Source organism: Burkholderia metallica, assembly GCF_902832845.1.
Classification (GTDB): Bacteria; Pseudomonadota; Gammaproteobacteria; order Burkholderiales; family Burkholderiaceae; genus Burkholderia; species Burkholderia metallica.
The window spans coordinates 56,575-171,917 of sequence record NZ_CADFDB010000011.1; the positions used below are offsets into that span (position 1 = coordinate 56,575).

Genomic DNA, 115,343 nt, shown 5'->3' on the forward strand with positions numbered 1-115,343 from the left:
TGCCGTACGAGCGGTACTGGTCGAGGATCGCACGCAGGCTGTCGCGCGACGAGCCGATGCACGACAGGTGCGGCGCGGCCTCGAGGCCGTCCTTCTGCATGTCGAGCACGGTATCGAGCGTGCCCTGCTGCGTCGAGCCGCCGGCGCCGAACGTCACGGAGACGAATTTCGGCTTCAGCGGCAACAGCTGCGCACGCGTGGTGCGCAGCTTCTCGACGCCTTCCGCCGTCTTCGGCGGGAAGAATTCAAACGAGAGTTCGATCGGTTTCATGATTCGGTGGGAACACGCCCATGCTCAGCCGATGTCGCGCTGACCGAAGATCAGTGCGGACAACAGCCACGACACGATGCTGTACAGGATCGAACCGAAGAACGCGGACCAGAACCCCGACACCTCGAAGCCCTTCAGCAGCGACGACGCGAACCAGAAGCACAACGCGTTCACGACGAGGATGAACACCCCGAGCGTGACGATCGTGACGGGCAGCGTGAGCAGGATCAGCACCGGACGGATCACCGTGTTGATCAGGCCGAGCACGACCGCGACGATCAGTGCCGTGCCGAAGCTCTTGATGTGGATCGACGGCACGAGGTACGTGATGATCAGCAGCGCGAGCGCGTTGATGACCCAGGTGAGGATGACGCTCATGGAGTGCTCCGGTTCGGTTGTCGATCGGTACGATCAGTGGCCGCCGCCGGCCGCCGCAAGCGCCCGAAGGCGCACCGCGGCAGCCGGCGGCGCATCGGATCAGTAGCGGTAGTGGTTCGGCTTGAACGGGCCGTCCTTCTGCACGCCGATGTACGCGGCCTGCTCGTCCGACAGCACGGACAGGTTCGCGCCGATGCGCGCGAGGTGCAGGCGCGCGACCTTTTCATCGAGGTGCTTCGGCAGCACGTACACCTTGTTCTCGTACTCGCTGCCGCGCACGAACAGCTCGATCTGCGCGAGCGTCTGGTTCGCGAACGAGTTCGACATCACGAACGACGGGTGGCCGGTCGCGCAGCCGAGGTTCACGAGGCGGCCTTCCGCCAGCAGGATCACGCGCTTGCCGTCCGGGAAGATGATGTGGTCGACCTGCGGCTTGATGTTTTCCCACTGGTACTGGCGCGTCGACGCAACGTCGATTTCCGAGTCGAAGTGGCCGATGTTGCAGACGATCGCGTTGTGGCGCATCGCCTTCATGTGATCGTGGTTGATCACGTGGTAGTTGCCGGTCGCCGTCACGAAGATGTCGGCCTTGTCGGCCGCGTATTCCATCGTCACGACGCGGTAGCCTTCCATCGCCGCCTGCAGCGCGCAGATCGGGTCGATTTCGGTGACCCACACGGTCGCGCCCAGGCCGCGCAGCGACTGCGCGCAGCCCTTGCCCACGTCGCCGTAGCCCGCGACGACCGCGACCTTGCCCGCGATCATCACGTCGGTCGCGCGCTTGATGCCGTCGACCAGCGATTCACGGCAGCCGTACAGGTTGTCGAACTTCGACTTCGTGACCGAATCGTTCACGTTGAATGCCGGGAACGGCAGGCGGCCGTCCTTTTCCATCTGGTACAGGCGGTGCACGCCGGTCGTGGTTTCTTCGGTCACGCCCTTGATGTGCGCGAGGCGCGTCGAGTACCAGGTCGGGTCCGCGTCGAGGTGCTTCGCGATCGACTTGTACAGCGCGACTTCTTCCTCGTTGGTCGGCTTCGCGATCACCGAACGGTCCTTCTCGGCCTTCGCGCCGAGGATCAGCAGCAGCGTGGCGTCGCCGCCGTCGTCCAGGATCATGTTCGCGAATTCGCCGTTCGGCCATTCGAAGATGCGGTGCGAGAACTCCCAGTATTCGTCGAGCGATTCGCCCTTGAACGCGAACACCGGCGTGCCGGCTTCGACGATCGCGGCAGCCGCGTGGTCCTGCGTCGAGAAGATGTTGCACGACGCCCAGCGGACGTCCGCGCCGAGCGCCTTCAGCGTCTCGATCAGCACGCCCGTCTGGATCGTCATGTGCAGCGAGCCGGCAATGCGCGCGCCCTTCAGCGGCTGCTGCGCCTTGTATTCGTCGCGGATCTGCACGAGGCCCGGCATTTCGGTCTCGGCGATGTTCAGTTCCTTGCGGCCCCAGCCGGCCAGCGCCATGTCGGCGACGACGTAATCCTGGGAAGCCTTGGAATCGATAATGGCGTTCATCACGCCCTCCTTTCTAAAAAGTTTCTAGATTGGTGACGTGAGCGCCGTTCAGGAAGCGGAGCCGGCGCGGTTGTGCCGCACGACTGCTTGGTGAAGCCTTCCGAGCCTGGCGGACACAGGAGGTCCGTCGCAACGCTCCTCGGAAAACGGAGGGGATTGTAGCAAATCGGCGCGCGAAATGCGCATGCGCCGCGCGGCATCGGCGCGCGCGGGCGTCAAGAAAGGGTCAGGACTCCGCGCCGACCCACGCCTGTTCGCGCAGCCGCGCGCGCAGGCGCGCGACGGCCTGGCTGTGCAGCTGGCACACGCGCGACTCGCTCACTTCGAGCACCGCGCCGATCTCGCGCAGATTCAGACCCCGTTCGTAGTACAGCGACATCAGCAGCTTCTCGCGCTCCGGCAGCCGCTCGATCGCCTCGACGAGCGCTTCGCGCAGGTGCTCGTCGAGCAGCGCCGACAGCGGATCGGCGTGATCGACACGGTAGCGGTCGAGAAACGGCTCGTCGTCGGCCGCGCGGTCGAAATCCTCGTAGTAGATGAGCTGGCTGCCGTGCAGGTCCTGCAGCATCCCCTGATACTCGTCGAGCGGCATGTTCAGGTGCTGCGCGATCTCGGTCTCGGTCGCCGAGCGGCCCAGATGCTGTTCGATCTGGTGCACCGCGTGCTCGACTTCGCGCGACGTCTTGCGCAGGCTGCGCGGCAGCCAGTCGTTGCTGCGCAGCTCGTCGAGCATCGCGCCGCGGATGCGCTGCGTCGCGTAGGTCTCGAACTGCGCGCCCTGGTCCTCCTTGTAGCGGCCGGCCGCGTCCATCAGGCCGATCATGCCGGCCTGGATCAGATCGTCGAGGTCGACGCTCGCCGGCATCTTCGCGACGAGCTGCAGCCCCAGGCGCCGTACGAGCGGCGCATATTGCGCGAGCACGTCGGCCTGGGACATCTTTCCTTGAGCGTTGTACATCATGGCCCCTCTCCTTCCGATGGCGCTCACGCGGCGTGTGCCGCGCCCGCCTCATACGACGGCTTGCCGCCCGCGTGCACGGCGCGGCCCGCACCCGCGCCCGAGCGCGGGCGCATCGGCCAGTACAGCAGGTCGGCGGCAATCTGCCGGTAGTCGCGCGCGGCGGCCGACGACGGGAACGCGTCGACCGCGGCACGCATCAGCTCGCGCGCATGCTCGACGAGCGGATCGGCGCTCACGCAGCCCGCATCGGCGATCGATACCGCCAGGTAGCGGCTCGCGACGCCCGCGAGATTGTCGAACGCGACCTTCGCGTCCGCGGGGCTGCCGACGTGATTGGTCAGCACGCGGAACTGCGCGACCGCATGGGCGTAATGAAGCCGCTTCATGCACGCGTACGCCTCGGTGATCGCCTGCGCGGCGACCCGCGTGACGACCAGCACGTCGTGCGCTTCGCGCGCGAGCGCCGAGAACGATCCGTCGGCGCCGAGCTGCGCGTCGACGAGCACGATGTCGGACGGCCCGTCGATGAAGTCGCTCAATTGCGCGCCGGTGTAGCCGGCCCGCGCGAGCCGCGCGGCCGCGCACAGGCCGAAGCCGGCCGCGACCCGCGTGCGCTCGCCGTCGCGCAGCCATGCGCCCGCGAGCGTCGCGCTGGCCGAATGCACGTCGGCGCGCTCGTCGACGACGAGCACGTCCTTGCCGAGCGACGCGAGCGCCGCCGCCAGGTTCACGACGGTGGACGTGCAGCCGACACTCGCCGGCCCGCCCGTCACCGCGACGATGCGCGACGCGCGCCCGGCCAGCAGGCGCCGCAGCCCTTCGGCCTGGTCGATGGTTCGTTTATCCAAATCGCACCTCGTGCAGCTCGGCGGTGGAACGTGCGGTCAGTGCGGAAAGCAGCGTCGGCATGTCGTCGTCTTGCGGCACGAAGGGCGAGCCGTCGCGCGGTACACAGAACGCGCTCTTCAGCAGGAAGCGGGTCGATGCGACGTACAGGTTCTCCGGCACCTTCTGGCCGGTCGACACGTAGTGGACCGGCAGCTTGTAGCGGATCACCGTGTCGAGCACGCCGCCGAGGTGGGTCGCCTCGTCGAGCTTCGTGAGAATGCAGCCGGCGAGGTCCGGATGCTCGCCCGCGCTGCGATACGCCTGCACGACTTCGTTGAGCGTGTCGCCGTGGCTCGTCGCGTTCAGCAGCAGCAGGCGCTGCACCGGCGCGTTCGCGCCGTGCAGCATCGCGATCTGGTCGGACACCGCGCGGTCGCGCTGGCTCATGCCGATCGTGTCGATCAGCACGATGTGCTTGTTGCGCAGCTCGGACAGCGCGAGCGCGAGATCGCCCGCGTCCTTCACCGCGTGCACGGGCACGCCGAGGATCTTGCCGAAGATGCGCAGTTGTTCGTGGCCGCCGATCCGGTAGCTGTCGGTGGTCAGCAGCGCGACCTTGCTCGCGCCGAAGCGCATCACGCAGCGTGCGGCCAGCTTCGCGGTGGTGGTGGTCTTGCCGACGCCGGTCGGCCCCATCAGCGCGAACACGCCGCCGCGCTCCATCAGCGCGTCCTCGCTGTCGAGCACCGGCAGGTTCGACGCGAGCACCGACTGCGCCCAGTCGACGGCCTGCTCGAAGGTCTGCGCGCCGTCGCCCGCCGGCAGGTTGTCGACCAGCATCCGCACGAGCTGCGCGGAGAAGCCGGCGGCGAACAGGTGCTTCGTCAGCGCGCCATGCACGGCGCTGCGACGCTGGCGGTCGTGCCACATCAGGTTGTCGAACTGCGCTTCCATCATCCCGCGCAACTCGCCCAGCTCCTGCATCACCGTATCGTTGACGATCCGCTCGATGCGCGACTTCACCGCATCGGCGACCGCGGCGGCCGCATCGGCGGACAGGCGCGTGCGTTCGGCCGCCTTCGCGGCGTGCGTCGCACCCGGGTCGGGCGTGCGCACGGCCGCGGCCGGCATCCGGCGCTCGGCGTCGCGCACGATGTCGCGTGCCCAGTCGGGCGGCGTCGCGCTCGCGGCGGCCGGCGCGGCCGGCGCGCTCGCCTGCGGCACGGCGGGCGCCGCGTGCGCCCGGGCAATCAGCGCGTCGCGCTGCTGCGTCAGGCGCTTCGCGTGCTCGACCAGCCACGGCGCGGGTTCGGAGGTCGCGGCCGGCGCACCGGCGGCAGGCGCGGCGACCGACGGCATGTCCGCCGGCGCAGCCGCGTCGATCGAAGGCGGCGCGACCGGGTCGTGCGCGTCCTGCGCATCGGCGCTGGCGCCGAATACCGACGAGAACACGTCCGGCAACCCGCCTTCGCCTGCCGCATACGGATTGGCGACCACCGGGCGGGCCGACGTCGCACCCGGGCGCGCGACGATGCCCGGCACCGCGGCGGCCGGCACGGAATCCGGCGCGCGCGACGCGGCGATGCGCGGGCGTGCCGCAGCCGGCGGCGCCACGGCGGCCAGGTCCGAATCGGCGAGTGCGACGATTTCCACGCTGCCGTCATCGAGCGTGCGGTTCGACAGCACGACCGCGTCGGCGCCGAGCGCCTCGCGCACGAGACGAAGTGCGTCGCGGCTCGTTGCGCCGGTGAATTTGCGAATGTTCAAGCGGAACCCCCGATGACGTTAACGACCTTGATCGTGCGTGTGTCCGGCACTTCGGCATACGACAGCACTTTCAATTGCGGCAGGCTGCGGCGCAGGAAACGCGCGAGCATCGCGCGCAGCGCGTGCTGCACGAGCAGCACGGGCGGCAGCCCGAGATTCTGTTGACGCAGCATCGCCTGTTGCGTGCCGGTCAGAAGGTTGTGCGCGAGGCCGGGTTCGAGGCCCGGGTTCGCGCCGGTGGCGAGCGCCTGCGACAGCACGCGCTCCAGATTCGAGTCAAGGCCCATCACCTGCATTTCGCCGGCGCCCGGATACCACTGCTGCGTGATCGCGCGGCCGAGCGCGAGACGCACCGCGGCCGTGATCTCGAACGCGTCGCCGCGGCCCGCATGCTCGGACACGGCCTCGAGGATCGTGCGCATGTCGCGGATCGGCACGCCTTCCTCGAGCAGGTTCTGCAGCACCTTCTGCAGCGTCGTCAGCGAGATCGTCTTCGGCACGAGGTCCTCGACGAGCGACGGCGCATCCTTGCCGGTGCGCTCGACGAGCGCCTGCACTTCCTGGCGGCCGAGCAGCTCGGCCGCGTGCTGGACGACCAGATGGTTCAGGTGCGTCGCGACGACCGTGCTCGCGTCGACCACCGTGTAGCCGTACACCTGCGCCTGCTCGCGCATCGCGACGTCGATCCACACGGCCGGCAGCCCGAACGCCGGGTCCTGCGTGGCGGCGCCCGGCAGCGCGGCCGTCACCTGGCCAGGGTTGATCGCGAGCCACTGGCCGGGGAACACTTCGCCGACGCCGATCTCGACGCCCTTCAGCGCGATCCGGTACGCGTTCGGCCGCAGTTCGAGGTTGTCGCGGATATGGATCACCGGCGGCAGGAAGCCGATTTCCTGCGCGAATTTCTTGCGGATGCTCTTGATGCGCTTGAGCAGTTCGCCGTCGCTGTTCTTGTCGACCAGCGGGATCAGCCGGTAGCCGACTTCCAGCCCGAGCGGGTCGATCAGCTGCACGTCGTCCCAGGTCGCCTCGTGGCTGTCCGACGGCAGCACGGCGGGCGGCGCGATGTCGGTCAGGTCGCCGGCCGCCTTGCGGGCCGCCGCGCGCCGCGTCTGCGTGCGCGCCAGCCAGATCGCGCCGGCGCCGAGCGCGAGGAACGCGAAGTGCGGCATCCCGGGGATCAGCCCCATCAGCACGATGATCGCGCCGGTGATGTTCAGCACGCGCGGGTTCGTGAACAGCTGGCCGGTGATCTGCGTGCCGATGTCCTCGTCGGTCGCGACGCGCGACACGATCACGCCGGCCGCGGTCGAGATCACGAGCGACGGGATCTGCGCGACGAGGCCGTCGCCGATCGTCAGCAGCGTGTAGTTCGTGCCGGCGGCGGCGAACGTCATGTCGTGCTGGACCATCCCGACGATCAGCCCGCCGATCACGTTGATCGCCATGATGATCAGGCCGGCGATCGCATCGCCGCGCACGAACTTCGACGCGCCGTCCATCGACCCGTAGAACTCGGCTTCCTGCGATACGGCGAGACGCCGCTTGCGCGCCTGTTCCTCGTTGATGAGGCCGGCGTTCAGGTCGGCGTCGATCGCCATCTGCTTGCCGGGCATCGCGTCGAGCGTGAAGCGCGCGGACACTTCGGCGATCCGCCCCGCGCCCTTCGTGATCACCATGAAGTTGATGATCATCAGGATCACGAACACCACGATGCCGACCGCAAAGTTGCCGCCGACGAGGAAGTGGCCGAACGCCTCGATCACCTGGCCGGCCGCGTCCGGGCCCGTGTGGCCCTCGAGCAGCACGACACGCGTCGACGCGACGTTCAGCGACAGGCGCAGCAGCGTCGAGAACAGCAGCACGCTCGGGAACGCCGCGAAATCGAGCGGCTTCATCGTGTACATGCTGACGAGCAGCACCATCACCGACAGCGCGATGTTGAACGTGAACAGCAGATCCAGCAGCAGCGGAGGCAGCGGCAGGATCATCATCCCCAGGATCATGCAGATGAGGATCGGGCCCGCGAGCGCGCGCAGGTTGGTGCCCGCGAACGGGTTCGCGCGTTTGGCGAACAGGCCGGTGGTCGGGGTGCTCATGCTGCGTTCCCCGGCTGGCCGAGCGTGTCGTCGGCTTCTTCGCGTTCGTCGGCGGCGGACACCGACGCGCCCTTGTCGAGTTCGGCCGGCACGTCGAGATCGACCGGCACCGCCGGGAACGCGCCGCCTTCCGAACGGAAGCGCTTCAACTGGTAGACCCACGCGAGCACTTCGGCGACGGCCGAGTACAGCGAGCCGGGGATCTCGCGTTCGAGTTCGACGTTGTGATACAGCGCACGCGCGAGCGGCGGCGCTTCGAGCAGCGGCACGTTGTGTTCGGCCGCGAGTTCGCGGATGCGCGCGGCGACGAGGTTCACGCCTTTCGCGACGACCTTCGGCGCGCGCATCTCGCCGTCCGTGTACTGCAGCGCGACGGCGAAGTGCGTCGGGTTCGTGACGACCACGTCGGCCTTCGGCACGGCCGCCATCATCCGGCGGCGCGCGATCGCGCGCTGCTGCTGGCGGATGCGCCCCTTCACGTGCGGATCGCCTTCGTTCTCGCGATGCTCGCGCTTCACTTCTTCCTTCGTCATGCGCAACTTCTTGTTGTACTGCCAGATTTGGTAAGGCACGTCGAGCCCGGCGACCACCAGCATCCCGGCGACCGTCGTACCGCAGCACACGGCGACCAGGTGCAGCGCATCGGGCAGCGCGACGCCGAGCGGCTGCGTCGCGAGGCCGAGCAGTTCGTCCTTGCTGCGCCAGATCGCGATGCCGCCGATCCCGCCGACCACCAGCGTCTTCGCGACCGACATCCCGAGCTGGATCGGCCCCTGGATCGAGAAGATCCGGCCGAGGCCCGAGATCGGGTTGAGGCGGTCGAACTTCAGCTCGAACGTCTTCTGCGAGATCAGCCAGCCGCCGAGCGCCATCGGCGCGAGCAGCGCGGCGACGCCGGTGAGCGCGAGGATCGGCAGCAGCGCGGCGAAGCCTTCGAGGCTCGCGCTGCCGGCTGCCGACAGCATCCGGCGGGTGTCGAACGCGGTCGCGCGATCGAACGTGAACGCGCCGCGCAGCATCGCCTGCAGATGCCCGCCCGACGGGCCCGCGAGCAGCCACGCACCGTAGAACCCGGCCGAGAGCAGCGCGAACGAAGCCAGTTCGCGCGAACGCGCGACCTGCCCCTCCTCGCGCGCCTTCTCGCGGCGCCTGGGAGTGGCGGCTTCGGTCTTGTCGAGATCGCTCTCGTCTGCCACGGGGCCTCCAGTCGGGTACGGCGGAATGCCGCTTTCCAGTGACACCGATTATTCATGGACGCGTCAAACGCCGATCGGTCGAGCAAAGCCGGGAAAGGGGGGTATTTCGGGGAATCGGGCGGGCCCGGTGCGAACCCGGCCGGACGGGGGATGCGGCCGCGTGCGGCGCGGCGGAAAGACGTGTCGCCGGAGGCGCCGGCGGGGGCCGGTTCCGGACGCGGCGGCGGCCAGTGAAGCGGGGAAAACGCGCGGAAACGGGGAATGGCGGGGCACGCCCGCGAGGCGGGGGGTATGCCGGTCGTCGAGATCGAGTCGGTGGCGGTCGATGCCGCCGGCTGCGCCGGCCGACGCGATCCGGATCGAACACCGCGTACAGGGCCGCCCATCGCCTCCTCGACCCTCCGCGCGGTGCGCGAAGGCCGGCCACCGCTCCAGCGTCCGTACCCGCCGGTCACGGGCGCCCGCGGCGCCCGGAGCCCGTTCTCACACGCGGCAGCCGGCGCGCGCCCCCTAGCCCGCCGCCGCTCGCCGCAGCACGCCGAGATCGAGCTTCTTCATCGTCATCACCTGCGCCATCACGCGCTCCGTGCGCGCCGGATCGCCCGTCATCAGCTCGGTCATCTCGACCGGCACAACCTGCCACGACACGCCGAAGCGGTCGCGCAGCCAGCCGCACTGCTGCGCGCGTTCGTCGCCGCCTTCGGACAGGCGCGCCCAGTAGCGGTCGATTTCGTCCTGGTCGCGGCAGTTGACGACGAACGACACGGCCGGCGTGATCTGGAACGCGGGGCCGCCGTTCAGCGCGACGAACGCCTGTCCGTCGAGCTCGAACGCGACGGTCATCACCGCGCCCTCCGCGCTGCCGGACGCGTGCGCGCCGGCCTTGCCGTAGCGCGCGACGTGCACGATGCGCGCGTGATCGAACACCGATACGTAGAAACCGGCGGCCGCCTCGGCGTCGCGGTCGAACCACAGGAATGGCGTGATGCGTTGTATGCGCGGGCTCATGGCGCTGCCTCCTCGATGTCGTGCCGGCACGGGTGCCGGTATTACATCGTAGGCGCCAGGTCAGTACCCGGCAGCGCAACGGTCCGACCCGTCGTGCCGCACGCGGCGCGCGCATAAAAAAGGGGGCGATCGCTCGCCCCCTTCATCCTGCATCCGGCCGCGCCGCGCCGCGTCAGAACGCGACGAAAGGCTGCGCGCCGCCGCTCGCGGTCTTGTCCATCCCGAAGTAGATCGTCTTGCCGTAGAAGTGCGGCATGCCGATGTCGAGCCAGCTGGACGAACCGAACGGGCCCGCGATGTCGTTGAACGCGAACGTCGACGGGTTCGCGAACAGCGAATCCGCGTTCGTGACGGGCATCGATACCGCGCCGGCTGCGCCGTTCTGTCCGCTCAGCGTCGCCGAATAGGTGGTGGCCGCCGCCGGGCAGTAGAACTGCGTGTTCTTCGAACAGACCGTCTGCGACGAATCGTTGAAGAAGTACGCGTTCGAACCGGTATCGAAGAACGCGGTCACGTTGCGCCCGAGGAACGACGCACTGACGTCGCCCGTCGTGGTGGACGTCAGTACGGTCTTCCCGCTCAGGTCGGGCAGGCCGAACGTCAGCGTCCCGGTCGCGCTGGCCTGCCCGCTGTTAGAAATGCTCGGCATCGTCACGCTCACCCCGTTGCTGTCGGCGAAACGATGCACCGGGTTGGCCACCTGCTGCGCGATCGGCACGAGCGCGACCGTGCAACTCGCGTTGTCGCCGTTCGGGCACGCGTAGTAGTTGTTGTTCGTCGACGTCGACGTCGCGCAGGTGGTGCCGCAATCGACCGGCGCCGGCCCGATGCCGAGGATCCCGTTCGCGCCGAGCGCGCTCGCCGAATTGGCCGATGTGCCGCCGTTCGTGCACGAGCTGGGCACGTTCGTCGTGCCGAGATCGCCGATGATCTGTACGGGCAGCGAGCCCGCCTGCTCGGAGCCGATCGACAGGTCGACCGTGCGCACCGACCCCCACGTATAGCTCGACACGAACTTGCCGCACTCGGCCACCGGTGCGCCGCCGCTCGTCACCTGCGGGAGACTGCCGAGCACGCCCGACACCGCGCTGCCGACGAGCCGCAGCCCGTAGGACGCGGTATCGACGAGCACGTTGTTGACCACCTGGCAGTTCGACGTGCCCGGCGCACAGACCTTCAGGCTGATGGTCGGGATGTTGATCACGTTCGCGACACCGGTGTTGACGGTGATGACGGCCGTGTTGCCGGAATTGCCGTCGGAGCCGCCCGAACCGCCGTTGCCACCGTTGCCGCCGTTGCCCGCACTGCTGCCGCCGCCACCGCCGTCGCCGCCGCCGCACGCCGTCACGAGGACGGCCGTCGCCGCCGCGAGGCCCAGCACGCGCAGCCAGCGCTTGAATGTACGAGGAATTCTCAAGATCGCTCTCCCGCTGTCACTGGATGTCGGTGCCGGCCAGGCCGGCAGGCAGCGCCGCCGGCAGCCATGCCTGGCCCGAGAAGGCGCCCATGTGGCCGCCGGTGCGGATCACGAGGCCGCTCGTGTCGACGGACACCGGCGCGCGCCAGCCGCGCGCCTTGTGCGCCGCCTGGACGCCGGCGGTGTACTGCGGGAAATAGCTGCCGAGCAGCGACGCGAGATCGGGCATCGTCGGCCCCTGCCACGCGAGGCCGAACACGCTGCCCGCGGCCGACGTGTATTCGTGGATGACGGTGCCCGATCCGAGCGTGATCTCGCGGACGGTATAGGCGGCCGTGCTCGTCTGCACGCCGTCTGCCGACCGCATCGCGCGCTGCAGCGCACGCACGGTCGCGGCCTGATCGTCCGACGGCGGCGACATCGGCGCGCCGCCCAGTTCCGCGTGTGCGTGGACGCTCCACAGCACACCCACTGCAGCCGTCGCATGCGCGACGGTCCAGCCCAAACGTTTCAGCTTCACGTTCCCCCCCAGGGACTGGCTTCGTAGCCGGCGGCACGGCCATCGGGCCCGCGCCGCCTGCCAACATATGAAATCGTACGAATGACGCTCCGTTGCTGCTGACGCGTAGTATGCCTGCTGCGTGTGTCGAAGTGTCAATTTGACGCAGGACGCGCCGGGCTGCGCGGCACCGAGGGGGCGGGAACGCGGGGGCGGGGAACGCGGGGCGCATGCACCGGGCGGCGCCGCCGCAGGCGGCGCGCCGATGCATGCGGCCGGGTCAGAAGCCGAGGCTGGCGAGCAGGTCGTCCACCTGCCCCTGGTCCTGGACCACGTCGGATTTGCCTTCCGGCGCGATCTGCGGGCCGTTCAGCAGCGACTCGGGGCTGCCGGTCGAGCTCATCTGCTCGGCCGCGAACGCGGCCGCGGTGGCCGCGAACTGCTCGCGCCGCTCGGGCGCGATGTTCTCGACGAGCACGGTGAGGAGCTGCTGCTCGATCAGGTAGACCATGTCCATGATCTTCTTGATCACCTGCCCGGTCAGGTCCTGGAAATCCTGCGCGAGCATGATTTCGAGCAGTTGCGCGCGGGTCGCCGCCGTCGATTCGGGCAGCGTGCGCAGGAACGCGCGCGTATCGTCCATCAGCTCGCGCACTTCCGCGTGCTCGATCGGCGCCGCGTACCACTGCGCCCAGCGTGTGTCGAGCGCCTCGGCCTCGTTCTGGATGCGCTCCTGCATCGGCTTCGCGACCTCGATCGCATTCAGCACGCGCTCGGCGGCCTGCTCGGTCATCGTCGCGACGTAGCGCAGCCGGTCGCGCGCGTCGGGCACGGCTTCCGCTGCCCGCTCGACGTGCTTGTCGAGCCCCAGCTCGCGCATCGAATCGCGCAGCGTGCGTGTGACGTGGCCGATGCGCGCGAGGATGCGGTCGCTCGCGAAATCGGCGCCTTCGGCCTGGCCGTCGGCGCTGAACCCGGCGCCCGTCAGCGCGGCATGGATCGGCTCGTTCACGTCAGCTCCCGGCCTTCGCCATCTTGTCGATGATCTTGTTCAGCTTCTCGTCGAGCGTCGCGGCCGTAAACGGTTTCACGACGTAGCCGCTCGCCCCCGCCTGCGCGGCCGCGATGATGTTCTCCTTCTTCGACTCGGCCGTGACCATCAGCACCGGCAGGTGCGTGAGCGTCGCGTCCGCGCGGATTTCCTTCAGCATCGCGAGACCGTCGAGGTTCGGCATGTTCCAGTCGGAAATCACGAAATCGAAACCGCCGCCGCGCAGCCGCGCGAGGCCGGCCGCACCGTCCTCGGCCTCGTCGACGTTCGAATAGCCCAGTTCCTTGAGCAGGTTGCGGACGATCCGGCGCATCGTCGGGAAATCGTCCACCACCAGGATTTTCATGCTCTTGTCCATCGTCGTTCCTTTCCAGATTCGTTTCCGTCGGGACGCGTATCGTGGCACGCGCCCCGTGACATTCCATTCAGACGCGCTGTACGCGCTCACCCATCGTCGCGAGACGCGCCATCACGCGGCGGCTCATCTCGGCGAGCGGCACGATCTCGTCCGCGCCGCCGAGCGCGATCGCCTCGCGCGGCATCCCGAACACGATGCAGCTGGCTTCGTCCTGCGCGAACGTGTGGGCGCCCGCGCGTTTCATCTCCAGCAGGCCGGCCGCGCCATCTCGGCCCATCCCGGTCAGGATCACCCCGATCGCGTTCTTGCCCGCGTGCGTCGCCGCCGAGCGGAACAGCACGTCGACCGACGGGCGGTGCCGGTTCACCGGCGGCTCGTCCGACAGCTGCGCAATATAGTTCGCCCCGCTTCTCGCGAGCAACAGATGCGCGTGGCCCGGCGCGATATACGCGTGGCCCGGCAGCACGCGCTCGCCGTGCTCGGCTTCCTTCACCGCGATCCGGCACAGGCCGTTCAGCCGCTGCGCGAACGATTTCGTGAAGCCGGGCGGCATGTGCTGCGCGATCAGCACGGCCGGCGCATCCGGCGGCAGCGGCGTGAGCACTTCGCGAATCGCCTCGGTGCCGCCCGTCGACGCGCCGATGATGATCAGCTTCTCGGTACTGACGAGCGGGTTGTTGATCAGCGGCGCGGCCACCTGGCTGTCCGCCGCGCGTGCGACCGCCTGCGGCTGCGGCGCCTGGCGCACGCGCGCACGTGACGCCGCGCGGATCTTGTCGGCGAGCTTTTCCGCGTAGTCGAGCATCCCGTCGCGAATCCCGACGCGCGGCTTCGTGACGAAGTCGACCGCGCCGAGTTCGAGCGCGCGCAGCGTGATCTCCGAGCCGCGCTCGGTCAGCGACGACACCATCACGACCGGCATCGGCCGCAGGCGCATCAGCTTCTCGAGGAAGTCGAGCCCGTCCATGCGCGGCATTTCGACGTCGAGCGTGAGCACGTCCGGGTTGTGCTGCTTGATGAGCTCGCGCGCGACGAGCGGATCGGGCGCGGTCGCGCACACCGTCATGTCGGGCTGGCTGTTGATGATCTCGGTCATCAGGCTGCGGATCAGCGCCGAATCGTCGACGCACAATACTTTGATCTTCTGCACTGCGGTCATGCCTCCTGCTTTCTTGATAGGTTCGCCGCCCGCACGCCGCCGGCCGGCGCCGCGCCGCGCGCGCCGAACAGCTCGATGCGCGGCCGCGCCGGCTGCGGCGGAGCCGCACGCTTCGCCGCGAACAGCTCGACCTGCGGACGCGCCCGGGCCGCGCCGGCGCGCTCGGCCTCGCGGGCGAGCGCCGCTTCGCGCTCGGTCACGCCCGGCACCTGCAGCCGCAGCTTCTTCACCATCGCGCGCCCGTCGTGCGGCATGAACGCGACCTTGCGCGGATGGACGCCCTGCAGGTCTTCCGCCGTGATGCGGATGCGCTCCAGCGCCAGGTAGCGGCGCACGAAATCCGCGTTGCGGTCGCCGATGTTGATCGTCGTCATCCCGGCCAGCACGGCCGCCCCGCCGAACACCTTCGCCTCGAAGCGTTCGCGGCGCCCGCCGGCCTTGATCATCTCGTTGATCAGCACTTCCATCGCATACGCGCCGTAGCGCATCGATTCCGACGCGGCCGCGCCCGGATCGGCGCCGTCGTCCGGCAGCATGAAGTGGTTCATCCCGCCGATGCCCGCATACGGGTCGTGCAGGCACGCGGCGACGCACGAGCCGAGCACGGTCATCAGCACCATGTCCTCGGACGTCGTGTAGAACTCGTTCGGCAGCAGCTTCACGCCGGGACGGCCGAAGTGGTTGTCGAAGTAGCGATTGGTCGCGATCGGCAGGGCGCTCATCCACGCGCTCCAGATGCCGCCGCGGCGCCGGCGGCAGCGCGCGCGGCGGACGGCATCGCCGGCGCCGGCGCGCCGCGCGAGCGCAGGCCCGGTGCGGCATCGCGGGTCAGTTCGTACACGGTCTGCCCGCGCAACCGGAACGCCTGCGTCACGTACGTGAAGTTTTCCGAATGGCCGGCGAACAGCAGCCCGCCCGGCTTCACGAGCGGCTCGAAGCGCGACAGCACCTGCCCCTGCGTCGGCTTGTCGAAATAGATCATCACGTTGCGGCAGAAGATCGCGTCGAACGGCTTCGCGATCCCGTAGTCCGCATCGGTCAGGTTCAACTGCTCGAAGCGGATCATCGCGCGCAGCTCCGGGCGCACCTTCACGCGGCCGGCCTGCGCGCCGGTGCCCTTCAGGAAGAAGCGCTTGAGCCGCTCGGGCGCCAGGTGCTTGACCTGGTCGTACGTATAGATGCCGGCCTCGGCCTTCGCGAGCACCTGCGTGTCGAGATCGGTTGCGAGGATCGACGCGCCGCGCGCGGCCGATTCGCCGAGCGCCTCGATCAGCGTGATCGCGATCGAATAAGGCTCCTCGCCGGTCGACGCGGCCGAGCACCAGACCGATACCGGCGCCGGGCGCGACTTCACGAAATCCGACAGGATCGGGAAATGGTGCGCCTCGCGGAAGAACGCGGTCAGGTTCGTCGTCAGCGCATTGGTGAACGCTTCCCACTCGAGCGGATCGTCTTCCTGTTCGAGCAGGTCGAGGTAGTCGCGGAACGTGTCGAGGCCGCGCGCCCGCAAGCGCCGCGCGAGACGGCTGTACGCCATGTCGCGCTTGTGCTCGGACAGCGAGATCCCCGCGCGTTGGTGGATCAGCGCGCGAATGCGCGCGAAATCCGCGCCGGTGAACGCGAAGTCGCGCCCCGGCTCGCCCGCGCGAGGCGAGGCATCCGGTGCATCGGGTCGAAACGGCGCGCGCGCGTGCGGCATGGTTTAGAAGGTCTCCCAGTCGTCGTCGGACGCGCCGGCCGTGGCCGCCGCCGGCTTCTCGCCGTTCAGCGCCGGGCGCACGAGCGCGGGCTTCGCGGCCGGCTTGTCGGCCGGCGCGGCGGTTTTCGCGAGACGCGGCCCGTAGCCGCCCGCGGCCGTGCCGCCGGCACCCGGTGCATCCTTCTGCGCGTGCGCGCCGGCATCGGCCGCGCGCTTCGGTTCGCGACCCGCGCCCGCCGCGGCCGCAGCGGCGCCACGCGGCGCCGGCGCGGCGCGCCGTGCCGGTTGCGCGGCGCCCGACGGGGCCGGCAGCGCGGCGACCGGCGCCGCGTCGAAACGCGGCTCGGACGTGAGCGCCGACGCGGGCGCCGGTTCATGCGCGAGCGGCCGCGCAACGCCGCGCGACGGGGCGAGCACGATGCCGCCCGACACGCGCCAGCCCGACACGATCGCCTTCATCTGGCGTGTCTGCTCCTCGAGCGACGCGGCCGCGGCCGCCGCCTGCTCGACGAGCGCCGCGTTCTGCTGCGTGACCGAATCCATCTGGCCCACCGCGCGGTTGACCTGCTCGATGCCGGTCGACTGCTCGTCCGACGCGGCGCTGATCTCGCCCATGATGTCGGTCACGCGGCGCACGGCCTGCACGATCTCGTCCATCGTCGAGCCGGCGCGCGACACGAGCGCCGATCCGCTTTCGACCTTCTCGGCCGAATCGCCGATCAACTGCTTGATTTCCTTCGCCGCGCTCGCGCTGCGCTGCGCGAGCGAGCGCACCTCGCCCGCGACCACCGCGAAGCCGCGGCCCTGTTCGCCCGCGCGCGCGGCTTCGACCGCCGCGTTCAGCGCGAGGATGTTGGTCTGGAACGCGATGCCTTCGATCGTGCCGATGATGTCGACGACCTTGCCCGAGCTCGCCGCGATGTCCTGCATCGTCGCTACGACCTGGCCGACCACGTCACCGCCCCGCGTCGCGATGTCCGACGCGTTCACCGCGAGCTGGCTGGCCTGCCGCGCGTTCTCCGCGTTCTGGCGCACGGTGCCCGTCAGCTGCTCCATGCTCGACGCCGTTTCCTGCAGCGATGCGGCCTGCTCCTCGGTGCGCTGCGACAGGTCGGTGTTGCCGGTCGCGATCTCGCGCGCGCCGACGTCGATCGACTCGGTGCCGCGATGCACGGCCTGCACCATCGTCGTGACGGCGTCCTGCATCCGCTTGATGCCGCCGAACAGGCGCCCGATCTCGTTCGTGCTGAACACGTCGACCGGCTGCGTGAGGTCGCCGCCGGCGATGCGCTCGAAGTGCGCGATCGCGTCCTCGAGCGGCTTCACGATCAGCCCGCGCAGCGCGAAGCGGATCGCGATCACGACGACGAACGCGATCGCGATGCCGGCCGCGATCAGCCCGATCATCAGCGAGATCTGCGATTGCGTCGCGGCCTGGCGATCTTCCGCGCGCCGCTGCAGCGACGCGATCACGGCCGACGCGGCCTGGTCGTACGCGACGAACATCGGGCTGATCTTGGTATCGGCGACCGCGTGGTACGCGGCCATGTCGCCCGCGCGCGCGGCCGCGAATTCGGGCTCGACGCCTTCCTTCACGATCGTCGTGTAGCGCGCGGTCAGTTCGTCGACGAGCGCCTGCTCGACGCCGAGTTTCGGCGTCGACTGGAACGCCTGCCAGTTCTGGTTCGACTTCGCGTACAGCTCCTGCGCGCGGTCGAGCACCTTGGCCGCTTCGGCCGCGTTGCCGGCTTCCGTCAGCGACCGGAAGCGGTCGAGCGACACGCGCGCGCGCAGCAGGTACGACGACGTATCGTCGAGCGTGTGGATCGCCGGCAGGTCGACGTGCGCGATCTCGTCGAGCGAGCGGCTCGCGTGATTCAGCGCGTAGAGGCCGAGCCCGCCGACGGCGGCGGCCAGCGCCACGAGGATGAGTCCGACCGCCGTGAGCGTCGTGCGGATCGACCAGTTATGCAACATTGCAGATTCTCCCGAAATTCCTGCGCGCGCGGCGCGCTTACGCGCCGAGCGTCTCGATCAGTGCCATTTCACGGCTCGACATCAGCTTCTCGATGTCCATCAGGATCAGCATCCGGCCGTCGACCGTGCCGAGGCCCGTCAGGTACTCGGTCGTCAGCGTCGCGCCGAATTCCGGCGCCGGCATGATCTGGTCGGTCTGCAGCGTCAGCACGTCCGACACGCCGTCCACCACCATCCCGACCACGCGATGCGCGACGTTCAGGATGATCACCACCGTCTGGTGGTCGTACTCGACGCGGCCCAGATGGAACTTGATCCGCATGTCGACGATCGGCACGATGATCCCGCGCAGGTTGATCACGCCCTTGATGAACTCGGGCGCGTTCGCGATGCGCGTGACGCTGTCGTAGCCGCGGATTTCCTGCACCTTCAGGATGTCGATCCCGTATTCCTCGTCGCCGAGCGTGAACACGAGGAATTCCTGGCCCGTCGCGTCGCCATGTTCCGCGTCGCGGCGGCTGGTTGCCGCGTTCGCCGCGGCCGGATTGATCATTTGGACTTCAGCAGACACGTTTGCCCCCAATCGGTTGTATGGCGAGAGACATCAGAACATCGCGAGCTCGGCGCCCGCGCGGGCGCCGTGCATCGCACGGGTTTCGCGGTTCAGCGCCGCGACGTCGACGATCAGCGCGACGCTGCCGTCGCCGAGGATGGTCGCCGCCGAGATGCCGTGCACCTTGCGGTAATTGGTTTCGAGGTTCTTCACGACCACCTGCTGCTGGCCGACCAGTTCGTCGATCAGCATCGCGAAGCGGCGCCCCTCGGTTTCCATGATCGTGACGATCCCTTGCGTCGGATCGGTGCGCGCGTCCTCGACCGAGAACACCTCGTGCAGCGCGACGAGCGGCAGGTATTCGCCGCGCACGCGCACCACGCGCTCGCCGTTGCCGACCGTGTAGATGTCGTCGTTCGACGGCTGCAGCGACTCCATCACGAAGTTCAGCGGCAGGATGAAGATCTCGTTGCCGACCTTCACCGACATCCCGTCGAGGATCGCGAGCGTGAGCGGCAGCACGATCCGCGTGGTCGTGCCGCGGCCGGCCTGCGACGAGATCTCGACGTGGCCGCCCATCGACTGGATGTTGCGTTTCACCACGTCCATCCCGACGCCGCGGCCCGACACGTCGGTCACCGTTTCGGCCGTCGAGAAGCCCGGCGCGAAGATCAGTTGCCAGACTTCGTCGTCGCTGATGTTGTCGGACACCTGCATGCCCTGCTTCGCGGCCTTCGCGAGAATCCGTTCGCGGTTCAGGCCCGCGCCGTCGTCGCTCACCTCGATCACGATGTTGCCGCCGTGGTGCGCGGCCGACAGCACGAGCTGGCCGACCGCGTCCTTGCCGGCGGCGACGCGCTTGTCGACCGTCTCGATCCCGTGGTCGAGGCTGTTGCGCACGAGGTGCGTGAGCGGATCGATGATCCGTTCGATCAGGCTCTTGTCGAGTTCGGTCGCCTGGCCGAACGTGACCAGTTCGACCTGCTTGCCGAGCTTGCCGGCGAGGTCGCGCACGAGCCGCGGGAAGCGGCTGAACACGTAGTCCATCGGCATCATGCGGATCGACATCACGGCTTCCTGCAGGTCGCGCGCGTTGCGCTCGAGCTGCGCCATCCCGTTGAACAGGCGGTCGTGCAGCGCCGGATCGAACGCGCTCGCGGTTTCCGCGAGCATCGCCTGCGTGATCACGAGCTCGCCGACGAGGTTGATCAGCTGGTCGACCTTCTCGACGCCGACGCGAATCGAGCTGCCTTCGGCGCCCGATGCGGCCGCGGCGGCCGGGCGCGCGCGCTTGTCGTCGTGATGCGCGGCGGCCTGCGACGCGGCGTCGGCATGGGCTGGCTGGGCCGGTTGCGGCGTCTGAGCCTGCGCTTGCGCGGCCGGCTCCGCGGCTGCCTGCGCCGGCGCCGGTGCGGCCGGTTGCGGGGCCGCGGCCGGCGGCGCGAACATCTCCACGCGCGCCGGTGACGCGGCGGCGGCCGGTTCCGCCCCCGGTGCCGCTACGTCCTGCGCGGCAGCCGGCGCGGCCGGCGCCGTACCGTGCCCGACGCGGATCTGGCTTTCGTCGATCACGAAGCAGCACACGGCGACGATGTCGTCGGACGGCACGTCCGATTCGACCCACAGCGTCAGGTCGGCGCCGGCTTCTTCACGGCCGACGATCCGGCCGAGATTGCCGAGTTCCTCGGTGAGCAGTTCGCGATCCTTCGCGTCGACGCCCACGAGCGTGATCTTCAGGTGCGGGCCGCTCTCGCCCGCTTCGGCGTCGGCCGCCGGATGCGCGGCCGCGACGGCCTGCTCGACCACGTGGTCGGGCGCGCGGTCGCCGCCGGCGGCCGGTTCCGCAATCGGCGCGGCGGGAGCGGCGGCGGCGACCGGTGCAGCAGCCGGCGCACCCGCGCCGCTTTCGGCCTGCAGGCGTTCGAGCTTCGCGCAGATCGCCGCGGCGGCGGCCGCGTCCGGTTCGGCGCTCGCGCGGTAGTCGACCAGCTGGTCGGACAGCACGTCCTTGGTCTCGAGGAACGCATCGACCATGTCCTTGGTCAGCGTCAGCTCGTGATTGCGCGCGCGGTCGAGCAGCGATTCGAGGATGTGCGTCGTATCGGTCAGCGCGGAAAAGCCGAACGTCGCCGCGCCGCCCTTGATCGAATGCGCGGCGCGGAAGATCGCGGCCAGATCCTCGGGGTCGGGCGCGCCGACGTCGAGGTTCAGCAGCAACTGCTCCATCTGCGCGAGCAGCTCGTCCGCTTCGTCGAAAAATGTCTGATAGAACTGAGTGATGTCGAGAGTCATGCCCGGTCCCGGGTTGAATGCGTCGCGTGAATGTCAGGAAGCGGCCGGTTCGGACAGCGTCGCGACCAGGTCGATCAGCACGGCGGGGTCGATCGGCTTCTCGATCCAGCCGGTCGCGCCCGCATCGCGTGCGGCGTCCTTGAACGCGTCGCTGCCTTCCGTCGTCAGCACGAGGATCGGCGTTTCCGTATAGGCGGTCAGCTTGCGCAGCGCGGCGATCACTTCGAGCCCGCTCTTGCGCGGCATGTTCTGGTCGGTCAGCACCAGGTCGTACGGCACGGTGGCCGCCAGGTCGAAGCCGGCCTCGCCGTCCGGCGCCACCGTCACGTCGTAGCCGGCCTGCGCCAGCGTCGCCTGGAGCAGCGCACGCATGGTCGCGGAGTCGTCGATGGCGAGAATGGTTCGGATCATGTCTGTCTCGGAATCGTGTAAGCGTTATGGTTTCGGCACGGCGAGCGCGGACGCCGCGAGCGCCGGGCGCGCGGCCGGCGCCGCGCCGCCGAGCTGCTGCGCGAGCGCGTGCGAGCCGGCCGCATCGGCCGACAGCGTCGTGGTCGTCGCATCGTCGCGCATCAGCGCCTCTTCGGATTTGCGGTTCAGCACGATCACGCTGATCCGGCGGTTTTCCGGATCGAGCGGGTCGGCCTTGTTCAGGTTCTGCGTCGACGCGAGGCCGAGCACGCGCAGCACTTTCGCCTCGTCCATGCCGCCGGCGATCAGCTCGCGGCGCGACGCGTTCGCGCGGTCGGCCGACAGCTCCCAGTTGCTGTAGCCGCGCTCGCCGCCCGCGTACGGCACGGCGTCGGTGTGGCCCTGCACGATGATCCGGTTCGGCACGTCGTTCAGCGTCTTGCCGATCTCGCGCAGGATGTCGCGCATGTATGGCTCGACGTTATCGCTCGACATCGCGAACATCGGCCGCTTCTGCGTATCGACGATCTCGATGCGCAGCCCCATCAGCGTCGAATCGATGCGGATCTGCTGCTTGAACTGGCGCAGCGTCGGATTGGCCTCGATCGCGGCCATCAGCTTGATCTGCAGGTCGTGCAGGCGCGCCTGCTCGAGCCGGTCCTGCGCGCCCTGCGCCTGCGACCGGGATTGCTCGTCGCCCAGCTTCGCGAAGCGTTCGGCGAGCTGCGTCGTGCCGTCGGTGCGGCGCAGCGTGCCGGCGTCGACGCTCGACAGGTCGCGGCCGCCGCCGTTGATGATGCTGGAATCCTGCGAGCTGCGATCGCCGCTGCCGAACAGCGCGGCCTTCAGCGGCGTGTTGAAGTATTCGGCGATCCCCTTCAGCTGCACCGGCGTGACCGAGCTCAGCAGCCACATCAGCAGGAAGAACGCCATCATCGCGGTCATGAAGTCCGCGTACGCGAGCTTCCAGGCGCCGCCGTGGTGGCCCTTCTTCGCCGGGGCCACCCGCTTGACGACGATTGCGCGATCCTTGCTCTTGCTCATCGGGCGCTCCGCGTCACTTCGCCTTCACGCGGCGCACGTGCTCTTCGAGCTCCGAGAACGACGGACGCTCGGTCGAGAACAGCACCTTGCGGCCGAACTCGACCGCAATCGCCGGCGCATAGCCGTTCAGCGTCGCGAGGATCGTCACCTTGATGCACTGGAACATCTTGGTCGACTCGGCGACGCGCTGCTCCGCGAGGCTCGCGAGCGGCCCGATCAGCCCGTACGACAGCAGGATCCCGAGGAACGTGCCGACCAGCGCCTGCGCGATCATCGCGCCGAGCACCGCGGGCGGCTTGTCGGCCGACGCCATCGTATGCACGACGCCCATCACGGCCGCGACGATGCCGAACGCCGGCATCGCGTCGCCGACGCGCATCAGCGCGTGCGCCGGGCCTTCGCCTTCCGCGTGGTGCGTCTCGATCTCCTCGTCCATCAGGCTCTCGATCTCGAACGCGTTCATGTTGCCGCCCACCATCAGGCGCAGGTAGTCGGTCAGGAACTCGACGATGTGACGATCGGCGAGGATCTTCGGGTATTGCGTGAAGATCGGGCTCTTTTCCGGATCGTCGATGTCGGCCTCGAGCGTGAGCGTGCCTTCCTTGCGTGCCTTCGCGAGCAGCACGTAGAGCAGCGCCATCAGCTCCATGTAGACGTCTTTCGTGTATTTCGAGCCCTTGAAGAGCGTCGGCAGCACGCGCAGCGTGGCCTTGATGGTCTTGCCGCCGTTGCCGAGGATGAACGCGCCGACGCCCGCGCCCGCGATCATCAGGATCTCGACGGGCTGGATCAATGCGCCCAGATGCCCGCCTGCCAGCGCATAACCGCCGAAGACGGACAACAGCGTCACGAGTGTTCCCACGATAATCAGCACTGCCTGTCCCTCACGAATGACCGGCGGGGAGACCGCCGTTAAACAGGTTTACGGCAGTCGGCAGGAAAACTTTCGCGGCCGCCCGGCGGCGGCCCGACGGTGTTTACCAGCAATTCGCGGACGCTTCGCAGGCGATTCGCGCCGCCCGTTGCGGCCCGAGCGCCCCGCCCGGCCCGGCGCTCAGGCCGCGGCGGCGGCCATCTCGGCGCGTGCGGCGGCGGCCTTGCGGGTCTTGCCCGCGCGCGACGGCGGCTGGCAGAGGCCGCAGACGAAACCTTGATGCGGATCATGCGCATGCGCGACGAAATGGCCGCCGCAGCGCGTGCACGGGGTCATCTGCAGCATCCCCGAATCGAAGAAGCGCACGAGCGTCCATGCGCGCGTGAGGCTCAGCACGGCTTCGTCGCCGGACAGGTTCACGTGCTCCTGATAGAGCCGGTACGCCTTCACGATCGACTGGATCGGCTCGCAGCGGCCGTGGTCCTGCATGAACCGGTAGATGTTGTAGAACAGCGACGAGTGGATGTTCGGCTGCCACGTCATGAACCAGTCGGTCGAGAACGGCAGCATCCCCTTCGGCGGCGACACGCCCTTCAGTTCCTTGTACAGCTTGATCAGACGGTCCCGCGACAGGCTCGTCTCCGCTTCCAGCAGTTGCAGCCGGGCGCCCAGTTCGATCAGTTCGATGGCGAGGGTGATTTCCTTCACCTCGATCACGACGCTTTTGCTTGCCATGGTGATAACCGTCCGCTTGACGTTATTCGATGGATGGCCAATACGCTGCCCGCCGGCGCGGCGCGCCGGGACATACGCAAGGCGGGATGGATCAGCGGACGCCTTCGACCTGCTGCCCGGCCATCAGGATGGCCGAGTGGGCGTGCGCGACGACGTCGCTGCGGCCCTTGTCGGCGAGCGACGACAGCAGCGCGTGATCATCGAAGCGGAAGCGGCACAGCATCTGGTTCGACGCGGCGAGCTTCACGGTCTGGGCGAGCGTGAGGTTCGCGAGCACGTCGGCGAGTTCCTGGGAAATGCCCATGCGGAACATGCCCATCGCTTTATCTTCCCGCAGCAGGCGTTGCGCGAGGAGGAGGTACGACAGATTGACCTCTTTGATCTCACTGAGCATTTCGCTGGTAGCGCTCATGATTCCCCCGTTAAAGAGCTTTGCTTTGGCCATTTCGTGTTATGAAAACGTTTGCTCGATCAGAGCGCTCTTGGCGCGCAGTCGGCTCGTTTATAGTCTTACAGGCCGAATTTTGGCCAAACGGCATTTATGTCGGTATCAGCGAAGTGGCGTATGCCATGCAGGATTTGTCTGTAAACCGTGTAGGAATTTTTCCGACAAGGCGAATTGAAAGGCGCAATCGGGAAAACGGGCGGCAGCGCAAATTGGGCTGCGATGGGAGGCCGACGGCCGCCGCATGGCGCGGAAGGCTTGCCGGCAGGGCTGCCGGCAATCGGATCGGTAAAAATTATAGTGCTTTTTCACGCCAGTGCAACAATAGATGCATCTATCTCCATTCCTGATTCCGTGCCCTTTTTATCGGGGTTTTCGCGTATTTCAGCGTGTAACAAGCCTTAAGTGTTTGAAAAAACACTCGAACCCCTCGGAGCGATATCGATAATGGACTCCAATGGGCTGCGGCGCGAGCCGTGCCGGCCCGCCCCGCAGCTTGCCGTCCGGCGCCCCGCACACCCCGCCCAGGGCACGGCCACGTACCGCCAACCGCGTGCGTCGGCAAGTTCCGCAACCCTCGTACGGGGTCCGTACCGGCGCCGAAGCGCCCACGCGGATCGACACAGGAGAACATCCATGCGAATTGCCCAGATCGCGCCGCTTTACGAAGCCGTTCCGCCGAAACTCTACGGCGGCACCGAGCGCGTCGTGTCCTACCTCACCGAGGCGCTCGTCGAACTCGGCCATGACGTGACGCTGTTCGCCAGCGGCGACTCCGTCACGTCGGCCCGCCTCGAACCGGCCTGGCCGCGCGCGCTGCGACTCGATCCGTCGATCCGCGATTCGATGGCACCCCATATGCGCCTGATCGAACAGGTCGCGCGGGTCGCGCACGAATTCGACGTGCTGCACTTTCACCTCGACTACCTGCCGTTCGCGCTGATGTCGCGCCTCGACACGCCGTACGTGACGACGCTGCACGGCCGTCTCGACCTGCCGGAACTGCAGCCGGTGTTCGACGCGTTCCCCGATTCGCCGGTCGTGTCGATCTCGAACAACCAGCGCAAGCCGCTGCCGCAGGCCGCGTGGGCCGGCACCGTATATCACGGGCTGCCGGACACGCTGCTCACGCCGCAGCCGGGCGTGAAGCCCGAATACCTCGCGTTCCTCGGCCGGATCTGTCCGGAAAAGCGCGTCGACACCGCGATCCGGATCGCCGCGCAAAGCGGGCTGCCGCTGAAGATCGCCGCGAAGGTCGACAAGGCCGACGCCGACTATTTCAAGGAAGTGATCGAGCCGCTGCTCGACCAGGCGCACGTCGAATTCATCGGCGAGATCAACGAGGCGCAGAAGCCGGCGTTCCTGTCCGGCGCGAAGGCGCTACTGTTCCCGATCGACTGGCCGGAGCCGTTCGGCCTGGTGATGATCGAGGCGATGGCCTGCGGCACGCCGGTCGTCGCGTTCAACCGCGGCTCGGTGCCGGAAGTGATCGAGGACGGCGTAACGGGCTTCATCGTCGAGGACGTACAAGGCGCGGTCGGCGCGCTGCACCGGATCGACAGCCTGTCGCGCACCGCCATTCGCGAACGTTTCGACACGCGTTTCAGCTCGAAGGCGATGGCGCAGCGTTATGTCGAAACTTACGAATCGCTTTGCACGGGCACCCGTCACCCGGCATTGCGCCGCGTCGCCGGCGCCTGACACGGAAATCCGCGAGGAAATATTCCGTAATCCAATCCGCGCCGAAATCGGCGCGCCAAACAAAAGAGCCGCATCTCGATGCGGCTTTTTTGTTTGGACTTTCGGTCATTCGATCAGGAAACGATCGCGGTTTTTACCGACGATCCAATTCGGCGGCTTGCCGCGCCCGCTCCACGTCGCGCCCGACTTCGGATCGCGGTATTTCGGGGGCAGCGGCGCCTTTTTCGGCGGACGCCCGCGCTTCGCTCGCTCCGCGAAGCCCAGATCCTGGGCGGTCAGCCCGTATTCGGCAATCTTTTGCTGGACTTCGGCAATCACCGCCGCCACTTCCTGGCGGCGCACATCGTCCGCCTGCGCCTGCAGATCCGCGATCTGCGCCTTGAGTTTCGCGTATTGAGACATTTTTCGACTCCCTTTTCGATGATGCGGCCCCGGCGAATCCGGCCGGGACACCAACATCCGTTACGCCATCCGCACTGCCGCCCTACCCCTTCGAAATTAATGCTGCCATCTTTAACCGATTCGGCTATATCGAGAATGCGGACTTATTCTAATAAAGGCATTCGTCAGCCATTCAAATTTAACAATCGTTGACCCTCCAACGCCCGATTCATTTCCTATAATCCAGACCAATTCCGGATGACGGTTTAAATCTGTCGAGTCGTCCGGTTGTAGTCAATCCACTTGAACGAGGTCCTTACATGAATCTTTCTCAGCGTCTCGCTGCAGAGGTATTCGGCACGTTCTGGCTGGTGCTCGGCGGGTGCGGAAGCGCCGTGCTGGCCGCCGCCTTTCCGGGCCTCGGCATCGGCTTTGCCGGCGTCGCACTTGCCTTCGGCCTGACCGTGCTGACGATGGCATTCGCAATCGGCCATATTTCGGGCTGCCACCTGAACCCGGCGGTGAGCGTCGGCCTGACGGTCGCCGGCCGCTTCCCGGCGCGCGATCTCGTGCCGTACATCGTCGCGCAGGTTGTCGGCGCGACGCTCGGCGCGTTCGTGCTGTACCTGATCGCGACCGGCAAGCCGGGCTTCGACGTGGTCGGCAGCGGCTTTGCGACGAACGGCTTCGGCGAGCGCTCGCCCGGCCACTACTCGCTCACCGCGTCGTTCATCTGCGAAGTCGTGATGACGGGCTTCTTCCTGTTCGTGATCCTCGGCGCGACCGACAAGCGCGGCGTGCCGGCCGGCTTCGCGCCGATCGCGATCGGGCTGTGCCTGACGCTGATTCACCTGATCTCGATCCCGGTCACCAACACGTCGGTGAACCCGGCGCGCTCGACCGGCCCGGCGCTGTTCGTGGGCGGGGACGCGATCGGCCAGCTGTGGCTGTTCTGGGTCGCACCGCTGATCGGTGCGGCGCTCGCAGGGATCATCTACCCGCTGGTCGCCGGGCGTGACGACGCCGTCGACCTGCTGCCGGCATCCGCTCGCACAAGCGAATAAAACACTACGGGGTCAAGCGAGCAGAGCAGCGAGCCTCACGCTGTCGAAGAACATCGAGGCAGGCAATTTCGACGGGCGCCCCTGGCGCCCGTTTTTCATTTCCGCGCGGCGATACCGCCCGGAAACACGCTCAGGAGGCGGGGACGTCGCTTTCCAGCGAGAACAGCGTGCGCAGGTGGCGGGCGACGCCCGCGTCGAAGTTGTTGCCGATGCGCGGGATGTGCGGCAGGCGCGCGATCAGGTCGGGATTCGCGTTGTTCATCATGAACGCGTGACCGGCGGTTTCGAGCAGGTCGATGTCGTTCATGTTGTCGCCGAACGCGATGCAGTGGCCGGTGTCGACGCCGAGCCGCGCGAGCACCGAGCGCAGCGCGCGGCCCTTCGACACGTTCGCGGTCATCACTTCGAGGCAGTCGGGCAGCGAGTACGTGACGTACAGCGCATCGCCGTAGCGCACGCGCATCTGTTCGGCGACGACTGCCAGATCGGCCGGCTCGCCGATGTACAGCACCTTCGCGATATCCGCGCCGTCGTGCGCGACCATGTCGATCACGTCGTAGCGAAAGCCCGAATCCTGGTGGAATTCGAGCAGGTGCGGCGCATCGCGGTCGATCAGCCAGCCCTGGTCGGTGAACAGGTTGACGATCACGCGGCCGTGCGCGCCGACGACGTCCGGCTGCACGAGGCCGCGGACGATCGCCGGATCGATGTCCTGCGCGTGGATCGTCGTGTCGTCCGGCGCGTGTACGCGCGCCCCGTTCGACGTGATCAGGTACGGCCGGATGCCCAGCACGTCGCGAATGCCGGCGACGTCCGCATAATGGCGCCCGGTGGCGATCACGAACTGCAGGCCGTCGCGATCGAGCCGGCGGACGGTGTCGATCGTATACGGATCGAGCTGGTGGTCGCTGTTCAGCAGGGTGCCGTCGAGATCGGTGGCGATGACTTTGTACATGGGGCGGAAGAATGGCGCTCAGGGCTCTGCGGAACGGCCATTTTAACGTCGCGCCCGGTTGGCCGCCGGACGGTTCGACGCGAGCCGCCGCCGCCGACCCGACTTCGACGTGCGCTCGACCACCGCTTGCCGGTGTTCGCCGTCACACGCGCTCAGCCGCCTTCCGCCGCCCGCAGCGCCTGCAGCGCGAGCCGCAGCGCGCCATGCGCCGAATCGTCGAGCGGCGCGCGCAGCCGCGCGGCGTGGCGCGCCGGCACGGCGGGCGCGAGCGCGTCGGCCAGCCCGCCGCACAGCGCGACCGGCAGCGCCTGCTGCGGATCGAGCGCGTCGATCATCTTGCCGATCTCGTCGCCCGCCTGCGCGATCAGCGCGAGCGCGACCGGATGCGAACGGTGCGCGAACACGATAGGCGCGAGCCGCGCGTAGATCGTCTGATTCGCATCGCACGACCACTGGACGAGCGCGTCGCGATCCTGCGCGCCCGTTTCCGCGAGCAGCGCGTCGGCGAACGCGTCGCGCGGCACGCGGCCGTCGAGCGCCTGCTGCGCATATGCGAGCGCGCGCACGCCGAGCCATGCGCCGCTCGCCTCGTCGCCGGACGGAAAGCCGAAACCGCCCGCGATCCGGCACACGCCGCCCGCATCGAGCGCCGCCGCGATGCTGCCGGTGCCGAGCGCGACGATCAGCCCCGGCGCGCCGCCGTGCGCGCCGACGACGGTCGTATATGCGTCGCTCTCGACCGCGAGCGCGCCGAGCGGCGCTTGCGCGCGAAATGCGGCGAGCCACGCCGCGTTGTTGACGCCCGCGAGCCCGCAGCCGAGTGCGCACTGCGACCAGTCGAACGCGAAGCCGGCCTGCGTGAACGCGCTCGCGCAGGCCGCGCCGATCGACGCCCATGCCTGCTCGATGCCGAGCCCGAGCCCCGACGGGCCGCCGCGCCCCTGCGCGAGCTCGCGCCCGTGCCGATCGGCCAGCACCGCGCGTGTGCCGGTGCCGCCGCCGTCGATGCCGATCGCAAAAAGTAATGCCGCCATGCCTTCATCCCGCTGATTCGAACAGGCGCCAAGCTTAACCGGATCGGCGCCGCGCGCCCATCTACCGTTCGGCCGGCTGTTCCGCGAAAACGGCTTCCGCTATGCTGGCGCGATCGAATCGATACGGAAAGCGAGGCAGACGATGTCGCAGCGGTGCAACTGGGTGAAGACGGAAGCGGATGCTCACTATCACGATACCGAGTGGGGCGTGCCGTCGCACGACGATCGCCACCTGTTCGAAATGCTGATCCTGGAAGGCGCGCAGGCCGGGCTGTCGTGGTCGACGATCCTGAACAAGCGTGCGGGCTACCGCGAAGCCTTCGCCGATTTCGACGTCGATGCGGTCGCGCGCTTCACGCCGACGCGCATCGAGAAGCTGCTGGAGAATCCCGACATCGTGCGCAACCGGGCGAAGGTCGAATCGGCGGTCACCAATGCGCGGGCCGTGCAGCGCATCCGCGACGAGCATGGGTCGCTCGCCGCGTTCATGTGGTCGTTCGTGGGCAACACGCCGGTCCAGAACGCGTGGCAGTCGTATCGCGACGCCCCCGCGTCGACCGAACAGTCCGACGCGCTCAGCAAGGCGCTGAAGGCGTACGGCTGCAAGTTCGTCGGTTCGACGATCTGCTATGCGCTGATGCAGGCCACCGGGATGGTCAACGATCACGAGGTCGGCTGCCCGTGCCACGCGCAATGCAAGGCGCTCGCCGGCAAGCAGCCGGCTCGCCGGCGCAACGCGGGCTGACGGCGCGCCAGCGCGCCGCAACCGCGGCGGCCCCGGGGTTTTCCCGGGCCCAAAAGCAAAACGGCGAAGCGGCTTCTTTCGAAGCACGCTCCGCCGTTTCGCGGCGAACCGTCAGACGCTCTTAGTGGAGCTTCTTCGGCAGCATCTGGCTGCGCAGACGCTTGTGCAGGCGCTTGACGGCTGCTGCCTTCTTGCGCTTGCGGACTGCGGTCGGCTTTTCGTAGGACTGGCGTTCGCGCAGTTCAGCGATCAGGCCATTTTTTTCGATAGCACGGCGAAAGCGGCGAATCGCCACTTCGAACGGCTCGTTTTCTTTCAGAAGAATCGTCGTCATGTCGTTCCTAAATTGCTTAAACGGTCAAAAACGTAGCGGCCAAGCGCCACGCACCGGCCAACCGAGCGTCCCCACGAACAGGCGAAACGAGCGGAAATACGGCCTCGGAGGCCGGAAAAGAGAGGCGGAAAGCACCGCGAGTACGCTTCACAACCGCGTGCAGCGCCGCGTTTGACTGCCAGCAGACATGCCGAAAACGGCAGAGGCGTGACAGAAATCTCAATTCAGCCCGCCATCATAGCAGGGAATCACAGATAAAACTACCCTTTTGCGTCCCCCGGTTCGTCGCGCCGCGTGACGCGGCCGATCGCCCCGTCGAACGGGGCCGGGTGCCGCGCCTGCCCGCGGCCCGGCCGGCCAAGCCGGGCGTGCCTTTCGGCCGACAACCACCCTTCCGTCCCGAATTTACCCAAACATCCCTCTAAAGTTTTCGCCGGGTGTCGCCGTCAACCAGGAAAGGCGGGCAGCGCCAGTCGCGATAAAGCGCAACGCCGAAATCAGAACCTGTCTGTATCCCAGGCATTTTCCAAAACGAGGAAGCAAATGCTGAACATCAACACCAACATCCTTTCGCTGACGACGCAGACGAATCTGTCGGGCTCGCAAAGCGCACTGTCGCAAGCAATCAACCGCCTGTCGTCGGGCAAGCGCATCAACACCGCTGCTGACGATGCAGCAGGCCTCGCGATCTCGACGTCGCAAACGGCGGCAATCAATGCGCTGACGCAAGGTGTTGCAAACGCGAACAACGGCATCTCGATGATCCAGACCGCCAACGGCGCGCTGCAATCGACGGTCGACAACCTGCAGCGTATCCGTACGCTGGCGCAACAAGCGGGCGACGGCTCGCTGGATTCGAGCGCTCGCGCGAACCTGCAAGCTGAAGTGACGACGCGTCTCGGCGAAATCGACCGTGTCGCATCGCAAACGACGTTCAACAGCCAGACCATCCTGGGCGGCGCCGGCAGCGTCACGTTCCAGATCGGCGCAGCAGCGAACCAGGTCGTTACCGTCGACTTCGGCACGGCGACCTGGAGCAGCACGGGCATGAGCGTGAACTCACTGAGCGTCGCCACCCAGTCGGGCGCGCAATCGGCGATCACGGCGATCGACGCGGCACTGAAGCAAGTCAACACGTTCCAGGCAACGCTGGGCGCAGCACAGAACACGTTCCAGGCTGCGATCTCGACGACGCAAACCCAGGCAACCAACATGACCGCCGCTCGCTCGCAGATCACCGACGCGGACTTCGCGACGGAAACGGCGAACCTGAGCAAGGCGCAAGTGCTGCAACAAGCTGGTATCTCGGTTCTGGCGCAAGCGAACTCGCTGCCGCAGCAAGTCCTGAAGCTCCTCGGCTAATCGAGCAGCACCCGCGGCGGGCCACGCGCCCGCCCGCCTCCGGGCCCGGCGGCGTCACCATGCGACGCATCGCGACGCCGCCGAACCCGCCCGGATCAGAATTCTCCAGGGAGGCACGCCTCCCTCTTTGCATTGAACCGCGGCGCCCCGCCGCATCGCGCACGTTGATTGCGCGGACGACCGGAGCAACGGCATGGCCACCACGACCCCCGTCAGCAGCACAGACATCAGCACCCTCCTGTCGCAGGCCGGACAGTCGATCATCAGCGGCGCGACCAATTCGTCGCTCGACGTCAATACGCTCGTCACGACGCTGGTGAACGCGAAGACGGCCGGGCAATTGCAGACCCTGCAGACCCGCCAGACGAACGACAATACGCAGCTGTCCGCGATCGGCCAGTTGAAGGGTGCGCTGTCCGCGCTGCAGACCGCGCTCACCGGCCTCTCGAACGGCACCACGCTCGGCAGCCTGGCCGCGACGGCGAGCGGCAGCGGCATCGCGACGACGGTCACGAGCGGCAGCGGCGCGGTGGCCGGTTCGTATTCGGTCAATGTCACGCAACTCGCGACCGCCAACAAGCTGTCGTCGGCCGGCGTGACGTCGGCGGACACGATCTCGGCCGGCTCGCTGAGCATCACCTTCGGCAGCAACCCCGCGTTCAACGTCAGCGTGGCGGCCGGCGCGTCGCTGTCCGACATCGCGTCGTCGATCAATTCGGCATCCGGCAATGCCGGCGTCACCGCATCGGTCATCACCGGTTCGGACGGCCAGCATCTCGTGATGCAGTCGAACGCCACCGGCGCGGCCAACACGATTTCGATCACGGGTACGGGCGTCAATTCGAAACTGACGTCGGGGTACACGACGGTCACGCCGGCCGCCGACGCGAAGCTGACGATCGACGGCACGCCGGTGTCGAGCGCGTCGAACAACGTGTCGGGCGCGCTGACGGGCGTCACGCTGGCGCTGTCGCAGGCCGCCGTCGGCACGACGCAAACCGTCACGCTGTCGCAGGACACGGCCGCGGCGACGACCGCGATCAACAATTTCGCGACCGCATACAGCAACTTCGTGAGCACGGCGAAATCGCTGTCGTCCTACGACCCGACGGCGAAGACCGCCGGCCCGCTGCTCGGCGACGCGATGCTGAACACCATCAGGAACACGCTCGCGACGACGCTCAGCAGCGGCGTCACGACGGGCGGCACGACCTATGCGCTCGGCAGCATCGGCATCAACGTGGACTCGACCGGCGCGATGTCGGTCGACACCGCCGCGCTGACCACCGCGCTCAAGTCGAACGGTTCCGCGGTGGCGGCGATCTTCAACCAGACGAACGGCATCGCCCAGGCGCTCAATGCGAACATCAACTCGTACACGCAGACGTCCGGCCTGATCGACCAGCGCAACACCGCGATCAATGCCGATCTGACGAGCGTGCAGAATCAGGCCACGCAACTGCAGACCTACTCGAACCAGCTGACCACGCAATACACCGCGCAGTTCACCGCGCTGAACACGCTGATGGCGCAGATGGCGAACAACACCCGCTACCTGACCCAGCTGTTCGGCGGCCAGAACAGCGCGGGCGCGATGGCCACCAACAAGTAAGTCGCAACCGCACCGAACGGACCTGACCATGACGAACGACACCCTGTCCCGCGCCTTCGACCTGACCCGCGCGATGCAGTCGGCAGCCGACGCACGCGACTGGGTGCGCGTCGCGGCCCTCGTCGACGAACGCTCGCCGCTGCTGATGAACCTGTCCGGCGAGCAGACGCCAGACGCGCTGGACCAGGTGCGGCAGATCATGGCGATCGACGCGTCGATCACGGAGCATGCGCAGACCGACCGTGACCGCCTGGCTGCGGAATTTGCGCAGTCCCAGGAGCGGATCAAGGCCGCGAGCCAGTACCAGAAGGCCGGCATGCTGTGACCGGCCGGGCGTCTCGCCCGCCGCGCATTTCGAATTAAAAGACGCCGCCAGTCGAGCGGTCCGTTGTCGCCGTACCGTCGAGCCGCTTCCATGCGGCTTTTTTTTCGCCTGCAGGCGGGAGCGCGAGCCGGATCGCGCCGGCTACGCCCGCGTCGCCCGCTCGACGGCCGCCCCGATCATCTCGGGCGGCCGGCCCGACGATGCCCGAGCGCGGCTTCCAGCCGTGGCGCGATCCCGCTCGTCACGCGTCCCGGGTCGCCGTCTCACCGGCCGCGTAGCGGGTCCACATGCCGTGCAGCGCGTCCTCGAGGTTGCGTGCGAAGCGCGACGCATCGCACAGCGGCGACGCCAGCGCGCGCTCGCGCAGCGTTGCACGCAGCGTCGCCAGCCCGTCGCGGTCGCGCGCGAACGCGACGGCCTTCGCGAGGTACGCCGCCTCGTCTTCCGCGATCCATTCGCCCATGCCGGCCGCGTGCAGCAGGCTCTCGCAAATGTGCGTGACGAACCGGCTGCCCTTCATCCCGAGCACCGGCACGCCCATCCACAGCGCTTCGGCGGTAGTCGTGCCACCCGGGTACGGGAACGGGCTCAGCGCGATGTCGATGCGGTTATACGCGGCGAAGTACTCCGCACGCGGCGAACCGCCTTCGAGAATCAGCCGATCCGCGCCGATGCCGTGCCGCGCGAAGCGCTCGAGCGTCGCGTGGTTCACGTCGCCGGCGCCGAGCTCATGGGCCTTCAGCAGCAGGCGCGCGTCCGGCAGCGCGTGCAAGATGCGCGACCACAGCGCGACGACCTCGTCGCTGATCTTGATCAGCTTGCCGAAGCAGCCGAACGTGACGCCGCCATGAGTCGCCATCGGCAGCGGGCCGACCGCGACATCGTACGGCGGCGGCGTGAAGCACAGGTAGCTGTCCGGCAGTCGCCACGGCCGTTCGGTGAAGTGATGCGCCTCGTCGGCCGGTAGCGTATAGGCATCGCCGATGAAATAGTCGATCGCGCGGCAACCGGTCGTTGCGAAGAATCCGAGCCAGCTCGCCTGCACCGGCGCGGGCTTGTGCCCGAAGATCGGCAGGCCGCTCCAGTTGGTATGGCCCGCCATATCGATCAGGATGTCGATGCCGTCGTCGCGAATCAGTTGCGCGGCCTCCTCGCGACCCAGGCTGACCACCTTCTTCCAGCTCGCGAAGTTCGGCCTGAGCCGCGTGGTCACGTCGTCCTCGCCGACGAACGTCACATAGGCGTGCGGCTCGATGCGCGACCGGTCGATCCGCGCGAGCACGCTTTCAAGGAAGATGCCGACCGGGTGCTGCCGCAGGTCGCCCGACACGAAGCCGACGCGCAGTGGCCGCCCCTGCGCCTGCGCGACGCGCTGCGCGCGGTCGTGCTCGAACGGATGCGCGTCGCGCTCGAGATGCTCGCCGTAGCGGCGCGCTTCAGCGACCCACTCCTGCGGTTCGAACGCGGGCGAGCTCGACATGTTGAACAGCATCCGCGAGTACGCGCGATGCAGGTCGTGCCGGATCGCCGAGCGGAACGCATCCAGCGCGCCGGCGAGATCCCCTTTCGCCCACAGGATGTCGCCGAGCGTCATCTGGACCTTCAGCGGATCGATGCCGAGCTCCCGCGCGATCTCGGTGTGCTTCATCGCCTCGTCGAGCTTCTCGAGCCGAAACAGCGCGGCGGCAAGGTTGTGATGCGCGTCGGCATCGTCCGGGTTCAGGTCGATCGCATGCCGGTGGCTCAACTCCGCGGCGGCCAGCAAGTTGAGGTTGTGATACGCGAAGCCAAGGAAGTTGTATGCGTCGGCCAGTTCGGGATCAAGCTCGATCGCACGCCGGCACACTTGCACCGCCTCCCCGTATTCGCCCTGCTGGTTGCGCAAATCGCCGAGCCACGCCCATGCCTGTGCATGCGCGGGGTCGATCGCGACCGCCTGCTCGAGCAGTTCGAGCGCCTTGTCGAAATCGCCGATACGCTGCAGCAGCCTTGCCAGTACGCAGTGCGCGTCCGCGTCGCCTGGATCGAGTCCCTCGCGCGCATGGTCGACCGCACCCCGCAGATCACCTGCCGCGCGCAGCGTCTCGCTCAGCCCCTGGTGCGCGACACGGAAGCCCGGTTGCAGCGAGATGGCGCGACGATAGGCATCCGCAGCATCGTCGAATTTCTCCTGCGCATGCAGCGCGTTGCCGAGATTGCAGTACGCATCCGCGTATTGCGGCTGGTGCGCGACCGCCTTGGCGTAGCTCGCCGCCGCCGCCTCGTGCTCGCCCAGATCCCGCAGCGCGTTGCCGAGGTTGTTGTACGCCTGCGCATAGCCGGGCCGCAGCTCGATCGCGCGCGCGCAGCTCTCCATCGCAGCCGCCGGCTCGCGCGCGTCGCGCAGCGCGTTGCCGAGGTTGTTGTGCGCTTCCGGATAGTCCGGCCGCAGCGCCACCGCGCGCCGGTAGTGCGCGATCGCGTCGTCGAGCCGGCCGCTTTCGCGCAGCATGTTGCCCAGGTTGTTGAAGTACGACGCGTCCGGCCGCTCGACGAGCGATTGCTCCATCAGTGCGAGCCCCGCGTCGTACTGCTTCAGCTGGCACGCGAGCAGCCCGAGGAAATGCAGCGCATCCGGCTGGCCCGGCTGCGCGGCGAGGATCGCGTCGTACAGCGTCTTCGCTTCCGCGAGACGCCCCGCCTGATGATGCGCCAGCGCGGACTGCAGCGTGTCGTGGATATCGTTCATGCTTCCTGCTCCAAGTTCGTATAGCGTTGCCACATGGCGAGGAACGCCGCTTCGAGATGCGCGGCGAACCGGCGCGCGTCGCACAACGGCGATGCGAGCAGCTGCGCGCGCAGCCCGGCGCGCAGCGCCGCGAGCTGCTCGCGATCGCGCACCGCCGCGATCGCCTTCGCGACATAGGTGTCCTCGCCGTCAGCGACCCATTCGCCCATGCCCGCCGCGTGCAGCACGCTTTCGCAAATGTGCGTGACGAACCGGCTGCCCTTCATCCCGAGCACCGGCACGCCCATCCACAGCGCTTCGGCCGTGGTCGTGCCGCCCGGGTACGGAAACGGACTCAGCGCGACGTCGATGCGGTGATACGCGGCAAAGTATTCCGCGCGCGGCGAACCGCCCTCGAGGATCAGCCGGTCCGCGTCGATGCCATGCCGCGCGAAGCGCGCGGCGGTCGCGTCGCGCACGCCCTCGCGGCCGAGTTCATGCGCCTTGAGCAGCAGGCGCGCGTCCGGCAGTGTGTGCAGGATGCGCGACCACGCGCGCACGACGTCGTCGCCGATCTTCACGAGCTGGCCGAAGCAACCGAAGGTCGGATGGCCGCTCGCCGCCATCGGCAGCGGGCCGACCTCGACGTCGCAGGCCGGCGGCGTGAAGCACAGGAAGCTGTCGGGCAGCCGCCACGGCTTCTCGACGAAGTGATGCGCTTCGGCGTCCGGCAGCGTGTAGCGGTCGCCGATGAAGTAGTCGATCGCGTCGCAGCCGGTCGACGCGAAGAAGCCGAGCCAGCTCGCCTGCACCGGCGCGGGTTTCCAGCCGAACACGGGAAGCCCGCTCGACTGCGTATGGCCCGCGAGGTCGACGAGGACGTCGATTTCGTCGTCGTGAATCATTCGCGCGGCCGCCTCCGGACCCAGCGCGGCGATCGAGCGCCAGCCGTTCGCGTGCGGCTTCAGTTTCTCGGTGATCGCGTCCTCCTCGTCCGTGGTCGCGTACACGCGCAGGTCGATGCGCGTGCGCTCGAGGTGCGCCAGCACGCTTTCCAGGAAGATGCCGACCGGATGCAGGCGCAGGTCGCCGGACACGAAGCCGACGCGCAGCGGCCGCCCTTGTGCGCGCGCGTCCCGCTCGCGCGGGTCGTGCGCATAGCGCGTCGAACGCGCGGCCAGGTGCCGGCCGTAGCGCCGCGCGTCGGCCAGGTAGTCGGCGGGGTTCACGCAAGCGGACGCCGCCGCGCTGAACAGCAGCCGGTTCAGCACGGTCGCCGCGACGTCGTCGGCGTCGTCGCGCACCAGCGCCAGCGCATCGCGATACGCGTGGACCGCGGCATCGACGTTGCCCTGCGCGCGCAGGATGTCGCCGAGATTGACGTGCATCAACACGGCCGGCGGGCCGGCCTGCAACGCCTGCCGGCAATACACGAGCGCCTCGTCGAGCCGCTGCAGCTTCAGCAGCACGACGGACAGGTTGTGGCACGCGCCGGCGTCCGCCGGATTCAGCGTGACAGCCGTGCGATGGCTGGCCTGCGCCGCGTCGAGCCGGTCCAGTCCGTGATACGCGTTGCCCGCGTGGTTGTGCGCTTCGGCGAGGTTCGGCGCGAGCCGGATCGCGTCCTGCGCATGCGCGAGCGCCTCCGCGCAGCGCAGCTGCCGGTGACGCACGGCGCTCAAGTTCGCGTGGGCCATCGCCATCGACGGGTCCAGCTCGATCGCGCGACCGTAGTGCGACGCGGCGCGATCAAGGTCGCCCAGATCCTGCAACGCGTTGCCGAGGTTGTTGTACGCCTGCGCATAGCCGGGGCGCAGCTCGATCGCCCGCGCGCAGCTCTCCATCGCGGCCACCGGCTCGCGCGCGTCGCGCAGCGCGTTGCCGAGGTTGTTGTGCGCTTCCGGATAGTCCGGCCGCAGCGCCACCGCGCGCCGATAGTGCGCGATCGCGTCGTCGAGCCGGCCGCTTTCGCGCAGCATGTTGCCCAGGTTGTTGAAGTACGACGCGTCCGGCCGCTCGACGAGCGATTGCTCCATCAGCGCGAGTCCCGCGTCGTACTGCTTCAGCTGGCACGCCAGCAGCCCGAGAAAATGCAGCGCATCCGGCTGGCCCGGCTGCGCGGTGAGGATCGCGTCGTACAGCGTCTTCGCTTCCGCGAGACGCCCCGCCTGATGATGCTCGAGCGCCGCCTGCAATGCCTGTCCTGTTCCGTCCATCTCGTGTGCTCTGCTCAATAGGGATGCGGTTCGCGTCCGGAGTCGATCAGCCTGCCGCCGTGCCCGATCATCACGGTCGACGCCGCAATCCCATCGCGTGCCATCCCGACTACGGTGTCGCGCACGCGCGACCGGTCGGAACGACGATCACGTCGGCCGGCGAGGTGTTCGGCGCGAGGAGCGCCATGTTCCGCTTGCCGCTGGCGTGGAAATGCCCACGCACGTCACGTCGCGAGCGGCCTCACACGGATGCGCCCGGCGCGGCTTCGACGTGCTGCGCCCACATGCCGTGCAGTGCGTCCTCGAAGTGGCGCGCGAAGCGGGGCGCGTCGCACAGCGGCGACGCGAGCACCTGTGCGCGCAGCGTCGTGCGCAGCGCCGCCAGCCCGGCGGGCGAGCCGACCTGCGCGACGGCCTTCGCGACATACGCGTCGTCGTCGTCCGCGATCCACTCGGGCAGCCGCGCCGAATGCAGCAGGCTCTCGGCGATGTGCGACAGGAAGCGCTCGCCGCGCCGGCACAGAACGGGCACACCCATCCACAGCGCTTCGGCGGTCGTCGTGCCGCCCGGATACGGGAACGGGCTCAGCATCAGGTCGACGCGCCGGTACGCGGCCAGGTATTCGGCGCGCGGCGAGCGGCCTTCGAGGATCAGGCGCTGCGCGTCGATGCCGTGCGCCGCGAAGCGCGCGGCAAGCGCCTGCTGCTCGCGCGGATCGTCGAGATGCTCCGCCTTCACGAACAGCTTCGCGCCCGCGACCGATTGCAGCACGCGCGACCAGACCGCGACGACGCGATCGGTGATCTTCGCGAGCTTGCCGAAATAGCCGAAGGTCGGATGGCCGTTCGCGAGCATCGGCAGCGCGCCGACGTCGACAGGCTCGGCCGGCGGCGTGAAGCACAGATAGCTGTCAGGCAGATGCCACGGCCGCTCGGTGAAATGCGCGGCCTCGGCGGGCGGCAGCACATGACGGTCGCCGATCACGTAGTCGATCGCGCGCACGCCGGTGCTCGCGAAATAACCGGGCCAGCTCGCCTGCAGCGGCGCGGGCTTCCACGCGAACAGCGGCAGGCGGTTGTAGACCGTGTGGCCCGCCGCGTCGAGCAGCACGTCGATGCGGTCCGCGCGGACACGCGCGGCGGCCGCTTCGTCGCTCAGACCGGCAATGCAGGTCCACGTCGCGAAGGCCGGCTTGATGCGGGCGGTCACGTCGTCCTCGACGTCGCGCGTCGGGTACGCATGCATCTCGATCCGGTTCGCGTCGAGATGCTTCAGCATGCTCTCGATGAAATAGCCGACCGGATGCGCTTTCAGGTCGCCCGACACGATGCCGACCTTGAGCGGCCGCCCGGCGCGGGCGGTCAGGTCGACGAGCCAGTCCGTCCACGGCGTCGCGCACCGCGTGACGACTTCGTCGTAGCGCGCGGCCTCGGCGAGATAGGCGTCGTGGTCGAACGCTTCGCTGCAGTGGCTCGCGAACAGCAGGTTGCTGCGCGGCTCCGGCAGTTCGGGGCGCAGCGCGACTGCGTGCCGGTAAGCCTCGAGCGCGGCCGGAATCTCGTTCAGGTCGAAGAGCGCATTCGCAAGGTTGTTGTAGGCCTGGCCGTTGTCCGGCTTCAGCGCGATGGCCTGGCAGAACGCATCGACGGCCGCACGGGCGTCGCCGGCGAGCCGAAGCGCGTTGCCGAGGTTGTTGTACGCATCGACGTAGTCGGGTCGCAGCTCGATTGCGAGACGGAAGCATTCGGCGGCGGCGGCGTGACGGTTGTCCGCCTGCATCACGTTGCCGAGGTTGTAGTAGTACATCGCGTCCGGCCTGATCTCGATCGCCGCCATGATCAGGTCGGATGCCTCCTGATAGCGCCCGTACTGATGGCCGACCAGGCCGAGGAGGTGAAGCGCGTCCGCGTGCCGGGGATCGCTGTCGAGGATCTGCCGGTACAGCGTCTCGGCCTCTTCCAGCCGGTCGGCCTGATGGTGCGCCAGCGCCTGTTCGATCGTGGCGGCGGCGGGGGAGGTGGGCATCATGAGCTAAGTCGTCCTGGTAGCCAATACGGGATTCGAATCGCGGCCGGCTCCGCTGCGTCGGCGCACGCCTTCGCCTGCGGACGCACGCACCGACGGTCTCCGACGTGTCCGAATTCTCCTCGCGCACGCCGCGTTCCAATTTGGCGAGCAGGTGCTGGAATTGGTCGCTATTCCCGCTACTGCAAGCCGCACCCGCGGGTGCCCCGAATTCGCACCGGACCACCCGCGAATCCATCGAAATGCGGGGTGAAACCACCCGCTAATCCGACATTCGATCCTGGCGGCGCTCGCTAGACTCGATTCCGAAAGATGACCGGATTGCACCGTGCGGACAGCCGCGACGCGTGCGGGCCCGGTTGCCGCACCGGATGCCGGCCGCGCACGCGCCCCCGGTCCGCCACGGCACTTCGTTCGGTATCACTCATAGTCCCTGGAGCCTTTTGTATGCACGAGTCATCCATCATCACCAACTCGAACGACGACCAGCTCGCCGCGCGCCGCGAACTGTTCGACCTGCTGCACGCGTATCCCGCGACCCCCGAGGAACTGGAACGCTCGCTCGGCCTGTTCGTGCGCGGTTCGCTGCTCGCGCGGTTCCTGGCGACCTTCGAGGTGTATCAGAAGATCGTGCCGCTACCGGGCTCGATCCTCGATCTCGGCACATGGCGCGGGCAGACCGCGGTGCTGTGCGAGAACTTCCGCGCGATCCTCGAGCCGCTGAACTTCCAGCGCCGCATTCACGCGTTCGATACGTTCACCGGCTACGCAGGCTTCTCCGAGGACGACTCGCGCGACCGCAAGCTGTTCTCCGACGGCACCTATTCGGTGGCGAGCGGCTACGCGGACCTGCTGCGCAAGCTGCTGTCGCTGCACGAGCGCAACAACGCGATGGGCCACGTGAATGGCAAGCACCGCGTATGGGAAGGCGACTGCCGCGACACGTTGGCGGCGTTCGACGAAGCGCACCCGGGCGAGACGATCGCGCTTGCATGGTTCGACCTGAACGTGCCGGGCCCGACGGAGCAGGCGTTCGAAGCGGTGCTCCAGCGCCTGGTGCCGGGCGGCGTGGTCGCGGTGTGGCAACTGATGCGCGGCCATCAGGCCCCTGCGGAAGGCATGCACTACCTGCACAAGGTGCTCGGCAAGTACCCCCACCAGATTCACCGGACGCAGGCGTATCCGTCGCTCTGCTACATGACGTTCCCCGAAGGCGGACAGGGGCGCTAATGAAGATCGCGATCCTCGGCAACGGCATTCTCGGGCTGATGACGGCCCGGGCATGGCAACGCGCGGACCCGACTGTCGAACTCGTGATCGTCGGCCCGGCACTGCGCCCGGGCTCGGCGACGCGCGCGGCGGCGGCGATGCTCAACTCATTCACCGAACTCGAAGGCGACTCGCTCGGCACGCCGCTCGACCGCTTCAAGTTCGAGCTGAGCCGCGCGGCGACCGCGGCCTGGCCGGGCGTATTTGCCGAGATCTGCACGCCGGCGCGCGAGGTCGCCCACGGGTTCGGCACGTACGTGCTCAACAACGCGGCGACCGACGCGCTCGACGACGAGAACTTCGCGGCTGTGAAGCGCTTCTGTCGTGAATTCGAGGAACCCTGCGAGGCGGTCGATCCGTCAAGCATCCCGAACTATCACCCCGACCCGCGCTATCGCGCGTTGAACGCGCTCTACCTGAAGCGTGAGGGCTGGGTCAACCCGAAGCAGTTTCTCGACGCGCTGACGGCATCCGTCGCGCAGACGGGCAACACGACGCTCGTCGACGCCCAGGTCGAGCGGCTCGACATCGCCGGCGGGCGCGTCGTCGCGGCGCGGCTCTCCGACGGCAGCACGCTCGACGCGGACCGCTTCGTCCTGTGCAATGGCGCGAACCTCGGCCAGCTGCTGCGCGCGAGCGCGCCCGAGCTGCCGGTACAGCGGCTGTTCTACGGCATCGGCATTTCGATCGAGCTGCAGAGCGCGGAAAACGTGCACACGCACTGCATCCGCACCACCAACCGCGGCCTCGCATGCGGCGTCTATTCGGCGCCGTACGGGCCGGACCGCACGCTGATCGGCGCCAGCAACTACATCAGCCCGGTGCCGATCGATCACGGCCACGTCGGCAGCGCGTACTCGCTGCTGAAAGCGGCAATGGACCAGATCAACAGCAAGTTCTACCGCGCGAACCTCGTCAACGTGAACGTCGGCTGGCGGCCCATGACGTCCGACCTGTATCCGCTGTTCGGCGAAACCAGCGTGCGGGACCTGTGGATCCTCGGCGGCACCAAGCGGGACGGCTTCCACCTGTCGCCGGTGCTGTGCCGCGACCTCGTCGCCGCGATGCGCGGCGAGCCGATCGACCCGCGTTACGCGGCGCTTGCGCCCGAGCGGCCGCTGATCCGCAACATGTCGCGCGAGGCCGCGATCGCGAAGACCGTGCGGCACCAGCTCAACGCTGCGTACCAGCACGACTTCGAGCCGGCGAGGAACCGCATGGTCGAGCAGTTGCAGCGCTCGATGCGCACGGACCTCGAAGCGCTGCACGACCGGATCGGCGCGACCGACTGGGGCATTCCGCCCGAGCTGGTCGACATGTACCGGTACGGCCACATCCCGGCATGAGCGGCACGCCCATGGAAGCGGTTGCGAAGCGGGTGGCGATCGTCCAGTCGAACTACATCCCGTGGAAGGGCTATTTCGACCTGATCGCCGCCAGCGACGAATTCATCCTGTACGACGACGCGCAGTACACGCGCCGCGACTGGCGCAACCGCAACCAGATCAAGACGCCGCAGGGCGTGCAATGGCTGAGCGTGCCGGTGAAGGTGAAGGGCAAGTATCTCCAGACGATTCGCGAAACCGAGATCGACGGCGACGACTGGGCGCCGCAGCACTGGAAGCGGCTGCAGCAGAACTACGCGCGCGCGCCGCACTTCGCGGGCTATGCGGACGCGCTTGAAGCGCTCTATCTCGGCCGCCGCTACGACACGCTCAGCGAGCTGAACCGCGCGCTGCTGATGTGGATCAACCAGCAGTTGGGAATCGACACGCGCATCTCGTCGTCGTCGGACTACACGCTGAACGGCGACCGCACCGAGAAGCTGTTGAACCTGTGCATGCAGGCGGGCGCGACCGAGTACCTGTCCGGCCCGTCCGCCCGCTGCTACCTGGACGAGAACCTGTTCGCGGACGCGAACATCGCGGTGCGCTGGTTCGACTACCCCGCCTATCCCGAGTACCCGCAGCAGTGGGGCGACTTCGTGCATGGCGTCACCGTGCTCGACGTGTTGTTCAACTGCGGCCCCGACGCTCGCGAGTACGCGCTCTGTCGGGGCGCGTGACATGTGCCGATGAACGCATCCCGTCACGCAAGCCTGCACGACGACGGCCCTGCGCGCTCGCGCGGCGCCGTCCGGCAGGACGCCTGAACGGCGCCGCGCCCGCGCCGCCGATCGTCCGTCACTTTACGAGGAGCCTGACCATGTTCGGCCCACCCAACCTCGACTGCATTCCGTTCGGCCGCCCGTTCGTGGTCGGCAAGGAGCTCTACTACATCGCGAAAGCGGTCGAGCAGGGCGGCCTGGCCGGCGACCAGGCGTTTACGAAGCTCTGCCACCGCTGGCTGGAAGCGCGCATCGGCTGTCAGCGCGCGCTGCTCACGCACTCGTGCACGGCCGCGCTCGAGATGGCCGCGATCCTCGCCGACGTGCAGCCCGGCGACGAAGTGATCATGCCGTCCTACACGTTCGTGTCGACCGCCAACGCGTTCGTGCTGCGCGGCGCGACGCCGGTGTTCGTCGACATCCGCCGCGACACGCTGAATCTTGACGAGATGCAGATCGCCGCCGCGATCACCAAGCGCACGCGCGCGATCGTGCCGGTGCACTACGCGGGCGTCGCCTGCGACATGGACGTGATCGGGCAGCTCGCGGCGGACCACGACCTGTGGGTGATCGAGGACGCCGCCCAGGCGCTGCAGTCGACGTGGAACGGCAAGCCGCTCGGCAGCTTCGGCCACCTCGCGTGCCTCAGCTTCCACGAGACCAAGAACGTGATCTCGGGCGAAGGCGGCGCGCTGCTGGTCAACGACCCGCGCCTCGTCGAGCGCGCGGAGATCATCCGCGAGAAGGGCACCAACCGCAGTCAGTTCTTCCGCGGGCAGGTGGACAAGTACACCTGGGTCGACGTCGGCTCGTCGTTCCTGCCGGGCGAGCTGATCGCCGCGTTCCTGTACGCGCAGTTCGAACATGCGGACGTGATCACCGCGCAGCGGCGCGCGACCGTGCAGCGCTACCAGGACGCGCTGCAGCCGCTGCACGCGGACCAGCTGATCGAGCTGCCAGCGATTTCGCTCGCCGAGCGCGGCAACGGCCACATGTTCTATTTCCTCGCACGCGACCTCGCCGAACGCACCGAGCTGCTGCAGCAGATCCGCGCAGTGGGCGTGAACGCGGTGTTCCACTACGTGCCGCTGCACAGTTCGCCGGCCGGCCAGCGCTACGGGCGCTGCGGGTCCGACATGGCGGTGACGGACCTCGTCGCCGACCGGCTCGTCCGGCTGCCGCTGTACCACGACATGACCGAAGCCGAACAGGATCGCATCCTCGACGTGGTCTTCGATTTCTACCGCACCCGATAACGATGACGATTCCCAAACCTGGCCTGGCGCACGGCGGTTCGCGCATCTTTACGCGACTCGACCACCCGTACTACATATTCGCGCCGAATTTCCGGCAAACCTCCGGCGGGATCCGCGCGATGCACTACCTGTGCCACGCGCTGAACCTGCTCGGCCACGAAGCGTACGTCTACACGCAGGTCGTGCATCCCGACCTGCGCACGCCGCCGCTGACCAACGACATCGTGCAGGCGCACGCCCGCGCGAATCGCAGCCCGATCGTCGTCTACCCGGACGTCGTCACCGGCAATCCGTTCAACGCGCGCTGCGTCGTGCGCTACCTGCTGGCCGAGCCCGGCCGCATCAACGGCGAACCGATCACCCTGCAGCCGGACGACCTCATCTTCACGTTCGGGCCGTCGCTGGTGCCCGAAGAATGGAAGGCGGACATGTTGCGCATGCCGCTGGTCGACACGCGCATCTTCAACAGCGACGGTGTCGACGACGCCCGCCGCAACGGCACGGCCGTCTTCATCAATCGCCATCTGCGGCGCGGCGGCACGCTGCATCCGGTCACCGCCGATTCGATCGAAATCTCGACCCGCGTGCCGGAACGCTCGGCGCAGGAACTCGCGGCGCTGTTCCGACAGGTCGAGTGCGTGTACACGTACGAATGGTCCACCGCCGTGTTCGAAGCGCTGCTGTGCGGCTGCCCGGTCGTGTGCATCATGAATGACGCGTCGCTGCCGGAGCCGTTCCGGTGGGTGATGGACGGCAAGGGCATTGCGTGGGGGCTCGACGAACACGAGATCGCCCACGCGAAGGCCACCGTTCACGAAGCGCGCAGCGTCTACCTGAAGGAAGAGGAGACGTTCTGGCAGCAGTTGCGGAACTTCGTCGAGCGGACTCAGGCCCACGCGGACAAGCTGGATGCGCAGGCTGTCGCGACGGGCGCCGCCGCCCAGGGACAGCCCGCGTCCGCGCCGCGCTCGTGCATCGCGGTCGTCACCGCCGAACCGGCCGGCCACGCGCGTGCCAGCCTGCGCTTCGCGCAGCCGTTCGCGCGGCTGGACCGCGAATGGGCGCTGACTTTCCCTGTCACGCCAGCCGGTATCGATCCCGACGCGCTGCAGCGCGCGGACCTGATCGTGCTGCAGGGCGACACGCCGGGCCTGCTGTCCGCCGCCACGCTGGAGCACCTGTTCTCGCTCGGCAAGCCGGTCGTCCTCGACATCGACGTGCCGCTCGACACGCTGCTCGCCGACCTCCCCGGCGCGGCCGACAACGCGCGCCGCAAGGCGGGCATCCGCAGCGCCGTGCAGCGCGCGCATGCGCTCGTCGTGCCGTCGGAAGCGCTGGTGCGGCAGTACCGTCATGTCAACGCAGCGGTCCACGTGCTGCCGACCGGCGTCGATCTCGAGCGTCTGCACCGCACGGCCCCCGGCGTGCGCGACCACGTGAACCTCGCGGTTTCCGGCACCGGTCTCGACGGCGCGCGTCTCGAGCAGGTCCGCCACGCGCTGGCCGAGCTCCGCCGCCGGTTTCCGGGGAAGCTCCGGGTGTCGTTCGTCGGCGCGGCGCTGCCGGCCGGCTGGGACCGCGAACCGGACGTCACGCTGATCGCGCAGCCTGCCCCTTACGACAGCTACGCCGACGCGCTGAAGCGCGCGGACCTCGACATCGCGCTGGTCGCGGCACCGGTCACGTTGCACGACGATGCGCCGCCGCGCACATGGCTCGAATGCTCGGCGGCCGGCGCGGCCACGGTGCTCGTCGCCACGCCGGCGGAAGGCTGCTCGGTCGTCCACGGCCTCACGGGCTGGCTCGTCGCCGACGCCGCCGACGCGTGGGTCGACGCGATCGCGCACCTGATCGAGCATCCGCAAACCCGCGCGCAACTCGCCGCGGCCGCGCAGGATGCGATCCGCGCGCAGCACGACATCGGCCGCAACGCCGCGCGCCACGGTGCGCTGTACGCGCGGCTGCTGGCGGAGAACCGGACGCTGGCGCCCGTCGCCGCGACTGCGGACACCGCACCGCGCCGCAAGCGCCTGATCGTGTATTCGATCGATCCGGACGCATGCGCGTCGTCGCGAATTCGCCTCACGCTGCCCTTCGGTCTGCTGAACGACGAATGGGAACTCGTCCCGGGCATCCGGGACGGCCAGATCGACAGCAGCGTGCTGGCCACGGCCGACGCCATCCTGCTGCACCGGCTGACGCCCGGCCTGCTGACGGGCAACGACCTGTACACGATCTTCAAGCATGAAAAGCCGGTGATCTACGAGACCGACGACCTGCTGACCGACCTGCCGCCCGCACATCCGCTCGCCGCGCAAGGCGGGATGGCCCGCGCGGGGATCGAGCTCATGCTGCGCAACGCAGACGCCGTGATCGTATCCACGCCGTTCATCGCCAGCCGCTACCGGCTGTCGCACCCGCGCGTTCACGTGCTGCCCGACAGCGTGGACTTCGACCGGTTCTACCGCCCCGTGACGGCGCGCGGCGGCGACTGCGTGACGATCGGCATCGCCGGCGCGTCGCTGCGCGCCGACAACTTCGCGCTCGTCGACGCGGCGCTGCAGGCGATCTGCGCGCGCCATCCCGGCAAGGTCAGGGTGAGTTTCGTCGGCGCGGACGTCCCGCCGGGCTGGGCCGGCCATCCGGCCGCCGGGTGCGAGCCCGAGCTTCACGACTACGACGCGCACGCACAACGCCTGCCGGAACGGCGCTGGGACATCGCGCTGCTGCCGCTCGCCGACCACGACTACAACGCCGGCACGAGCACGATCCAGTGGCAGGAATACGCGGCGGCCGGCATCCCCTCGATCGTCAGCGACCGGCCAGCCTATCGCTTCGCGCTGCACGACGGCTGCGACGGCCTGCTGGTCCCGGATGCGCCGCAGGCCTGGGTCGACGCGCTCGACCGGCTGATCGCGAACCCGGCGCTGCGCCGCGGGCTCGCGCGCACGGCGCAGGCGAAGGTCCGCAAGCATCACGCGCTGCAGCAGGCGCTGCCGCGCTATCGCCATGTGTATCAGCAGTGCATCGACAAAGGCGCTGTCGGCAACCAGCCCGGCCGGCCGGATGCGCCGATCCCCGGCGCGCTGATCCTGGACGCCGAGGGCGACCTCGACAAGGTCCGGCTGAGCCTGCAGGAAATCGCAAGGCGGCCGGAACAGGATCTGCTGGCGGTCGTGCTGACCACGTCGCAGGCACCGCTGCCCGAATGGACCGACACGGTGCGCTACCTGCACGCGCCCGCTCACGAGTACACGGCCACCGTCGAGCAGCTCTGCGCACTGCCGGCGTTCGACTGGACGCTGATCGTCGAGGCGGGCGACGGGCGTGCTGCGCAGGCACGAACGCCCGCCGATGCCGCGATCGCGTAGTTCGGCGCGCGCCGTGCCGCTTGCCTGACGCTGGCGGCCGGCGCGCTATCCTGGCAGCGCGCCCTTTGCTCAGTTGCTCGAACAGCCGCCGCAACTGCTCGAGCTGCATGAGCTCGACGAACTGCACGAACTCGACGCTCCGCACGAACTCGAACTGCTGCTGTCCCCGGCGCCCGAGTCGGACGAACCGCTCGACCCGCCGGTTTTCACGGCGACGGGCGGCGGCGCCATCAGCACTGTCGAATGCGCGGCCCACACGGTGCCGGCGAGCGCGCCGGCGCCGAACAGCGCGGCCGTCCACAAGAGCCCGTCCGGAGTCGCGCACTCGCCCCGGCGTTCGTCGCGGTGCGCGCCGAGCGCCGCCTCGCCGCCGCGCGTCATGCCGCCGCGCCCCAAGCCGGGCAGGCGTCCGACCATGAAGTGGTACGCGACCATGAACGCCGTCATGAAAATCATCAGCAGCAGCACCGGCCGGCCGCGGGACAGGCCGACCGCGAGCTTCGCCGCGCCCGCGCCGAGCACGAGCAGCAGGATTGCGCGCGCGGCCATCCGCGTCGCCCGCATTTCGCCCGGCGCCCAGAGCCAGCCTTTGCGCTGCAACGCTGCGGCACAGTCGGCTTCGCGCCACGCGAGACGCTGACGAAACGCGTGGCAGCTCGTCTCGCCGCCGGGTTGCCTCTTCAGCCATTCCCAATCGGCGCCATAAGCGCCTGCGTGTCGCGGATCGTCGATCCGCACCCGCGCGCCGTGAACCTTGCTCATCCGCAGCTCGATCGCACCGGCATGCGCGAGCGACAGCATCGCGACCTGCGCCATGCGCGCACCGCCGCCCGCGAGATACGCCGCTTCCTCCGCGCTCAGGTCGGGCGACGATTCGGGGGCGCGCGCTCCCCACGTGCGGTGGCGGTATTCGATCCACTGCAGGCCGGCGATCAGCAGCAGCGCGGCGATGCAGAGCGGCACGTAGAACAACCCGAGAAAGTCAGGCCCCGAGAAGTCCAGCACGTTGAAATCGCTCGCGCTCGCGCAGGTCGCCGCGACGCTGATCGCCACCGTCGGCCACGCGAACTTCGCGAAGCGCCGCCAGCGTCGCGGGCGCGCGGCGGGCTCGCTCGACGGGCCGTCGCGCAGTTCTGCGCGCTGCATCGGGGCGTCGGCGGGCACGGCCGGCTCGGCCACGGGGCGCGGCCAGATCGCTTCGGGCGGCTCGCAGCCGAACAGCCTGCGGTAGCTGTCGAGCGTCTGCCGGTAGTGCCGCGCGTACTGCGCGGCCTCGTCGGGCGCGCCCGCGCCCGGCACGTGATGCAGCGGCGCGCGCAGCACGTCGGCGCAGAACACGTCCCAGTATTCGCGCGTGTATTGCAGGTGCAGGTGCCAGGCGGCATCGACCGCGACCGACGGCGTGACCGGGTGCCCGGCCGCCTGCGCGAGAAACGCGAAGCGCTTGTATTCGTCGATCACCGCCAGCGCGTGCACATGCGACCAGCCTTCGGCTTCGGCAAGGCGCCGGCTGTACGGCAGCGGCGCGTTCGGGTCGTCGGGGGAATACGCGTGCAGACGCGCGAGCAGCGCCTGCCGCGCATCGTTATCGTTCGGCGCGCGGACATCGACCGCGGTCGACGTAGACGGAATGGCAGCCATCGGGAGTCGGCGCGATGCGCGGACGGTCGCCGCGATCGTCGCTTGGAGTTGTCGTTGCGGGCGATTCTCGCATAACGGCGACGGCACCGGCACGTCCGGTCCGCGCCGCCGCGCGGCAGCGACACCGGCTTTCCCCGGACGCAAAAATCCCGCAACGCCTTATCCAGCGTGGCTTTTCAGGATTTCAGGGGATTATCGCGGAAATAGGCTTGGCGCGCCCGGCTGGGATCGAACCAGCAACCCCTGCCTTCGGAGGGCAGTACTCTATCCATTGAGCTACGGGCGCGTGAGACAGTGAAGCGACCCCAATATACAGGCCGCCCACAATTGGCAAGACGGCAAGGATACCCGGTTTCCCATGACGCGTCCACCTTGCCCGACGAATCCCCGCCGGGCCACGCTGCGTGCGGGTAAACACGCGCCTTCGCGCCGCTCGCCGTGATGTAAACGTTCCGTCTATAATCGACCGGGCTTCATTGGACTGCCATTTGCCGTTGCACCGCGCTCACAATTCCTAATCACGGAGACGAGGCAAGCATGAGCGAAGCACCCCACGAATCTCCCGTCAAAACCCCCGGGCAGCTGATTGCCGTCATCATCGCGTCGTTCGCGATACCGATCATCCTGATCGTCCTGTTCGCCAACTACGCGAACCATGCGTTCCGTTCCGGCGCCGGCACGGACGCGCTATCCGACGAACAGGTCGCCGCGCGTATCGCGCCACTTGCGCAGGTCGACGTGAAGGACGCCAACGCGCCCCGCACGTACAAGACCGGCGAGGAAGTCTACAAGGCCGTCTGCGTGACCTGCCACGGCACGGGCGCCGCCGGCGCGCCGAAGTTCGGCAACAAGGACGATTGGGCGCCGCGCATCTCGCAAGGCTTCGACACGCTGCTGAAGACGGCTCTCGCCGGCAAGGGCGCGATGCCGCCGCGCGGCGGCACGAGCCCCGACGACGTCAGCGACTATGAAATCGCCCGTGCGATCGTCTACATGGCGAACAACGACGGCGCGAACTTCCCCGAACCGGCCGCACCGGCCGCCAACGCGGCGCAGCCCGCCAGCGGCGCGGCCGCATCGGGCGCCGACGCGTCGAACGCGCAGGCCGCCGCCGCGATGGCGGCGATCGCCGCGATCCCGAAGGCTGGCGAAAAGCCCGCAGCCGCGGCTGCCCCGGCCGGCGCCGACGCCGGCAAGGCGCTGTACACGTCGACCTGCCAGGCCTGCCACGCGGCGGGCGTGCTCGGCGCACCGAAGTTCGGCAGCAAGGAAGACTGGGCGCCGCGCCTGAAGGACTCGATGGATACGGTCTACAACTACGCGTTGCACGGCAAGGGCGCGATGCCGCCGAAGGGCGGGGCGAACGCGTCGGATGCCGATGTGAAGGCCGCCGTCGACTACATGGTCAACTCCGCGAAGTAACCTCGCCCGGCCGTCAGTAAAAAACCCCCGCGACGCACACGCATCGCGGGGGTTTTGTTTTGCCGGCGGCCCTCGGGATCGCCGGGCCGCAGAAAGCGCCGCGCACCCGGCGCCGCCACGTCACTTCTGCAGCAGCGCCTTCAGGCTCGCGAGCCGGTCCTTCGGCGACATCGGCGCCTCTTCCGGCGTGGGCGGCGGCGCTTCGTCGAGCCCCATCTCCGGGATGAACCGCGACGGTTCGCACACGACCGTCTCGCGCGCCCGCTTGCGCTTCTTGCACCAGTTCAGGTGCAGGCTGCGCTGCGCGCGCGTGATCGCGACGTACATCAGCCGGCGCTCCTCCTCGATCCGCTCGTTGTCGATCGGGCCGTCGTCGTCGCTGCCGCCGCGGTGCGGCATGATGCCTTCCTCGACGCCGACCAGGAACACGTGCGGATACTCGAGCCCCTTCGACGCATGGACGGTCGACAGCCGCACGGCGTCCGGATCTTCGTCCTTGCCTTCGAGCATCGACATCAGCGCGACGGTCTGGATCAGGCCGAGCAGGTTCTTGCCCGTATCGGCGAGCCCGTCCGCGTTGTGGAAGCCTTCCGCCTCGCCGTCGACGGCCTCCGTTTCGGGCTTCGTGCCCTTGCGCTTCAGCCATTCGAGGAATTCGAGCACGTTCTGCCACTTCGACTGCGCCTGCCGCTCGTCGAACGCGTCGTACAGGTACGCCTCGTAGTGGATCGCCTCCATCATGTCGTCGAGCACGACGGCCGCGGGCTCCTTGTCCGCACGATCGGTCAGGCGCTGGATGAAGTCGCAGAACATCCGCAGCGGCTCGACCTGCCGCGCGGACAGCCGCGCCTCGATCCCGCCCATGTACACGGCCTCGAACAGCGACACCTTCGCCTGCCCCGCGAACGAACCGAGCGCTTCGAGCGTCGTATTGCCGATCCCGCGGCGCGGCGTCGTGACCGCGCGGATGAACGCGGGATCGTCGTCGGCGTTCGCGATCAGCCGCAGGTACGCGCACAGATCCTTGATCTCGGCCTTGTCGAAGAACGACTGGCCGCCCGACAGCACATACGGAATCCGCTCGCGCCGCAGCACCTGCTCGAAGATGCGCGCCTGGAAGTTGCCGCGGTACAGGATCGCGTAGTCGCGAAACTGCGCGCGCCGCTCGAACTTGTGCGCGGACAGCCGGAACACGACCGATTCGGCCTCGTGCTCCTCGTCGTTGCAAGCGGTGACGGTGATCGAATCGCCCATCCCGTGCTCGGACCACAGCTTCTTCTCGAACAGTTTCGGATTGTTCGCGATCACGTTGTTCGCGGCGGTGAGGATGCGCACCGTCGACCGGTAGTTCTGCTCGAGCTTGATCACGTGCAGCTTCGGGAAATCCTTGCCGAGCTGCGCGAGGTTCTCGAGCGTCGCACCGCGCCAGCCGTAGATCGCCTGGTCGTCGTCGCCGACCGCCGTGAAGGCGGCGCGCGGGCCCGCGAGCAGCTTCAGCAGCTCGTACTGGCACGCGTTGGTGTCCTGGTACTCGTCGATCAGCAGGTAGCGCAGCTTGTTCTGCCAGCGGTCGCGCACCTGCTCGTTCTTCGCGAACAGCTCGGCGGGCAGGCGGATCAGGTCGTCGAAGTCGACCGCCTGGTACGCATGCAGCGTCGCGACGTAGTTGCGGTAGACCAGCGCGGCCTGATGCTCGTCCTCGTTGGCCGCGATCGCCATCGCCTCGTCGGGCATGATCAGGCCGTTCTTCCACAGCGAGATGATGCTCTGGATCTTGCGGATCAGCCCCTTGTCGGTCGTGCCGAGCTGCTCCTGGATCATCCCGAAGCAGTCGTCCGAATCCATGATCGAGAACTGCGGCTTCAACCCGACGTGCTCGGCCTCCTGGCGCAGGATCTGCACGCCCAGCGAGTGGAACGTGCAGACGGTGAGCTGGTTGACGGGCACCTTGCGGCCTTCCTTCCCGGGCGTGGTGAGCGTCTTGCCCTCGAGCAGCTTCGACACGCGCTCGCGCATTTCGGCGGCCGCCTTGTTCGTGAACGTGACGGCGGCGATGTGGCGCGGCTCGAAGCCTTTCGCTTCGATCAGGTGCGCGATCTTCTGCGTGATCACGCGGGTCTTGCCGCTGCCCGCGCCGGCGAGCACGAGACAGGGACCGTCGAGGTAGCGCACCGCTTCGTTCTGGGCGGGATTGAGGCCTGCGGACATGATGGCGGATGGTGTTGCGGTTGACGGCGGAACGCCGGGAGGATGCCGTGCGCGGCAGGCTGGCGAAGCAGGCGGACACGCGGGCAGGACGCGCATGTTAACACGTCGGCGGCGCGCTTTTTAGGGCGCGCCGCCGGACGGGGCCGCGCGGGCCGACCGGCCGGGCGCGCGCTGTCCGTTCGGCCAATCCGGCCCCGTTCGCGCGTCGATCGGCCACACTATGCGTACGCTGGCGCCGGCGCTGCGCCGGGCCGCCTGAATCGCCAAAATCACCTGAATCGCCACCGGATCGACATCATGGGATACCCGTTCGCCACCGCCACCCTCGGCCCGCTGCTGTTCGCGCAGGGGTGCTACGTGCGCCGCGTCACGCCGCGGCTGCCCGAGGCGGCCGGCCCGCGCGACGGCGTCGCGGGCGACGGCCCGCCGCTGCGGGTGCTGGTGGTCGGCGATTCGGCCGCCGCTGGCGTCGGCGTCGCGACGCAGCGCGACGCGCTGTCCGGGCAACTGGCGAACGCGCTCGCGGCCACGCACCGCGTGAGCTGGAAGCTGCTCGCGCGCACGGGCCTGACCACGCGGGAGCTGGTCGACTGGCTCGCCGCCGAGCCGGCCGAGCCGTTCGACGTGGCCGTCACGTCGCTCGGCGTCAACGACGTGACGGGCGGCGTGCCGCCGGAGCGCTGGCAGGCGCAGCAGGCCGAGCTCGTCCGGCTGCTCGCCGCGCGCTTTCAGGTCGGGCACACGATTCTGTCGGCGGTGCCGCCGATGGAGCGCTTTCCGGCGCTGCCGCAACCGCTCGCGTGGTATCTCGGGCTGCGCGCGAAGCGGCTGAACACGGCGCTCGCCGGGTGGGCTGCCACGCAGCCGCACTGCACGTTCCTGCGGGTCGAGTTGCCGCTCGAGCGCCACCTGATGGCCGCCGACGGCTTTCACCCCGGCGCAACCGCGTGCGCCGTGTGGGCCGCGCAGGTCGCCGCCGCCGTGCAGCGGCGCGTCGTTGCATGACGCGGCACGGCGCCCGCGCGCCTGCCGTTCATTGCGGCAGGCGGCCGGCCGGCAATCCGGTGCGGGCGGCATCGGGGGCTCGCGCAAATCGGGGCGCGCGCAAAATGCCGGCTTTCCTTGCGCAAGCGCCGCATCCCGTCGCGCGTCTGGCCCGAACGCGTCTGTGCAAGCGGCGGCGCCATGCCAAAATAGCCGGTCGTCTTCGCGCCGTCCCGGCGCGCCATCCTTTAGTTTCCTTCGCAGCCAGGAATTGCCATGTCGTCATTGCTCAGGATTGGTTTGATGGGTTTCGGTTTCGCCGGCGCGACGTTTCACGCGCCGGTGATCGCCACGAGCGGCCGCACTGAAGTCGCCGCGATCGCGACGGGTCAGCCCGATCGCGCGCAGGCCGCGTATCCGGGCGCACGGGTCGTCCCCGATCTCGACACGCTGCTGGCCCTCGACGACATCGAGTGCGTGGTGATCGCCACGCCGAACGACACGCACTTCGCGCTCGCGCGCCAGGTACTCGAAGCCGGCCGCCACGTGGTCGTCGACAAGCCCGTCACGCTCACCGCCGACGAGGCGCTCGCGCTCGCGCGGCTCGCGAACGCGCGCAGCCGGCTGTTCGCGCCGTTCCACAACCGCCGCTGGGACGGCGATTTCCTCACCGTGCGCGACATCGTCAAGTCGGGCGAGCTCGGCCGCCTCACGTACTTCGCGTCGCACTTCGACCGCTTCCGGCCGACGCCGCGCACGCGCTGGCGCGAGGAGCCCGCCCGCGGCGGCGGCCTGCTGCTCGATCTCGGCCCGCACCTGATCGACCAGGCACTCGCGCTGTTCGGCCTGCCGCAAACGGTGAGCGCGACCGTCAAGACGCGCCGCGACAACGGCACGGCGCCCGATTTCGTGCATCTACTGCTCGGCTATCCGGACAAGGACGTCGCGCTGCACGCGAGCGCGCTGTCGGCGATCGAACCCGCGCGCTTCACGCTGCACGGCACGCGCGGCAGCTATCAGAAGTTCGGGCTCGACACGCAGGAGGACCAGCTCAAGGCCGGCCTCACCGCGGACGACGTCGAATTCGGCGGCGGCAACCCGCCCGGGCTGTTGCGCGTGCTCGACGGCGAGATCGAGGTCGAGCGCCCGGTGCCGACGCTCGACGGCCAGTACGCGGAGTTCTACCGCGCGCTCGCCGCATCGATCCGCGACGGCGCGCCGTTCCCCGTCACCGCGCAGGACGCCGTCGACGTGATGACGATCATCGAGCTTGCCGCGCAAAGCGAGCACGACGGCCGCCGGCTGCCGTTCATCCGCCGCACGATCTGACACCGTGCGGGGGCCGGCGCTGGCCGGCCCCCGCACGCGCATCCCGCTCAGCCGGAACATTCGGTTACAAATGCCGGGGGAACGAAAGTCAGCGTTCGACCGGTCTGACGCGTTTCTCAAAAAAGTCGATCCGACACCAATCCGTCTGGAGAATGTGATGCAACGGTTGATTCGCGCAGCGGCATGCTGCGTCCTGGTTTCCTCGCTCGCGGCCTGTATCGTGCAGCCGCAGCGGCCGGTCCGACAGGCGCCCCCGCCCCCGGCGCGACCGAATCCGCAGGTCGTCGCGAACGACCGCATGCAGGAGGTCCAGGGGCGGATCGACAACCTGCACCGCCGCATCGATGCGCGCGTGAACGGCGGCTACTACCCGCCGCCGTACGGCGCGCAGCTTCACCACCGCCTCGACGTGATCCGCCAGGAATCGAACGACATGGCCGCGCAGCACGGCGGCGGCCTGTCCGGGGACGAGCAGCGCGTGCTGAACCAGGAACTCGACACGGCCGCGCGCGCGATCGGCGAGTAACGCGCCGGCACCCCGGCGCGGGGAAAAGCGGCGGCGTCGGGGTTGTCGGCACGTGCCGCCGCTTGTCGCGAAGCGACATTCTTTTGCTCAAATTGACAAGGCCCACCCGCTCGCGTACAGTCGCCCGCACGCGTCGGGAGAGCGTGTAACCGTGCTGATTCAGCCCGGTTGCGCCGCCGAAGGGGCACACCCGCAAACTCTCAGGCAAAAGGACCGACCGCGTCGGGGAATCCCGTCCGCGCATCGCGCGGGCCGCACTCTCCCCGCACTCTGGAGAGCGGCAGTAGCCCGCAGCGCCTAGGCTGCGCGGGCAGGCTGCCCACCGAAGGGGCGCGCGTTCGCCAGGCTTCGCCGGCAGCGCAATCTCTCAGGTATCGAGGACAGAGGGGCATGTACCGGATCGCTCGCAGGCCGTCGGCCGCGGTGGTCGGCACATGGCCGTTCTGATCCGCGCGCAAGCGCCTTGCCTGAGGCCTCGATGACTGCACTGAATCACACCCCGCTCAACGCCGCGCACCGCGCGCTCAATGCCCGCATGGTCGATTTCGGCGGCTGGGACATGCCCGTCAACTACGGCTCGCAGATCGAAGAACACGAAGCCGTGCGCACCGACGCCGGCATGTTCGACGTATCGCACATGTGCGTCGTCGATTTCACCGGCAGCCGCGTGCGCGCGTTCTTCGAGCACGCGATCGCGAACAACGTCGGCAAGCTCAAGACGCCCGGCAAGGCCCTCTACTCGTGCCTGCTCAATCCGCAGGGCGGCGTCATCGACGACCTGATCGTCTACTACTTCACCGAAGAATTCTTCCGCGTCGTCGTCAACGCCGGCACGGCCGAGAAAGACATCGCATGGTTCAACCAGCTGAACGAGCAAGGCGGCTTCGGCGTCACGATCGCGCCGCGCCGCGATTTCGCGATCGTCGCCGTACAGGGCCCGAACGCCCGCGAAAAAACCTGGACGACCGTGCCCGCCGCGCGCGCCGCGACGAGCGAGCTGAAGCCGTTCAATGCCGCGCAAGTCGCCGGCACGCCGTTCGGCGACCTCACCATCGCGCGCACCGGCTATACCGGTGAAGACGGTTTCGAAGTGATCGTCCCGGCCGTGCACGTCGAAGCGCTGTGGAACGCGCTGCAGCAAAACGGCGTGCGCCCGTGCGGGCTCGGCGCGCGCGACACGCTGCGCCTCGAGGCCGGCATGAACCTGTACGGCCAGGACATGGACGACACCGTGTCGCCGCTCGACGCGGGCCTCGCGTGGACGGTCGACCTCACCGCGCCGCGCGACTTCGTCGGCCGCGCCGCGCTGGAAGCCAACGGCACCCGCGCCGCGTTCGTCGGCCTGATCCTGCAGAAGGAAAACGGCAAGGCCGGCGGCGTGCTGCGTGCGCACCAGAAGGTCGTCACGCCGCACGGCGAAGGCGAGATCACGAGCGGCACGTTCTCGCCGTCGATGCAGGAATCGATCGCGTTCGCGCGCGTGCCGCCGGCCGTCCAGATCGGCGACCTGGTCCACGTGCAAATTCGAGACAAGAATCTTCCCGCGCGCGTGGTAAAACTGCCGTTCGTGCGCAACGGCAAGGTCCTCGCTGCGTAACGGCCGGGAGGCGCGCCTCCCGGGAAGCCGGGAGATGGCGCCCGGCGCAAACCACATCCGGCGCGCCCCGGCGGCGCGCCAGCAGAACGAATCACACCCTTTTATCCAGGAGCATCCGATGAGCAACGTCCCGGCCGATCTGAAATACACCGACGAACACGAGTGGATCCGCACCGAGGCAGACGGCACGCTGACGGTCGGCATCACCGATCACGCGCAGAGCACGCTCGGCGACATCGTCTTCCTCGAACTGCCGGAAGTCGGCAAGTCGGTGGCGGCGGGCGACGCCGTCGGCGTCGTCGAATCGGTGAAGGCGGCATCCGACATCTACTCGCCGGTGTCCGGCGAGATCGTCGAAGTCAACGGCGCGATCGTCGACGCGCCGGATCAGGTCAACAGCGACGCGTACGCAAGCTGGCTCTTCAAGATCAAGCTCGCGGCCGGCGCATCGACCGACAAGCTGATCGACGCTGACGCCTACTCCAAGCTGATCGACTAATTTCCCTACCCGAACCGCGCGGGGCCGGCGAGCCGCCCCGTCCCGCGCGGGACCAGAGTCACGCCATGAAGCTCGAACACCCGGACCGCCTGATGAACCGCACGCCCCTCTCGCTCGCCGCGCTCGAAACGCACGACGCGTTCGCCGAACGCCATATCGGCCCCGACGCCGCCAGCCAGCAGGCCATGCTCGACACGCTCGGCTTCGCGTCGCGCGCCGCCCTGATCGACGCCGTGATCCCGGCCTCGATCCGCCGCGCCGAACCGCTGCCGCTCGGCCCGTTCGCGCAGCCGAAGAGCGAGGCCGAAGCCCTCGCCGCACTGCGGGTTCTCGCGGACAAGAACCAGGTGTTCCGCTCGTATATCGGTCAGGGTTACCACGACACGCACACGCCGGCCGTCATCCTGCGCAACGTGCTCGAAAACCCGGCGTGGTACACGGCCTACACGCCGTACCAGCCCGAAATTTCCCAGGGGCGCCTCGAGGCGCTGCTGAACTTCCAGCAGATGGTGGCCGACCTCACCGGCCTCGCGATCTCGAACGCGTCGCTGCTCGACGAAGCCACCGCCGCTGCCGAAGCGATGACGCTGCTGCAGCGCACCGGCAAGCCGAAGTCGAACGTGTTCTACGTCGCCGACGACGTGCTGCCGCAGACGCTCGAAGTGATCCGCACGCGCGCGCTGCCGGTCGGCATCGAAGTGAAGACCGGCCCGGCCGCCGATGCCGCGCAAGCGAACGCGTTCGGTGTGCTGCTGCAGTACCCGGGCGTGAACGGCGACGTGCGCGACTACCGCGCGCTCACCGAAGCGATCCACGCGGCCGGCGGCCACGTGGTCGTCGCGGCCGACCTGCTCGCGCTGACCCTGCTCACGCCGCCCGGCGAATGGGGCGCGGACGTCGCGATCGGCAACACGCAGCGCTTCGGCGTGCCGATGGGCTTCGGCGGCCCGCACGCCGCGTATCTCGCGGTGCGCGACGAATTCAAGCGCCAGATGCCGGGCCGCCTCGTCGGCGTGACGGTCGACGCGCAGGGCAAGCCCGCGCTGCGCCTCGCGCTGCAGACGCGCGAACAGCACATCCGCCGCGAGAAAGCGACGTCGAACGTGTGTACCGCGCAGGCGCTGCTCGCGATCATGGCCAGCATGTACGCGGTCTACCACGGCCCGCACGGCCTGAAGACGATCGCGCTGCGCGTGAACCGCATCGCGGCACTGCTCGCCGCGGGCGTGAAACAGCTCGGCTTCGCGACCGTCAACGACACGTTCTTCGACACGCTGACGATCGACACCGGCGCGCGCACCGCGCAGGTTCACGAATTCGCGAAGGCGAAGCGCATCAACCTGCGCCGCGTGAGCGACACGCAAGTCGGCGTATCGGTCGACGAAACGACGACGCGCGACGACCTCGCCGATCTGCTCGCCGTGTTCGCGCAGGCCGCGGGCGGCACCGCACCGGCCGTCGACGCGCTGGACGCGGGCCTGGCCGGCGTCGCCGCGCTGCCGGCCGGCCTCGAGCGCACGAGCGCGTACCTCACGCACCACGTGTTCAACCGCCACCATTCCGAAACCGAGATGCTGCGCTACCTGCGCAGCCTGTCGGACAAGGATCTGGCGCTCGACCGCTCGATGATCCCGCTCGGTTCGTGCACGATGAAGCTGAACGCGACGTCGGAAATGCTGCCCGTCACGTGGCCCGAATTCGGCCGCATCCATCCGTTCGCGCCGGCCGAGCAGACCGTCGGCTACCGCGAGATGATCGACCAGCTCGAGCAGATGCTCGTCGCGGCCACCGGCTACGCGGCCGTGTCGCTGCAACCGAACGCGGGCTCGCAGGGCGAGTACGCGGGGCTGCTGATCATCCACGCTTACCACGCATCGCGCGGCGAAGCCCATCGCGACGTGTGCCTGATTCCGGCATCGGCGCACGGCACGAACCCGGCGTCCGCGCACATGGCCGGCATGAAGGTCGTGGTCGTCGCGTGCGACGCGCAGGGCAACGTCGACATCGCCGACCTGAAGGCGAAGGCCGAACAGCACTCGGAGGACCTCGCGGCGATCATGATCACGTATCCGTCGACGCACGGCGTGTTCGAGCAGAACGTCCGCGAAATCTGCGACATCGTGCATGCGCACGGCGGCCAGGTGTACGTCGACGGCGCGAACATGAACGCGATGGTCGGCCTGACCGCGCCGGGCCAGTTCGGCGGCGACGTGTCGCACCTGAACCTGCACAAGACCTTCTGCATCCCGCACGGCGGCGGCGGCCCGGGCGTCGGCCCGGTCGCGGTCGGCGCGCACCTCGCGAAGTTCCTGCCGAACCAGCGTTCGACCGGCTACACGCGCGAGGAAGACGGCATCGGCGCGGTATCGGCCGCGCCGTACGGCTCGGCGTCGATCCTGCCGATCTCGTGGATGTACATCGCGATGATGGGCGCGAAGAACCTCACCGCCGCGACGGAAACCGCGATCCTCAACGCGAACTACATCGCGAAGCGCCTCGCGCCGCACTACCCGGTGCTGTATTCGGGCCCGGGCGGCCTGGTCGCGCACGAGTGCATTCTCGACCTGCGTCCGATCAAGGAATCGAGCGGCATCAGCGTCGACGACGTCGCGAAACGCCTGATGGACTACGGCTTTCATGCACCGACGATGAGCTTCCCGGTGCCGGGCACGCTGATGGTCGAGCCGACCGAATCGGAATCGCAGGAAGAACTCGACCGCTTCATCGCCGCGATGATCGCGATCCGCGACGAAATCCGCGCAGTCGAGGAAGGCCGCGCCGACCGCGAGGACAACCCGCTGCGTCATGCGCCGCACACGGCGGCCGTCGTCACCGCGAACGAATGGCCGCACGCGTACTCGCGCGAGCAGGCCGCGTACCCGGTCGCGTCGCTCGGCACGAACAAGTACTGGCCGCCGGTCGGCCGCGCGGACAACGTCTACGGCGACCGCAACCTGTTCTGCTCGTGCGTACCGATGTCGGAATACGCATAACGCGCACGAGGCCAGGAGCCGTCCGATGGTGACCGCACCGCACGCAACCCGGGGGTTGCGTGCGGTTTTTCGTTCGCCGCCCGATCCGGTTCACGTTCATCCGCCAATCCGGCTAACATCACACGCGATCCAGCCAATGAAGGAGTTCCGCATGGTGCGTCCGATGTTTCCGGGCCATGGTGCAATGCAAGGGCGGCCGCACGCGCGCCGCTTCGTGCCGATGCTCGTCGCATCGCTGTCGTTGGCCGCCGCCGGCCTCGGGGTGTCCGGCAGCGCGCGCGCGGCGATGAATTTCTGCGCGGCGCCGGCGCTGCAGGCGAGCGAGACGACCCAGGCCGAGCCGGGCGTCCAGGCGCTGATTCGCAGCGTCGATGCACGCATCGGCGAGCAGCCGAAGGCGATGGCGCGCGTGCACACCGAAGGCACGCTGCCGCACGAAGGTATCTACGACCAGAGCGTCGACGCGCTGAAGGACATGGACCTGATGCGCGACGCGGCGCTCGCGTGGCGCGTGACGAACGCGCCGCGCTACCTGCAGCTCGTCGACCGCTTCCTGTCCGCGTGGGTGTCGACCTACCAGCCGAGCTTCAACCCGATCGACGAGACGCGCTTCGACAGCCTGATCGTCGCGTACGACATGACCGCAAGCGCGCTGCCGGTGAAGACCCGCAACGCGACGGCCGCGTTCATCGCGAAGCTCGGCGCCGGCTATGTCGCGCAGATCGACGCGCAGAAGCGCCCGCTTGCCGGCACGTGGCGCAACAACTGGCAGAGCCACCGGATCAAGCTGATCGCGCTGTCCGCGTTCACGCTCGGCGATCGCAAGATGATGAACGCCGCCCAGCGGCTGTTCGTCGAGCATCTCGCCGACAACGTCGGCCCGGACGGCAAGACCTGGGACTTCGAGGAACGCGATGCGCTGCACTACGCGGTCTACGATCTGCAGCCGCTGGTGACGGCCGCGCTCGCCGCGCGCCGCTTCAACCGCAACTGGCTGCGCGAGCGCGGCGCGAACGGCGCGACGCTCGCGGCCGCGCTCGACTGGCTCGTGCCGTACGCGCTCGGCGAAAAAACGCACGAGGAATTCGTGAATTCGCCGGTGCCGTTCGACGCGAAGCGCCGCGAGGCCGGCTTACCGGGCTACACGGGGCAGTGGGACCCGAAAAACGCCACCGAACTCTTTCATCTGGCCGCGCGGCTCGACGGGCGCTACGCCCGCGTCGCGCAGCAGCTTTCCCCAACGCCGCCCGCATGGCTCGCCGCGTGCCTGCCATTGCAGGCGCGCTAGCATTACTCTCATCGCAAGGCAGGAATCAACATGGCAGTCAGCGTCTTTGACCTCTTCAAGATCGGTATCGGCCCGTCCAGTTCGCATACGGTCGGACCGATGCGCGCGGCGCTGATGTTCGTCCAGGGCCTCGAGCGCGACGGGCTGCTCGCGGCCACGGCTCACGTGAAGGTCGAGCTGTACGGCTCGCTCGGCGCGACCGGCAAGGGCCACGGCACCGACCGCGGCGTGATGCTCGGCCTGCTCGGCGATGCGCCCGACACCGTCGATCCCGACACGATCGACGCGCGGCTGGAAGACGTCCGCAAATCGAAACAGCTCGCGCTGCTCGGCACGCATCCGGTGCCGTTCGTGCTGAAGGAGAACATCGCGTTCTACCGGCAGGCGCTGCCCGAGCATCCGAACGGGATGAAATTGCGCGCGAGCGACGCGAACGGCGACGTGCTGGTCGAGCGCACCTACCTGTCGGTCGGCGGCGGCTTCGTCGTGACGGCCGGCGCGCCGAACACCAAGGTGCTGAGCGCGGCCGAGCAGATGACGCACCCGTTCCGCACCGGCGCCGAGCTGCTCGCGCTGACCGAGTCGACCAGCAAGTCGATCGCGCAGCTGATGTGGGAAAACGAGCGCGCGTGGCACACCGAGGAAGAGACGCGCGACGGCCTGCTGAAGATCTGGGCCGTGATGCAGTCGTGCGTGTCGCGCGGCTGCGGGATCGGCAACCCGGAGGCCGACGGCAACCTGCCCGGCCCGTTCCAGGTCAAGCGCCGCGCGCCGCAGCTGTACCGCACGCTGACGGGCAGCCCGGAGCGGGCGCTGCAGGACCCGCTGTCGATGATCGACTGGATCAACCTGTACGCGATCGCGGTCAACGAGGAAAACGCGGCGGGCGGCCGCGTCGTCACCGCGCCGACCAACGGCGCGGCCGGCATCATCCCGGCGGTGCTGCACTACTACACGCGCTTCACCCCCGGTGCGAACGAACAGGGCGTGATCGACTTCCTGCTGACGGCCGCCGCGATCGGCATTCTTTACAAGCTCAACGCGTCGATCTCCGGCGCGGAAGTCGGCTGCCAGGGCGAAGTGGGCGTCGCGTGCTCGATGGCGGCCGGTGCGCTCGCGGCCGTGCTCGGCGGCACCCCGCAGCAGGTCGAGAACGCGGCCGAGATCGGGATGGAGCACAACCTCGGCCTGACCTGCGACCCGGTGGGCGGGATGGTGCAGATCCCGTGCATCGAGCGCAATGCGATGGCGTCGGTGAAGGCCGTCAACGCGGCGCGCATGGCGCTGCGCGGCGACGGCTCGCACTACGTGTCGCTCGACTCCGTGATCAAGACGATGCGCGAGACGGGTGCCGACATGAAGACCAAGTACAAGGAAACGTCGCGCGGCGGGCTGGCGGTGAATATCGTCGAGTGTTGAACGCCCCCGGGCCCATCGCTTCGCGTCAGGCCCCCGAGGGGCCTATTCCCCGAAGGGCCTCACTTCGAGGCCGAAAACCTGGAGCGCCCCCGCTTTTTCTTGAGAGCGCCGCGCATCACGGCCACTGCCGCCGCGCATGCAAGACGCGGAGAATCTCCACGATGTTGTCGGCCGGCCGGATCCGATATACGAGCACGTAGTTCGGTGCGACCACCAGCTCGCGCGTGCCCGCCACGCGCCCTTGCCGATACAGTTCGGCGCGCGCGGGCAACGCCGCGGCGCGCTCCTCCAGCCGCTCGTCCAGCTCGAGCGCGGCCAGCGGGTCATGCCGGCCGATGTAGTCCATGATCGCGGCGCGATCCTCGCACGCCTTCGGATGCCAATGCAGCGCGAGGGTCAAACAGCATTACCCCGCTTGCCCGCGATCCGTTGACGCAGCGCGGCACGGCGCGACGCAAACTCTGCGCTGACCTCGGCATCGGGAATCGACGGGCGCGGATCGTCCAGCGCCTGCTGCACCTGCTCGCGAAACCAGCGGTCGTGGACAGCCGCTTCATGGGCCGCCTTCAGCGCGGCCGCGCGATCGGGCCGGGTCGCCCGGCCGGCTGCATCCGGGTCGAAATCCGACGTGTCAACATCGAACCGGCTGATGCCGATCTCGCGCAGAAACCCGACCAGCGTTTCAAAACGACGGAACACGCGCACGTCGCCGCGCTTGGCCGAAAGGAGCCGTTCGCTTGCGCCGCAACGGGCCGACACGGCCCAGCCGTTGCCGCAGCCGATCACCCGCGCGGCGCGCACCGCACCGGCCTCGACGAGCTGGACGAGGGTCTTTTGATCAATCGTTTCGGTTGCCATGACGGATCCTCGATCCCGTTAGTCATTCCGGGAAATTTTACTATTAAACGGGCTTCCGTTTTATTATTATTTGGGAGGCACGACATCGATAATCGAGACCCGTATTCGTCTCGACATCCGTAGCCCTCAATTCTCCCCGTCGAGCGATCACGCACAAGCTGGCCTTTCGGCCAACCGCAACCAGCGAACGGGGGCGATGCACCGTCCGAATCACTCCGCGTTCCGACACTTTTCAGCGCCCCGCCAACGGGCGTAAGCTGTACGTCCCGCTACCCAGGGAGACGGCAGCCCATGTCGCATTCCAAGGATCTCGAGCAGCCCGCCACCACCGGCGCGCGCCTGCTCGTCGATGCGTTGCTCGCCAATCACGTCGAACGCGCGTTCTGCGTGCCGGGCGAGAGCTTCCTCGCCGTACTCGATGCGCTGGCGGACGACACCGCGCGCATCCAGACGGTCGTCTGCCGCCACGAGGCGGCCGCCGCGAACATGGCCGAAGCGGTCGGCAAGCTGACCGGCCGCCCCGGCATCGCATTCGTCACGCGCGGGCCCGGCGCGACCCATGCGTCGATCGGCGTGCACACCGCGTTCCAGGATTCGACGCCGATGATCCTGTTCGTCGGCCAGTGCGCGCGCGAGCACCTCGACCGCGAAGCCTTCCAGGAAATCGACTACCGGCGGATGTTCGGCCAGATGGCCAAATGGGTCGCGCAGATCGACGATCCGCGCCGCATTCCCGAATACCTGAGCCATGCGTTCCACGTCGCGACGTCCGGCCGGCCCGGCCCGGTCGTGCTCGCGCTGCCGGAGGACGTGCTGTCCGACGCGTGCGCGCCGCAGCCCGTCGTGCCGGCCGCGAAGCGCATCGCGGCCGCGCCGTCGGCCGCGCAACTCGACGAGCTGCGCGAGCGGCTCGCGCGCGCGGAACGGCCGTTCGCGATCGTCGGCGGCAGCGGCTGGACGCCGGACGCGTGCGCGAACCTGCGCACCTTCATCGAGCGCTGGCAGTTGCCGGTGGCGTGCGCATTCCGCTACCAGGACACGATCGACAACGCGCACCCGAACTACGCGGGCGACGTCGGGCTCGGGATCAATCCCGCGCTCGCGAAGCGCATCCGCGACGCCGACCTCCTGCTCGTGATCGGGCCGCGCCTCGGCGAAGCGACGACCGGCGGCTACACGCTGCTCGACATCCCGAAGACGCGCCAGACGCTGATTCACGTGCACCAGGGCGCGGACGAGCTCGGCCGTGTGTATGCAGCCGACCTGCCGATCGTGTCGGGCATGCCCGAGATCGCCGCGCCGCTCGCCGCGCTCGAACCGCCGGCGCGCCCCGCGTGGGCCGGCACGGCCGCCGACGCGCATCGCGCGTATCGCGAATGGCATGCGCCGCTGCCGATGCCCGGCGACGTCCAGCTCGGCGACGTGATGGTGCAGTTGCGCGAGCGCCTGCCGCACGACGCGATCCTCACCAACGGCGCCGGCAACTATGCGATCTGGCTGCATCGCCACTTTGCGTACCGGCACTTCCGCTCGCAGCTCGCGCCGACGAGCGGCGCGATGGGCTACGGCGTGCCCGCCGCGCTTGCCGCGAAGTCGCTGTATCCGTCGCGCGCGGTCGTCGCGCTCGCGGGCGACGGCTGCTTCATGATGGCCGGCAACGAGCTCGCGACCGCGATGCAATACGGGCTGAACATCATCGTGATCGTCGTCAACAACGGGCATTTCGGCACGATCCGCATGCATCAGGAGCGCAACTATCCGGGGCGTGTGCATGGCACCGGGCTCACGAATCCCGATTTCGCCGCGTATGCACGCGCATTCGGAGCGCATGGCGAGACGGTCCGACGCACCGACGAATTCGCGCCCGCGCTCGAACGCGCGCTGACCTGCGGGCTGCCCGCGCTGATCGAGATCCGCATCCCGCAGGACGCCAGCACGCCGGCCGCGACGCTCGAGCAGATCCGCGAACAGGGCCGCCGCGCGCGCGGCGGATGACGGTGAACCCGCACGCCGCACCGCGCGCCGCCGCACTGTCGCACGACGACGCGCTCGCACTCCCCGGCACGCTGCTCGCCCCGGACGGCACGCTCGTCGCGCCTTACGACCTCGAGCACGGCGGCGCGCGTGCCATCGGCCACGTGCCGGCCGCGCCCGCACGCGGCCTGCTGCACGCCGCGCACCGGCCGTTCCGGCTCGACTACGACCGCGCCCGGCATGTGCACGTGATCAACGGGATGGGCGTCACGCTCGGCGATTCGGTGATCGGGCTCGCCGCGCTCGCCGCACTGCGCGCCGCCCACCCAGGCCTGTGCTTCACGCTGTACCGGCCGGCCCGCGCGCCACGCTACGTCGACGCGCTGTATGCGCTCGCGGCCGACATCGTCGCGCCGTCTCGCGCGCTGCCGTACTCCGCCGACGCGCTGCCGGCACACGCGCCGTGCATCGACGTCGGCAATCACCTGTACTGGCCTGCGTTCGCGCAGTTGCCGATGATCGATTTCTTCCTCGATGCGCTCGGCGCGGACCCCGCGTCGGTGCCGCCGTCGGCCAAGCGCAACCGCTGGCTCGCGAAGCTGCCGCTGCCGGCGTTGCCCGCACAGTGGCAACGCCCGTACGTGCTGTTCTGCCCGAGCGCGAGCACCGCATTGCGCGGCGTGCCGCCCGCGCTGCACGCCATGTTCGTCGAGCAGCTCGCGCAGCGCTACGGCTTGCCGGTGGCCGGGTTCGGGCCCGTCGCGCATCCCGCGTACGTCGACGTGAGCGCCGACGCGGCCGGCGATACGGCCCGGTTCATCGCGTGGGTCAAGGGCGCCAGCCTGCTGTTTGCACCCGACACGGCCGCGCTGCATCTCGCCGACGGTTTCGACGTACCGACGCTCGCGTGCTTCACGACGATCGGGCCGGCGCTGCGCGTGCGCGACTATCCGCATTGCGTGCCGGTCGCGCTCGACGTGCCCGCCGAATTGCATGGACTGCACCGCAGCGAGCGGCCTGACGATCTTGCGGCCGTTGAGGCCGCCTATCGCGCGTTCGACTGGGATGCGCTCGCGTGGCCCGCGCCGCGCGAAGCGGCGGCGACGGCCGAATAGGGAAACCGGGTGCGGCAGTGCGCTGCGAAGCCGGGAGCGAGGCTGCATGGACGCGCCGCCGGAGCGTGAGCCTGAACCGCTTCGACGCCTGCTGCCCCGCACTCAACCTGCCGCCACCCTCACCGCGCGATCGCGCAGCGTCTCCGACGGCCGCTTGCCGAACAGCCGGCGGTAGTCGGTCGCGAACTGGCTGAGATGCCAGAAACCCCACGCCTCCGCGACGTCCTGCACCGAACCGGCCGCGCGCCCGCACAGATCGCGCCGCGCGCCGTTCAGCCGCAGCGTGCGCAGGTAGGTCGCGGGCGCCATGCCGAGCACGTCCTGGAAGCAGTACTGCAGCGTGCGGCGGCTCACGTGCAACTGCTCGCACAGCTCCGGCACGCCGACCGGGCGCGTGCGGTGCGCGAGCACGTAGTCGCGCGCCTGCTCGACGATCCAGCGACGCATCGACGGCGCGCGGCCGGCATCGTCGTCGGCCGGTTGCGCGCACACGTCGAACAGCGCGGCCAGCACCTCGGCCTGCAGGTCGTCGCGCTGGGCATCGGGCAGCGGGCCGGCCATCGCCACCGCGCCGTCGAGCCGGCGGCCGAGCAGCGCGCACAGGCGCGCGAGCCGTGCATCGCCGACCTGCATCACGCGCTGCGTGAAGAGCCGCTCGTCGAGTGCGCGGCGCTCCACGTCCTCCGCATAGCGGCGCAGCACGTCGCCGCGCACGACGATGCCGTAGATCGAGAACTGCGCGGGCGTCACCAGCTCGAATTCGACGTTGCCGGGCCGGAACGCGAGCGCGCCGGACCCGATACGGCACGCATCGACGCGCGCGGTGCCGTCGCACACGAGCGGGATGCCGAACCAGTACGCATCGCCGCGCACCTCGCACGCCTGGCGCAGCTGGTGGCTCGTCGATTCGCGAAACAGCTTCATCGTGTCGAGCGGCAGCTCGGTCAGCGTGCCGACGAAGCGGCCGGCCGCGAGCTGATCGTAGGTCTGCCGCCAGCCGACCAGGTTGCGCGCCTGCTCGTCCGCGTCATGCGCGACGCTGACGACCGCCTGCCCGGCCAGCGCATCGTCGCCCTGCGCATTGCGTCGCGTGTCTTCCGCCGTCGGTTCTTCGCTGCACGCCACGTGTTGGTCCATCATGTCCTCCTTCACCTGCCCGGCACCGCGCCTGTCACGCAAGTCCCGTGCCGAACCGCGCGGTTCGGCGCACGGCCCGTCATTGCACGTTGCACGGCCGGCGCGCGCCATCCGGGCGCACCCGAACGCAGCGCGCCGCGCACGCCGCCGGTGCGATCCGCGCGGCGACCGCGCATGCCGAACGCCCCGCAGTCGCCGGCTACCCGGCCGGCTTGAGCCGCACGACCCGCGTACCGCAGTTGCCGTACGCGTGCACGATCGCCAACTCGACGATCGCGCTGCCGGCCGGCCAGGGCGCGGCATCCGCATCCGGCAGACCGGCGCGCAGCGTCGCGCGACCGTTGATCCGGTAGCGCATGCCGCGCACGAAGTCGACGAACAGCAACCCGATGCCGCTGCCGTCGCAGGCCGCCGCGTCGATCCGGCCGCCGTCGCCGGGCGCGGGCAACGCGAACCGCAGCGTCTTCGTGTCGATCACGCGCACGACCGGCAGCCGGTCACCGTTCGCATCACGCAGGCCCTGCACGATGTCGCAGGTCACGGACGCATGCGATCCGGATGCGATGCCGACGAACATGAACGGCTGCGACTCGATGAACTGTCGCACGCCGATGCTCATGCGCGTCGTCACCACGTCGCTCATCCGCTCGGCTTCGTCGGCCACGCCGAAGCGCTGGTGCGCATCGAGTTCGCCCGCGTGGAACACGGGGTGGCGCGGAAAGGTTCGGGGCGGTTCTGCCATGCCGGGATCTGTCGTGTGCATCGGCGCGGCAGCCGCCGCAAGCGTGCGGCTGCCGGTATCGTTTTCCGGCGCGGGATGCGACGATGCGCGGCCCGCGCCGGGTGTCGAATGTCGAAATCGAAAATGGCGAAGCGCCGGACGCCCGGCGTCGGCGCATCGCATCCACGCGCGCACCGCGCCCGCCGTCGCCGGCAACCGGGAACCGGTCACCGGCAAACCGGTCCGGCCGGCGTCGGGCTGCCGACCGGCCGGGACCGTCACGTCGCCACCGCTGCGGCGCTCAGAAGAACCCGAGCGCCTCGGCCTGATAGCTCACCAGCAGGCACTTCGTCTGCTGATAGTTCGACAGCGCCATCTTGTGCGTCTCGCGACCGATCCCCGACTGCTTGTAGCCGCCGAACGCCGCGTGCGCCGGATACAGGTGATAGCAGTTGGTCCACACGCGGCCGGCTTCGACCTCGCGGCCCATCCGGTACGCACGCGTGCCGTTGCGCGTCCACACGCCCGCACCGAGCCCGTAGAACGTGTCGTTCGCGAGTTCGATCGCTTCCTGCTCGTCCTTGAACGTCATCACCGACGCGACCGGCCCGAAGATCTCTTCCTGGAACACGCGCATCTTGTTGTTGCCGAGCAGCATCGTCGGCTTCACGTAGTAGCCCGTGCCGAGTTCGGCCGCCGGCGCCGTGCGCTCGCCGCCCGTCAGGCATTGCGCGCCCTCGCCGCGGCCGATGTCGATGTAGGACAGGATCTTGTCGAGCTGCTGCTGCGAAGCCTGCGCGCCGATCATCGTCTGCAGGTCGAGCGGGTGGCCGCCCTTGATGCGCTCGACGCGCGCGACGGCCTTCTCGATGAACTTCTCGTAGATCGACTCCTGGATCAGAATCCGCGACGGGCACGTGCATACTTCGCCCTGGTTCAGCGCGAACATCGCGAGCCCTTCGAGCGCCTTGTCGAGAAACGCGTCGTCCTGGTCGAGCACGTCGGCGAAGAAGATGTTCGGGCTCTTGCCGCCCAGTTCGACCGTCGACGGAATCAGGCTGTCGGCCGCCGCGCGCAGGATGTGCTTGCCGACCGGCGTCGAGCCGGTGAACGCGATCTTCGCGATGCGCTTGCTGGTCGCGAGCGCCTCGCCCGCTTCCTTGCCGAAGCCGTTCACGATGTTGATCGTGCCGGCCGGGAACAGGTCGCCGATCAGCTCCATCAGCACCAGCACCGACGCGGGCGTCTGCTCGGCCGGCTTCATCACCACGCAGCAGCCGGCCGCGAGCGCCGGCGCGAGCTTCCACGCGGCCATCAGCAGCGGGAAGTTCCACGGGATGATCTGGCCGACCACGCCGAGCGGCTCGTGGAAGTGATACGCGACGGTGTTGTCGTCAATTTCGGAAATGCCGCCTTCCTGGGCGCGGATGCAGCCCGCGAAGTAGCGGAAGTGGTCGATCGCGAGCGGCAGGTCGGCCGCCATCGTCTCGCGCAGCGGCTTGCCGTTGTCGATGGTCTCGGCCACCGCCAGCAGCTTCAGGTTCTTTTCCATCCGGTCGGCGGCCGCGAGCAACAGGTTCGCGCGCTCCGCGACGGACGTCTTGCCCCACTTGCGGCGCGCGGCATGCGCGGCGTCGAGCGCCAGCTCGATATCGTCGGCGCCCGAGCGCGGAATACGGCAGAACGGCTGGCCGTTGATCGGCGACACGTTCTCGAAATACTCGCCCTTCACCGGCGGAACCCACTTGCCGCCGATGTAGTTGTCGTACTGCTGACGGTACGGGTATTCGACGTCGAGGCCCAGTTGCTTCAGGTCAAACGGGTTCATACATGTCTCCTGTTCATCGTGCTTGTACGAGTAAAGCGCCGGTTGGATTGCGCTGCACCCGGTTACGCAACATGCGTGCCAAACACGACGAATACGAGACGCCCCCGGCACGCCCGCGTACGCACCGTGCGGTGTTCACCCGCGCAGCACGGCGGGTGTGCCGATTCTGAACAGTGCGACTGTGCAGCGCGCCGGACCGGTGTTCGAAATTCCCACAGTGCGCCACGGCGCGCGGCATGCGGATGCGGGCCGCGACGTGTGGCATGTCGCTTGCGTGCGCATCATGGAATCCCACGCAATGGCCTGCACGCACACTCCCACCATGAACGACCACGGCCCCCTGACCGACGACGCCATCGCGTTCATCCGCGAGCAGGCGTTCCTGATCGTCGCGACCGCCGACGCGGCAGGCAACGGCGACTGCTCGTACCGCGGCCGCCAGCCGCGCGCCGACGGCTCGTTCGAGCCGCTCGTCGACATGCCCGACCGCTGCACGCTCGTGCTGCCGGATTTCGCGGGCAACAACCTGTTCAACACGATCGGCAACCTGCTCGTGAATCCGGCGATCGCGCTGCTGTTCGTCGATTTCGTGCGGCAGACGACCTGGCTCGTGCAGGGCCGCGCGACGATCGACGCGCACACGGAAAGCCGCGCGCACCTGTGGCCCGATGCGCGGCGCCATGTGGTCGTTGAAGTCGAGCGCGCACAGGCACGGGCGGATGCGACGCTGCCGTCGCTGGTGCTGGCGTGATGGGCATGATGCGCGTGACGTGAGCGCGCGAATGAAGCGATGACGCAATGCGAAGGCGCGCCGGCCGCCGTGGCTTGCGCGCCCGTACGCGCCCATGCGCAACGACGCGGCGCTCAACGCCCGTGCGTCTGCGCAGCAGCCGCTTCGATCCGGCCCGGCGCCGGCCGGTCGGCGTGCGCGAGCGCGGCGGTGCCGTCACCCGCTTCGTCCGCCACCCGCCGCCCGAGAAACGCAAACACCACACCCGCACACAGCACGGTCACCACCGCCAGCCCGATCAACAATCGATCGAACGCATGCGCGTAGCTCGCCAGCAGCGCCGCATGCCCGACACCCGGCAACGCCGCCGCTGCGCCCGCCAGATCGCCGGTCGCGAGCCGCGCGGCCGCGCGCAGCGTCGCGTCGGGCGTACCGTCGGCGCCCGCGGCCTGCGTCAGCCCCGCTCGCGCGAGCCCGGCCAGCACGGCACCCACGATCGCGAGCGCGATCCCTTCGCCGGCTACCCGCGTCGTGCTGAAGATCCCGGTCGCCATCCCGGCACGCTCCTTCGGCACGACGCTCACCGACAGCCCGTCCATCAGCCCCCACGGCATGCCGGCGCCGACGCCGATCGCCAGCATCGGCGCGATCGCCGCCGGCCCCGCGCCGCCGCGCAGCGCGATGCCCAGCCACACGAGCCCGGCTGCCGCGACAAGCAGCCCGAGCCCCGAGATCACGCCGGCCGACAGCCAGCGCGTGAGCGTCGCCGCGACGAGCGGCACGACGAGCATCGGCGCGGAAATCGCGAGCATCAGCCAGCCGGCGCCGATCTCGCTGAAGCCGTCGATGCCGATGAAGCGCAGCGGCAGCACGACCAGCAGCACGATGTAGCAACAGCAGGTCGACACCGGCAGCACCTGCACGCCGACGAAGCGCGCGATGCGAAACAGCGACAGGTCGAGCATCGGCCGCGCGACGCGCGTCTCGATCGCGACGAACGCGCAGGCGCCGAGCGCCGCGCCGGCCAGCAGCGCGATCACGAGCGCGCTCGACCAGCCCCGCGCGGGCGCCTCGATCACGCCGAACGTGAACAGCGTCAGCGCGGTGGTGAACGCGGCCGTGCCGGGCCAGTCGAGCCCCGTCGCGTGCGGGTCGCGCGATTCGTGCATGCGCGGCAGCCCGACGCCGAGCGACAGCACGCCGGCCACCGCGCTCGTCACGAAGATCGCGCGCCAGCCGTAATGCCCGATCAGCGCGCCGGCGAGCACGGGCCCGAACGCGAGCCCGATCCCGAAGGTCGTGCCGAGCAGGCTGAATGCGCGCGTGCGCGCCGCGCCGTCGAATTCCTGCGCGAGCGCGGCGGTGCCGCCCGCGAGCGCCGCGGCCGCCGCGAGCCCCTGCGCGCCGCGCAGCAGGTCGACCGCGAGCATCGACGGCGCGAACGCGAGCGCGCCCGACATCAGCGTGAAGCCGCCGACGCCGATCGCGAACAGGCGCTTGCGGCCGAACTGGTCGGCCAGCGCGCCGGCGGCCATCAGGAAGCTGCCGAACGCGAGCATGAACGCGTTGGTGATCCAGTTCATCGCGACCGTCCCGCCGTGCAGGTCGCGGCCGATCGCGGGCGTCGCGACCGCGCCGCCCGAAAACGACAGCGGCAGCGCGACGGCGGCCAGGCAGACGGCGGCCAGCACCCATGCACGCCGGCGTGCCGACACGGCTGAATCGGCTGAAAAAGGGAGATCCATCATCGCTCCTCGAAAAGCCGGCGCGGATGCGCCGCCAGAGCGACAGAAGATAAATCCGATTCAATCCGTGAAAAACCATGCGAAGGTTCACATATAACGGACTAAAATTCCGCAATTCACTCGACCATGGACGCGTGTCCACCCACGCCCTTCGACCCGATGGAAAACCTGACCGGCATCGTCGCGTTCGTCCGCACCGCCGAAGCGCTGAGCTTCGTCGCGGCGGGCCGCGCGCTCGGCATCTCGGCATCGGCGGTCGGCAAGACGATCGCGAAGCTCGAGCAATCGCTCGGCGTGCGCCTGTTCAACCGCACCACGCGGCGCGTCACGCTCACCGAAGAGGGGCGGCATTTCTACGAACGCTGCCAGCGCATCCTCGAGGATTTCCGCGATGCGGAAGCGACGGTGACGGCGTCCGCACAGCGCCCGCGCGGCAGGTTGCGCGTGAGCCTGCCGGTGATCGGCTACCGGTTCCTGCTGCCGGTGCTGCCCGAATTCCGGCAGCGCTACCCGGACGTCGAGCTCGATCTCGATTTCAACGACCGGATGGTGGATGTCGTCGAAGGCGGCTTCGACGCGGTGATTCGCAGCGGCCCGCTGTCGGATTCGAGCCTGATGTCGCGGCGGCTCGGCCCGTTCGCGTTCGTGCTGTGCGCGACGCCCGCGTATCTCGCGCAGGCCGGCACGCCGCGCACGCCGCGCGATCTCGAAGGGCACGAATGCGTGCGCTACTGCTTCCCGACCACCGGCAAGCTGCAGGACTGGGCGCTCGCGGCCGACGACGGCACGCCGCTGAAGCTGCGCACCGCGCTGACCTGCAACAACATGGAAGCGCTGCGCGGCACCGTGCTCGCGGGGCTCGGCATCGGCTACATGCCCGACTTCCTCGCGCGCGACGCGCTCGAACACGGCGCGCTCGTCACCGTGCTCGACGACTACCGGATCGCGCCGGGGCAATTCTCGATCGTGTGGCCGTCGAGCCGGCAGTTGTCGCCGAAGCTGCGCGTATTCGTCGATTTTCTGTGCGAGCGGCTGTTCAGGTAGCCGGTGACGGAAGCCTCGGACGCTAACGCTCGCACCGCTCGAACGGCACGCCTGCCGTCAGGCCCGCGGCTTCTCAGTCCGCCCCGATCCGATCCGCTTCCGCCTGCGGCAGCAGCGCATCGCTGTCGTCCTTCAGACCGACGCCCGTCAGCCCGAGCCGGCGCGCGTGCGTCATCAGGTAATGCAGCTTGTGCGCGGCCCCCGCATACGGCAGCCCTTCGGGCCGCACGTTCGAGATGCAGTTGCGCAGCGCGTCGTGGCAGCCGACCTTCGGCGCCCACGTCAGGTACACGCCGAGACTGTCCGGCGAGCTGAGCCCCGGCCGTTCGCCGATCAGCATCGCGACGACCTTCGCGCGCAGCAGCTCGCCGATCTCGTCGCCGAGCGCGACGCGTGCCTGGGTCGCGACCACCACCGGGCCGATCTGCCAGCCGTCCGCGTCGAGCCGCGGCCGCACGGCCTGCAGCAGCGGCAGCGCCTGTTTCGCGGCCGCGAACGCCGACAGCCCGTCGCCGACCACGAACACGACGTCGGGCCCGTCGCCGCTCACCGTGTCGCCGTACGCGGCCAGCAGCACGCGCCCTTCATCCGACAGCTTGCGGCCCAGGTCGGGCCGGCGCAGATAATGCTGACGATCGGGCGCGGCACTCTGCACGCCGAGCGTCGCGAAGCCGGCCGCGTGGAGTTCGCGCCGCAGCGCGTCCGCGTCGAGCGGCTGGTGCACCGCGTCGCGCGCCTGCGCGTGCGACAGGTTGAACGCGAGCAGCGGCGCGGTCGGCAGGCTGTTGCCCGCGCGGCCGAGCGCGATCCGCGCATTCGTGAACGACTTCAGCTGCGCCCACGGGTTCTTTTCGACGGCGTCGCTCATGCCGAAATCCCCATCCAGTCGTTCGCGCCCGCGAGCAGCGGCACGCGCGACGTCGCCGCGCGCAATGCGCCGTGCGCGTCGGCGATCTCCATCGTCTCCAGCCATTCCTCGAATTCCGGCGCGCGGCGCAGGCCGAGCACCTCGCGCACGTAGAGCTGGTCGTGAAACGACGTGCTCTGGTAGTTCAGCATCACGTCGTCCGCGCCCGGAATCCCCATGATGAAGTTGATGCCGGCCGCGCCCAGCAGCGTCAGCAGCGTGTCCATGTCGTCCTGGTCGGCTTCGGCGTGGTTCGTGTAGCAGATGTCGCAGCCCATCGGCACGCCGAGCAGCTTCCCGCAGAAGTGATCCTCGAGCCCCGCGCGGATGATCTGCTTGCCGTCGTACAGGTATTCGGGCCCGATGAAGCCGACCACCGTGTTCACGAGGAACGGCTCGAACTTGCGCGCGACCGCATACGCGCGCACTTCGCAGGTCTGCTGGTCGACGCCGGAATGCGCGTTCGCCGACAGCGCGCTGCCCTGTCCCGTCTCGAAGTACATGAGGTTGTTGCCGACGGTGCCGCGCTGCAGCGACAACGCGGCCTCGCGCGCTTCGCCGAGCAGCGCGAGCGAGATCCCGAAGCTCGCGTTCGCCTTCTCGGTGCCCGCGATCGACTGGAACACGAGATCGACCGGCGCGCCCTTGTCGATCGCCGCGATCGTGTTGGTCACGTGGGTGAGCACGCACGACTGCGTCGGCACGCCGTAGCGCTCGCGGAACCCGTCGATCATCGCGAGCAGCTTCACGATCGCCGCGAGGCTGTCGGTGGCCGGGTTGATGCCGATCATCGCGTCGCCGCAGCCGTACATCAGCCCGTCGAGCATCGACGCGGCAATGCCCTTCACGTCGTCGGTCGGATGGTTCGGCTGCAGCCGCACCGACATCCGGCCCGCGAGCCCGACCGTGTTGCGAAAGCGCGTGACGACGCGGCGCTTGCGCGCGGCCGCGATCAGGTCCTGGTTGCGCATCAGCTTCGACACGGCCGCGACCATCTCGGGCGTAAGGCCCGGAGCGATCCGTTCGAGCGCCGCGCCGTCGGCCGCCGGCGACAGCAGCCAGTTGCGGAAATCGCCGACGGTGAGGTGCGAGATTTCCGCGAACGCGGCCGCGTCGTGGTCGTCGACGATCAGCCGCGTGACCTCGTCGTCTTCGTACGGGATCACCGCTTCGTTCAGGAATGCCTTCAGCGGCACGCCCGCGAGCGCGATCTTCGCGGCGACGCGCTCCTCCTCGCTCGCCGCCGCGACGCCGGCGAGCTGGTCGCCGGAACGCAGCGGGCTCGCCTTCGCGAGCAGCGTCTTCAGGTCCGCGAAGCGGTATGTGCGCGGACCGATCGTCTCCGTGTAGGACATCGTGCGAGCCTCCTTGCCCCTCTTCGGGCCCGTCATCAGCGCGAACGGGCCCCGACCAAAACCGACGGCGCGCCCGTCGGACGGGGCGCGCCGGTTGCCGTCAGGAACGGCCGTTCGCCTTCACCCTGCTCATTCCTCCAGCAGCGCGTCGCCGGGCGCGCTTGCCCGCTGCGAACGCGTCGCGAGGAAGTAAGCGTAACCGAGCGCGAGGAAACCGATGAACACCAGCGCGACCAGCCCGTTGAAGTACACCATCGTGCCGAGACAGACGAGCGCCGCCAGGATCGCGAACGCCGGGAAGACCGGGTACAGCGGCGCGCGGAACGGCCGCGCCATGTTCGGATGCGAGCGGCGCAGCTTGAACAGCGACGCCATGCTCACGATATACATCACGATCGCACCGAACACCGACATCGTCACGATATTCGCGGTCAGCGTCTGCCCGCCGAACTGGATCAGCTCGTCGCTGTAGATCGCCGCGATGCCGACCACGCCGCCCGCGAGGATCGCGCGGTAAGGCGTCTTGAAGCGCGGATGCACCTTCGCGAGCCATTCGGGCAGGTAGCCTTCGCGGGCCAGCGCGAAGATCTGGCGCGAATAGCCGAGGATGATCCCGTGGAACGACGCGACGAGCCCGAACAGCCCGAGCCACACGAGCATGTGCATCCAGCCGCTGTTCGCGCCGACGATGTACTTCATCGCCTGCGGCAGCGGATCGTTGATGTTCGCGAGCTTGGTCCAGTCGCCCGCGCCGCCGGCGAACACCATCACGCCGATCGCGAGCGCCACGAGGGTCAGAATGCCGGCCACGTACGCGATCGGGATCGAGCGCTTCGGGTTCTTCGCTTCCTCTGCGGCCATCGCGACGCCTTCGATCGCGAGGAAGAACCAGATCGCGAACGGGATCGCCGCGAACATCCCGTGGAACGCGCCCACGCTGAAGTGATCGGCGCCCGACCAGCCGCCCTTCGTGAAATTGCTCCACGCGAAGCCCGGCGACACGACGCCCATGAACACCAGCAGCTCGAAGATCGCGAGCAGCGTGACGACCAGCTCGAAGGTCGCCGCGATCTGCACGCCGACGATGTTCAGCGCCATGAACACGAGATACGCGCCCATCGCCGCGTGCTTCGGCTCGAGGCCCGGGAACTGCACGTGCAGGTAAGCGCCGATCGCGAGCGCGATCGCGGGCGGCGCGAACACGAACTCGACGAGCGTCGCGGCGCCGGCGAGATAGCCGCCGGTCGGGCCGAACGCACGGCGCGCATACGCGAACGGGCCGCCCGCGTGCGGGATCGACGTCGTCAGCTCGGTGAAACTGAAGATGAAGGTGGTGTACATCGCCGCGACGAACAGCGCGGTAATGACAAAGCCCAGCGTGCCAGCGCTCGCCCAGCCGTAGCTCCAGCCGAAGTATTCGCCGGAAATCACGAGGCCGACCGCGATGCCCCACAGTTGCCAGGTCCCGAGCGTCTGCTGCAGCGCGGGCTGGCCGGACGACTTGGCGCCGGCGGCGGGCCGGCCATTCGACTCTGCTTTCATCGGACTCTCTCCTCAAAGGGCGGGCCTGCCGGCCTGCGCAACTGAGAATCGATGCTAGAGAGTCATTAAACGACGTGTTATCGAAATTCGGCAAAGATCGAGGCTGACATTTCGCTGACGGAAATGCTGATGCGGTGCGTGGGTTGGAGCTTGGGACTGCGGCTGTGGCCTAGGGCGGGAGCCGATGTCGATGCGGGAACCCGAGCCGGAGCCGATCAGCAACGTCCCAGCGTTCATCCGGACACGCCGCTGCGACCTTCGCCCGCGCCGACGCATCGATTTCACACACGCGATGACGCACGACCGGACGCCGCCGCGGGCCGTTCGCGCGTCACGAATACAGGCGATGAAGCGCGCGGTACCCGTCCAGCCGCGCAACGCAGCGCGGCCGACCGGATACGCAAGCGCAGCGTTACTGCCCGCCGCCGCGCTGGTTGAACCAGCGATCGAGCAGCTTGCCGGCCGCCTCGCGGCCGCCAAGGCCGAACGACAGCGCCACCGCCACCGCGATCGCGCCGAGCACGAGGCCGAACGCGAGCTGGACGATCTCGTTCGCGATACCCATCGCGCGCAGCCCCATCGCGAACACGAGCCCGAGGATCGCGAATTGCGCGATACGCGCAAACAGCACGCTGTGTTCGCGGTCGGCCTGCTCGATCACGCGGCGCGCGAGGCCCGCGAGCCACACGCCGATCACGAGGATCACGCCGCCCATCAGCACGTGCCCGCCGAATTCGATGAACAGCGTGACGACGTCGCGCACCTGCGAGAAGCCGAGCCGGTTCGCGGCCTCGACCGACGCGAACAGCATCGCGAAGAACACGATCAGCCGCGCGACCAGCACCGACGGCTGCAGGATGCCCGAGAACACGCGTTCGACGCCGAGCACGGCCGGCAGCCCGTCGACGCCCGCGGCTTCCAGCAGCTTCTGCGCGAGCGATGCGACGAAGCGCGCGAAATAGTACGTCACCAGCACGATCACGATCGCCGCGACGATGTCCGGCACCGCGCCGAGGAACTGGTTCAGCATGTTGGTCGCGGGAATCGAGATCGCGTCGATCTTCAGCGCGTCGAGCGCGGAGATCAGCGTCGGCACGAACACGAACACGTAGACGATCGTGCCGATCAGGCTCGACACGCGCACGGGCGTCGGGCTGTCGATGCCCTGCGTGAGCCGGTCGGCGCCGGCGGCCACCAGCAGGTTCGTCACGAGGCCGCGCAGCACGCGCGCGACGACCCAGCCGACGAAGCCGATCGCCGCGGCCGCGAACAGGTTCGGCACGATCGCGAGCAGCTTGTCGACCATCCCCTGCACCGGCGACAGCAGCCCCGACAGCGCGAACGACGCGAGAATCGCCGGCAGGAACATCAGGATCACGAGCCAGAACAGCACGTCGCCGAGATAACCGCTCATCGGCTGCATGCCGGCGCCTTCGGACAGCGTGCTGTCGATCTTGCTCGCCTTCAGCGCGCGGTTCGCGAGGCTGCGCAGCAGCGATGCGATGAGCCACGCGATCAGCGTCAGCGCCGCGCCGCCGATCAGGTTCGGCAGGTAGTTGACGATGTGCGTGACGAGCAGCGAGAACGGATTGGAGACCGCGTACAGGTTGAGCACGTTGAAGATGCCCACCGCGGTGACGAGCAGCACGAGCCAGAACAGCCCGCCGGCGATGATGCGCTCGACGCAGGCGCCCTGGCCGGTGCTTTCGGTGATCCGCTGATCGACCTTCAGCGCACTGAGCAGGCGCATCGCGCCGGCCCGCGCCACGACGGCGATCAGCCAGCCGATCACCAGGATGCCGATCGCGCCGGCGATCTTGGGCAGATACCCCCCTAGCGTGGTCTGCAGCGACGTGATGAAGCTGGAAGCATCCATTTCTTCTTCTCCCGAAAACGTGGTGTGGCGATGGAACATCGACGAACGACCTGCGTACTTCGAAAAACGTGCTGCCCCGACGAAGCAACTTACCCGAGAAAAATGACGCGATCACCCGATTTCACCGTCTTTAACTTTAGTCATCAATCTCGGAGGGGCAAGACCCCATTTCGTCAAAATAAAAAGGGGCGCGATTCGTCGGCGTCCTACGCATTTCCGCACGATTTGTCCGTTCGGCGCGTGCTACCGTGACGTCGGTTTCCGCCCGCGCAGTACCGGCGCGCAGGCAGCCTGCCGGCCCATCTATCCGCTACAGCAAGGAGAAGAAGACATGTTCAAGCATGAAGTCGAGATCCGGCGGCTGCCGGAACTGCACGGCTATGCGGTGGCGCACACCGGGTCGTACCTGAAGGTCGGCGAAGCGTTCGCGCGCATCGGTGCGTGGGTCGGGCAGCACGGGCTGATCGGTCCGGGCGCGAAGATGATCGGCATTTTCTGCGACGATCCGGACACGACGCCCGAAGCGCAGTTGCGCGCGAAGGCCTGCTTCATGCCGGCCGACGGGGCGCCGGACGTCGAACCGGTGCCGCCGGTGGAGCGCGTGACGATAGCAGGCGGCGAATACGCGGTGCTGCTGCATACGGGACCGTATGCAGACCTGAAGACCGCCTACCAATGGCTGTACGGCGACTGGCTGCGTCACGCCGGCCGCGAAGCCGCCGACGCGCCGCCGTTCGAGCTTTACCTCAATACGCCGATGGACGCGGCGCCGGCCGACCTGCGGACCGAGATCTACCTGCCGCTACGCTGAGTGAAGAGCCGGTGCGTGAGCGCCGGCCGTGAAACGAAACGCGCCGGCCGGCATTTCCGCCCGACCGGCGCGAACGTGCGAACGTGCGACCGGGTGACCGGGTGACCGGGTGACCGGGTGACCGGCTTACGCGGCCTGAGCGCCGCACCCGGGACAGAAACGCGCGTCAGTCGCCAACGCCGCGTGACAGCGGCTGCAGGCCTTGCTGCGTTGCGCCGCGCCGCATTGCGCGCAGAAGCGCGCGTCGACCGCATTGAGCGCGCCGCAGCCCGCGCATGCGAGCTGGCTCAGCGGGACGTTGCCGCCCGGGCCGCCTGGCCCGCCGCCGGCGTCGGCCGACGCCTGCCAGCCCCAGCCGTGGCGATCGCGGCCGCGCGCATCGTGACCGCCGTGCTGGTCGCGGCGCTGTCCGCCGTGATGGCCGCCGCTACCGCCGTTTCCGCCGCTGCCGTGCCCGCTGCCGTGCCCGCTGCCATGGCCACCGCCGAGGCCGCCCAGGATCCGTTTCAGAAAGCTCATCGCCCGCTCCTCAACGCGCGGCCTGCGCGCCGCCGAACGCCCCGGAGGACGACAGCAGCCGCAAACCGTTGGCCACGACGATCAGGCTCGCGCCCGCGTCGGCGAAGACTGCCATCCACATCGTGCCGAGCCCCGCGACCGTGAGGCCGAGGAACACGATCTTCACGCCGAGCGCGAAGCCGATGTTCTGCACCAGCACGCGGTGCGTCGCGCGCGACAGCCGCACGAACGCGGGAATCTTGCGCAGATCGTCGTCCATCAGCGCGACGTCGGCCGTCTCGATCGCCGTGTCGGTGCCCATCGCGCCCATCGCGAAACCGATATCGGCACGCGCGAGCGCCGGCGCATCGTTGATCCCGTCGCCGACCATCCCGACCGCGCCCGCGCCGCCGGCCGACAGTTCCTCGACCGCCGCGAGCTTGTCTTCCGGCAACTGGTTGCCGCGCGCATCGTCGATGCCCGCCTGCTGCGCGATCGCCTGCGCGGTATGCGGGTTGTCGCCCGTCAGCATCGCCGTGCGAATGCCGAGCGCGTGCAGATCGGCGATCGCTTCACGGCTCGTGTCCTTGATCGTGTCGGCCACCGCGAAGATGCCCAGCACGCGCACTTCGTCGACCAGCACCACGACGCTCTTGCCCTGCCGTTCGAGCACGTCGAGCTTCGCTTCGAGCGCCGTCGAGCAACGCTCGAGCTCCTCGACGAGCCGGTGATTGCCGAGCCAGTAGCGCGTGCCGTCGATCGTGCCGCGCACGCCGCGCCCGACGATCGCTTCGAACTCCTTGACATCGGCGAAGGCCGTCGTGCCGGCGTCGCGCGCCGCAGTGGCAAGCGCCTGCGACACCGGGTGATCGGAGCGCGCCGCGAGGCTCGCGCCGAGATACCGGACACGCGCGTCGTCGGCGTCGTCCGCATGCAGGTCGAAGTCGGTCTGCACCGGCTTGCCGTGCGTGATCGTGCCGGTCTTGTCGAGCGCGAGCCACGCGAGCTTGCGCCCTTCTTCCAGATAGACGCCGCCCTTCACCAGAATCCCGCGTCGCGCCGCGGCCGCGAGCCCCGACACGATCGTCACCGGCGTCGAGATCACCAGCGCGCACGGGCACGCGATCACGAGCAGCACCAGCGCGCGATAGATCCAGTCTTGCCATGCACCGCCCGTGACGAGCGGCGGCACCACCGCCACCAGCAGCGCGACCACGAACACGATCGGCGTATAGACGCGCGCGAACTGGTCGACGAAGCGCTGCGTCGGCGCCTTCGCACCCTGCGCTTCCTCGACCGCGTGGATGATCCGCGCAAGCGTCGAGTTGGCCGCGACCGCCGTCACGCGATAGTCGAACGAACCCGATTCGTTGATCGTGCCCGCGTACACGGCGTCGCCGGTCGTCTTGTCGACCGGCAGGCTCTCGCCGGTGATCGGCGCCTGGTTGACCGTCGAACGGCCCGCGACGACTTCGCCGTCCAGCCCGATCCGTTCGCCCGGCTTCACGCGCACGACCGCGCCGAGCGCCACCTGCGCGGCCTCGATCATGCGCCACGACCCGTCGGTGTCCTGCACGGTCGCGGTGTCCGGCGCGAGCTGCATCAGGCCCTGAATCGCATTGCGCGCCCGGTCCAGCGACTTCGCCTCGATCAGCTCGGCAATCGTGAACAGCACCATCACCATCGCGGCTTCCGGCCACTGGCCGATCGCCATCGCCCCCGTCACCGCGATGCTCATCAGCGCGTTGATGTTCAGGTTGCCGTTGCGGATCGCGATCCAGCCTTTCTTGTACGTGGTGAGCCCGCACGCGAGCACCGCCGCGAGCGCGAGCGCCGCCGACAGCCAGACGGGCAGGCCGGCCCACGTCGCACCCTCGGACGCGATCGCGGCGACGCCGGCCAGCGCCAGCGGCCACCACGGCTTCGCGGGCGCGTCGGCGACGCGCGGCGCCGGTGCGCCCGCCGTTGCCGCCTCGGGCGTCATCCCGAGCGTGCGGATCGCGCTTTCGATCGCCGGCTGGGCGCCCGGCACGTGCTCGACGGTCAGCATCCGCTGCATCAGGTTGAATTCGAGCGCCGACACTTCGCTCATCCCGCCGAGCTTCTTGCGGATCAGCGTTTCCTCGGTCGGGCAGTCCATCTGCATGATCCGGAACGCGGAGCGCACGTGGCCCGACGCGGTCGCCTGCGCGACCGGCAGCGGCGCGAGCGTCAGCGCAGCAGGCGCGCAGCAGTCGCCGGCTGCGTGGTCGTGGTCGTGGTCGTGACCGGCATGGTCGTGCGCGGCGTGATCGTGGCCCGCTTCGCCATGCGCGGCATGCCCGTGCGAGCACGACGCTCCGTGCGCATGCGTTTCGTCGTGCGTATGGCCGTGATCGTGGTCATGGTCGTGGCCGCGCGATGCGGCCTTGCCGTGCGCGTGCTCGCCGGCCGCCGGCGCCGCATCGGCAACGGTCGCCAGTTGCGTGTCGCCCTCATCGGCGCAGCATGCATCGGCGCCGCCGGCATGACGGTGTCGTGGGTCGGGGGTACGCTGGGCGTCGGTCATGACAACCTCCTTTGTGGCTTGACGGTGTAGAGTTAACACCCTGAAGCCACTACAAGGTCAACCCTTACACCGGAGAAAGGTCATGAAGATTGGCGAACTGGCCAAAGCGGCCCGCTGCACGCCCGAGACGATCCGTTTCTACGAGAAAGAGGGGCTGATGCCGGATGCGGAGCGCACCGATTCGAACTACCGCAGCTACACCGACGTGCACGTCGAACGGCTGCGCTTCATCCGCAACTGCCGCGCGCTGGACATGGCGCACGACGAGATCCGCTCGCTGCTGCGGCTTACCGACGCGCCGGCCGATCCGTGCGATTCGATCAATGCGCTGCTCGACGAACACATCGGGCACGTCGACGCGCGCCTCGCGGAACTCACTCATCTGCGCAACCAGCTCTCCGAATTGCGCCGCCAGTGCGTTGGCGAGCACTCGGTCGAGGATTGCGGCATCGTGCACGGTCTTGCGACGATGGAAACCGCCGCACCGGCCGCGAAGCGTTCGCACCTCGGCTGAAACCCTTGTAAAACAAGATAGTCTGATAGAGAATAGTTATATTATTACTAGGTATATGATAACTATTCATGTCTACTAGTCGACCGTCCCCGCTCGCGCTGGCCGTCCTCGCGACGCTCACCGAAACGCCGATGCATCCGTACGGGATGCTGCAGCAACTGAAGGCTCGCGGGTACGACGAAGTCGTCAACGTGCGGCAGCGCACGAGCCTCTATCAGACGATCGACCGGCTGCTGCGCGACGGGCTGATCGCCGTGCACGACACCGAGCGCGACGGCGCGTTTCCGGAGCGCACGCTGTATGCGTTGACCGAGGCCGGGCACACGGCCGGGCAGGCGTGGCTGCATGCGCTGCTCGCGGAGCCCGCGCGCGAATTCCCGGCGTTCGGCGCCGGCCTCGCATTCCTGCCGCTGCTCGACGCCGAAGATGCACGCCATCAGCTCGAGCTTCGGATCGCCCGGCTCGATGCCGAGCGCGAACGTCTCGAAACGCTGCGCGCCACCGCACAGGCCGACCAGGTGCCGCGCCTGTTCCTGCTGCAGAACGAGCATGCGCTCGTGCTGCTCAACGCCGAACTCGAATGGGCGCGCAGCGTCGTCGAACACCTGAAGATCGGCGCGCTGCGCTGGGTGGACGGCTGACGCGTCGGACCGGCCGGCATCCGCCGGCAACGGGCCTCGCCGCGATCAGAGCACCTTGCCGGGATTCAGGATGCCGAGCGGGTCCAGCGCGGCCTTCAGGCGGCGCATCAGGCCGATTTCCGCGTCGCTGCGCGTATGCGCGAGATAGGGGCGCTTGAGCACGCCGATCCCGTGCTCGGCCGACACCGAACCGCCCATGTCCCGCACCACCGCGTACACGCCGTGATCGAGCGCATCGAGGTCCGCGTCGGTCATTCCCGCCAGCGATACGCCGATATGCACGTTGCCGTCACCCACATGGCCGAAGAACAGGCACGTCGCGTCCGGCCAGCGTGCGCGCAACGCCGCGTCGCAACGCTCGGCGAATGCGCCGAGTTCGCCGGTCGGCAAGCTCACGTCGAAGTTGACCAGATGCGGCAGCGCATCGATCGCGAGACCTTCGCGCAACGTCCACAGGTCGCGCGCCTGCCGCTCCGACGTCGCGAGCACCGCATCCTCCACGAGCCCTGCGTCGAACCCGGCCGCCAGAGCGGTTTCCAGCGCATGGTGCGCATCGCCGCCCGGCGCGCTCGTCGCGCATTCGATCAGTACCGCGAAGCCGTCGTCGCCGACAAACGGCGCCGAGACGCCCGGCGTATGACGCGCGACGTAGTCGTAGAACGCCGGCCACATCGCCTCGAAGCTGACGACTTCCGGCTGCGTGCGCATGCCGTTCCACAGCGCGAGCACCGCGTCGTAGTCGCGCACGCGGCAGAGCGCCGTGGCCGGCGCGGCGAGCAACGGATGCAGCCGCAGCACCGCGCGCGTGACGACGCCGAGCGTCCCCTCGCTGCCGATGAACAGCTGCTTCAGGTCGTAGCCCGCATTGTTCTTCAGCATCCGGCTCATCGACGACACGACCGTGCCGTCCGCGAGCACGGCCTCGAGCCCGAGCACCTGCTCGCGCATCATCCCGTAGCGGATCGCGCGCGTGCCGCCCGCGTTGGTCGCGAGCATGCCGCCGATCTGGCACGAGCCGCGCGCGCCGAGATCGACACCGAACGTGAAGCCCGCCGCTTGCGCGGCTTCCTGCACCGTCTGCAACGGCGTCCCGGCGCGCACGGTGATCGTGCCGGCTGCCGCGTCGAGCGCCTCGATGCCCGCGAAACGCTCCATCGACAGCACGACCTCGCCGCCGAGCGCGACCGCGCCGCGCGCGAGCCCCGTCAGGCCGCCTTGCGGCACGACCGGCTGGCCGAGCCGCGCGCACAGCGCGAGCGTGCGCGACACGTCGTCGACGCTGCGCGGGCGCACCAGCGCGCGCGGCCGCACGCCGGCCGGCTCGTTGTACGCGGTGAAGTAACGCGGATCGATGTCGGCCGCTCGCGTGACGAGCGCCTCGCCCAGTTCGGCGACGAGCACGGCTTCGAGCGCGTCGCCCGACAGCGGCGCGGCCGCCGGTTCGCCGCTCGCGGCGGCCGTGTTCCGGTTCTGCATCGCGCGCGGCTGCACTTACTTCGCCGAGATGTCGATATCGCCGAAATACTTCAGCCCGAGCGACTTCACCGTGCCGTCCGCCTTCAGCTTGTCGATCGCCGCATCGAGTTTCGCCTTCAGCGCGCTGTCGCCCTTGCGCAGCCCGAATGCGATGCCGCTGCCGAGGATCTTGTCGTCGTGCACCGGCTGGCCGACGAACGCGAAGCCCTTGCCGTCCGGACGCGACAGGAAGCCGCGCTGGCCCGACGGTGCGAGCACGAGCGTCGCGTCGAGACGGCCCGCTACCAGATCCGCATACGCCTGGTTCTGGTCCTGGTACGCGACGATCGCGACGCCGGCCGGCTCCCAGTGCGCCTTCGCGAAGGTTTCCTGGATCGATGCCTGCAGCACGCCGACGCGCTTGCCCTTCAGCGATTCGGGCGTCGGCAGCAGGCCGCTGCCGGTGCGCGCGATCAGCTGGGTCGGCACGCGATAGATGATCGTCGTGAAATCGATCGCCTGGCGGCGCTGCTCGGTCGCATTCATCGCCGAGTTGATCGCGTCGAACTTGCGCCCCTTCAGCGCGGGAATCAGCCCGTCGAACGACGTCTCGACCCATTTGCACGACAGCTTCGCCGTCTGGCAGACGGCATTGCCGACGTCGATGTCGAAGCCCTGCAGGTCGCCGTTCGGCGCTTTCGATTCGAACGGCGGGTATTGCGCTTCAAGGCCGAAACGCAGCGTCTGCGCGTCGGCGAGCGCCGCGCCCGAGCCGATTGCGCACGCGAGTGCGAACGCGAGTTTCAGGGTGGTCGTGTGCTTCATCGTGATCTCCTGTGTCTGGTCGATGCGACGCGCCCGTCGCCGGATGCCCGTCGCCGGTTTTCATACGGGCCTACAGCGAACGCAGCCGCCGCGCGCCTTCGACCAGCGTCGCGTCGTCCTTCGAAAAACTGAGCCGGATCACGCCGGCGTCGGTGCCGTCGGTATAGAACGCCGACAGCGGAATCGTCGCGACGCGCGCGTCGCGGATCAGGCGCAGCACGAAATCGCTGTCGCTTTCGTCCGAGAAGTGGCGAAAGCGCGCGAGCATGAAGAACGAGCCTTCGCTCGGCAGCAGCTCGAAACCGGAATCGGCCAACTCGCGCGCGAGCAGGTCGCGCTTGGCCTGATAGAACGCCGACAGGCCGAGATAGCTGTCCGGCCGCGCGAGGATCTCCGCGAACGCGACCTGCATCGGCGTATCGGCCGCGAACACCATGAACTGGTGCACCTTGCGGATCTCGTCCATCAGCTCGGCCGGCGCGAGGCAGTAGCCGACGCGCCAGCCGGTCACGTGGAACGACTTGCCGAACGACGACACGATCACGCTGCGCTCCGCCAGCTCGCGATGGCGCGCCATGCTCTGGTGCTGCGCGCCGTCGAACACGACGTGTTCGTAGACTTCGTCGGACAACACCACGATGCCCGTGTCGCGCGTGAGTTGCGCGAGCCGCGCCAGATCGTCGGCCGAGAACACCGTCGCGGTCGGGTTGTGCGGCGTGTTGACGATGATCATCCGCGTGCGCGGCGTGATGGCTGCGGCCACTTCGTCCCAGTTCACGCGGAAATGCTCGGGCGACAGCTTGATCGCCACCGGCGTCGCGCCCTGCAGCCGCACGATCGGCGCATAGCTGTCGAACGACGGCTCGAAGTAGATCACCTCGTCGCCCGGATGCACGAGCGCGCTGATCGCCGCGTAGAGCCCTTCGCTCGCGCTCGCGATCACCGTGATCTCGGTGGCCGGGTCGTAGCGCGCGCCGTACAGCGCTTCGGTCTTTTCGGCGAGCCGCTCGCGCAGCGCCGTGACGCCGGCCATCGGCGCGTACTGGTTGTGCCCGTCGCGCATCGCGCGGGCGACGCCTTCGACGAGCGCCGGATCGGGCGCGAAATTCGGCGCGCCTTGCGACAGGTTCAATGCATCGTGTCGAGCCGCCAGTTGGCCGATCACCGTGAAGATCGTCGTCCCGACGTCGGGCAGTTTCGAACGGGGCGCGGTGGCGCTTCGCATGACTCCTCCTTCTGATGTCCTTCACGCGGCCCCGCGCGACGCACGCGGCCTGCTTCCACCGCATGATTTAGCCCGAGCCAATATCGGCGGACAATCGAAAGTTCGTCATGGCGGCCATGCATTTTTCTCATGGCTCTTGGAAAGCGGCACGCAGCAACAAGGCTCGCCTGCCGGGGTGGTATGCGAATCAGGCATTACCCCTAGGAGGCTTCACGGGCCGGCCGCCGCCAGGTAGGCGAGCAGCACGGCCCGCAGTTCGTTGCGCAGCGCGGCGATGTCGAACGCGGGCCCGAGCGTCAGCAACGCCTGCGACAGCCCGCCGTAACAGAGCGTGTGCGCCATCCGCGCGAGCCCGTCGAGCCGCGCAGCCGGCGGCGGATCGGCCGCATGCGCGAGCGCGTCGCGCCACAGCGCGACATACGCGTCGTAGTGCCGGCGATACGCGGTGAGCGGCGACACCTGCCGTTCCAGCGCGAAGAGCGCGGCCCACAGCGCCGCGTCGGCGCCGATCGCATCGGCCTGGAGATCGACCAGCGCGACGGCGAGTTCGGCCCGCGGCGCGCCGCGCCGCTGCGCCACGACTTCGCGCAGCCGGTCGGCCAGCGCCTGCACGTACCGGTGGATGCAGAGCGCCGCGAGGCTCTGCTTGTCGCCGAAATACTCGTAGAAGGTGCCGATGCTCACGCCCGCGACGGCCGCGATCTCGCGGATCGTCGCCTGCGCGTAGCCGCGTTCGAGCAAAAGCTGAACGAACGCCTGCTGCAGCGCGTCGGAACTCGCCTGCGCGCGCGACTGGCGCGGCCGGCGGCGCAACGCGGGCGCGGGTTGCGCCGCCGGCTGGCCGGGCGGCGCCGGAACCTGAACATGTCGCGGCGGCATATTTGCTACTCTGAATTCAGCAGGGAATGCGTTTACCGGGCGCCGGAACCCGCGCCGAAGCGCGATCCGGGCGGCACCGCGCCGGCTGCCCGCGAAGCATGAGACCGGAGACAACCTCGATGACCGAAGCGACTCACGCCGTCACGAACCAGTTCGACGAACTGGTCGACTATAACCTCTTCGCGACGGACATCGCGCTGCGCGACGCGCTTGCCCGCGCGGGCGCCGACTGGGCCGTGCCGCAGCTCGACGCATACGGCGCGCGGCTCGGCAGCGCCGACAACGCCCGGCTCGCCGACGAAGCGAACCGCCATCCGCCGGAACTGAACGCGTTCGACCGGCGCGGCCGGCGCATCGACCGCGTCGACTTCCACCCGGCGTGGCACGCGCTGCTCGGCCAGTACCGCCGCGAGGGCTTCGTGTCGCTCGCGTTCCGCGATACGCGCCGCGGCCGCTGGGCCGCGACGGCCGCCGGCTTTTACCTGCATGGCCAGATCGAGGCCGGCACGTTGTGCCCGGCGACGATGACGCAGGCCGCGATCCCCGTGCTGCAGAAGGAACCGGCACTGTGGGATCTGCTGCGCGACAAGCTCTACAGCGACGACTACGACCCGCGCGACGTGCCGGTCGCCGACAAGCGCGCGATCTGGTTCGGCATGGGCATGACCGAGAAACAGGGCGGCTCCGACGTGCGCGCGAACACGACGCTCGCGACCGCCGTCGGCGCCGGCGGACGCGGCGGCGAATACCAACTGCGCGGCCACAAGTGGTTCTTCTCCGCGCCGATGTGCGACGCGCACCTCGTCGTCGCGCGCACCGAAGCCGGCGGCCCGTCGTGCTTCTACGTGCCGCGCTGGCGGCCGGACGGCACGAAGAACGCGGTCGAGATCCAGCGGCTGAAGGACAAGGTCGGCAACCGCAGCAACTCGAGCAGCGAGGTCGAGCTGAACGACGCGTGGGGCATCATGCTCGGCGACGAAGGCCGCGGCATTCCGACCATCATCGAGATGGCCACCTACACGCGGCTGAATTGCGTGCTCGGCAGCGCGGCGATGCTGCGCCAGGGCGTCGTGCAGGCGATCGCCTACACGCGCCAGCGCCACGCGTTCGGCCGCGCGCTCGCCGACCAGCCGCTGATGCGCACCGTGCTCGCCGATCTCGCGCTCGAAAGCGAAGCCGCGCTCTCGCTCGCGATGCGCCTTGCCGACGCGTTCGAGCGCGACGACTCGCCGCGCGAACGCGCGTGGAAGCGAATCGTCACGCCCGCCGCGAAATTCTGGGTGTGCAAGCGCGCGGTCGAGCTGACCGGCGAAGTGATGGAGGTGTTCGGCGGCAACGGCTACGTCGACGACGGTCCGATCGCGCGGCTGTTTCGCGAAGCGCCCGTCAACTCGATCTGGGAAGGCTCGGGCAACGTGATGTGCCTCGACGTGCTGCGCGCGGTGTCGCGCGAGCCCGACGCGGCCGCCGCGCTGTTCGCCGAACTCGCCGACCTCGGCGCGGGCGAACCGCGCATTCGCGCGGCGCTCGACACGCTGCGCGCGATGCTGGCGGCGCCGGCCGACATGCCGGAGGCGTCGGCGCGACTGTTCGCGCAGCGGCTCGCGCTGGTCGCGCAGGCGTGCCTGCTGCGGCGCGATGCACCGGCGGCGGTGTCGGACGCGTTCATTGCGACGCGGCTCGGCGAATCGTCCTGGGGACGGATTGCGGGCGGCTTCGATCCGCGGGCGATCGACGTCGGGGCGTTGCTGCAGCGCGCGTACCCGGCCTGATCGCTTTCGTTCGCCCGCCCGGAGCCCCGATGAACCTCGTCGCTGCCCTCGACCGCGCCGCCCGGGCGACGCCCGGCAAACCGTTCCTCGTCAGCGAATCCGCGACGATCACCTATGCCGCCGCACGCGAGCGCTCGCACCGCGCGGCGGCCGTGCTGAGCGCGCTCGGCGTCGCGGCCGGCGATCGCGTCGCCGCGATGTGCTTCAACACGCCGGCCTTCGTCGACCTGATGTTCGGCGCGTGGCGGCTCGGCGCGACGTTCGTGCCGATCAACCACAAGCTGCAGGCGCCGGAAGTCGACTACGTGCTCGAACACAGCCGCAGCAAGGCGCTGCTGTTCGACGTCGCGCTCGCACCGGTGATCGAGCGCATCGTGCATCCGGCACGGCGGCTCGTGACCGAAGGCGAACTCGACGCCGTGCCGTGCTTCGACATGCTGTGCGCGACGATGGACGGCCTCGCGGGCATCGAGCCGGCCGACGGCGACCTCGCGCAGATCCTCTATACGTCGGGCACGACCGGCCACCCGAAAGGCTGCATGCACAGCCACCGCACCGTGACGCTCGCGGCGATGCAGGCGGCGCTCGCGACCGGCATCGGCCGCAACGAGCGCACGCTGATGGCGATGCCGATCTGGCATTCGTCGCCGCTGAACAACTGGTTCGGCGGCACGCTGATCGCGGGCGGCACCGTCGTGATGCTGCGCGAATACCATCCGCTGCGTTTCCTGCAGACCGTCGAGCGTGAGCGCGTGACGCTGTATTTCGGTGCACCGGTGTCGTACCTGCTGCCGCTCGACACGATCGACGCCTTCGCGGCGTTCGACCTGTCGAGCGTGCGCGCGTGGCTGTACGGGGGCGGGCCGATCGGCCCCGCGCAGGCCGAACGGCTTACGCGGGCGTATCGCAGCGATGCATTCTTCCAGGTGTACGGCATGACGGAGGCGGGGCCGGCCGGCACGACGCTGTATCCGGACGAGCAGATCGCGAAGGCCGGCTCGATCGGCCGCACTGGCGGCCCGGGCGTCGACCTGCGCGTCGTGCGCATGGACGGCGTCGACGCGCGGCCGGGCGAGACCGGCGAGATCTGGCTGAAGACCGACAGCATGATGCTGGGCTATCTCGACGATGCGGCCGCTACACGCACCGCGTTCGCGCCGGATGGCTGGTACCGCACCGGCGACATCGCGCGGATCGATCAGGATGGCTACCTGTTCATCGTCGACCGGCTGAAGGACATGATCGTCACGGGCGGCGAGAACGTGTATTCGAAGGAAGTGGAGGACGTGCTCGGCGCGCACCCGGACATCGCCGAGGCGGCCGTCGTCGGCGTTCCGCATCCGGATTGGGGCGAGACGGTCGTCGCGTACGTCGTGCTGCGCGCGAACACGGCACCCGACGCGGATGCGCTGCGCGCGTTCTGCGGCGAGCGGCTCGCCGCATACAAGATCCCGCGTGAATTCACGTTCGTGCAGGCGCTGCCGCGCACACCGACGGGCAAGCTGCGGAAGTTCCTGCTGCGCGTGCGTCCGAGGGACTGAATACCCACGATTGTGCCAACGCACTTGCAACTTGCGCACTCATATTCCCCTCGCGCCCTCTTTCATCAGCTGGAGCAACTGGATTTTTTACGCGGGACCATCAAGACGAGCGCTCGCGTCTATTCGCATGGCGACGTAGACGATGGGCGGCGTGTGGAAATTTCCTTCCTGCCCGATTGCCCCAACAAGTGCTGTGACGGCAAGTAACGTCATGCTGTCGCCAGTCACGGCGATAACTGCTTCACCAAAGAAAAAGCCACCCGGCCCAACGGCCCGGTGGCTTGTTCGCATGATCGGCGTGGCAGCGGCATGCGCCGCCGCCCGCGCGTCACATCACTGGCGGCTTACTTCCCGCCGATGCTCTTCAGCGGCTTCCACTCGCCCTTCTCGACCTTGTACATCGTGATGCCGCCGTTCTTCAGGTCGCCCTTCGCGTCATACGCGACGTGCGTCGACGTGACGCCCGCCATGTCGCTCTTCGCGAGCACCGGCAGGTACTTCGCCGGATCGGTCGAATCGGCCTTCTTCATCGCGTTCAGCATCGCCATCGCGCCGTCGTACGCGTACGGCGAATAGGTCTGCACTTCTTCGCCGAAACGCTTCTTGTACTTGTCGGCGTAGGTCTTCCCGCCCGGCATCTCCTCGAGCGGGAGGCCAGCCAGCGAAGCAATCGTGCCTTCCGCCGCGTTGCCCGCGATCTTCAGGAACGTCGGCGTCTTCACCATTTCGCCGCTCATCAGCGGAGCGCTGATGCCGAGCGTCTTCATCTGCTTGACCATCGGCGCTGCCTGCGAATCCGCGCCGCCGTAGTAGACGAGGTCCGGCTTCGTCGCCTTGATCTTGGTCAGGATCGCCTTGAAGTCGACTGCCTTGTCGTTCGTGAATTCACGGTCGACGATCGTCGCGCCGCCGGCCTTCGCGGCCTTCTCGAACTGGTCGGCGAGGCCCTGGCCGTAGGCCGTGCGGTCGTCGACGATCGCGATCTTCTTCAGGCCGAGATCCTTCGACGCGAACGTGCCCGCCACCGAGCCCTGCTGCGTGTCGGACGTCATCATGCGGAAGGTCGTCTTGTAGCCTTGCTGCGTGTATTCCGGCGCCGTCGCCATCGCGATTTCCGGAATGCCGGCGTTCGCGTAGATGCGCGATGCGGGGATCGTCGTGCCCGAGTTGAAGTGGCCGAGCATGCCCTTGATGCCGTCGTCGACGAGCTTCTGCGCGACCGTCGTGCCCGTGCGCGGGTCGGCCTGGTCGTCCTGCGTGCTCAGCACGAACTTCACGGGCTTGCCGCCGATCTTCGGGTTCGTCGCGTTGAAATCTTCCAGCGCGAGCACGATCCCGTTCTGCATATCCTTGCCGTAGTGCGCCTGCGCGCCCGTCATCGGCCCTGCGTAACCGATCTTCACGTCATCCGCATGGGCCGTCCCCGCCAGCGACATGACCGCGACGAACGTCGCGCCTGCCACCTTTTTCATCGTGTGTTGCATAGCATCTCCTTGGTACCAGGGTAAATGGAGCGGCTTCGGGATCGCCTTGCCGCTTCCTTTGTTTGATCCGAACGGCAAGGATGGTCAGCCGATCGTCATCAAATTTGCATTGCCGCCGGCCGCCGCCGTATTCACGCTCACCGAGCGCTCCGTCAGCAGCCGTTCCAGCGCGTAATCTTCCGCATCGCCGTTCTCGAACGCGCCCACCGATACGCCCTGCACCGATACGATCGGGCCCGGCCGCTGCGCGACGTCCTTCACGAGCGTCTGCAGTTCGTCGCTGTCGCCTTCGAACAGCACCGCGTCGAACGGCGCGTCGGCCTGCTTGCGCACCGCCGCGTGCGCCTTCAGCGACGCGGGCAGCGCGGCGACCAGCGCCTCGCCGGCAGCACCGGCGAACAGCGCGCGGTTGCCGGTGGCCAGCACCGCGGCGAACTGCGCACGCGCGCCGCCCGGCGTCGCCGCGACACACAGCACCGTGCCGCGCGGGCCGAGTGTATACGTGTTTCGCTCGCCCGTCGGCCCGGTCAGCACGGCCGTCGCACCGGCCGGCACCTGCGCGAGATAGCCGTCGCACCGTGCGGCCAGCGCCGGTTCGCGCTGCTCGATCAGCCAGTCGCGCAGCGTCGTGAGCGCTGCCGCCGGGTTGCCGCGTGCATCGCCTTCGACCGCGCCGTCCGCGATCAGCATCTGCGCGAGCGAGCGCGGCAGGCCCGACGGACGCGTCGCGAGCAGGCGCTGCAGGTACAGCGCGCCGCCGGCCTTCGGGCCGGTGCCCGACAGCCCTTCGCCGCCGAACGGCTGCACGCCGACCACCGCGCCGATCACGTTGCGGTTCACGTAGATGTTGCCGACGTGCGCGTTCGAGATCACGTGCGCGATCGTCTCGTCGATCCGCGTGTGGATGCCGAGCGTCAGCCCGTAGCCGGTCGCGCGGATCTGTTCGAGCAGCTTGTCGAGCTGGCTGCGGCGATAGCGCACCACGTGCAGCACGGGGCCGAACACTTCGCGCTTCAACTCGTCGATGCTGCCGATCTCGATCAGCGTCGGCGGCACGAACGTGCCGTGCGCGCATGCATCGGGCATCGGCAGTTGCGTGACCGCGTGGCCCTTGTCCTTCATCGCCGCGACGTGCGCGTCGATCGTCTGCTTCGCTTCACCGTCGATCACCGGGCCGACGTCCGTCGACAGCCGGTCCGGGTTGCCGAGCGCCAGCTCGTGCATCGCGCCCTTGAGCATCGTCAGCGTGCGGTCCGCAACGTCGTCCTGCAGACACAGAACGCGCAGCGCCGAGCACCGTTGACCGGCCGAGTCGAACGACGACTGCATCACGTCCGCGACGACCTGCTCCGCGAGCGCCGACGAGTCGACGATCATCGCGTTCTGGCCGCCCGTTTCGGCGATCAGCGGGATCGGCTTGCCGTCCGGGTCGAGGCGCGCGGCGAGCGTCTTGTTGATCAGGCGCGCGACTTCGGTCGAGCCGGTGAACATCACCGCCCGCGTACGCGGATCGGCTACCAGCGCCGCGCCGACGGTCTCGCCCGTGCCCGGCAGCAGCTGCACCGCGCCGGCCGGCACGCCGGCCTCGCGCAGCAGGCGCACGGCCTGCGCGGCGATCAGCGGCGTCTGTTCGGCCGGTTTCGCGAGCACCGTGTTGCCGGCGGCGAGCGCCGCGGCGACCTGGCCCATGAAGATCGCGAGCGGGAAGTTCCACGGGCTGATACAGACGACCGGGCCCAGCGGACGGTGCGTGTCGTTCGAGAATTCGTCGCGGATCTGCGCGGCGTAGTAGCGCAGGAAGTCGACCGCTTCGCGGATCTCCGCGATCGCGTTCGGCAGCGACTTGCCGGCTTCGCGCACGATCAGGCCCATCAACGTGTGCATCTGCGCTTCGAGCAGGTCGGCCGCGCGCACCAGGCAATCGGCGCGCGCGTCGACCGGCGTCGCCTGCCAGATCGGCGCGGCGGCCACCGCGTGCGCGAGCGCCGCGCTCACGTGTTCGGCCGTCGCTTCGCTGACCGTGCCGACCAGGTCGCGCTGGTCGGCCGGATTGCGCACGTCGCGGGCCGGTGCGTCGGCGAGCGTGTCGTCGGCGAGCATCGGCGCCGCGCGCCACGGGAAATGCGCGCTCGCGAGCAGCGCGGACGACAGCGACGCGAGACGGTGTTCGTTCGACAGATCGAGGCCCATCGAGTTGGGACGCTCGTCGCCGTACAGGTTGCGCGGCAGCGGGATCTTCGCGTGCGGCGCGCCGAGCGGCACGACCTTCGACGCTTCGTCGACCGGATCGGCGACCAGTTCCTTCACCGACACGGTTTTATCCGCGATGCGGTTCACGAACGACGTGTTCGCGCCGTTCTCGAGCAGGCGGCGCACCAGGTACGCGAGCAGCGTCTCGTGCGTGCCGACCGGCGCGTACACGCGGCACGGACGATTCAGCTTGTCGCGGCCGGTGACTTCCTCGTACAGCGGCTCGCCCATCCCGTGCAGGCACTGGAATTCGTACTGGCCCGGGTAGTAGTTCTGGCCCGCGAGATGGTAGATCGCGGCCAGCGTGTACGCGTTGTGCGTCGCGAACTGCGGATACACGGCATCCGGCGCCGCGAGCAGCTTCTTCGCGCATGCGAGGTACGACACGTCGGTGTAGATCTTGCGCGTGTAGACCGGATAGCCTTCGAGGCCGTCGACCTGCGCGCGCTTGATCTCGGTATCCCAGTACGCGCCCTTCACGAGCCGGATCATCAGGCGGTGACGGCTGCGGCGCGCGAGATCGATCAGGTAGTCGATCACGAACGGGCAGCGCTTCTGGTAGCCCTGCACGACGAAGCCGATGCCGTTCCAGCCGGCGAGATCCGGATCGAAGCACAGCGCCTCGAGCAGGTCGAGCGACAGTTCGAGGCGGTCGGCCTCTTCGGCGTCGATGTTCAGGCCGATGTCATAGCGGCGTGCGAGCAGCGCGAGTGCGCGCACGCGCGGCAGCAGCTCGCTCATCGTGCGGTCCTGCTGCGAGCGCGAGTAGCGCGCATGCAGCGCCGACAGCTTGATCGAGATGCCCGGGCCTTCGTAGATGCCGCGGCCGCCGGCCGCCTTGCCGATCGCGTGGATCGCCTGTTCGTACGACGCGTAATAGCGCTGCGCGTCCTCTTCGGTCGTCGCCGCTTCGCCGAGCATGTCGTACGAGTAGCGAAAGCCGCGCGCTTCGTACTTGCGGCTGTTCGCGAGCGCTTCGGAAATCGTCTCGCCGGTGACGAACTGCTCGCCCATCAGGCGCATCGCCATGTCGACGCCCTTGCGGATCAGCGGCTCGCCGCCGCGCCCGATCAGGCGCGTGAGCGCCGACGACAGCCCGGCTTCGCTGTTGGTCGTCACGAGCTTGCCGGTGATCATCAGCCCCCAGGTCGCCGCGTTCACGAACAGCGACGGCGCGTGGCCGACGTGCGAGCGCCAGTCGCCCTTGCTGATCTTGTCGCGGATCAGCGCATCGCGCGTCGCCCGGTCCGGAATGCGCAGCAGCGCTTCGGCGAGACACATCAGCGCGACGCCTTCCTGGCTCGACAGCGAGAACTCGTGGATCAGCCCTTCGACGCCGCCGCCCGAGCTTTTCTCGCGCAGCGCCTCGACGAGCTTCGTCGCGAGCGCCTGCACGTCCGCCTGCAGGTTCGCGGGCAGACGCGCCTGGCCGAGCAGGAACGGCACGCATTCCGGCTCGGGCCGGCGGTACGCGGCCGTGATCGCCGCGCGCAGCACCGATTGCGGCTGCACGTTCTGCGCGAACTCGAGGAACGGATGCGGCGAGTTGTCGTCGTCGCCGTCCGCCCCCTGACCGTCGGCAAGCTCCGTCACGCCGCTGTGCCCCGACAGCTCGGGCGGCAGCTGGCCGTGCTCGATCCGCTCGAGATACGCGAAGATCGCCTGCTTGATCAGCCAGTGGGGGGTGCGCTCGAGACGCGCGGCGGCGTCCTTGAGGCGCGAGCGGAGAAGGTCGTCGACTTTGACGCCGAGAGTCGTGCTTGCCATGGTGGGTTCGTGCGCCGGTGCGAGCCCGGCAATGTGGTGTGAGAGGATGCGCGAAATCCTACGGCACGCAATAAAAAGGTGCAACCAAATTGCGAGGCAGGTTGCACCCATGAGTTAGCCAATATAATCAGCCACTTATGTGGTTGCAACCTAGGAGTTGCCCGTGGTCGGAGGATCGGTGTTTTCCCTGAGCGGCCCGGTTCGGCACACGTGCGCCGCCTTCCGCGCCGGTGGCGGCGGTCGAAAACGGGTTGCACTGGGGTGACGGCGGGTGCGGCGCTCGGGTGCGCCCGGGCGGCGAGAGACGATTCGACGGCGCCCGGCCCGGCGGCCGGGGCGTCCATGCGGCAGCACGAAAGCGCGGCGCTCGCGCGAGCGCCGCTCAGATATCCAGCGGATCGACCTCGACGCTCCACCGCTGCACGCCCTTCAGTGCACGCAGCGCCGGCTGCCATGCGCGCAGCGCATGCTGCAGCGCCGCCCGCGATGCGCTTTCGAGGAGCAACTGCGCGCGGTGGACGTTCGCGACCTTGACGATCGTCATCGGCACCGCGTCGTAAACGGTCACGCGATCGGCGCCCGGCAGCCCCGGCAGCGCGGCCGCCGCTTGCAGCAGGAACGCGAGCGCCGCATCGAGCGTGCGCCCTTCGGCGCGCAGCAGCGCCTGGTAGACGAACGGCGGCAGGTGCGCGTCGCGGCGCTCGCCGAGCGTCGAATTCGCGAAGCCGACGTAGTCCTGGCGCCCGAGCGCGTGGTACAGCGCGTGACGCGGGTAGCGTGTCTGCACGAGCACCTCGCCCGGCAGCCCGGCGCGGCCCGCGCGGCCGCTCACCTGCATCAGCTGCGCGAACAGCCGTTCGCTCGCACGGAAGTCGTGCGAGAACAGCGCGGTGTCGGCGTTGAGCACGCCGACGAGCGACACGCGCTGGAAATCGTGCCCCTTCGCGATCATCTGCGTGCCGACCAGGATGTCGACCTCGCCCGCGTGCACATCGGAAAAGAGCGCCTGCGCGCTGCCCTTGCGCCGCGTGCTGTCCGCGTCGATGCGCAGCACGCGCGCACCCGGCACGGCCTCGGCGAGCGCCTCCTCGATGCGCTGCGTGCCGCGCCCGAGCGGCGCGATATCGACGTTCCCGCACTCGGGGCACGACCGCGGAATGCGCGCTTCCCAGCCGCAATGGTGGCAGCGCAGCGCGTGCTCGGGCTTGTGCAGCACGACGTACGCGCTGCAGCGCGGGCAGCCCGCGACCCAGCCGCATGCATCGCACGCGAGTTGCGGCGCGTAGCCGCGCCGGTTCAGGAAGACGAGGCTCTGTTCGCCGCGCTCGAGCCGCGACTTCAGCGCCGCGACGAGCGGCCCCGACAGCCCGCCCATCGACGCGCGTCCGCGCCGCCGCTCCTCTTCGAGGTCGATCAGCCGCACGGAAGGCAGCGTCGCGTCGGCCACCGCGCGGCGCGACAGCGTGAGCCGCGTGTAGCGGCCCTGCTCGGCCTGCCACCAGCTTTCGAGCGACGGCGTCGCCGAGCCGAGCACGACCGTGATGCCGAGCTGCTTCGCGCGCCACACGGCGAGATCGCGCGCCGAATAGCGCAGCCCTTCCTGCTGCTTGTATGCGGGTTCGTGCTCCTCGTCGACGACGACCAGCGCGAGCGTCGGCATCGACGCGAGCACCGCGAGGCGCGTGCCGAGCACGATCCGCGCGCGGCCCGTGTGCGCGGCAAGCCAGTTGCGCGCCCGCTCGCCTTCGGCGAGCCCGCTGTGCAGCGTGACGATCGCATCGTCGGCGAGTGCGCCCGCGAAGCGCGCGCGAAACGCGGCTTCGAACTGCGGCGTCAGGTTGATTTCGGGGACGAGCACGAGCGCCTGCGCGTCCGGCCGCGCATCGAGCAGCGACGCGAGCGCGTGCAGATAGACCTCGGTCTTGCCGCTGCCCGTCACGCCGTGCAGCAGGAACGGCGCGAAACCCTGCGCGGCGCGGATCGCGTCGAGCGCCTCGGCTTGCTGGTCCGTGAGCGCCGGCGGCACGGTTCGTCCACCGGCTGCCAACAGGTTATCCACAGCTTTGGGCACAGGCGCGTCGGCCCAGCCGATTTCCTCGACGTCGACCCAGCCGCGCGCCGCCCAGTCGTCGAGCGTCGCGGCCGCCTTCGGATGCAGCGCGCGCGCGTCGGGCAGCGCCAGCGAGCCGGTGTCGACCAGCGCCTGCGCGAGCCGCCGCAGCGCGGCGCCGCGCGCGGGCAACGCATCGGGCAGCGCCGCACGGCCGGCCTCCGTCGGCCGGTAGCGCACCTCCGGCGCGAGCAGCCGCCCCCAGCGCCCGGCATCGCGCAGCGCCTGCGGCAGCGCCGGCAGCGCGACTTCGCCGCGCCCGCGCTGGTAGTAATCGGCGGCGAACGATACGAGCGCGAGCCACTCCGCCGACAACGGCGGCAAGTCGGCGCAGATCGCGTCGACCGCGCGCAGTCGCGATGGCGGCACGTCGGTGTGAGTCGTCACTTCGCAGACGAGGCCGACCGCCTGCCGCTTGCCGAACGGCACCTGCACGAGCGTGCCCGGCACGGGCGCCGGTTGCGCGTCGCAGCGGTAGTCGAACAGGGTGGCGAGCGGATGATCGAGCGCGACACGCAGATAGGTACCGCTCATTGCGGCGCTCCGGCGGCATGCGCCGCACGCGTGTGGACGGCCGGGAGCCGCGCCCGCGGCGAGGCGGCGAACTTAAAGTAAAACTTCAGATTCCGCGCTAAGTTTTGGATTCGCATTAGGAATCGCCGTATACCCTGCCCAGCCTGTGGATAACTTTGTTGAGAACTCGACGCTCGCCGGCCGCAACGCGCGCGGGGCCGCGCTTTCCGTTGATTTTGGCCGCGTGTTGCGGCGCCCCGCGGAGCCTTATTCCATAAGGCTGCTATTCAAATGACCGAACCATAGCAAGACGAATTGACCGATACGGGGCTCTACCGCGCTGCAACGTGGAAAATGTGTATAAGTCAAGTCTTGACAAGCACTGAAGTGGCGACCGGTGCGGGGTTGCGCCCTGTTTAGTTGCAACAACGAAACGCCGTCACGCCGCAGCGCAACACGACGGCGCCGCGATCAGCCCGCAGCACCCCGCCGGATCGCGCGGCTGTGGCTGTGCACTTCGTCGACGAGTTCCGCGACGTGATCGGGCGACGTGAATTGCGAAATGCCGTGCCCGAGGTTGAATACGTGGCCCGGATGGTTGCCGTAGCTGTCGAGCACCGCGCGCGCCTGTTCGCGCACCGCGGCGGGCGGCGCAAACAGGATCGTCGGATCGAGGTTGCCCTGCAGCGCGACGCGCCCGGCGACGCGCTCGCGCGCCGTGCCGAGATTCACCGTCCAGTCGAGCCCGACCGCGTCGACGCCGGTCGCCGCGATTTCCTCGAGCCACAGCCCGCCGCCCTTCGTGAACGTGATCACCGGCACGCGCTCGCCGTCGTGCTCGCGCTTGAGCTGCGACACCACGCGGCGAATGTAGTCGAGCGAGAAACGCTGGTACGCGCCGTCCGCCAGCGCGCCGCCCCACGTATCGAAGATCATCACGGCCTGCGCGCCGGCTTCGATCTGCGCGTTCAGGTACGCGGCCACCGCCTGCGCGTTCACGTCGAGGATCCGGTGCATCAAGTCGGGGCGCGAATACGCCATCGACTTCACCGTGCGGAAATCGTCCGACCCGCCGCCTTCGACCATGTAGCACGCGAGCGTCCACGGACTGCCCGAGAAGCCGATCAGCGGCACGCGCTGGCGGCCCTGGCCATCGGTCAGCGCGCGGCGGATCTCGCGCACGGCGCCCGTCACGTAGCCGAGCGTTTCCTCGATGTCCGGCACCGCAAGCTTCGCGACGTCGGCCTCGGTGCGCACCGGATGCGCGAACTTCGGCCCTTCGCCGACCTGGAAGTCGAGGCCGAGGCCCATCGCGTCGGGGATCGTCAGGATGTCCGAGAACAGGATCGCGGCGTCGAGCGGAAAGCGCTCGAGCGGCTGCAGCGTCACTTCGGTCGCGTAGTCGGGCTGCTTCGCGAGACCGAGGAAGCTGCCGGCGCGCGCGCGCGTCGCGTTGTATTCGGGCAGGTAGCGGCCGGCCTGGCGCATCAGCCAGATCGGCGTGTAGTCGGTCGGCTCGCGCAGAAGCGCACGCAGGAAGGTGTCGTTGAGCAGGGTATGGGCCACGGTAGGAGCGACGATGCGAGGGCAAAGCGGCATTTTACCGGACAGCCGCCGCCAGGCCGCGCATGCCGACGCAATGGCGGCCATATGACGCGCGCGATGGCTCCGTTATGATCGGACGCTCATATCGAACGCAACGAAGGAGGAGACCGATGAAGCCATTCGCCACACTCGCCGCGACCGCATTGCTTTGCTGCGCCGCCGCGCACGCGCAGACCGGCGCGGGCGCCGCCGCACCCGCTTCCGCGGCGGCCGCTTCCACGGCGGCCGGCGCGTCGCGGCTCGACGACGTCATCGCGCGCGGCACGCTGCGCGTGTGCACGACGGGCGACTACAAGCCGTATTCGTACTATCGTGCGGACGGCCGCTTCGAGGGCATCGACATCGACATGGCCGAATCGCTCGCGAAGTCGCTCGGCGTGAAGACCGACTTCGTGAAGACGAGCTGGCCGAACCTCACCGGCGACTTCGTTGCGAAATGCGACATCGCGGTGGGCGGCGTCTCGACGACGCTCGAGCGCCAAAAGCGCGCGTTCTTCACGCAGCCGTACGTCGTGGACGGCAAGACGCCGATCGTGCGCTGCGCGGATGCCGACAAATACCAGACCGTCGCGCAGATCGACCGGCCCGAAACGCGCGTGATCGTGAACCCGGGCGGCACCAACGAGCGGTTCGCGAAGCAGTTCTTCACGCACGCCACGCTGTCCGTCTATCCGGACAACGTAACGATCTTCAAGCAGATCCTCGCAGGCAAGGCGGACGTGATGGTGACGGATGCGTCCGAGACGCTGCTGCAGCAAAAGCTGAATCCGGGCCTGTGCTCGGTGCATCCGGACAAGCCGTTCCAGTTCGGCGAGAAGGCGTACATGGTGCCGCGCGGCGACGTCGTGTTCCAGCAGTACGTCGACCAGTGGCTGCATCTCGCGCTGTCGACCGGCGAATACCGGGCGGTTTCGGACAAGTGGCTGAAGTGAGCGGGTTCGCGCGCGGCGGTCGGTAACGGGCACCGACCCCGCCGCCGCCCCGCGAAAGTCGCTGCGCGGCGGCGGTCGAAGGGCCGCCGTTACACTTCGACGCGGTGCGCCGGCGCCGCCAAACCGGCCCGAAGCCGCCGAATCGGCCGAACGGCCGACTTTCGCGGCCGCCGATCACGTTTCAAAATCTTTCCGACGAATGAATCGTCATGCGCGATATCGGCCGAACCGCGCATTTTCTCGCGTGCAAATCGGCAGTTCGTCGAGCCGGATACGCATGAAAAACGCATCGCGTGCATGCGCTGAAAACGCTGCGGAAAATATGGGTAAAAATGACTCTTTTCGCGCCCTCAAAAACAGCAAAAAATCCCGGAAAGCCTTATCTGGCGGGCGTTACAACCTGAAACACTTTGTTACCGCGACGGGTCATTAATTCGCCCACAATGGCCTCAACGGTTTCAACACGGATGCGGTCTCGTGTGCCAAGTGTGAGCGGACGCGAAGCGCTGCGAGCCAGTCGGTCACGTACCGAAGCCCTTCCGGGGGGCATCCCTGTTGGAGTCGTTTCCGGCCCCCCGCCGGATTCGGTTTCATCTTTGGTCTCCTCGCGCTAACCCCGTAGCGTGTGGTTTTTAGCGGGCTAATAAGCCCGCTTTTTTTCGTCCGTCGAAAGCGCAACGGCCCGCAGGCCGCCGCGTTTTCCCGCCTGCATGCCGCGCTATGCGGTCTTCTGCACGTCGAGCTTCAGTTCCTCGATCATCCGGTCGCGCATCACGAACTTCTGCACCTTGCCCGTCACCGTCATCGGCAGCTCGTCGACGAAGCGGATGTAGCGCGGAATCTTGTAGTGCGCGATCTGCCCGGTGCAGAACGCGCGCACGTCGTCCTCGGTCATCTGCTCGTCCGCGCGCAGCACGATCCACGCGCACAGCTCCTCGCCGTATTTCGCATCGGGCACGCCGAACACCTGCGCGCTCTGGATCTTCGGATGCCTGAACAGGAATTCCTCGATCTCGCGCGGATAGACGTTCTCGCCGCCGCGAATCACCATGTCCTTCAGCCGGCCGACGATATTGCAGTAGCCGTGCGCATCGAGCGTCGCGAGGTCGCCCGTATGCATCCAGCCGTCCACCAGCACCTCGCGCGTCTTCGCGTCGTCGTCCCAGTAGCCGAGCATCACCGAATAGCCCTTCGTGCACAGCTCGCCCGTCGCGCCGACCGGCACGATGTCGCCGCTCGGATCGATGATCTTCACTTCCAGATGCGGCTGGATTCGCCCGACCGTCGTCGTGCGCTTCTCCAGCGGATCGTCGGTCGAGCTCTGGAACGACACGGGGCTCGTCTCCGTCATCCCGTACGCGATCGTGATTTCCGACAGGTGCATCTGCGATACCACACGCTTCATCGTCTCGATCGGGCACGGCGAGCCGGCCATGATCCCGGTGCGCAGCGTCGACAGGTCGAATTTCGCGAACTCGGGATGATCGAGCTCCGCGATGAACATCGTCGGCACGCCGTGCAGCGCGGTGCAGCGTTCGTCGGCCACCGCCGCGAGCGTCGCGACCGGGTCGAACGCTTCGCCGGGGAACACCATCGTCGCGCCCGTCGACACGCATGCGAGCACCGCCAGCACCATCCCGAAGCAGTGATACAGCGGCACCGGGATGCACAGCGAATCCTGCTCGGTAAAGCGCATCGCCATCGCGATGAAGCGCGCGTTGTTGACGACGTTGCGATGCGTGAGCGTCGCGCCCTTCGGGCTGCCCGTCGTGCCGCTCGTGAACTGGATGTTGATCGGCTCGCCGGCCGCGAGCGTCGCGCCGATCGCATCGAGCAACGCGGGATCGACGGCCTGACGGCCGCGCGCCATCACGTCCGCGAAGCGGAACATGCCGGCCGGCGCAACGTCGCCCATCGACACGATCGTGCGCAGGCTCGGCACGCGCGCCGCGTGCAGGTCGCCCGGGGTCGCGGTCGCGAGCTCCGGCGCGAGGGTCTGCAGCATCTCGACGTACGCCGACGTCTTGAAGCGCTCGGCAGCGATCACCGCCTTGCAGCCGACCTTGTTCAGCGCGTATTCGAGTTCCGACAACCGGTACGCAGGATTGATGTTGACGAGCACCGCGCCGATCCGCGCGGTCGCGAACTGCGTGAGCAGCCATTCGCTGCGGTTCGGCGACCAGATGCCGACACGATCGCCCTTCACGATGCCGAGCGCGGCGAGGCCCGCCGCGAGCACGTCGACCTCGTTCGCGAACGCGCGCCAGGTCCAGCGCACCTGCTGCTCGCGGAACACGACGGCCGGACGTTCGGGAAAGCGGCCCGCCGTGTCGAGCAGGAACCGGCCGATCGTCGCTTCGGAGAGCGGCACGTCGGTTGCGCCGCGCACGTACGACAAGCCGTTTTCGGGCGCGATCAGCGCCCCCACGCCAAGGTCTGCTGCCATGAATGTCTCCGTCCTTTTTGTCTGATCGGGCCGCGTGCGCGTACCGCACCCACGTCCGCCGCCTGGGTCGCAACGGACCGCCCTCACCGCGGAGATGATGCCGCGCTCCGCTGACGACACTCTGACATCAATTCGCGGCGGACGGATGAAATAGCACGACCGGACGGAATGATCCGGCCCGCAAAAAACCGACGAAACCGACGGGCGAAAAAAAAGCAGCCCGAAGGCTGCTTTCTTTCGCGGGATACGCGGCGTGGCTCAGTGCCGGCTGCGGATCTTCGCCAGACGCTGGATCGCCTCGAGCTGCGCCATGGCGGTCGCGAGCTCCGATTGCGCCTTTGCGAGGTCGAGGTCCGACTTCGCGTTCTGCAGCGTTTCCTCGGCACGCTTGCGCGCTTCCTCGGCTTTCGCCGCGTCGAGGTCCTTGCCGCGGATTGCGGTATCGGCGAGCACCGTCACGGCGCCCGGCTGCACTTCGAGAATGCCGCCTGCGACGAACACGAATTCGTCGTTGCCGCCCTCGACTTCGATGCGCACCGCACCCGGACGAATCCGGGTGATGAGCGGCGTGTGGCCCGGCAGAATGCCCAGCTCACCCGTTTCGCCCGGCAGCGCGACGAATTTCGCCTCGCCCGAGAAGATCTGCTCTTCCGCGCTGACGACGTCTACTTTGATGGTTGCCATATCGACTCCAATCTCATCCACGGGTTGAGCGTTTTGCGGCCGGCGCGCTCGGCCGGGATATACAGTCGGACTGTTAATCCCGGCCGGCACGCGCCGGCGTGCGACTCACTCAAGCCGTTACTGGATCTTCTTGGCCTTTTCGAAGGCTTCGTCGATCGTGCCGACCATGTAGAACGCCTGTTCCGGCAGGTGGTCACACTCGCCGTCGACGATCATCTTGAAGCCGCGGATCGTTTCCTTCAGCGGCACGTACTTGCCCGGCGAGCCCGTGAACACTTCAGCAACGTGGAACGGCTGCGACAGGAAACGCTGGATCTTACGAGCGCGCGCGACCGACAGCTTGTCTTCCGGCGACAGTTCGTCCATACCCAGAATCGCGATGATGTCGCGCAGTTCCTTGTAGCGCTGCAGCGTTTGCTGAACGCGACGGGTGATCGTGTAGTGCTCTTCACCGATCACGTTCGGGTCGATCTGGCGCGACGTCGAGTCGAGCGGGTCGACCGCCGGGTAGATACCCAGCGAAGCGATGTCACGCGACAGAACGACGGTTGCGTCCAGGTGGCCGAAGGTCGTGGCCGGCGACGGGTCGGTCAAGTCGTCCGCAGGGACGTACACGGCCTGGACCGACGTAATCGAGCCCTTCTTGGTCGACGTGATGCGCTCTTGCAGCTTGCCCATTTCTTCAGCCAGCGTCGGCTGATAGCCCACTGCCGACGGCATACGGCCGAGCAGTGCCGACACTTCGGTACCGGCCAGCGTGAAACGGTAGATGTTGTCGACGAAGAACAGCACGTCGAGGCCTTCGTCACGGAAGTGCTCGGCCATCGTCAGGCCGGTCAGCGCGACGCGCAGACGGTTGCCCGGCGGCTCGTTCATCTGGCCGTACACCAGCGCGACCTTGTCGAGAACGTTCGAGTCCTTCATTTCGTGGTAGAAGTCGTTCCCTTCACGGGTACGCTCGCCCACGCCCGCGAACACGGAGTAACCACCGTGTTCCTTCGCGATGTTGTTGATGAGCTCCATCATGTTGACGGTCTTGCCCACGCCAGCACCGCCGAACAGGCCAACCTTGCCGCCCTTTGCGAACGGGCAGATCAGGTCGATAACCTTGATACCCGTTTCGAGCAGTTCGGTCGACGGCGACAGTTCGTCGAACGCCGGAGCCTTCTGGTGGATCGAACGCGTATGTTCGCTTTCGATCGGGCCGGCTTCGTCGATCGGACGGCCGAGCACGTCCATGATCCGGCCGAGGGTCGGCTTGCCGACCGGCACCGAGATCGGCTTGGCCGTGTTCTTCACGGTCAGGCCGCGGCGCAGGCCGTCGGATGCACCCAGACAGATGGTGCGGACCACGCCGTCGCCCAGCTGCTGCTGGACTTCGAGCGTCAGTTCCGAGCCATCGAGAATAAGCGCGTCGTAGATCTTCGGCATGCTGTCGCGCGGGAATTCCACGTCGATAACGGCGCCGATGCACTGTACGATCTTGCCTTCTACCAAAGCAGCAGTACTCATCGCTTTTCCTTTAAATACCTGATTCTTTACTCGCGCAAAGGCGCAGTTGTCGTCCCGGGCGCGCGCTTAAACAGCGGCTGCGCCGCCGACGATCTCCGACAGTTCTTTCGTGATCGCGGCCTGACGGCTCTTGTTGTATACGAGCTGCAGTTCGCTGATCACCGTCTTCGCGTTGTCGGACGCGGCCTTCATCGCAACCATGCGCGCCGATTGCTCGGACGCCATGTTTTCCGCGACGGCCTGGTACACCAGCGCCTCGACGTAACGCACGAGCAGTTCGTCGACGACTGCCTGCGCGTCCGGCTCGTAGATGTAGTCCCACGACGTGGCCGGCGTACCGTCATCGGCTTCGAAGTGTTCCGACGACAGCGGCAGCAGCTGCTCGATCACGGCTTCCTGCTTCATCGTGTTGACGAAGCGCGTGTACGCGATATAAACGGCAGACAGCTTGCCTTCCGAGTACAGGTCGAGCTGCGTCTTCACCGCGCCGATCAGCTTGTCCAGATGCGGGGTGTCGCCGAGGTGCACGACCTGCGACATCACCTTCGCGCCGAAGCGGTTCAGGAACCCGAGGCCCTTGCCGCCGATTGCGGTGGCTTCGACCTTCTGGCCCTTCTCTTCCAGCTCCTTGAACTTCTGCACCGTCGCACGCAGCACGTTGGTGTTCAGACCGCCGCACAGCCCCTTGTCCGTCGTGACGAGGATGATGCCGGCCGTCTGCGCGCCTTCGTTCGCCACCATGAACGGGTGGCGGTACTCCGGGTTCGCACGGCTCATGTGCGCGGCGATGGCACGGACCTTGTCCGCATACGGACGAGCGGCGCGCATGCGTTCCTGCGCGCGACGCATCTTCGATGCGGCCACCATCTCCATCGCCTTCGTGATCTTGCGCGTGTTCTGCACGCTCTTGATCTTGCCGCGAATTTCCTTCATTCCAGCCATAGCTTGCTCCTTTGCGCCCCGAGTTAGCGCTTTGGCGCTTTACTCGGGGCTCATGCATCGCTCACCGAAGCGGCACGGGCGCGTCAGCACCCGCGCGGCCTCGGTGTGTCACTCGCGGATCAATAGGCACCGGACTTCTTGAAGGATTCGATCGCCGAGCGCAGTGCGCCTTCGTCGTCCTTCGAGAGATCCTTGGTGTCTTCGATGCGCTTGATGAGGTCAGCGTGGCTGGTCTTCAGGTTTTCGCGCAGGCCCTTCTCGAACGGCAGCACTTGCTTGACATCGAGGTCGTCGAGGTAGCCGTTGTTCGCGGCGTACAGCGACACGGCCAGTTCCCACACCTGCAGCGGCTGGTACTGCGGCTGCTTCAGCAGTTCCGTCACGCGGCGGCCGCGCTCGAGCTGCTTGCGGGTCGCTTCGTCGAGGTCCGATGCGAACTGCGCGAATGCGGCCAGTTCACGGTACTGTGCGAGGTCGGTACGGATACCGCCCGACAGCTTCTTCACGACCTTCGTCTGAGCGGCGCCACCGACGCGCGACACCGACACGCCGGCGTTGATTGCCGGGCGGATGCCTGCGTTGAACAGGTCGGTTTCCAGGAAGATCTGGCCGTCGGTAATCGAGATCACGTTCGTCGGAACGAACGCGGTCACGTCGCCAGCCTGCGTTTCGATGACCGGCAGTGCCGTCAGCGAGCCGCTCTTGCCCTTCACTTCGCCGTTCGTGAACTTCTCGACGTACTCTTCCGACACGCGAGCTGCACGTTCCAGCAGACGCGAGTGCAGATAGAACACGTCGCCCGGGTACGCTTCACGGCCCGGCGGGCGGCGCAGCAGCAGCGAGATCTGACGGTATGCCCACGCTTGCTTGGTCAAGTCGTCATAGATGATCAGCGCGTCCTGGCCGCGATCGCGGAAGTATTCGCCCATCGTGCAGCCGGCGTACGGTGCGAGGTACTGCATCGCTGCCGAATCCGAAGCCGAAGCGGCGACGACGATCGTGTATTCCATCGCGCCCGTTTCTTCGAGCTTGCGAACCACGTTCATGATCGACGAAGCCTTCTGGCCGATCGCGACGTAGATACAGATCAGGTCCTTGCCCTTCTGGTTGATGATCGCGTCGAGCGCCACCGCGGTCTTGCCGCACTGACGGTCGCCGATGATCAGCTCACGCTGGCCACGGCCGATCGGCACCATTGCGTCGATCGACTTGATGCCCGTCTGCACCGGCTGCGACACCGACTTACGCCAGATCACGCCCGGGGCGATCTTTTCGATCGCATCGGTCAGCTTCGCGTTGACCGGGCCCTTGCCGTCGATCGGGTTGCCGAGCGCGTCGACCACGCGGCCGACGAGTTCCGGACCGACCGGGACTTCGAGAATGCGGCCCGTCGTCTTGACGACGTCGCCTTCCGAGATGTGTTCGTATTCGCCGAGAATCACCGCGCCGACCGAGTCGCGCTCGAGGTTCAGCGCGAGGCCGAACGTGTTGCCCGGAAACTCGAGCATTTCGCCCTGCATCACGTCCGACAGGCCGTGGATACGCACGATACCGTCGGTCACGGAGATCACGGTGCCCTGGTTGCGAACGTCTGCGCTCGCTTCAAGGCCCTGGATCCGGCTCTTGATCAGCTCGCTGATCTCAGAGGGATTGAGTTGCATTATTCGCTCCTGATAGTCAATTCTGTTGCGTGCCGGCGTGGCGCTCAGGCGGTCAACGCAGCCTGCATCGATGCAAGGCGCGCGCGAACCGAGGTGTCGAGCACTTCGTCGCCGACCGTCACGCGTACGCCGCCGATCAGCGACGAATCGACTTCGACCGTCGGTTTCAGCTTGCGCTTGAACTTGCGTTCGAGGCCCGAGACGAGACTGTCGAGATCCGCGCCGTTCAGCGGGAACGCGCTCACGATCTCGGCGTCGGCGGCACCTTCACGTTCGTTCTTGAGCGCCTCGAACTGCTCGGCAATTTCCGGCAGCAGCGCGATGCGATGATTGTCGACCAGCATCTGCACGAAGTTCTTCGCTTCCGCACCGGCCGCGAGCGGCGACTTGACCGCGGCAAGCAGCAACTCGGCTACTTGCGTGCGCGTCACCTTCGGGCTCGACGCGACCGACAGGACTTCCGGCAGACGCGCAACCTGGGCCAGCTCTTGCACGAGCGTGGACCAGGCGGCGATGTCACCGCCCTCGGCCACGCGGAACAGCGCTTCTGCGTAAGGGCGGGCGATGGTTGCAAGTTCGGCCATGATCAGAGCTCGGCTTTCAGTTGATTCAGCAGTTGGGCGTGGGCCGTTTGATCGACTTCGCGCTTCAGGATCTGCTCGGCGCCCTTCACGGCCAGCGTAGCGACTTCGCCACGCAGCGCTTCGCGCGCCTTCACGATTTGCTGTTCTGCTTCCGCCTTCGCCTGGGCGACGATGCGGGCGGCTTCAGCCTGGGCGTTGGCCTTGATTTCCTCGGCGACCGCCTGTGCACGCTTTTCAGCGTCGGCGATGCGCTGCTGGCCGTCGTTGCGGGCCTGCGCGAGTTCCTGGTCCACGCGCTTGTGCGCTGCGTCGAGTTCCGCCTTGCCCTTTTCGGCGGCGGCGAGGCCGTCGGCGATCTTCTTCGAACGTTCGTCGAGGGCGTTGATCAACGGCGGCCACACGAATTTCATCGTGAACCACGCGAGGACCAGGAACACGACCATTTGCGCAAACAGAGTTGCGTTGAGATTCACGGTGTTTCCTTATCTGCTATTCCGGAAAAATGAAACGGTAAGGCGCTCATCGAGTTGCATTCGATCAGCGCCCCAAGTCTCCGTTCCGCCCTGCGCCGGCTCACGCCGGACGCATATTTCCGAGGAACCTTAGCCTGCGAGCTTCGACAGGAGCGGGTTCGCGAACGCGAACAGCATTGCAACACCCACGCCGATCAGGAATGCCGCGTCGATCAGACCAGCCAGCAGGAACATCTTCGTTTGCAGCGGGTTGATGAGTTCCGGCTGACGTGCGCAGGCTTCGATGTACTTACCACCCATCAGCGCGATACCGATACAGGCGCCGATTGCACCCAGGCCGATGATGATGCCGATACCGATGGCGGTCAGACCCTGGATGTTGGCGATGTAAGCTTGCATGATCACTCCTTTGTGAAAAGACTTGGAACTGAGATTTAAAAAACTAAAACGGAAACTCTTTCTTGCACGCCGCGCTTAGTGCTTGTCGTGCGCCTGGCCGAGATACACCAGCGTCAGCATCATGAAAATGAATGCCTGCAACAGAACAATCAGGATGTGGAAGATTGCCCAGACGCTACCCGCGATCACATGACCAACGAAGCCGAGGAACGTTGCGTCGCCACCGAAGCTCCACATGCTGCCGAGCAGGGCGATCAACAGGAACAACAGCTCACCCGCGTACATGTTGCCGAACAGCCGCATGCCGAGCGAAACGGTCTTCGCAACGTATTCGACAATGTTGAGCGCGAGGTTCGGGATCCACAGCAGCGGGTGGCCGCCGAACGGGGCCGACAGCAGCTCATGCGCAAAGCCGCCCGCGCCCTTGATCTTGATGCTGTAGTAGATCATCAGGACGAACACGCCGAGCGCGATGCCGAGCGTGCCGTTCAGGTCGGCCGTCGGGACGATGCGATGGTGGGAAATCACGTCCGACAGACCGAGCAGGCCGATCACGCGGCCCGGCAGGTCGACCGGGAGGAAGTCGAGGGAGTTCATCAGCGCGACCCACACGAACACCGTAAGCGCGAGCGGAGCGATGAAGGTACGATTGCCGTGAACGATGGCCTTCGATTGGTCTTCGACCATCTCGACGAGCATCTCGATCGCGCACTGGAAGCGGCCCGGCACGCCCGACGTCGCCTTGCGGGCGGCCAGGCGCAGCAGGACGATCGTCACGATGCCGCAAACGATCGACCAGAACAGCGTGTCGAGATTCCAGACGTGGATGTCGAAAATCGACGTCTGATGCGAGGTGGAGAAGTTCTGCAAGTGGTGCGCAATGTACTCGGACGGATCCGGACCGCGCGTGCCTTCGCTAGCTGCCATATCGTTAATGCCACCCAAATTGTCGAAAATCGTTTTGCCCGTTCCGCAACACGCTATTGCGGGAACGGGCCGGTGCGGTTCGTTGTCGAAACCGCACGCTGCTTGTTTCTTACCGCCAGGCCAGCGCGATCCAGTACGTCTTCAGCACGACGAGGTACGTGACGAGGAACGGCACCCAGTGCACGCCGGCCCAGCCGAACGCCACTGCAGTGAACATCCCGATCGTCAGAGCGAGCTTCAGGGCTTCGCCCATCACCCAGCTCATCACGGTGGCCGAGCCACCTGCCTTCAGTCGTGCCACGAATACCGCACTGGGCACCCAGCCAATCGCTCCGCCCAAGAACGCGGATTGCGCAGCGGCGCCCGGCGACTTCGAAAACAGCCACCACGCCAGCGTTGCAACCAGGGACAGAACCACTTGCGCGAGTACCACCTTATAGGGCGTCACGCGCGAGGGCTTGCTCACGTTCGGGCCGAACAGCGTTTCGGCTTCTGCCCGTGTGAGCGGAACGATGTTGTTATCTTGCTGCTCGGCATCCCAGTCATCATCGAATTCGCGCCGCTCGCCGGCCGCTGAAGCGGTGCGTTGCGTGCGCTGATCG

At 68.2% G+C, this 115,343-nt stretch carries 93 protein-coding genes, 1 tRNA gene, 1 pseudogene and 3 riboswitches (2 of these 98 only partly in view); of the genes and pseudogenes, 31 read left to right on the plus strand and 64 right to left on the minus strand.

Going from position 1 to position 115,343, the window contains the following annotated elements:
- The 24 genes from metF to flhD all read right to left on the minus strand — a co-directional run.
- Positions 1 to 271: the beginning of a methylenetetrahydrofolate reductase [NAD(P)H] gene (gene metF / locus HWX08_RS26895; protein WP_174922503.1), read on the minus strand. Its footprint begins 560 nt before the window's first position; 271 of the gene's 831 nt are visible here — the first part of the coding sequence; the start codon lies at positions 269 to 271; its stop codon lies off the left edge, out of view.
- A gap of 24 nt (positions 272 to 295) precedes the next feature.
- Positions 296 to 649, minus strand: coding sequence for a phage holin family protein (locus HWX08_RS26900; protein ID WP_011882923.1), 354 nt, complete (start codon positions 647 to 649; stop codon positions 296 to 298).
- 99 nt (positions 650 to 748) lie between these two features.
- Complete coding sequence (gene ahcY, locus HWX08_RS26905) at positions 749 to 2,167, minus strand: adenosylhomocysteinase (RefSeq protein WP_069255482.1); 1,419 nt, start codon at positions 2,165 to 2,167, stop codon at positions 749 to 751.
- Positions 2,168 to 2,199: 32 nt separating this feature from the next.
- A riboswitch (S-adenosyl-L-homocysteine riboswitch) is annotated at positions 2,200 to 2,314 on the minus strand.
- A gap of 79 nt (positions 2,315 to 2,393) precedes the next feature.
- On the minus strand, positions 2,394 to 3,128 hold the full coding sequence (locus HWX08_RS26910) for an RNA polymerase sigma factor FliA (protein WP_069255481.1): 735 nt from the start codon (positions 3,126 to 3,128) through the stop codon (positions 2,394 to 2,396).
- A gap of 23 nt (positions 3,129 to 3,151) precedes the next feature.
- On the minus strand, positions 3,152 to 3,976 hold the full coding sequence (locus HWX08_RS26915; RefSeq protein WP_174922502.1) for a P-loop NTPase family protein: 825 nt from the start codon (positions 3,974 to 3,976) through the stop codon (positions 3,152 to 3,154).
- Positions 3,969 to 5,723: a flagellar biosynthesis GTPase FlhF gene (gene flhF / locus HWX08_RS26920; protein WP_175807098.1), complete on the minus strand. Its 1,755-nt coding sequence runs from the start codon at positions 5,721 to 5,723 to the stop codon at positions 3,969 to 3,971. The genes HWX08_RS26915 and flhF overlap by 8 nt, the downstream gene beginning before the upstream one ends.
- Positions 5,720 to 7,822 (minus strand): flagellar biosynthesis protein FlhA, encoded by a 2,103-nt coding sequence (flhA, locus tag HWX08_RS26925; protein WP_069255478.1) that lies wholly within the window; start codon positions 7,820 to 7,822, stop codon positions 5,720 to 5,722. The genes flhF and flhA overlap by 4 nt, the downstream gene beginning before the upstream one ends.
- Positions 7,819 to 9,018: a flagellar biosynthesis protein FlhB gene (gene flhB / locus HWX08_RS26930; protein ID WP_069255477.1), complete on the minus strand. Its 1,200-nt coding sequence runs from the start codon at positions 9,016 to 9,018 to the stop codon at positions 7,819 to 7,821. The genes flhA and flhB overlap by 4 nt, the downstream gene beginning before the upstream one ends.
- A gap of 510 nt (positions 9,019 to 9,528) precedes the next feature.
- The gene (locus HWX08_RS26935) at positions 9,529 to 10,026 is read right to left on the minus strand and encodes a VOC family protein (RefSeq protein WP_107314414.1); all 498 of its coding nucleotides are present in this window, start codon (positions 10,024 to 10,026) and stop codon (positions 9,529 to 9,531) included.
- Between the two features lie 172 nt (positions 10,027 to 10,198).
- The gene (locus tag HWX08_RS26940; protein ID WP_174923196.1) at positions 10,199 to 11,443 is read right to left on the minus strand and encodes a DUF3443 family protein; all 1,245 of its coding nucleotides are present in this window, start codon (positions 11,441 to 11,443) and stop codon (positions 10,199 to 10,201) included.
- 16 nt (positions 11,444 to 11,459) lie between these two features.
- Entirely contained in the window at positions 11,460 to 11,963 is a 504-nt protein-coding gene (locus HWX08_RS26945) for a DUF2844 domain-containing protein (protein ID WP_069255474.1), read from the minus strand.
- A gap of 259 nt (positions 11,964 to 12,222) precedes the next feature.
- The gene (gene cheZ, locus HWX08_RS26950) at positions 12,223 to 12,954 is read right to left on the minus strand and encodes a protein phosphatase CheZ (RefSeq protein WP_069255473.1); all 732 of its coding nucleotides are present in this window, start codon (positions 12,952 to 12,954) and stop codon (positions 12,223 to 12,225) included.
- A gap of 1 nt (position 12,955) precedes the next feature.
- Positions 12,956 to 13,351 (minus strand): chemotaxis response regulator CheY, encoded by a 396-nt coding sequence (gene cheY, locus HWX08_RS26955; RefSeq protein WP_011350601.1) that lies wholly within the window; start codon positions 13,349 to 13,351, stop codon positions 12,956 to 12,958.
- A gap of 67 nt (positions 13,352 to 13,418) precedes the next feature.
- Positions 13,419 to 14,510 carry a protein-glutamate methylesterase/protein-glutamine glutaminase gene (locus HWX08_RS26960; RefSeq protein ID WP_107314411.1) on the minus strand — a complete coding sequence of 364 codons (1,092 nt, stop codon included), beginning with the start codon at positions 14,508 to 14,510 and terminating at the stop codon, positions 13,419 to 13,421.
- On the minus strand, positions 14,507 to 15,232 hold the full coding sequence (gene cheD / locus HWX08_RS26965; RefSeq protein ID WP_069255471.1) for a chemoreceptor glutamine deamidase CheD: 726 nt from the start codon (positions 15,230 to 15,232) through the stop codon (positions 14,507 to 14,509). The genes HWX08_RS26960 and cheD overlap by 4 nt, the downstream gene beginning before the upstream one ends.
- A complete protein-coding gene (locus tag HWX08_RS26970; protein WP_174923194.1) occupies positions 15,229 to 16,209 on the minus strand; it encodes a CheR family methyltransferase in 981 nt (326 codons plus the stop codon). The genes cheD and HWX08_RS26970 overlap by 4 nt, the downstream gene beginning before the upstream one ends.
- A gap of 3 nt (positions 16,210 to 16,212) precedes the next feature.
- On the minus strand, positions 16,213 to 18,186 hold the full coding sequence (locus HWX08_RS26975) for a methyl-accepting chemotaxis protein (protein ID WP_175807099.1): 1,974 nt from the start codon (positions 18,184 to 18,186) through the stop codon (positions 16,213 to 16,215).
- Between the two features lie 37 nt (positions 18,187 to 18,223).
- Positions 18,224 to 18,739, minus strand: a complete 516-nt coding sequence (gene cheW / locus HWX08_RS26980; protein WP_069255468.1) for a chemotaxis protein CheW — start codon at positions 18,737 to 18,739, stop codon at positions 18,224 to 18,226.
- Between the two features lie 51 nt (positions 18,740 to 18,790).
- Positions 18,791 to 21,031 (minus strand): chemotaxis protein CheA, encoded by a 2,241-nt coding sequence (cheA, locus tag HWX08_RS26985; protein WP_175807100.1) that lies wholly within the window; start codon positions 21,029 to 21,031, stop codon positions 18,791 to 18,793.
- A gap of 33 nt (positions 21,032 to 21,064) precedes the next feature.
- Positions 21,065 to 21,442: a response regulator gene (locus HWX08_RS26990; protein ID WP_069255466.1), complete on the minus strand. Its 378-nt coding sequence runs from the start codon at positions 21,440 to 21,442 to the stop codon at positions 21,065 to 21,067.
- Between the two features lie 24 nt (positions 21,443 to 21,466).
- On the minus strand, positions 21,467 to 22,486 hold the full coding sequence (gene motB / locus HWX08_RS26995; RefSeq protein ID WP_069255465.1) for a flagellar motor protein MotB: 1,020 nt from the start codon (positions 22,484 to 22,486) through the stop codon (positions 21,467 to 21,469).
- Positions 22,487 to 22,499: 13 nt separating this feature from the next.
- Positions 22,500 to 23,360, minus strand: coding sequence for a flagellar motor stator protein MotA (gene motA, locus HWX08_RS27000; protein WP_069255464.1), 861 nt, complete (start codon positions 23,358 to 23,360; stop codon positions 22,500 to 22,502).
- Between the two features lie 180 nt (positions 23,361 to 23,540).
- Positions 23,541 to 24,095: a flagellar transcriptional regulator FlhC gene (gene flhC / locus HWX08_RS27005; RefSeq protein WP_069255463.1), complete on the minus strand. Its 555-nt coding sequence runs from the start codon at positions 24,093 to 24,095 to the stop codon at positions 23,541 to 23,543.
- A gap of 91 nt (positions 24,096 to 24,186) precedes the next feature.
- A complete protein-coding gene (gene flhD, locus HWX08_RS27010) occupies positions 24,187 to 24,507 on the minus strand; it encodes a flagellar transcriptional regulator FlhD (RefSeq protein ID WP_011350590.1) in 321 nt (106 codons plus the stop codon).
- Between the two features lie 669 nt (positions 24,508 to 25,176).
- On the opposite strand from flhD, the gene HWX08_RS27015 reads away from it, so the two are divergent.
- On the plus strand, positions 25,177 to 26,241 hold the full coding sequence (locus HWX08_RS27015; RefSeq protein ID WP_069255462.1) for a glycosyltransferase family 4 protein: 1,065 nt from the start codon (positions 25,177 to 25,179) through the stop codon (positions 26,239 to 26,241).
- Positions 26,242 to 26,346: 105 nt separating this feature from the next.
- On the opposite strand, the gene HWX08_RS27020 is transcribed toward HWX08_RS27015, so the two are convergent.
- On the minus strand, positions 26,347 to 26,643 hold the full coding sequence (locus HWX08_RS27020) for an H-NS histone family protein (protein ID WP_021162849.1): 297 nt from the start codon (positions 26,641 to 26,643) through the stop codon (positions 26,347 to 26,349).
- Positions 26,644 to 26,942: 299 nt separating this feature from the next.
- Between HWX08_RS27020 and aqpZ the strand changes: the two genes are divergently transcribed.
- Positions 26,943 to 27,686, plus strand: a complete 744-nt coding sequence (gene aqpZ, locus HWX08_RS27025) for an aquaporin Z (RefSeq protein ID WP_069255461.1) — start codon at positions 26,943 to 26,945, stop codon at positions 27,684 to 27,686.
- 130 nt (positions 27,687 to 27,816) lie between these two features.
- On the opposite strand, the gene HWX08_RS27030 is transcribed toward aqpZ, so the two are convergent.
- Complete coding sequence (locus HWX08_RS27030) at positions 27,817 to 28,641, minus strand: Cof-type HAD-IIB family hydrolase (RefSeq protein WP_107313625.1); 825 nt, start codon at positions 28,639 to 28,641, stop codon at positions 27,817 to 27,819.
- 152 nt (positions 28,642 to 28,793) lie between these two features.
- Positions 28,794 to 29,675: a glucosamine kinase nucleotide-binding domain-containing protein gene (locus HWX08_RS27035; RefSeq protein WP_175807101.1), complete on the minus strand. Its 882-nt coding sequence runs from the start codon at positions 29,673 to 29,675 to the stop codon at positions 28,794 to 28,796.
- Positions 29,676 to 29,817: 142 nt separating this feature from the next.
- On the opposite strand from HWX08_RS27035, the gene HWX08_RS27040 reads away from it, so the two are divergent.
- Positions 29,818 to 30,420: a DNA-3-methyladenine glycosylase I gene (locus HWX08_RS27040; protein ID WP_174922181.1), complete on the plus strand. Its 603-nt coding sequence runs from the start codon at positions 29,818 to 29,820 to the stop codon at positions 30,418 to 30,420.
- A gap of 121 nt (positions 30,421 to 30,541) precedes the next feature.
- Here the strand turns inward: HWX08_RS27040 and rpsU are convergent, their stop codons facing one another.
- Complete coding sequence (gene rpsU / locus HWX08_RS27045; RefSeq protein WP_006401410.1) at positions 30,542 to 30,754, minus strand: 30S ribosomal protein S21; 213 nt, start codon at positions 30,752 to 30,754, stop codon at positions 30,542 to 30,544.
- 543 nt (positions 30,755 to 31,297) lie between these two features.
- Here rpsU and HWX08_RS27050 point away from each other — a divergent pair.
- The 3 genes from HWX08_RS27050 to HWX08_RS27060 all read left to right on the plus strand — a co-directional run bounded on the left by HWX08_RS27050 (position 31,298) and on the right by HWX08_RS27060 (position 34,053).
- Positions 31,298 to 32,116, plus strand: coding sequence for a flagellin domain-containing protein (locus HWX08_RS27050; RefSeq protein ID WP_174922211.1), 819 nt, complete (start codon positions 31,298 to 31,300; stop codon positions 32,114 to 32,116).
- A 193-nt stretch (positions 32,117 to 32,309) separates the two neighbouring features.
- Complete coding sequence (gene fliD / locus HWX08_RS27055) at positions 32,310 to 33,728, plus strand: flagellar filament capping protein FliD (RefSeq protein ID WP_174922182.1); 1,419 nt, start codon at positions 32,310 to 32,312, stop codon at positions 33,726 to 33,728.
- Positions 33,729 to 33,756: 28 nt separating this feature from the next.
- Entirely contained in the window at positions 33,757 to 34,053 is a 297-nt protein-coding gene (locus HWX08_RS27060) for a flagellar protein FliT (RefSeq protein ID WP_011350579.1), read from the plus strand.
- Positions 34,054 to 34,294: 241 nt separating this feature from the next.
- Here HWX08_RS27060 and HWX08_RS27065 read toward each other — a convergent pair whose 3' ends face one another.
- From HWX08_RS27065 to HWX08_RS27075, 3 genes are all read right to left on the minus strand, one after another.
- Positions 34,295 to 36,781 carry a tetratricopeptide repeat protein gene (locus HWX08_RS27065; RefSeq protein WP_174922183.1) on the minus strand — a complete coding sequence of 829 codons (2,487 nt, stop codon included), beginning with the start codon at positions 36,779 to 36,781 and terminating at the stop codon, positions 34,295 to 34,297.
- Positions 36,778 to 38,976, minus strand: a complete 2,199-nt coding sequence (locus HWX08_RS27070) for a tetratricopeptide repeat protein (RefSeq protein WP_174922184.1) — start codon at positions 38,974 to 38,976, stop codon at positions 36,778 to 36,780. The genes HWX08_RS27065 and HWX08_RS27070 overlap by 4 nt, the downstream gene beginning before the upstream one ends.
- A gap of 241 nt (positions 38,977 to 39,217) precedes the next feature.
- Entirely contained in the window at positions 39,218 to 41,005 is a 1,788-nt protein-coding gene (locus tag HWX08_RS27075) for an O-linked N-acetylglucosamine transferase, SPINDLY family protein (RefSeq protein ID WP_174922185.1), read from the minus strand.
- A 444-nt stretch (positions 41,006 to 41,449) separates the two neighbouring features.
- Between HWX08_RS27075 and HWX08_RS27080 the strand changes: the two genes are divergently transcribed.
- From HWX08_RS27080 to HWX08_RS27100, 5 genes are all read left to right on the plus strand, one after another.
- Complete coding sequence (locus tag HWX08_RS27080; RefSeq protein ID WP_089493880.1) at positions 41,450 to 42,232, plus strand: class I SAM-dependent methyltransferase; 783 nt, start codon at positions 41,450 to 41,452, stop codon at positions 42,230 to 42,232.
- Positions 42,232 to 43,617, plus strand: coding sequence for an NAD(P)/FAD-dependent oxidoreductase (locus HWX08_RS27085; RefSeq protein ID WP_174922186.1), 1,386 nt, complete (start codon positions 42,232 to 42,234; stop codon positions 43,615 to 43,617). Before HWX08_RS27080 ends, HWX08_RS27085 begins: the two co-directional genes overlap by 1 nt.
- Entirely contained in the window at positions 43,614 to 44,336 is a 723-nt protein-coding gene (locus HWX08_RS27090; RefSeq protein WP_244122772.1) for a WbqC family protein, read from the plus strand. Before HWX08_RS27085 ends, HWX08_RS27090 begins: the two co-directional genes overlap by 4 nt.
- Positions 44,337 to 44,476: 140 nt before the next feature.
- Positions 44,477 to 45,634 carry a dTDP-4-amino-4,6-dideoxygalactose transaminase gene (rffA, locus tag HWX08_RS27095; RefSeq protein WP_174922187.1) on the plus strand — a complete coding sequence of 386 codons (1,158 nt, stop codon included), beginning with the start codon at positions 44,477 to 44,479 and terminating at the stop codon, positions 45,632 to 45,634.
- A 2-nt stretch (positions 45,635 to 45,636) separates the two neighbouring features.
- Positions 45,637 to 49,005: a glycosyltransferase gene (locus HWX08_RS27100; RefSeq protein ID WP_174922188.1), complete on the plus strand. Its 3,369-nt coding sequence runs from the start codon at positions 45,637 to 45,639 to the stop codon at positions 49,003 to 49,005.
- Between the two features lie 69 nt (positions 49,006 to 49,074).
- On the opposite strand, the gene HWX08_RS27105 is transcribed toward HWX08_RS27100, so the two are convergent.
- Entirely contained in the window at positions 49,075 to 50,646 is a 1,572-nt protein-coding gene (locus HWX08_RS27105; RefSeq protein WP_174922189.1) for a TIGR04222 domain-containing membrane protein, read from the minus strand.
- Positions 50,647 to 50,856: 210 nt separating this feature from the next.
- Positions 50,857 to 50,932 (minus strand) — tRNA-Arg (locus tag HWX08_RS27110).
- A 251-nt stretch (positions 50,933 to 51,183) separates the two neighbouring features.
- On the opposite strand from HWX08_RS27110, the gene HWX08_RS27115 reads away from it, so the two are divergent.
- Positions 51,184 to 52,068 (plus strand): c-type cytochrome, encoded by an 885-nt coding sequence (locus HWX08_RS27115; protein WP_174922190.1) that lies wholly within the window; start codon positions 51,184 to 51,186, stop codon positions 52,066 to 52,068.
- 120 nt (positions 52,069 to 52,188) lie between these two features.
- Here HWX08_RS27115 and HWX08_RS27120 read toward each other — a convergent pair whose 3' ends face one another.
- Positions 52,189 to 54,276 (minus strand): UvrD-helicase domain-containing protein, encoded by a 2,088-nt coding sequence (locus HWX08_RS27120; RefSeq protein WP_174922191.1) that lies wholly within the window; start codon positions 54,274 to 54,276, stop codon positions 52,189 to 52,191.
- Between the two features lie 297 nt (positions 54,277 to 54,573).
- On the opposite strand from HWX08_RS27120, the gene HWX08_RS27125 reads away from it, so the two are divergent.
- The 8 genes from HWX08_RS27125 to HWX08_RS27160 all read left to right on the plus strand — a co-directional run bounded on the left by HWX08_RS27125 (position 54,574) and on the right by HWX08_RS27160 (position 64,911).
- Positions 54,574 to 55,281, plus strand: coding sequence for an SGNH/GDSL hydrolase family protein (locus HWX08_RS27125; RefSeq protein ID WP_174922192.1), 708 nt, complete (start codon positions 54,574 to 54,576; stop codon positions 55,279 to 55,281).
- A 255-nt stretch (positions 55,282 to 55,536) separates the two neighbouring features.
- Positions 55,537 to 56,589 carry an oxidoreductase gene (locus tag HWX08_RS27130; RefSeq protein ID WP_174922193.1) on the plus strand — a complete coding sequence of 351 codons (1,053 nt, stop codon included), beginning with the start codon at positions 55,537 to 55,539 and terminating at the stop codon, positions 56,587 to 56,589.
- 157 nt (positions 56,590 to 56,746) lie between these two features.
- Positions 56,747 to 57,115, plus strand: coding sequence for a hypothetical protein (locus HWX08_RS27135; RefSeq protein ID WP_069255443.1), 369 nt, complete (start codon positions 56,747 to 56,749; stop codon positions 57,113 to 57,115).
- A 124-nt stretch (positions 57,116 to 57,239) separates the two neighbouring features.
- Positions 57,240 to 57,341: riboswitch (glycine riboswitch) on the plus strand.
- A 34-nt stretch (positions 57,342 to 57,375) separates the two neighbouring features.
- Positions 57,376 to 57,509: riboswitch (glycine riboswitch) on the plus strand.
- Positions 57,510 to 57,593: 84 nt separating this feature from the next.
- Positions 57,594 to 58,712 (plus strand): glycine cleavage system aminomethyltransferase GcvT, encoded by a 1,119-nt coding sequence (gene gcvT / locus HWX08_RS27140; protein ID WP_069255442.1) that lies wholly within the window; start codon positions 57,594 to 57,596, stop codon positions 58,710 to 58,712.
- A gap of 118 nt (positions 58,713 to 58,830) precedes the next feature.
- Positions 58,831 to 59,211 (plus strand): glycine cleavage system protein GcvH, encoded by a 381-nt coding sequence (gcvH, locus tag HWX08_RS27145; protein ID WP_069255441.1) that lies wholly within the window; start codon positions 58,831 to 58,833, stop codon positions 59,209 to 59,211.
- 65 nt (positions 59,212 to 59,276) lie between these two features.
- The gene (gene gcvP, locus HWX08_RS27150) at positions 59,277 to 62,204 is read left to right on the plus strand and encodes an aminomethyl-transferring glycine dehydrogenase (protein ID WP_174922194.1); all 2,928 of its coding nucleotides are present in this window, start codon (positions 59,277 to 59,279) and stop codon (positions 62,202 to 62,204) included.
- 151 nt (positions 62,205 to 62,355) lie between these two features.
- Positions 62,356 to 63,492, plus strand: a complete 1,137-nt coding sequence (locus HWX08_RS27155; protein ID WP_069257917.1) for an alginate lyase family protein — start codon at positions 62,356 to 62,358, stop codon at positions 63,490 to 63,492.
- 30 nt (positions 63,493 to 63,522) lie between these two features.
- Entirely contained in the window at positions 63,523 to 64,911 is a 1,389-nt protein-coding gene (locus HWX08_RS27160; RefSeq protein WP_174922195.1) for an L-serine ammonia-lyase, read from the plus strand.
- 115 nt (positions 64,912 to 65,026) lie between these two features.
- On the opposite strand, the gene HWX08_RS27165 is transcribed toward HWX08_RS27160, so the two are convergent.
- Positions 65,027 to 65,311: a type II toxin-antitoxin system RelE/ParE family toxin gene (locus HWX08_RS27165; RefSeq protein WP_174922196.1), complete on the minus strand. Its 285-nt coding sequence runs from the start codon at positions 65,309 to 65,311 to the stop codon at positions 65,027 to 65,029.
- A complete protein-coding gene (locus tag HWX08_RS27170) occupies positions 65,308 to 65,769 on the minus strand; it encodes an antitoxin PaaA2 family protein (RefSeq protein ID WP_069255437.1) in 462 nt (153 codons plus the stop codon). Before HWX08_RS27170 ends, HWX08_RS27165 begins: the two co-directional genes overlap by 4 nt.
- A gap of 291 nt (positions 65,770 to 66,060) precedes the next feature.
- Between HWX08_RS27170 and HWX08_RS27175 the strand changes: the two genes are divergently transcribed.
- Together HWX08_RS27175 and HWX08_RS27180 are read left to right on the plus strand one after the other, a co-directional pair.
- The gene (locus HWX08_RS27175) at positions 66,061 to 67,764 is read left to right on the plus strand and encodes a thiamine pyrophosphate-binding protein (RefSeq protein WP_174922197.1); all 1,704 of its coding nucleotides are present in this window, start codon (positions 66,061 to 66,063) and stop codon (positions 67,762 to 67,764) included.
- Positions 67,761 to 68,858: a glycosyltransferase family 9 protein gene (locus HWX08_RS27180; protein WP_174922198.1), complete on the plus strand. Its 1,098-nt coding sequence runs from the start codon at positions 67,761 to 67,763 to the stop codon at positions 68,856 to 68,858. The genes HWX08_RS27175 and HWX08_RS27180 overlap by 4 nt, the downstream gene beginning before the upstream one ends.
- Before the next feature lie 102 nt (positions 68,859 to 68,960).
- On the opposite strand, the gene HWX08_RS27185 is transcribed toward HWX08_RS27180, so the two are convergent.
- The 3 genes from HWX08_RS27185 to exaC form a co-directional block, all read right to left on the minus strand.
- Positions 68,961 to 69,995, minus strand: a complete 1,035-nt coding sequence (locus HWX08_RS27185) for a helix-turn-helix domain-containing protein (protein ID WP_107314718.1) — start codon at positions 69,993 to 69,995, stop codon at positions 68,961 to 68,963.
- Positions 69,996 to 70,194: 199 nt separating this feature from the next.
- Positions 70,195 to 70,737, minus strand: a complete 543-nt coding sequence (locus HWX08_RS27190; RefSeq protein ID WP_069257915.1) for a hypothetical protein — start codon at positions 70,735 to 70,737, stop codon at positions 70,195 to 70,197.
- Positions 70,738 to 71,017: 280 nt separating this feature from the next.
- Positions 71,018 to 72,544 carry an acetaldehyde dehydrogenase ExaC gene (gene exaC, locus HWX08_RS27195; RefSeq protein ID WP_107314719.1) on the minus strand — a complete coding sequence of 509 codons (1,527 nt, stop codon included), beginning with the start codon at positions 72,542 to 72,544 and terminating at the stop codon, positions 71,018 to 71,020.
- Positions 72,545 to 72,866: 322 nt separating this feature from the next.
- On the opposite strand from exaC, the gene HWX08_RS27200 reads away from it, so the two are divergent.
- Positions 72,867 to 73,295: a pyridoxamine 5'-phosphate oxidase family protein gene (locus HWX08_RS27200; protein ID WP_069255433.1), complete on the plus strand. Its 429-nt coding sequence runs from the start codon at positions 72,867 to 72,869 to the stop codon at positions 73,293 to 73,295.
- A 113-nt stretch (positions 73,296 to 73,408) separates the two neighbouring features.
- On the opposite strand, the gene HWX08_RS27205 is transcribed toward HWX08_RS27200, so the two are convergent.
- Positions 73,409 to 75,019, minus strand: coding sequence for an MFS transporter (locus tag HWX08_RS27205; RefSeq protein ID WP_069257914.1), 1,611 nt, complete (start codon positions 75,017 to 75,019; stop codon positions 73,409 to 73,411).
- Between the two features lie 159 nt (positions 75,020 to 75,178).
- On the opposite strand from HWX08_RS27205, the gene HWX08_RS27210 reads away from it, so the two are divergent.
- The gene (locus tag HWX08_RS27210; RefSeq protein WP_174922199.1) at positions 75,179 to 76,063 is read left to right on the plus strand and encodes a LysR family transcriptional regulator; all 885 of its coding nucleotides are present in this window, start codon (positions 75,179 to 75,181) and stop codon (positions 76,061 to 76,063) included.
- Positions 76,064 to 76,136: 73 nt separating this feature from the next.
- Here the strand turns inward: HWX08_RS27210 and eutC are convergent, their stop codons facing one another.
- The 4 genes from eutC to HWX08_RS27230 form a co-directional block, all read right to left on the minus strand.
- Positions 76,137 to 76,931: an ethanolamine ammonia-lyase subunit EutC gene (eutC, locus tag HWX08_RS27215; RefSeq protein ID WP_069255431.1), complete on the minus strand. Its 795-nt coding sequence runs from the start codon at positions 76,929 to 76,931 to the stop codon at positions 76,137 to 76,139.
- Entirely contained in the window at positions 76,928 to 78,325 is a 1,398-nt protein-coding gene (locus HWX08_RS27220; protein ID WP_174922200.1) for an ethanolamine ammonia-lyase subunit EutB, read from the minus strand. Before HWX08_RS27220 ends, eutC begins: the two co-directional genes overlap by 4 nt.
- 129 nt (positions 78,326 to 78,454) lie before the next feature.
- A complete protein-coding gene (eat, locus tag HWX08_RS27225; protein WP_069255430.1) occupies positions 78,455 to 79,867 on the minus strand; it encodes an ethanolamine permease in 1,413 nt (470 codons plus the stop codon).
- 412 nt (positions 79,868 to 80,279) lie between these two features.
- Positions 80,280 to 81,743 carry a mechanosensitive ion channel gene (locus tag HWX08_RS27230; RefSeq protein ID WP_069255429.1) on the minus strand — a complete coding sequence of 488 codons (1,464 nt, stop codon included), beginning with the start codon at positions 81,741 to 81,743 and terminating at the stop codon, positions 80,280 to 80,282.
- A 264-nt stretch (positions 81,744 to 82,007) separates the two neighbouring features.
- Here HWX08_RS27230 and HWX08_RS27235 point away from each other — a divergent pair.
- Positions 82,008 to 82,554 (plus strand): annotated as a pseudogene (locus tag HWX08_RS27235) (AraC family transcriptional regulator); the annotation flags it as partial.
- Positions 82,555 to 82,680: 126 nt separating this feature from the next.
- On the opposite strand, the gene HWX08_RS27240 reads toward HWX08_RS27235, so the two are convergent.
- Both HWX08_RS27240 and HWX08_RS27245 read right to left on the minus strand, forming a co-directional pair.
- Positions 82,681 to 83,073: a zinc ribbon domain-containing protein gene (locus HWX08_RS27240; RefSeq protein WP_174922202.1), complete on the minus strand. Its 393-nt coding sequence runs from the start codon at positions 83,071 to 83,073 to the stop codon at positions 82,681 to 82,683.
- 10 nt (positions 83,074 to 83,083) lie between these two features.
- Positions 83,084 to 85,600 carry a heavy metal translocating P-type ATPase gene (locus HWX08_RS27245; protein WP_174922203.1) on the minus strand — a complete coding sequence of 839 codons (2,517 nt, stop codon included), beginning with the start codon at positions 85,598 to 85,600 and terminating at the stop codon, positions 83,084 to 83,086.
- An 82-nt stretch (positions 85,601 to 85,682) separates the two neighbouring features.
- Between HWX08_RS27245 and cadR the strand changes: the two genes are divergently transcribed.
- Positions 85,683 to 86,114, plus strand: coding sequence for a Cd(II)/Pb(II)-responsive transcriptional regulator (cadR, locus tag HWX08_RS27250; RefSeq protein WP_069255426.1), 432 nt, complete (start codon positions 85,683 to 85,685; stop codon positions 86,112 to 86,114).
- Between the two features lie 68 nt (positions 86,115 to 86,182).
- Complete coding sequence (locus HWX08_RS27255; protein WP_069255425.1) at positions 86,183 to 86,755, plus strand: PadR family transcriptional regulator; 573 nt, start codon at positions 86,183 to 86,185, stop codon at positions 86,753 to 86,755.
- A 45-nt stretch (positions 86,756 to 86,800) separates the two neighbouring features.
- On the opposite strand, the gene HWX08_RS27260 is transcribed toward HWX08_RS27255, so the two are convergent.
- The 4 genes from HWX08_RS27260 to HWX08_RS27275 form a co-directional block, all read right to left on the minus strand.
- Positions 86,801 to 88,231 (minus strand): FAD-binding oxidoreductase, encoded by a 1,431-nt coding sequence (locus HWX08_RS27260; RefSeq protein WP_174922204.1) that lies wholly within the window; start codon positions 88,229 to 88,231, stop codon positions 86,801 to 86,803.
- A 15-nt stretch (positions 88,232 to 88,246) separates the two neighbouring features.
- The gene (locus HWX08_RS27265; protein ID WP_107312697.1) at positions 88,247 to 89,035 is read right to left on the minus strand and encodes an ABC transporter substrate-binding protein; all 789 of its coding nucleotides are present in this window, start codon (positions 89,033 to 89,035) and stop codon (positions 88,247 to 88,249) included.
- A 70-nt stretch (positions 89,036 to 89,105) separates the two neighbouring features.
- Positions 89,106 to 90,260 (minus strand): pyridoxal phosphate-dependent aminotransferase, encoded by a 1,155-nt coding sequence (locus HWX08_RS27270; RefSeq protein ID WP_174922205.1) that lies wholly within the window; start codon positions 90,258 to 90,260, stop codon positions 89,106 to 89,108.
- A 210-nt stretch (positions 90,261 to 90,470) separates the two neighbouring features.
- On the minus strand, positions 90,471 to 91,139 hold the full coding sequence (locus HWX08_RS27275; protein ID WP_174922206.1) for a TetR/AcrR family transcriptional regulator: 669 nt from the start codon (positions 91,137 to 91,139) through the stop codon (positions 90,471 to 90,473).
- Between the two features lie 119 nt (positions 91,140 to 91,258).
- Between HWX08_RS27275 and HWX08_RS27280 the strand changes: the two genes are divergently transcribed.
- On the plus strand, positions 91,259 to 92,911 hold the full coding sequence (locus HWX08_RS27280) for an acyl-CoA dehydrogenase family protein (RefSeq protein WP_174922207.1): 1,653 nt from the start codon (positions 91,259 to 91,261) through the stop codon (positions 92,909 to 92,911).
- 29 nt (positions 92,912 to 92,940) lie between these two features.
- Positions 92,941 to 94,452, plus strand: a complete 1,512-nt coding sequence (locus HWX08_RS27285) for a class I adenylate-forming enzyme family protein (RefSeq protein WP_174922208.1) — start codon at positions 92,941 to 92,943, stop codon at positions 94,450 to 94,452.
- A gap of 344 nt (positions 94,453 to 94,796) precedes the next feature.
- Here HWX08_RS27285 and HWX08_RS27290 read toward each other — a convergent pair whose 3' ends face one another.
- The 4 genes from HWX08_RS27290 to hemE form a co-directional block, all read right to left on the minus strand.
- Positions 94,797 to 95,936, minus strand: coding sequence for a branched-chain amino acid ABC transporter substrate-binding protein (locus HWX08_RS27290; protein ID WP_069255418.1), 1,140 nt, complete (start codon positions 95,934 to 95,936; stop codon positions 94,797 to 94,799).
- 84 nt (positions 95,937 to 96,020) lie between these two features.
- Positions 96,021 to 99,953: a trifunctional transcriptional regulator/proline dehydrogenase/L-glutamate gamma-semialdehyde dehydrogenase gene (gene putA, locus HWX08_RS27295; RefSeq protein ID WP_174922209.1), complete on the minus strand. Its 3,933-nt coding sequence runs from the start codon at positions 99,951 to 99,953 to the stop codon at positions 96,021 to 96,023.
- A 382-nt stretch (positions 99,954 to 100,335) separates the two neighbouring features.
- The gene (locus tag HWX08_RS27300; protein WP_175807102.1) at positions 100,336 to 102,597 is read right to left on the minus strand and encodes a primosomal protein N'; all 2,262 of its coding nucleotides are present in this window, start codon (positions 102,595 to 102,597) and stop codon (positions 100,336 to 100,338) included.
- 450 nt (positions 102,598 to 103,047) lie between these two features.
- On the minus strand, positions 103,048 to 104,142 hold the full coding sequence (gene hemE, locus HWX08_RS27305) for a uroporphyrinogen decarboxylase (protein ID WP_279610525.1): 1,095 nt from the start codon (positions 104,140 to 104,142) through the stop codon (positions 103,048 to 103,050).
- A 149-nt stretch (positions 104,143 to 104,291) separates the two neighbouring features.
- On the opposite strand from hemE, the gene HWX08_RS27310 reads away from it, so the two are divergent.
- Positions 104,292 to 105,113 carry a transporter substrate-binding domain-containing protein gene (locus tag HWX08_RS27310; RefSeq protein ID WP_174922547.1) on the plus strand — a complete coding sequence of 274 codons (822 nt, stop codon included), beginning with the start codon at positions 104,292 to 104,294 and terminating at the stop codon, positions 105,111 to 105,113.
- Positions 105,114 to 105,390: 277 nt separating this feature from the next.
- Positions 105,391 to 105,546, plus strand: coding sequence for a hypothetical protein (locus HWX08_RS27315; RefSeq protein ID WP_167375360.1), 156 nt, complete (start codon positions 105,391 to 105,393; stop codon positions 105,544 to 105,546).
- A gap of 285 nt (positions 105,547 to 105,831) precedes the next feature.
- On the opposite strand, the gene HWX08_RS27320 is transcribed toward HWX08_RS27315, so the two are convergent.
- From HWX08_RS27320 to HWX08_RS27365, 10 genes are all read right to left on the minus strand, one after another.
- Complete coding sequence (locus HWX08_RS27320) at positions 105,832 to 107,559, minus strand: AMP-binding protein (RefSeq protein ID WP_174922546.1); 1,728 nt, start codon at positions 107,557 to 107,559, stop codon at positions 105,832 to 105,834.
- Between the two features lie 258 nt (positions 107,560 to 107,817).
- The gene (locus HWX08_RS27325) at positions 107,818 to 108,243 is read right to left on the minus strand and encodes a F0F1 ATP synthase subunit epsilon (RefSeq protein WP_006477288.1); all 426 of its coding nucleotides are present in this window, start codon (positions 108,241 to 108,243) and stop codon (positions 107,818 to 107,820) included.
- A 117-nt stretch (positions 108,244 to 108,360) separates the two neighbouring features.
- Positions 108,361 to 109,755, minus strand: coding sequence for a F0F1 ATP synthase subunit beta (gene atpD, locus HWX08_RS27330; RefSeq protein WP_011882816.1), 1,395 nt, complete (start codon positions 109,753 to 109,755; stop codon positions 108,361 to 108,363).
- 66 nt (positions 109,756 to 109,821) lie between these two features.
- Positions 109,822 to 110,697, minus strand: coding sequence for a F0F1 ATP synthase subunit gamma (atpG, locus tag HWX08_RS27335; RefSeq protein WP_069255412.1), 876 nt, complete (start codon positions 110,695 to 110,697; stop codon positions 109,822 to 109,824).
- A gap of 119 nt (positions 110,698 to 110,816) precedes the next feature.
- Positions 110,817 to 112,358: a F0F1 ATP synthase subunit alpha gene (gene atpA, locus HWX08_RS27340; protein WP_069255411.1), complete on the minus strand. Its 1,542-nt coding sequence runs from the start codon at positions 112,356 to 112,358 to the stop codon at positions 110,817 to 110,819.
- A gap of 44 nt (positions 112,359 to 112,402) precedes the next feature.
- Positions 112,403 to 112,942: a F0F1 ATP synthase subunit delta gene (locus HWX08_RS27345; RefSeq protein ID WP_034188172.1), complete on the minus strand. Its 540-nt coding sequence runs from the start codon at positions 112,940 to 112,942 to the stop codon at positions 112,403 to 112,405.
- A 2-nt stretch (positions 112,943 to 112,944) separates the two neighbouring features.
- A complete protein-coding gene (locus HWX08_RS27350; RefSeq protein ID WP_021160443.1) occupies positions 112,945 to 113,415 on the minus strand; it encodes a F0F1 ATP synthase subunit B in 471 nt (156 codons plus the stop codon).
- Between the two features lie 129 nt (positions 113,416 to 113,544).
- Positions 113,545 to 113,814: a F0F1 ATP synthase subunit C gene (gene atpE / locus HWX08_RS27355; protein ID WP_006482730.1), complete on the minus strand. Its 270-nt coding sequence runs from the start codon at positions 113,812 to 113,814 to the stop codon at positions 113,545 to 113,547.
- A gap of 75 nt (positions 113,815 to 113,889) precedes the next feature.
- Complete coding sequence (gene atpB / locus HWX08_RS27360) at positions 113,890 to 114,741, minus strand: F0F1 ATP synthase subunit A (protein ID WP_069255410.1); 852 nt, start codon at positions 114,739 to 114,741, stop codon at positions 113,890 to 113,892.
- Between the two features lie 109 nt (positions 114,742 to 114,850).
- Positions 114,851 to 115,343 carry the 3' portion of an ATP synthase subunit I gene (locus HWX08_RS27365; protein WP_174922545.1) on the minus strand. Its footprint extends 32 nt past the window's final position, so 493 of the gene's 525 nt are visible here — the last part of the coding sequence; its start codon lies beyond the right edge, outside the window; the stop codon is at positions 114,851 to 114,853.

Excerpts from the sequence above, each read along its gene's own strand:
- aqpZ (WP_069255461.1), top strand. The coding sequence starts at position 26,943 with ATGAATCTTTCTCAGCGTCTCGCTGCAGAGGTATTCGGCACGTTCTGG.
- flhC (WP_069255463.1), bottom strand. The coding sequence starts at position 24,095 with ATGGCAAGCAAAAGCGTCGTGATCGAGGTGAAGGAAATCACCCTCGCC.
- HWX08_RS27130 (WP_174922193.1), top strand. The coding sequence starts at position 55,537 with ATGTCGTCATTGCTCAGGATTGGTTTGATGGGTTTCGGTTTCGCCGGC.
- flhD (WP_011350590.1), bottom strand. The coding sequence starts at position 24,507 with ATGAGCGCTACCAGCGAAATGCTCAGTGAGATCAAAGAGGTCAATCTG.
- HWX08_RS27205 (WP_069257914.1), bottom strand. The coding sequence starts at position 75,019 with ATGGATCTCCCTTTTTCAGCCGATTCAGCCGTGTCGGCACGCCGGCGT.
- HWX08_RS27080 (WP_089493880.1), top strand. The coding sequence starts at position 41,450 with ATGCACGAGTCATCCATCATCACCAACTCGAACGACGACCAGCTCGCC.
- HWX08_RS27035 (WP_175807101.1), bottom strand. The coding sequence starts at position 29,675 with ATGGCGGCATTACTTTTTGCGATCGGCATCGACGGCGGCGGCACCGGC.
- HWX08_RS26910 (WP_069255481.1), bottom strand. The coding sequence starts at position 3,128 with ATGATGTACAACGCTCAAGGAAAGATGTCCCAGGCCGACGTGCTCGCG.
- HWX08_RS27230 (WP_069255429.1), bottom strand. The coding sequence starts at position 81,743 with ATGGATGCTTCCAGCTTCATCACGTCGCTGCAGACCACGCTAGGGGGG.
- cadR (WP_069255426.1), top strand. The coding sequence starts at position 85,683 with ATGAAGATTGGCGAACTGGCCAAAGCGGCCCGCTGCACGCCCGAGACG.
- HWX08_RS27210 (WP_174922199.1), top strand. The coding sequence starts at position 75,179 with ATGGAAAACCTGACCGGCATCGTCGCGTTCGTCCGCACCGCCGAAGCG.
- gcvH (WP_069255441.1), top strand. The coding sequence starts at position 58,831 with ATGAGCAACGTCCCGGCCGATCTGAAATACACCGACGAACACGAGTGG.
- HWX08_RS27185 (WP_107314718.1), bottom strand. The coding sequence starts at position 69,995 with ATGGACCAACACGTGGCGTGCAGCGAAGAACCGACGGCGGAAGACACG.
- HWX08_RS27075 (WP_174922185.1), bottom strand. The coding sequence starts at position 41,005 with ATGATGCCCACCTCCCCCGCCGCCGCCACGATCGAACAGGCGCTGGCG.
- HWX08_RS27090 (WP_244122772.1), top strand. The coding sequence starts at position 43,614 with ATGAGCGGCACGCCCATGGAAGCGGTTGCGAAGCGGGTGGCGATCGTC.
- HWX08_RS27310 (WP_174922547.1), top strand. The coding sequence starts at position 104,292 with ATGAAGCCATTCGCCACACTCGCCGCGACCGCATTGCTTTGCTGCGCC.
- HWX08_RS27040 (WP_174922181.1), top strand. The coding sequence starts at position 29,818 with ATGTCGCAGCGGTGCAACTGGGTGAAGACGGAAGCGGATGCTCACTAT.
- HWX08_RS27315 (WP_167375360.1), top strand. The coding sequence starts at position 105,391 with ATGAAAAACGCATCGCGTGCATGCGCTGAAAACGCTGCGGAAAATATG.
- HWX08_RS27220 (WP_174922200.1), bottom strand. The coding sequence starts at position 78,325 with ATGTCCTACACGGAGACGATCGGTCCGCGCACATACCGCTTCGCGGAC.
- HWX08_RS27275 (WP_174922206.1), bottom strand. The coding sequence starts at position 91,139 with ATGCCGCCGCGACATGTTCAGGTTCCGGCGCCGCCCGGCCAGCCGGCG.
- HWX08_RS27060 (WP_011350579.1), top strand. The coding sequence starts at position 33,757 with ATGACGAACGACACCCTGTCCCGCGCCTTCGACCTGACCCGCGCGATG.
- HWX08_RS26935 (WP_107314414.1), bottom strand. The coding sequence starts at position 10,026 with ATGAGCCCGCGCATACAACGCATCACGCCATTCCTGTGGTTCGACCGC.
- HWX08_RS27300 (WP_175807102.1), bottom strand. The coding sequence starts at position 102,597 with ATGAGCGGTACCTATCTGCGTGTCGCGCTCGATCATCCGCTCGCCACC.
- HWX08_RS27265 (WP_107312697.1), bottom strand. The coding sequence starts at position 89,035 with ATGAAGCACACGACCACCCTGAAACTCGCGTTCGCACTCGCGTGCGCA.
- cheA (WP_175807100.1), bottom strand. The coding sequence starts at position 21,031 with ATGACTCTCGACATCACTCAGTTCTATCAGACATTTTTCGACGAAGCG.
- cheD (WP_069255471.1), bottom strand. The coding sequence starts at position 15,232 with ATGAGCGCCCTGCCGATCGCGACCAATCGCTACTTCGACAACCACTTC.
- HWX08_RS27015 (WP_069255462.1), top strand. The coding sequence starts at position 25,177 with ATGCGAATTGCCCAGATCGCGCCGCTTTACGAAGCCGTTCCGCCGAAA.
- cheW (WP_069255468.1), bottom strand. The coding sequence starts at position 18,739 with ATGATCAATCCGGCCGCGGCGAACGCGGCAACCAGCCGCCGCGACGCG.
- HWX08_RS27240 (WP_174922202.1), bottom strand. The coding sequence starts at position 83,073 with ATGAGCTTTCTGAAACGGATCCTGGGCGGCCTCGGCGGTGGCCATGGC.
- HWX08_RS27070 (WP_174922184.1), bottom strand. The coding sequence starts at position 38,976 with ATGGACGGAACAGGACAGGCATTGCAGGCGGCGCTCGAGCATCATCAG.
- HWX08_RS27200 (WP_069255433.1), top strand. The coding sequence starts at position 72,867 with ATGAACGACCACGGCCCCCTGACCGACGACGCCATCGCGTTCATCCGC.
- fliD (WP_174922182.1), top strand. The coding sequence starts at position 32,310 with ATGGCCACCACGACCCCCGTCAGCAGCACAGACATCAGCACCCTCCTG.
- flhA (WP_069255478.1), bottom strand. The coding sequence starts at position 7,822 with ATGAGCACCCCGACCACCGGCCTGTTCGCCAAACGCGCGAACCCGTTC.
- HWX08_RS27155 (WP_069257917.1), top strand. The coding sequence starts at position 62,356 with ATGGTGCGTCCGATGTTTCCGGGCCATGGTGCAATGCAAGGGCGGCCG.
- HWX08_RS26975 (WP_175807099.1), bottom strand. The coding sequence starts at position 18,186 with ATGTTGCATAACTGGTCGATCCGCACGACGCTCACGGCGGTCGGACTC.
- HWX08_RS27105 (WP_174922189.1), bottom strand. The coding sequence starts at position 50,646 with ATGGCTGCCATTCCGTCTACGTCGACCGCGGTCGATGTCCGCGCGCCG.
- HWX08_RS27115 (WP_174922190.1), top strand. The coding sequence starts at position 51,184 with ATGAGCGAAGCACCCCACGAATCTCCCGTCAAAACCCCCGGGCAGCTG.
- HWX08_RS27180 (WP_174922198.1), top strand. The coding sequence starts at position 67,761 with ATGACGGTGAACCCGCACGCCGCACCGCGCGCCGCCGCACTGTCGCAC.
- HWX08_RS26990 (WP_069255466.1), bottom strand. The coding sequence starts at position 21,442 with ATGATCCGAACCATTCTCGCCATCGACGACTCCGCGACCATGCGTGCG.
- HWX08_RS27285 (WP_174922208.1), top strand. The coding sequence starts at position 92,941 with ATGAACCTCGTCGCTGCCCTCGACCGCGCCGCCCGGGCGACGCCCGGC.
- exaC (WP_107314719.1), bottom strand. The coding sequence starts at position 72,544 with ATGAACCCGTTTGACCTGAAGCAACTGGGCCTCGACGTCGAATACCCG.
- HWX08_RS27120 (WP_174922191.1), bottom strand. The coding sequence starts at position 54,276 with ATGTCCGCAGGCCTCAATCCCGCCCAGAACGAAGCGGTGCGCTACCTC.
- putA (WP_174922209.1), bottom strand. The coding sequence starts at position 99,953 with ATGGCAAGCACGACTCTCGGCGTCAAAGTCGACGACCTTCTCCGCTCG.
- HWX08_RS27030 (WP_107313625.1), bottom strand. The coding sequence starts at position 28,641 with ATGTACAAAGTCATCGCCACCGATCTCGACGGCACCCTGCTGAACAGC.
- HWX08_RS27020 (WP_021162849.1), bottom strand. The coding sequence starts at position 26,643 with ATGTCTCAATACGCGAAACTCAAGGCGCAGATCGCGGATCTGCAGGCG.
- HWX08_RS26900 (WP_011882923.1), bottom strand. The coding sequence starts at position 649 with ATGAGCGTCATCCTCACCTGGGTCATCAACGCGCTCGCGCTGCTGATC.
- HWX08_RS27135 (WP_069255443.1), top strand. The coding sequence starts at position 56,747 with ATGCAACGGTTGATTCGCGCAGCGGCATGCTGCGTCCTGGTTTCCTCG.
- atpE (WP_006482730.1), bottom strand. The coding sequence starts at position 113,814 with ATGCAAGCTTACATCGCCAACATCCAGGGTCTGACCGCCATCGGTATC.
- HWX08_RS27290 (WP_069255418.1), bottom strand. The coding sequence starts at position 95,936 with ATGCAACACACGATGAAAAAGGTGGCAGGCGCGACGTTCGTCGCGGTC.
- atpB (WP_069255410.1), bottom strand. The coding sequence starts at position 114,741 with ATGGCAGCTAGCGAAGGCACGCGCGGTCCGGATCCGTCCGAGTACATT.
- HWX08_RS27260 (WP_174922204.1), bottom strand. The coding sequence starts at position 88,231 with ATGCAGAACCGGAACACGGCCGCCGCGAGCGGCGAACCGGCGGCCGCG.
- HWX08_RS27085 (WP_174922186.1), top strand. The coding sequence starts at position 42,232 with ATGAAGATCGCGATCCTCGGCAACGGCATTCTCGGGCTGATGACGGCC.
- HWX08_RS27050 (WP_174922211.1), top strand. The coding sequence starts at position 31,298 with ATGCTGAACATCAACACCAACATCCTTTCGCTGACGACGCAGACGAAT.
- HWX08_RS27320 (WP_174922546.1), bottom strand. The coding sequence starts at position 107,559 with ATGGCAGCAGACCTTGGCGTGGGGGCGCTGATCGCGCCCGAAAACGGC.
- atpD (WP_011882816.1), bottom strand. The coding sequence starts at position 109,755 with ATGAGTACTGCTGCTTTGGTAGAAGGCAAGATCGTACAGTGCATCGGC.
- HWX08_RS27270 (WP_174922205.1), bottom strand. The coding sequence starts at position 90,260 with ATGCGAAGCGCCACCGCGCCCCGTTCGAAACTGCCCGACGTCGGGACG.
- HWX08_RS26970 (WP_174923194.1), bottom strand. The coding sequence starts at position 16,209 with ATGCCGCACGCGCGCGCGCCGTTTCGACCCGATGCACCGGATGCCTCG.
- eutC (WP_069255431.1), bottom strand. The coding sequence starts at position 76,931 with ATGAGCGACGCCGTCGAAAAGAACCCGTGGGCGCAGCTGAAGTCGTTC.
- HWX08_RS27325 (WP_006477288.1), bottom strand. The coding sequence starts at position 108,243 with ATGGCAACCATCAAAGTAGACGTCGTCAGCGCGGAAGAGCAGATCTTC.
- HWX08_RS27255 (WP_069255425.1), top strand. The coding sequence starts at position 86,183 with ATGTCTACTAGTCGACCGTCCCCGCTCGCGCTGGCCGTCCTCGCGACG.
- HWX08_RS27065 (WP_174922183.1), bottom strand. The coding sequence starts at position 36,781 with ATGAACGATATCCACGACACGCTGCAGTCCGCGCTGGCGCATCATCAG.
- HWX08_RS27160 (WP_174922195.1), top strand. The coding sequence starts at position 63,523 with ATGGCAGTCAGCGTCTTTGACCTCTTCAAGATCGGTATCGGCCCGTCC.
- rpsU (WP_006401410.1), bottom strand. The coding sequence starts at position 30,754 with ATGACGACGATTCTTCTGAAAGAAAACGAGCCGTTCGAAGTGGCGATT.
- HWX08_RS27170 (WP_069255437.1), bottom strand. The coding sequence starts at position 65,769 with ATGGCAACCGAAACGATTGATCAAAAGACCCTCGTCCAGCTCGTCGAG.
- HWX08_RS27190 (WP_069257915.1), bottom strand. The coding sequence starts at position 70,737 with ATGGCAGAACCGCCCCGAACCTTTCCGCGCCACCCCGTGTTCCACGCG.
- HWX08_RS26960 (WP_107314411.1), bottom strand. The coding sequence starts at position 14,510 with ATGACCGCAGTGCAGAAGATCAAAGTATTGTGCGTCGACGATTCGGCG.
- HWX08_RS27345 (WP_034188172.1), bottom strand. The coding sequence starts at position 112,942 with ATGGCCGAACTTGCAACCATCGCCCGCCCTTACGCAGAAGCGCTGTTC.
- rffA (WP_174922187.1), top strand. The coding sequence starts at position 44,477 with ATGTTCGGCCCACCCAACCTCGACTGCATTCCGTTCGGCCGCCCGTTC.
- HWX08_RS27100 (WP_174922188.1), top strand. The coding sequence starts at position 45,637 with ATGACGATTCCCAAACCTGGCCTGGCGCACGGCGGTTCGCGCATCTTT.
- HWX08_RS27175 (WP_174922197.1), top strand. The coding sequence starts at position 66,061 with ATGTCGCATTCCAAGGATCTCGAGCAGCCCGCCACCACCGGCGCGCGC.
- cheY (WP_011350601.1), bottom strand. The coding sequence starts at position 13,351 with ATGGACAAGAGCATGAAAATCCTGGTGGTGGACGATTTCCCGACGATG.
- HWX08_RS27125 (WP_174922192.1), top strand. The coding sequence starts at position 54,574 with ATGGGATACCCGTTCGCCACCGCCACCCTCGGCCCGCTGCTGTTCGCG.
- eat (WP_069255430.1), bottom strand. The coding sequence starts at position 79,867 with ATGAAAGCAGAGTCGAATGGCCGGCCCGCCGCCGGCGCCAAGTCGTCC.
- gcvT (WP_069255442.1), top strand. The coding sequence starts at position 57,594 with ATGACTGCACTGAATCACACCCCGCTCAACGCCGCGCACCGCGCGCTC.
- gcvP (WP_174922194.1), top strand. The coding sequence starts at position 59,277 with ATGAAGCTCGAACACCCGGACCGCCTGATGAACCGCACGCCCCTCTCG.
- HWX08_RS27280 (WP_174922207.1), top strand. The coding sequence starts at position 91,259 with ATGACCGAAGCGACTCACGCCGTCACGAACCAGTTCGACGAACTGGTC.
- atpG (WP_069255412.1), bottom strand. The coding sequence starts at position 110,697 with ATGGCTGGAATGAAGGAAATTCGCGGCAAGATCAAGAGCGTGCAGAAC.
- HWX08_RS27245 (WP_174922203.1), bottom strand. The coding sequence starts at position 85,600 with ATGACCGACGCCCAGCGTACCCCCGACCCACGACACCGTCATGCCGGC.
- ahcY (WP_069255482.1), bottom strand. The coding sequence starts at position 2,167 with ATGAACGCCATTATCGATTCCAAGGCTTCCCAGGATTACGTCGTCGCC.
- atpA (WP_069255411.1), bottom strand. The coding sequence starts at position 112,358 with ATGCAACTCAATCCCTCTGAGATCAGCGAGCTGATCAAGAGCCGGATC.
- motB (WP_069255465.1), bottom strand. The coding sequence starts at position 22,486 with ATGAGCAAGAGCAAGGATCGCGCAATCGTCGTCAAGCGGGTGGCCCCG.